Genomic DNA, 115,343 nt, shown 5'->3' with positions numbered 1-115,343 from the left:
CCCAGGGCCCGAGCCCTGCGACGGACGTAGTCGCGCATGCCCACACCCTGCACGTCACCCTCCAGATAGAGATGTACCTGCCGTTCCGCCGCCAAAGGCACCCACCTCCTTAGGGAATTATAACCTGCTCAAGGGTTAAGCGTTAGGGGGAGATATGATATACTTATCCCAAGTAAGTTAACCCCGGTACCGACCTTGCGGCATAAGGAACGTTAGCCATGGCCAGGAAGATACCCAAAGAACTCCCGGAGGAAATCTACCGCCTGGGCCGGCTGGTTCAGGGCCAGCTTGAGGACGCCCTGCGTGCGGTTTCCGGAGCGGATCCCGAACTGGCGCAACGGGTCGTGGAGAAGGACGATCTGGTGGATCACTTCTACATGGCCGGCGAAGAGAAGATATTCCACCACATGGGTCTCGGCCAATGGCCGGCCTCGGAGTGGCGCTGGCTGCGGGCGGCCATGCGGGTGGTCATTAACCTGGAGCACGTGGGTGACGCCGCCTCCAAGATCGCGGCCCGGGCACGCAAGCTCACCTTCAAGCCCCCCAGAGAACCCAAGCTGGATCCCCTGGCCGAGGCGGCGGTACACTGTCTGGATGCCGGTCTCGAGGCCTTCCTCCAAAAGGACCTGGGCCGGGCGGAGGAGGTATTTCTTCGAGAGGAAGAGGCGGACCACTTCCTGGAGTGGCTCATTCCCCAGCTCACCGGGGGCATTCAGCAGCACCCCCAAAGGGGCGCCCAATTCCTGGACCTGCTCTTCGTGGCGGAAAACCTGGAAAAGATAACCGACTACGCGCTCAACATGTCGGAATGGGTGGTTTACTGGGTTCTCGGTCAGCGGATGAAGTTCGCCAATTATGCGGAATTGAAGAAACTGCTTTCCGGCGCCGTGCCCACGGACTTCCACCGTTTCTGGGACGGGGTCAGCGGCGCCACCGTGGGCGGCATCGAACTGCCGGAAGGCACCAGGCTGCTCTATAAGTCCGGTTCGCCCCGGAAGGTGGCCCAGGAGGTAGAAAAGGCCCGGCAGTGGGCCCGGTACGGTACCGGCCTTACTCCCCGGGTACTGGCCGTCCTGGAAGGCAAGGACAGGCAGGCTTTTCTAAGGGAACTGGGAAGAGGCCGGCTGCTTCAAGACTACTACGAACAGGTGGCCCTGGAGGAGAAACTCCGGGTAACCCGGGAGCTCTACCGCGTGCTCTGCGAAATCTGGAGGAACTCCCGCCGTCCGGAGAAAGTGGTACCGGGCTTCGTCCGCCAGATAGAGGAACGGCTCGGCGAGGTGTACAGGCTCCATCCCCACCTGGAAGAGCTTTCCGCCGCTCCGCTCGCCGTCGACGGGCTTCTCCTCCCCCCCCTGGCGGTCTGCCTGGAGGAGGTCCGCCTCCGGGAGCCGGAGCTGGCAGTCCCCTTTGCCGTATGGATTCACGGGGACTTCAACAGCAACAACGTGCTCTATTCGCCGGAAACCGGGTTCCAGTTTATCGATGTGGCCCGCTCCGGACCGGGCGACTACGTGCAGGACGTGTCCGTGTTCCTGGTATCCAACCGCCGCAGGCCGGTGGCGGCCGAGCAGGCGCAGGAAATGACCGCGGTTAACCGGTGTTTTGCCGACCTGGTACGGCAGTTCGCCGCCGAACAGCAGGACGAGACTTTCGAGCTCCGGCTGACGCTCGGGTTGGCCCGCTCCTTTCTCACCTCCTCCCGCCTGTGGCCCGACCCGGCCTGGGCGGAAAACCTCTTTCGGCAGGGCTGGCGTCTGCTGGAACAGGTCCGCAGAGAGCTGAGCGCCGGCGGCCGCCCCTAGGGGAAGCTACTGGGCCGCCGGGCGGCAGGGAACTGCCGCCCGGCGAGGCCGCAAGAGCCTAGGGCTCGATCTCAATAATCCCGTCCGGCATATCGGTCAGCCGCCGGCAGCCGTTGGCCTCCACCACCACCGTATCCTCAATGCCTACGGCTCCTTCACCGGGGAAGACCATTTTGGGCTCCAGCGCAAAGGTCATGCCTGCTTCCAGCGGGTAGTCGTGGCCCTCGGCCAGGTAGGGCGGTTCGTTGATCTCCAGGCCGATGCCGTGACCCACAAACCGGACCTTCTTACCCTTGGGCCCCAGAAAGGCGTCCTCGTAGCCCAGCTTCTCCGCCGTAGCTCGGGCCAGCCCGAACAGGTAGTGGCAGCTCACCCCCGGGCGGGCCGCTTCCAGGACCGTGCGCTCGATCTCCAGACAGGCCTCGTAGGCTCGGCGGAACTTGTCGGGCATTCTTCCCAGGCAGTACATGCGGGTTTCGTCGACCTGGTAGCCGTTCACCACCCCGCCGAAATCCACCAGTATGGGTTCCCCCGCCTCGATGGGTTTGCGGCCGGCGCCTACGGGAAAGGCCGGAGAAAGTCCCTGCCCTCCTACGGGACCGTCGAGGTAGCTGACCACTCCTCCGCTGGCGCCGGAAAGGATGTGCCAGGTGTAGGCCTCGTAGTTGAGGGAGCGCATGCGCAGAAGTCCCTCGTGTCCCCTTTTCTTGGCCTCGGCCTCCAGCAGCCCGGCCAACTCTATCTCCGTCATTCCCGGGCGAAGCAGCCGGGGCACGGCGGCGTAAACCTCGGCCGCCAGCGCCGCAGCCTGAAGCATTTGACCTACTTCCCAGGACGATTTGCGGCTGCGCACTCTGTGAATGAGTCCGGATACATCGGTCAGGCGCACGCCGGGGAACAGCTTTTGGATGCGAAAGTATTCCTTAACCGGCAATACGTCAAACTCCAGGCCCAGGCTGGCAGGTAGCCGGCCCTGCTGGGCCTGGATGAGCACCGGGGCCTGGCGGACGGACGGACAGGGAACCACGTTCGCCAGGGCGCTCTCGTTCCGGGCGCGGTCCCAGTCTCTCACCACCATGAGGAGCGGCTCGCCCTCGGCGGGGATGTAGAGGTAGGAAAGCTGCATGGTGCCGGAGAAATAGTAGTAATCTACCTTCTGCAGGAGAAGAGCGGCATCGACCTCCGCCGCCCTGAGCTCGACCTGGAAGCTCTCGATGCGGCGGGCGAGTTCGGCAGCGGGTACCATACTCTGACCTCCGAGCGAGAATTCGCACGCTACGGATTATATCAGGACGCCGCTGCCCGGAGCAAGTAGCGGGGCAACACGGTCAGGCGACCGGCGCGGGGGGCAACCGGGGTTGCCCCGAATAGTGCGAAGGATAACCGGCACGGGCCACCGGCGCCCGCAGCTTCGCCTCCCGGCAGAGAGGCCGCAGGAAGGAGCAGAGCTGGCTTGCGAACCGGTACCGCCGACCTGCCCCTTCATGGGGGCAAGTGTCCTCCCTGGCTTTTCGAGCGGATGCGCCGCCTGGGTGTGGCCATCCTGGAGGTAATTGTGAGTGAATACGGACCCCTGGAGGTGCTGCGCCGACTGTCCGATCCGCATTGGTTTCAGGCCCTGGGCTGCGTGCTGGGGTTCGACTGGCACTCGTCCGGCCTTACTACCACCGTGTGCGGCGCGATCAAGGAAGGCCTGCGGGGCCGGGAGAAGGACCTGGGCCTGTTCGTAGCCGGGGGAAAGGGAAAGGCTTCTCTGCGAACGCCTCAGGAAATCGTAAGCCACGCCGAACGCCACGGCATCTCCTCCGGGGAGCGCCTGGTCTACGCCAGCCGCCTGTCGGCCAAGGTGGACAATGCCGGCCTGCAGGACGGTTACACCCTCTATCACCACGTTTTCTTCTTTACGGCCAAGGGCGAGTGGGCGGTAGTCCAGCAGGGCATGGATCCGGCCACCGGCTGGGCGCGGCGCTACCACTGGCTGGGAGAGCAGGTGGCGAGCTTTGTGTGCGAGCCCCACGCCGCGGTGTGCGGCTCCCCGTCTGCGGCGGTGGTCAACCTGGTGGCGCGGGAGGCAGAGGAAAACCGCCGGGTGAGCACCCTCCTGAGCCGGCAAAAGCCGGAACGCCTCCTGCGTGAATATCAGGCCCTTCTTTCCCACCCCGGGGCCGAACGCCTGCTGCGGCTGCCTGCTACCCACGCCGTGCCGAAGGCGGGTTCCCTCGAGAAGGCCCTGCGGCTTGCCTATCAGGCACAGGCAGCGGACTTCGAGGGCCTGCTGGGGTTGCGGGGAGTGGGACCTGCGGCCTTAAGGGCCCTGGCGCTGGTAGCGGAGGTGGCCTACGGCGCCGAGACCAGCTTCCGCGATCCGGTCCGCTACTCCTTTGCCCACGGCGGAAAGGACGGCCACCCCTTTCCGGTGGACCGCCGGACTTACGATCATTCCGTGGCCGTTCTGGAGGAGGCGCTGAGAAAGGCCCGGACCGGTCGAAGCGAAAAGCTGGCCGCACTGAAACGCCTGAGCAGCTTGAAGCTGTTATCCTGACTTCGATCTGTCCGCGTTGGGCTTGGGATAGAGCGCCCCCACCGGACAGGCCTTGAGGCACTCCCCGCACTCCCGGCAGCCGGCCTCGGCCCTGCCGACGTCGCCGAAGGTCGCCACCCGCCGCTCCCACCCGCGGCCCACAAAACCGAGGATACCCGCGCCCCTTTCCCGGCAGGCCTCCACGCACCGGCCGCAGAGCACGCAGCGACCGGCGTCGTAAGCAAAGCTTTGGGGGCTGGCGTCGATTTCCGCAGGGAGGGGCAGGGGCGTAAGACTCCGGAGCCTCAACTGCAGTCCACGCCGGCGGGCTATCTCGCGCAGCTGACAGCGGGACCGGGCCGGGCAGACGGCGCAGTCCAGACGGTGCCGGGAGAGGATCAGCTCAAACGCCCGTTCGACCAGGCGGTCCAGCCTCGGCGAGCGGGTGCGGACCTCAAGGCCCTCGCGCACGGGGTAGGCGCAGGCGGCCACCGGCCGCCTCTCCCCTTCTACCTCCACCAGGCAGAGCCGGCAGGCCGCCCGCGAGCGTCCCGCGTCCTTTACCGCGCAAAGGTGGGGGATGTAGATTCCGTTCTCCAGCGCTGCCCAGAGCAGGCGCTCCCCCTCCCGGGCCGCCACCTCCTTGCCGTCGATGACCAGCCTGATCCGCCTATCCATGGCCCGCGTCTCCCTCCGGCGGCAACTGCGGCGGCGAGAGTTTGACCACCGCGCGGTACTCCGGCGGGCAGGTCACCAGGCACTGGTTGCACTTCACGCATTTTGCCTGGTCGATGGCCTTCAGCAGGTCGGGCCGGGTAATCACGGCGCCGGCAGGACAGCTTCCCACGCACAGGTTGCAAAGCTTGCTGCAGCGTTCGGGCAGGATGCAGTAAAGCACCAGGTCGCGGCAGGCAAGCGCGGGGCAGCGTTTCTCCTTCACGTGGGCCTCGTACTCGGCGCGGAAGTAGCGGAGGGTGGTGAGTACCGGGTTGGGGGCGGTCTGCCCCAGACCGCACAGGGAGCCGGCGCGAACGTCCTCGGCCAGATCGTAAAGCCGGTCCAGGTCCTCGAGCCTGGCCTCCCCGCGGGTAAGCGCGGTAAGCCTCTCCAGCAGGTGGGCCGTGCCCAGGCGGCAAAAGCTGCACAGTCCGCAGGACTCCTGCCGGGTGAACTCCAGGAAGTAGCGGGCCGTCTCCACCACGCAGTCCTCCTCGTCCAGCACTACCACTCCGCCGGAGCCCATCATCGCCCCCGCTTCCGACAGGGAATCGAAATCTATAGGCAGGTCCAGAGCCGATTCCGGCAGGCACCCTCCCGAGGGACCGCCGATCTGCACCGCCTTGAACTGCTTGTCCTGCCGGATACCCCCTCCCACCTCGAAGATCAGTTGCCGCAGGGTGGTGCCCATGGGGACCTCCGCCAGACCCGGGTTGGCCACCTTGCCGGCCAGGGCGAACACTGCGGTGCCCGGACTGTTAGCCGTTCCCAGGGAACGAAACCACTCCGCGCCCCGCCGCAGGATGTGGGGTACGTAGGAAAGGGTCTTGACGTTGTTTACCAGCGTGGGCAGGCCTTCCAGCCCTGAGGTGGCCGGGTACGGAGGCCGGGGACGGGGCACACCCGGCCTGCCCTCCAGCGAGGCAATCAGGGCGGTTTCCTCCCCGCAGACGAATGCGCCTGCGCCCTGGAAAACCTCTACCTCCAGGTCAAAGCCGGTGCCCAGTATCCCCTTCCCCACCAGGCCCCTTTCCCGGGCCTGCTCCAGGGCGCGTTCCACCCGCGCCACCGCCAGGGGGTACTCCGCCCGCACGTAGATGATGGCCTTCCGGGCTCCCACGGCGTAGGCGGCAATAATGAGCCCCTCGAGCAGTTGGTGGGGGTTGGATTCCATAAGAGCCCGGTCCATGAAGGCTCCCGGGTCGCCCTCATCGCCGTTGCAGATCACGTACCTTGCCGGCGCAGGCGCACGGGCGCACGCCTCCCACTTCTCGCCGGCAGGGAAGCCCGCCCCTCCCCGCCCGCGCAGTCCCGAGCGCACAATCTCCCCTACCACTTCCTCCGGGGACATCTCCAGCGCCCGGGCCAGCCCGGCGTAGCCGTCGTGCACCAGGTAGGCGTCCAGATCCTCCGGGTTAATCAGGCCGCACAGGGCCAGTATGACCCGGCGTTCGCAGGCGCCCCGCGGGAATTCCTCCAGGGCGGGAAAGAGATCGTTGGGTTCCAGGGCGGCCAGGGCGTACTCCAGGCAGGGATCGTCCCCGATCAGGAAGTCCGTGACCAGGCGGCGGGCCCGGTCTTCATCCAGGGGGCCGTAGCACAGGGCGGGAAATCCGGGGCGGCGAACGGTCACCAGGGGTTCGGCGTAACAATGCCCCAGGCAGCCCACTTCCTGTACCTCGACCAAAAGATCCCGGCGGGCGATCTCCTCGCGTATAGCCTGAAGGACGGCGAGAGCACCGGCCGCCCGGCCGCAGGTGGCAGTACCTACAGTGATTAACGGGATATGCTCGAAAGCCTCCATCTTCCGGGAGGCTTCCTCGCGCAGATACAAGTAAGCCTGGTTCGCCAAACCTCTCCCCCCTCGGGCCGGTGCCGTCAGGCCGCTTCGGCCGGAGATCAGGCGGATTCGGGCTGCTTGGGTTTCATGGCCTCCGGCTTCACACCCAGGGAGAGCAGGATCCCGTCCGCCCGGGTAGGAGAAACCTTTCCCTCAACCTTCTCGTCCACCACCACCACCGGCGCCAGCGCGCAGCAACCCACGCAGGCCACCCGCTCCAGGGTGAACTTGCCGTCGGCGGTGGTTTGCCCTTCGCGTACGTCGAGACGGCGGCCGAACCAGTCCAGTATCCTCTGTCCGCCCATAAGGTGGCAGGCCGTTCCCAGGCAGACTTTGATCCGGTGTTCCCCCGGAGGTTGAAGGCGGAACTGGTGGTAGAAGGTAGCCACGGCGTACATTTCAACCTCGGGAACCCCGAAAACCCCGGCCGCCTCGCGAAGCACCTCTGCGGGCACGTATCCCAAACGGGCCTGTACCTTCTGCAGAAAGGGAATCAGTTCCCTCGGCTTCTTCCGGCCGTCGACGCAGAGTTCCTCTATTATGGCCCGGACCGATGCCTCCTTCTCCCCGGTTTCCCTCACGACCGCTTTCCCCCTAACCCCCCGAAGGAGCGGCTGCCCCGATCTCTTTCGGTGCGGCAGGGAAGCGGGAGAAGTTTTCCCGGAACCGGGCTGCCAGTTCCCGGGCCTGCTTCCAGTAGGCGTCCTTGTCGGGCCAGACGTTCCAGGGCCGCAGAACCTCGGACGGCACCCCCGGACAGGCGCCGGGGAGCATCAGCCCGAAAACCGGATCGGGCTCGTAACTTGCTTGCTCCAGATCCCCCCGGATGGCCGCCCGCACCATGGCCCGGGTAAGGTCCAGATCCAGGCGCCGGCCCACGCCGTACGGCCCTCCGGACCAGCCGGTATTGACTAGGTATACGCGGCTGGCGTGCCTTCTTATCCTTTCGCCCAGCAGCCGGGCGTAGACCATGGGCTCCCGGGGAAGGAAGGGAGCCCCAAAGCAGGCGGAAAAGGTGGCCACCGGCTCGGTTATGCCCCGCTCGGTACCGGCCAGCTTGCTGGTGTACCCGGAAAGGAAGTGGAACATGGCCTGCTCCGGGGTGAGACGGGCTATGGGAGGCAGCACGCCGAAGGCGTCCGCGGTTAGGAAGATAACGGTACGGGGATGCCCGCCCACGCTGGGGATCACCGCTCCGGGGATGAATTCCAGCGGGTAGGCGGCCCGGGTGTTTTCGGTAACGCCGGCGTCACCGTAATCCGGCTGCCGGGTATCGGGGTCCACCACCACGTTTTCCAGCACCGCGCCGAAGCGTATGGCCTCCCAGATCTGCGGCTCCTTTTCCCGGGAGAGACCGATACACTTGGCGTAGCACCCGCCCTCGAAGTTGAAGATGCCCTGGTCGGACCAGCCGTGCTCGTCGTCGCCGATAAGCCGGCGCGTGGGGTCGGCGGACAGCGTGGTCTTGCCGGTGCCGGAAAGCCCGAAGAAGAGGGCCACGTCTCCATCGTCGCCCATGTTGGCGGAGCAGTGCATGGGGGTAACGCCCCGGGCGGGCAGCAGGTAATTCAAAAGGGTGAATACCGATTTCTTGATCTCCCCGGCATAGGAAGTGCCGCCGATCAGAACAAGCTTTTCCTCCAGGTTGAGCACGATAAAGGCTTGGGAACGGGTACCGTCTGCCTCCGGCGACGCCTTGAAGCCGGGTGCGGCCACCACCGTGATCTCGGGACGGTGTCCGGCCAGCTCTTGAGAGTCCGGCCGGATGAAAAGCTGGCGGGCAAAGAGGTTTTGCCAGGCCAGCTCGTTTATGACCCGCAGCGCGAACCGGTGTTCGGGACGGGCGCATACGAAGCCGTCAAAGACGAAGACCTCTCGGGCCTGCAGGTAGGCGGTCATACGCCCCAGCAGCCGGCGGTACGTATCCGCGTCCATAGGCCGGTTGGGGCCCCACCACACTTCGGAATGTACTCCCGGGGTGTCCACCACGTACTTGTCTTCCGGCGAACGGCCCGTGTACTTGCCGGTAAAAACGCGCAGGGCTCCGGAGGCGGTGAGCAACCCCTCACCCCGGGCCAAAGCTCTCTCTACCAGCAGTGGGGCAGAAAGGTTACGGTGTACCTGCCCTGAGAACTCCAGCTCGAACATTGTTCGTCCCCGCTCTCGTCAGTTATTCCGAGTGAATAGTACCCGGCCTGGCCCCAGTTTAAAACCCCGCGTGCTCCGCGTCAAGACTGGGCCCGCCGCGGCTTACGGCGAGCCCACCTCTAGCGTTACAGCCGTGCCATGGCACGGCGGGCGCAGTCTAGGGTTAGCTCGATATCCGCGTCCGTATGGGCGGTGGAGACGAACCAGCACTCAAACTGGCTGGGAGGCAGGTAGATTCCCGATTGTAGCATGGAGTGAAAGAAACGGGCAAAGCGCCGGGTATCGGAGCTGCCGGCGGAAGCGGCATCTCTTACCGGACCGGGCTGAAAGAAAAGGGTGAGCATGGAGCCTGCGCGGTTGACCGTGACCTCCACCCCAGCCCGGGTCGCCGCCTCCTGCAATCCCGCCGCCAGCAGGCCGGCCCGGCGTTCCAGCTCGGCATAGGGATCGGTTTCGCGGAGCACGGTCAGCGTGGCCCTTCCCGCGGCCACGGCCAGAGGGTTCCCGGAGAGGGTGCCGGCCTGGTAGACCGGACCCAGAGGGGCCACCTGCTCCATTATTTCCCGCCTGCCGCCGTACGCTCCCACCGGCAGTCCCCCGCCGATGATCTTTCCCAGGCAGGTAAGGTCGGGGGTGACCCCGTAGCGCTCCTGTGCACCCCCGTAGCCGAGGCGGAAGCCCGTAATCACCTCGTCAAAGACGAGAAGGCTGCCGCTCTCCCGAGTGAGCCGGCGCAGGCTTTCCAGAAATCCCGGCTCCGGCGGCACGCAACCCATGTTGCCGGCAACCGGTTCCACGACGGCCGCGGCTATCTCCCCTCCCCAGCGGTCAAAGGCTGCAGCCAAGGCCTCCGTATCGTTGAAGGGCAGGACCAGCGTATCCGCCGCTACCGGTTCCGGGACCCCGGCGCTGGTGGGCACGCCCAGGGTCAGGGCTCCGGAGCCCGCCCGGACGAGCAGGTGGTCGGCATGGCCGTGGTAACAGCCCTCAAATTTGACTATCTTGCTACGCCCGGTGTAGGCGCGGGCCAACCGCAGGGCGCTCATGGCCGCCTCGGTGCCGGAATTGACCAGCCGAACCATCTCCAGTCCCGGTAGGGCTTCCACCAGCATTTCCGCCAGAAGCACCTCCCCTTCCGTAGGTGCCCCGAAGGTGGTGCCTGCCTCCAGGGCCCGCTCGACTGCCTCCACTACCCGGGGGTGGCGGTGACCCAGGATGAGCGGGCCCCAGGAGCACACGTAGTCGAGATAACGGTTTCCGTCCGCGTCGAAAACGTACTGGCCCTGGCCGGCGCGGAGGAAAGGCGGATCCCCTCCCACCGCCCGGTAGGCCCTCACCGGGCTGTTCACCCCTCCGGGGATCACCTCCCGGGCCCGGGCCAACAGTTCGACCGACCGTTGTCTGCACCGACCGGACAAACCCTTCCCTCCCCACCTAGGCTTCCGCCAGCCAGCGGGCTGCGTCCTTCGCAAAGTAGGTGACTATGAAGTCCGCGCCGGCACGCCGGATGGCGGTGAGCACCTCCATTGCCGTACGGCGCTCGTCCAGCCACCCCCGGGCGGCGGCGGCCTTGATCATGGCGTACTCCCCGCTTACGTTATAGGCTCCCAGGGGGCAGGCAAAACGGTCCCGGGCGAGCCGCAATACGTCAAGGTAAGCCAGGGCGGGCTTTACCATCACCAGGTCCGCCCCCTCTTTCAGATCCAGCTCGATTTCCCTCAGCGCCTCCCGGGAGTTGGCCGGATCCATCTGGTAACCGGAGCGGTCGCCAAACTGCGGGGCCGAGCCCGCCGCCTCGCGGAAGGGGCCGTAAAAGGCAGAGGCGTATTTGGCCGCGTAGGAGAGGATGGGGACGTGGTTGAAGTGGTAGGCGTCGAGCTTGGCCCGGATGGCCTGGACCCGGCCGTCCATCATGTCGGAGGGCGCCACCACGTCTGCGCCCGCCTCGGCGTGGGATACGGCAACCCGGCCCAGCAACTCCAGGGTGGGGTCGTTGAGCACCTCCCGACCGTCCACCAGCCCGCAGTGCCCGTGCGAGGTGTACTCGCACAGGCATACGTCGGTGATGACCACCAATTCGGGATGGTGACGTTTGAGAGCGCGAACCGCCTGCTGGACCACCCCGTCCTCCGCCCAGGCTTGTGTACCCAGGGCATCCTTGCGCTCGGGTATACCGAAGAGGAGAACCGCGCCTAGGCCCAGGGCCACCAGTTCCGCCGCCTCCTCTAACAGGGTGTCCGCCGAGTAGCGGTACTGCCCGGGCAGGGAGGGGATGGGCTCACGCACTCCTTGCCCGTACGTCACGAAGAGCGGATAGATCAGGCAATCTGCGGACAGCCTGGTCTCCCTTACCAGCCGCCGGAGTCCCGCCTGGGACCGCAGCCGCCGCATGCGCACTGCCGGAAAGCCCACCGTTGATCCCTCGTTTCCTTATCATGTGGAACGCTTGAAGTATTCCACCAGGGCCCCGACCAGTCCTTCGGCGGTGTACGGGCGGGCTTCGACGTCTACCCTGAGCCCGTATTCCCGCGCGGCCTCGCTCGTTACGGGCCCTATGCTGGCCACTGCGGCTCCCCCCAGCAAGGAAGCAGCCTCGTCCCCGAATAGCTCGCAGTAGTGTTTTACCGCCGAAGGGCTGGTAAAGGTAACGGCCTGCACCCTCCCCGCGGACAACAGCCGGCGAAGCTGCTCGGGATCGTTCCGGGGGCGTGCGGTCCGGTAGGCCGTTACTTCTTCTACCACGGCGCCCATTTCCCGCAGGCCCCGCGACAAGACCGGCCGCACAACCTCGGCCCGAGGAAGCAGTACCCGCCGCCCGGCCAGATCGTGCTCCGCCAGGGCGGCCAGGAGGCCCTCCGCCCGGTACTCCGGCGGCAGAACCTCGGGTCGGAGCCCAAACGAGCCCAATGCCCGGGCGGTAGCCGGGCCGATGGCCGCGATCCTGGTTGCGGCCAGGCTACGGGCGTCCCGGCCGCGGGCAAAAAGACAACCGAAGAAGGCCTCTACCCCGTTGGCGCTGGTGAACACCAGCCAGTCATACCCTCCCCTCGCGGCCCGCTCTACCGCCCGCTCTAAAGGCCGGGGATCCGAAGGGGGCGCGACCTCCAGCAGGGGAAATTCCAGGACCTCCGCTCCCAGGTCCTCCAGGGCCAGACGGAGGCCTTCGGCCTGGGAGGCGGCGCGGGTGACGACGATGCGTCGGCCGAACAGCGGCTCCTTTTCCTTCCAGGCCAGGGTCTGCCGCAGTTCGACCACCCTGCCCACCACCGTCACCACCGGGTTCGACAGCCCGGTCCGGGCCACCTCTTCTTCTATGTTCGCCAGGTTGCCCACCACCGTACGCTGGTCGGAGGTGGTGCCGCGCTCGATTACCGCCACCGGCGTGTCCGGGTCCAACCCCTTGTCCCGCAGCCGGGCACAGATGCGGGCCAGGTTCTGGCGGCCCATGAGGAATATCATGGTGCCGCAGGCGTCACCCTCCGGGGGAGGCGCGAGCGCGGGATCCTCCCCTTCCTGCCGGTGACCCGTCAGGACGGAGAAGGCGGAGTTGAAGCGGCGGTGGGTCACGGGTATCCCGGCGTAGGCCGGCACGGCCACCGCGGCCGTGACTCCCGGCACCACCCGGAAGGGAATGCCGCTTGCGGCAAGAGCCTCGGCCTCTTCTCCTCCCCGTCCGAAGACAAAGGGGTCCCCGCCCTTGAGCCTGACCACCACCTTGCCCTGCCGGGCCTTGTCCGCCAGCAGCCGGTTGATATCCTCCTGGGTAAAGGCCTTGGTGCCCGGCTCTTTTCCGACATAGATAAGTTCCGCCTCCGGCGGGGCGAACCGCAAGAGCTGAGGATTGACCAGCCGATCGTACACTACTACCTGAGCCTTCCTGAGGCAGGCCTGGCCCTTGAGGGTAAGGAGACCCGGATCGCCCGGTCCCGCGCCTACCAGGTATACTATCCCGATTCCATGTCCTTACCTCCCGAGGGACGGATCCGGCCGAGGATTCCCTCCCCGCCCCTGGCCAGCAGTTCCCCGGCCAAGGCCCGGCCCAGGCTCTCGGCATCTCGGACGGCACCGTGCCTTTCTCCCCGGATTAGCTCCCGGCCGTCGGCGCCGGCCACCAGGCCCTCCAGGTAAAGCGCCCCCTCCTCTACGTAGGCGTGAGCCGCGGCGGGTACCTGGCACCCGCCCTGGAGGGCGGCCAGGAACGCCCTCTCGGCGGTCACCGCCGCGCCGGTAGGCGCATGGTGCAGGGGCCGCACCAGCTCGAGGATGGCCTCGTCCCCCGCCCGAGCCTGTAGGGCCAGGGCTCCCTGGCCCGCCGCCGGAAGACAGATTTCATGAGAGAGATACTCGGTGATCCGGTCGGCGAGGCCCAGTCGTTCCAGGGCGGCCGCGGCCACCACTATTCCGTCCAGTCTCCTTTCCTGCATCCGGAGCAGGCGTGTAGGTATGTTTCCCCGGAGATCCTCCAGCACCAGGTCGGGTCGCCAGTGGCGGAGCTGGGCCTGGCGGCGAAGACTGGCGGTTCCCAGCCGCGCTCCCGGGGGTAGGGCGGAGAACTTTAACCCGGCCGGGCACACCAGCGCATCCCTGGGGTCGGCCCTTTCCGTAACCGCGGCCAGAATCAGCCCCGGGGTAGGCTCGGTGGGCAGGTCCTTCAGACTGTGCACCGCCAGGTCTACCTGGCCTGCCAGGAGCGCCTGCTCCAATTCCTTCACGAAGACGCCCCGGCCGCCTATCTTGGCCAGGGGCACGTCGGAAAGCTTGTCGCCCCGGGTCCTTACGATCCTGAAGCTAACCTCCAGGCCGGGCCAGTATCGCAGGAGTTCCCTGCCGACGTAGTCCGCCTGCCGGCGGGCCAGCTCGCTGCCCCGGGTACCGATGGTTATCCGCGTCTTCCTAGCCACCGTCCTGTGCCCCGCCCTTCGGTAGCCCCGCCTGGCAGAGCCCTCCCGTCTCCCGCCCGGTCGCACCCGCCGGGATCTCATCCGGTGAGACCTCGTCGGATAGGGCGAACAGTCTCTGCAGGGCCTCGGCGTACGCCGCTCCGTCCCCTTCGGCGGCCAGGCGTTTGAGATTGACCACCGGGTCGTGAAGGAGCTGGCTTACTATGGAAAACGCCATCCGGGTGATTATCCGCTCCTGCCGCGGATCCACCTTCCCCAGACGGTTAAGCGCCCGCCTTACCTCCGCATCCCGTATGGCTTCGGCCTTTCTCTTTAGGGCGGTTATGGTGGGAACCACGGAAAGGGTTTTCATCCAGGTGGCGAAGGCGTCTGCTTCCTCGCCCACTATGCCCCGCGCCCGGTCGGCCAGGCTCCGCCTCAGCGCCAGGCTGTCTTCCACCACCTGCTCCAGGTCGTCGATGTCATAAAGGTAGACTCCCGGCAATTCGGCCACTGCGGGGTCCACGTCTCGAGGTACGGCAATGTCGATGAAGACAAGAGGCCGGCCTTGCCGCTCGGAAAGCACCCCGGCCACGGCAGACCGGCAAACCACCGGGTGCGGGGCGTCGGTGCTGCTTATTACTATGTCCGCGCGGGCGAGGTGTTGAGGCAGCCGGTCAAAACGCACGGCCTCTCCGCCCAGCCGCTCGGCCAGATGCAACGCGCGTTCGTGGGATCGGTTGGACACCAGGACGGCCCGGACTCCCGCCCCCACCAGGTGCGCGGCCGTGAGCGATCCCATCTTGCCCGCCCCGATAACCAGTACGGTCCGGCCTTCCAGGCTACCCACGATCCTTCTCGCCATCTGGACGGCGGCGTAACTCACCGAAACCGGGTTCTGGTCGATTCTGGTCTCGGTTCGGACCCGCTTGCCCACGCTGACCGCCTGTTGGAAAAGGGCATTCAGCAGCCGGTCGGCAAACCCGCGTTCGCGAGCCCACTCGTGGGCCCGCCGCACCTGGCCCAGGATTTCCGTCTCCCCCAGGAGCATCGAGTCCAGCCCGGAGGCCACACCAAACAGGTGATCTACCACCGCCCGCGAACGCTTGACGTAGAGGAGGGGTCGCAGTTCCGCCAGCGGCAGCCCGCAGATCTCGCGCAGGAAACCCACCAGGATTTCCTCGGCCTCCTCGGCAGCGGCTACGGTGACGTAGGCCTCCGTGCGGTTGCAGGTCTGAAGCCACACGCACCCTGAAGCCCTCAGCCCTTCACGAAGCCCGGCAAGGACCAAAGGAAGCCGCCCGGGGGGCAGCGCCAGCTTTTCCCGTACCTCTACCGGCGCGGTACGGTGGTTTACGCCCGCCATGAGGAGGTCCATTGTCTCACCCGCTGCTCCAGCTCCTTTCGACCGGCCAACAACCGGTCTAGAGGCTCCTTGTCCACCAGTCTGAACCAGAGTTCCCGCCTGACGCGAGCGTCCGAAACCTCTTCCCGCAGCCAGCGCCTTAACCGGCCTACGGTCAACAGCAACTCGGCGTATTCCGGACCCAGCTCCCGGGCCAGTTCGTCCCGAATACGGCGGGCCAGGACGGGGCTCAGCCCGCTGGTGGAAACGCTTACCACCAGCGGCCCCTGCCTCAGGGTAGCGGGCACCAGAAAATTGCCCTGCTCGGGCTCGTCCACCACGTTCACCAGCAAGCCGCGCCGTCGCGCCTCCTGGGCTACCTGGGCGTTCACCCCGGAATGGTCGGTGGCGGCTATCACCAGCGTCATTCCTTCCAACATGGCCGCATGGAAGGCGCACTGATGGTATACTATCTGCCCCCGCTCGGCCATCTCCTGCAGCTCGGGCGTGAGGGTGGGGCTCACCACCTCGACCTCCGCCCCGCATTTCAGCAGGACGACCACCCTTCGCTCGGCTACCTTTCCGCCTCCTACTACCAGGCACCTCCGGTGCTCCAGATCGAGGCAAACCGGATAATAAGACTTGGGACCGTCCATCCTGCCGATCCCTCTTTTCCACCATGTTCGGTCTTTCCTATCAGGCTGACCGAAAGGACCGCCGCCCTGATTCTATTTCGGCGTGCCGTGCCCGTCAACCAAGGGCGGGACGCCGGTCTTGCGGCTTACGTTTTCCGCCGAGGCGTGAGCGCGGAGCCGGCGCGGGGAACGGGGAAATGAATGCCGGGAAAGTGGAAATCGGGGCACATAAATGCTATGATCAAGCCGGAACTAAGAGGTAACGTTCCCCACGAAGGGAAGTGGCGCCTCCGGTGCTCAACCGTCCGCCTCCGGGACCCGACCCCGGCCTGTTTCTGCCGGGAATAGAAATAGGGCTGAAGACCTGCCGAACCGCCCTCAATCCCTCACGTATTCCCGGAGTGGACTACTGTCTCAACCCCTATACCGGCTGCACCCACGGGTGCCTGTATTGCTATGCGGCGGGTATGAAAAGCCAGGCCGGGGAGGGTCGGCGCTGGGGAACCTTCGTCGAGGTGAAGACCAACTTTGTGCCCTGCCTCCTCCGGGAACTGCGGCGTACCCGGAGAGGCAGTGTGATGCTGGCCTCGGTGACCGACGCCTATCAGCCGGCAGAGCAGAAATTCGGACTGACCCGCGAGTGCCTGGAGTTGTTGAGAGAGAGTGAGCTGGAGGTCGGAATCCTCACCAAATCCGACCTGGTGGTTCGCGATCTCGATCTGATCAGCTGCCTGCCCCGGGTTAGCGTCGGCTTCAGCCTGACCGCAGCCGATGACGCCCTGGCACGCCTGCTGGAACCGGGAGCCCCGCCCACCTCCTGCCGCCTGCGGGCCCTGCAGGCCCTCGCCCGCCGTGGCGTGTGCACCTGGATTTTCGTGGCCCCGGTCATACCCGGACTGACGGACACTCCGGAGAACCTTTCCAGGCTGATCAGAGCCGCTTATGCTGCCGGGGCGCAATCCGTCTCCTACGACCCCCTCAACCCCTATCCCTCGGCGGTGACGAACCTCGAGCGCCTGCTCGGGCGTCACTTCCCCCGGCGGCTGGAGGCCTTCCGCGCGGCCCTTCGCGATCCCGGTGCCTACCGTCGCCGTCTGCGTCGGCTTTGGAACCAGATATGCCCCTCCTAGCGCCTGCGATACCCGGGGGAACGCCACCGCCTCCGGTTGATGGGTGAGGGCACTCGGGCCCCGATGCCTCCCCGGCGCGGTCCTATTTCTTGCCCGGCTTGGCGTCCTTCCGGCCAAAACTCTCCTTTTCCCCGCATTCGGGACATTTTTTCGGCCGGCATCGGGCATCCTTCTCGTAGCCGCACTGCCGGCATTGCCATACTGCCATCGCTCACACCTCCCTTTTCCCGGCGCGGGTTATTCCCACCCGACGAATACCTCGTCCCCATCCTTCAGAGGATCGGTAAAGTTCGCCCTTTGCCCGTTCAGCCTTACTACCAGTACCGTCTTCCCCGGCGGAGGATCGGTATCCACCCGGGCGTAACGCAATACGTCAATTACCATGGGCTCACCCGTTTTGGGCAAGGGCAGTTGCAAGGGTTTCCCGTTGAAGGTGACGGCCAGGGAAGGCGTCTCTGCTTTGCCCTGTTCGCCTTCCCGAGCGTCCCCCGCAGCCGGAACCAGGTTGAGGCGATCGCCGTCCCGTATCGGCTGGCCCGGTTCCGCCGTCCGGCCGTTGACCACGATCCTGTCGCCGGCGCTCAAGGACCGATTGAGGTAACGCAGTACAGCCTCCACCGTGGAATAGTCCTCGTAGGTGATACGCGCGTTATCGGTTACCACCGTGTCCGGCTCGACTTCCACCCCGTTCATCCACACCCGGGGGTGCAGGGTAACCGGCCGATCTTCAAGGTATACGGTTTTGGCAGTACCGTCAGGCAAGAGCTCACCCACGGTAACCCGGGGCTCCTCCCCCGGCTCGGGCAGTCCCACCTCAACAGCGTCTCCGTAGCCGACCGGGCTGTCCAGATTGGCCGGCCGCCCGTTTACGGTGATGGTTGCCGGGCGGCCGATACCTCCCCTTATGAGCCTCAGCTCGCCGTTCACCTCTACGGTCAGACCCCTTCCCACCCCGCCGTACAGCTCTCGCAGGCCGATGCCCGCAGCCAGCAGGGCATCCGCCACCGTGGCTCCCCCACCCTTGAGCAGTCGCACGGGCCGGCGATTGACCTGGACCTGGGCAAAATCCAATACCTGGTTTCCCTGGGTGGCCAGGGCTATGCCCAGGGCAGTGATCGCCTGGGCCGGCTCAATGCCCTTAATGGCGCCGGAGACCTGCGGTACGGCCTCCAATCCTCTCACCGCCACCCGTTGGGGGGAGAGTTCCAGCCACCCGGCCAAGGCTTCGGACAGGCCCGGGGTGAGGCTGCCGCCACCGATGAGAATCACCGCCTGCGGCGCCTTGCCGTTAAGACCGATTATCTCCTCGGCAATATGGCGGGCGATTTCCCTCACCGTCGGCTCAATTACGGCCACCAGTTCCCCGGCTGACCGGGTGTGCGTCTGGCCTACCACGTCCCGGAAGGTGACCTCGCCGCCGCAGCGGAGACGGCGCTTGACCGTTTCTCCCTCGTAAAAGTCCACCAGCAACTCGCGGCACAGGCATTCGGTCACCTCATCCCCGGCCAGCGGCACCATTCCGAAGGCTACCAGGGCACCCTCTCGCGCCACGGCCACGTCGGACGTGCCGGCCCCCACGTCTACCAGGGCGAGATTGAGCTGCCGCATGGTGGGGGAGATCACGAGGGACCCGGCGGCAATGGGCTCCAGAGTCAGGCTCTGCACGGTGAGCCCCGCCTGTTCTACCGCCGAGTACAGGGAATCAATAACCACCCGGGGCAGGAAGGTGGCCACCACTTCCGTCTCTATCGTGTTCGCCCGCTGGCCCACCGGATTCCCGATGGCGCTGCCGTCCAGCCAATAGCCCACTACGCTGTAGCCCACGCAATGGTACTCGTTCCAGGCCGCGTCGCTGCGGGCCAGGAGGCGCAGGGCTTCCTGGACGGCCTCAATTTCCAGGGCCAGTACCTCCTCCCGGGCCACCGGTCTGGTGGTGGATACCCGCTGCCCGGAACGGGCCCGTTGGGTGCGCAGTGCCCTGCCCGCCGCAGCCACCGCCACCTCCTTGAGTTCCTTCCCGAGCCTTTTCTCCAGCCGCGACTTGACCCTGGCTATGGTTTCCGCCACTGCGAGAACGTCATGTATCTGGCCGTCCAGCATGGCCCTCTGACCGTGCTCTTCAACGGCCGAGGCCCGGATCCGCCAACCCGACCGTGCGGGCTCCACCACTACCCCCACGACCACCCTGGTACCGATGTCCAGGGCAAAGACCATATAGCTCCCCCCGACCGCTCTCAGAAACGCCTGTGACCTACAAAATCGGCTACCGCCACGAGTGCCTCCAGGGGTTGACCTTTGGGGAGGCCTTCCAGCTTCCGACGCGCCTTCTCCAGATACCTGGCGGCCACTCGGCGGGAAAACTCCAGGGCTCCGGATTCGCGGATCAGCTCCAGCACCCGGGTTACGGCACCCTCGTCCAGGTGCCGGCCGGAGATGACCGCAGCCAGTTCCTCCTTTCGGGAACTCGAGCGCAGGGCGTATACCGTAGGGAGCGTAAGGATGCCTTGACGCAAATCGCTGGCCACCGGCTTACCCAGCTCTTCTTCGCTGGCCACCAGGTCCAGGATGTCGTCCGTAATCTGAAAGGCCATTCCCAGGTAATAGCCGTAGGCCCCCAGCCTTCTAGCCACTTCCTCCGCCGCTCCCGCCACCAGGGAGCCCAGGGCGCAGCTCGCGGAAATGAGGAGCGCGGTCTTGGCCTTGATCCGGGAGAGATAATCCTTCAGGCCCTGGCGCACATCATACTCGGAGGCCATCTGCCGGATTTCGCCCTGGCACATATTCACGCTTACCCGGGCCAGGGAGGAGGCTATCCGGTGATCCTGGTACTGGGCCACCAGCACCAAGGAGCGGGCAAAGAGGTAATCGCCCGTGTGCAGGGAGAGTTGATCGCCCCACCGGGCCCTTACCGTCGGCCGGCCCCGGCGCGTGGGAGATTCGTCTACCACGTCGTCGTGAACCAGAGTGGCCATATGGATCAGTTCCAGGGCTACGGCCAGGGGAAGCAATCGCCTTACGGAGGCATTGCAGAGCCTGCCCGCCAGAAGGGCCAGGGCAGGCCTCAACCGCTTACCGCCGGCCGTCAGCAGGTGGGCCGAGGCCTCGGCCAGTACCGGAATGCCGATACCGGCAATCTGGCGCTCGAGTTCGGCCTCCACCTGGCGCAGATCTTCCTCTATGAACTTGAGGAATTCCGGCATATGCTTCAAGGATGCTGCTCCTTCATACCCGATAGGGTGAGCGCCTCCTCCAACTCCCGATAGCTCTGCACCAGCTCCGGATTCAGGGCCTCGGCCTTCTTCCGCAGCTCATCCGCCTCGGCCGAGTGGTTGAGCCTGCGGTGCGTAAGGCTGGCCCAATATGAAGCTTCGGCTTGCAGCTGCTTGTCCTTCAAGGGGCGGGCCAGCACTTCTAACGCCTCCTCAAAGCGCTCCAGGCCGTAGAAGGCTATACCGGCGGTGAGCTCCATGGCCGGGGTAACCTCAAGCCACGGCCGCCCGCCCTCTTTCCAGAGGCGGACCAGCTCCGGCGAGAGCCCGGCCGTCAGCGAGCGCACCTCTGAGGGTATCGCCGCCGCTCTTTCCAGATAATGCTTGGCCTGGTCCCGTTCACCGGCCGCCAGGTAGCTCAGGCCGGCCATGGCCGCGGTTCGTCCCAGGTTCTCCCACCCTTCTCTTGTCCAAGGGGCAGCCCGACAGGCCTTCTCCATAATCTCCACCGCCTGATCCGGGCGGCCTGCCTGCCAGGATACCTCGGCCGCACGCGTGAGTACCCGCTGGTTGAATCTATCCTTGGCCACTGCCTTCCCGGCCAGCGCCAGCGCTTCCCGAACGTTCCCCCCAGCCGCCAGAAGGCTGGCCCGGTCGACCAAATAGGCAGAGCGGAAGGGATCAAACAGGGTCGCCAGCCGGAAGTTTTCCAGGGCCGCCGCCGGCTGGCCGGTCTGCAGAGCCGCAACCGCCTTTCGGGCGTAGGCCTCGCCCAAGAGCAAACTTGCCGGCAGCCAGGCCACCAGCAGGGCCACCACCACGGCCCCGGTCAGGAATCGCGACCGTACCCGCAAATATTCTTGCCGCCGCAAGAAATAGTTTTCGCGGCCGAATTTGCGGTCAAGACCCCGGGTGAGCCCGAAACAGGTCCAGAGCACCAGGGAAACCGCACCCAGTGCCAGGTCGAAGTCCAGCATCGCGTGCAGGCCGAGGGCCAGGGCGGCGCAGAACACTGCCCACTGGAGGAAGCGCTCGTCATCGGAGCCGCGACGGTAGTTGGCCACGACGGTAACCAGGAAGCAAACCCACAACCCGGCCAGAACCGCCAGACCCAGACTGCCCACCTCGGTCCAGATCTGGAAGTAATGGTTGTGCACCTGGGTCGAGGTATAGTAGTAGCTCTGGAAACTCTGGTATGCCGCCTCCCAGGCGCCTCCCCCCCACCCCAACCAGGGCCTGGCCTGCACCAGCTTGAGGGCGTCCAGCGACCACTGCAGCCGGGTGGCGGCACCGAAGGTTTCCAGGCTGATGTCCTGGAGGCGGGAGGCCAGGTGTGCCGGAAGCAGGTTCTGCAACCATCCGCCTGCCGGCCGACCCGCCAGCCTCAACACGAGCACGGCCGCCAGTGCGGCCGAGGCGCCCACCGGGGCCCACACCCACGCTCGCCGGCGGCCGGATGCGGCCCACCGCACCACTTCGTACACCCCCTGAACCGCCACGGCCGCCAGCAGGCTCAGCACCAGCCACTGCCAGGCCGCCTGCTGCTGCCCGGCCAGGATCAGGGGAAGAAAACGGCTGCTGGCCATCAGGGCCGTCGCCCAGCTGCCCGCCACGTGCACCAGGAGGGGCACCCTTGTTCCCCTGGGCGCGCCCAGGAGAAAGACGGCCAGCACCGCCGGGTAAAGCAATAAACCGCCGCGCGACCCGGTGCCCAGTAATACGGTAAGCAGCAAGGAGGTGCCCGCAGCCAGGAGAAACCGGCCGATTCGTCCGGCCCGGGCCCATAGGAGCCACCCAAAGAAGTTGGCCGCCGTAAGGTAGCTGGCCAGAGCGTTGGGATACTGCAGGGTGGAATATATCCGGCCGCCGACGAACCCGTCCTTGATAAAGACGACGCCCAGGGCTACCAGGACCCCCGCCAGCGCCACCCCCGCGGCCGCCAGGTACACGCTCGCCACAAGTATGTACCCGGGTCTTTCCTCACGACCGAGCTGCCCGACCATCCAGAATACGAGAAAGTACAGCGTTATCTTTACGACCTCTGCCACCGCCAGTCGCTGGCTCGCCGCCCCGAAGGCACTCACCGCGTACAGGACCACCAGGGCCAGGGCAAAGTAGTCCATGGGCTTGCCGAAGACCGACACTTCCTGACGGCGTATCTTACCCCACCATACCAGCAGGAAGGCCGCGCAGGCCAGGAGCAGCGTCCACTGCTGCTCGGTCTGGAAGAAAAGGCCCCGCAGGTACGGCGAATAGATCAGTATGGCCGCCAGCACTACCAGGGCCGCCCGGAACTCCCTGGGTGGAGCCTGAACGGCCTCCGCCCCGGGAGCGGTCTTTCGCTCCGGACGACGTTGCTTGGGTACCGTGCGCCGTTTCTGTGATCCGGCCAAACTTTGGACCCCCCTCCGGGGAATTAAGATTTCCTTCCCTTCGGGTCGATTTCCTGCCGAAAATCAAAAAATCGACCCGCGGAGAAACTCCCTAAGGGCGGGCCCGAGGTCGGGACGACCCAAGGCGAGGGTTACGGTGGCCTGGAGGAAGCCCAGCTTATCCCCCAGGTCGAAACGCCGTCCCCGGAATCGGTAACCGTAGACCGGGTATTCGCGGGCCAGGAGCCTGAGCGCGTCGGTCAGCTGAATCTCGCCTCCCGTTCCGGGGGCCGTGGTCGCCAAGAGAGGGAAGATCGACGCCGGAAGAATGTACCGGCCGACTACTGCCAGGCGGGAGGGTGCCCGCTCCGGGGATGGTTTCTCTACCAGATCCTCGATTCGATACACATCCGGCTCCACTTCCACCGCCTTTACTATGCCGTAGCGAGAGGTCATATCCGGAGCCACCTCTTGCAGGGCAACTACCGCTCCCGGCCACCTTTCCCGCACGGCCAGCATTTGCCCGAGGCAGGGTTCCCCGGCCGTGATGAGATCGTCCGGCAGCACCACCGCGAAGTCTTCTTCTCCCACGAACGCCCGGGCCAGGAACACGGCATGCCCCAGACCCAGAGGCCGGGGTTGGCGCAGGTAATGCATTTGGGCCAATTCCGAGAGGGCGTGGATCTCCTCAACCAGTGCTTCTTCGCCCTTTTCTCGCAGGGCCCGCTCCAGTTCCGGTGAAGCATCGAAGTAGTCCTCGATAGCCGTCTTGTTGCGGGCGGTGATGATAAGGAAGCTTCGGATACCGGCCGCCACCGCCTCCTCAACCACGTAGTGAATGGCGGGCCGGTCCACCAGGGTCAGCATTTCCTTCGCCTGGGCTTTGGTTGCCGGCAGGAACCTCATGCCCAACCCGGCGGCGGGAATTACCGCTTTGGTCGGCCGCATTGCGCCCCCTCCCTTCTCGAAGCATGGGTGATCTTCCTGCGGGGTAATCTTCGCCGTACCGGTATGCTTGTTCCTCCTACGCCGAACAATTGGAGGACCCGTTCCGGACGGAGCAGCTCACGCGCCTGCCGGAAGCGGGTTATCCCCGGTTTTTGCCGGCAGGTGGCGCCGCCCAAGGACCGGATACACGCGTGGTTACCATACCGGTTGAACTGAGCTTGTTCGGAGGTTATAATTAGGGTAGCCCGTCTTGCCCCAATCTCAAAGAAAGGTGGGAGACGTTGTTGACTTCTAACCTGCCCCCTACCCGTCCCCAAGAGTGCGCCCTGGAAATCATCGAGGATGTATATCGGTGCAAGATTCCCATCCCTAACAACCCGTTGGACTACGTAATGTCTTATCTTATCAAGTCCAGGAACGGCTGCACTATTATCGACGTGGGTTGGGATACACCAGAATCTTTGAGCGCCTGGGAGAAACAGCTCGGGCAGTTGGGTCTCAGTCTGCAGGACATCCGGCAGGTCGTCATCACCCATCTTCACCCCGATCACTACGGCCTGGCCGGCAAGCTGAGACAAATCAGCGGAGCTCAAATCGTTATGTCCGCCCCCGAGGCGGAGCAGTTAGGCGCTCGGTACGAGAACTACCACCGCCTGCTGGAAGAGGTGGCCGAATTCCTGCTCCGAAACGGAGTCCCGTCGGAAGAAGTCCCGGCCCTCCAGAGTGCCAGCCTTCCCGCCCTGGAATGGGTGGTGACGGCGCGGCCCGATCGGGTAGTGGAAGAAGGAGATGTATTGGAAGCCGGGCCACTGCGCCTCCAGGTTCTGTACACGCCCGGTCACACGCGGGGCCATATGTGCCTGTACGCGGCCCAGGAGAGGCTTCTCTTCTCCGGGGACCACGTCCTGCCTACCATTACCCCCAACGTAAGCCTCAACCCTCAATCCTCGGCCAACCCCCTAGGTGATTATTTGAAGGCCCTGGGACGCATCGAGGAATTAGAGGTCAACCTGGTACTTCCGGCCCACGAGTTCGCCTTCTCCAACCTGGCGGAGCGGGTCCGGGAAATCCAGGAACACCACCGCCGGCGCCTGGAAGAGATTCTGGGCCTTCTGGGGGGTGAGGCCAAGACCGCCTATACTGTCGCCTGCCGCGTGAATTGGGATACCGGCCCCTGGGAGACTCTGAGCAACTGGAACCGGCGGGCGGCGGTGATGGAGACTCTTGCCCACCTGGAATACCTGCGCAGCGAAGGCAAGGTGGCCTCGCTCAATTCGACAGAGCAAGTCCTTTACCACCGCGCCTAGACCCGGGTTGGTAGTCGAGGGCCTGAAACCCCAGGCCCTCGTTTTTGTTTGCCCGTCCCGGCCGTCTCCGGCGCGGAGAGAGGATTCCGCTGCCGTCCCAAAGAATTATATTGCTAGCCTAAGCTGAGGAGGTTGATCCATGCCGGACGCAGTAATCGTCAGCGGAGTTCGGACCGCAATCGGTAACTTCGGTGGCGCACTCAGGGACGTGCCGGTGGCACAACTCGGAGCCATCGTGATCCGGGAGGCCATGCGCCGGGCGGGCCTGCGGCCCCTCCGGGACCCCGAACTCTTGGCCCTGGCGCCGAGTACCTTTGCCGACGGCCAGCCAACCGAGCTGGAAAAGAAGTACTATCGGTGGCCGGAAGATCTCAAGGAAGTAAGAGTGGACGAAGTAATAATGGGCAACGTGCTCCAGGCCGGACAGGGGCAGAACACCGCCCGCCAGGCGGCCATCTACGGCGGTATGCCCAAGGAGGTAAACGCGTTTACGGTTAACAAGGTGTGCGCCTCGGGGCTCAAGGCTGCGGCCCTGGCGGCGCAGGCCATCCGCGCGGGAGAAGCCGAGGTAGTGGTGGCCGGAGGTATGGAGAACATGAGCGCCGCTCCCTATCTCTTCCCCCAGGGCCGTTGGGGAGCGCGCATGTTTAATGCGATAATGGTAGACGGCATGGTCTACGACGGAGTGTGGGAGAGCTTCTACAACTACCATATGGGAATGACCAGCGAAAACATCGCCGAAAGGTACGGGATAAGCCGCACCGAACAGGACGAGTTCGCCCTGCGCAGCAACCAGCGGGCGCTGGCGGCGATAAAGAACGGCGTCTTTAGCACCGAAATCGTGCCGGTGGAGGTAAAGGAAAAGAAGGGCACCCGGGTATTTGACACCGACGAGCACCCGCGCGAAACCTCTATGGAGGCGCTGGCGAAACTGCCCCCGGTATTCAAAGAAGGGGGTACCGTCACCGCCGGCAATGCCTCGGGTATCACCGACGCGGCGGCCGCCCTGGTAATCATGAGTGCCGAGAAGGCCGAACGTCTGGGTCTGAAGCCCAGGGCCCTGATCCGTTCCTATGCCGCCGGCGGGGTAGAGCCTGCCTTCATGGGCTTGGGCCCGGTCCCGGCGGTAAAGAGGGCGCTGAAGCTGGCCGGGCTGACTATGGGCGACATGGATCTCATCGAGTTGAACGAGGCCTTTGCCTCTCAGAGCCTGGCCGTGATGCGGGAACTGGACATGGACCTCGAAAAGACCAACATTTACGGGGGAGGTATTTCCCTCGGACACCCCATCGGCTGCACCGGGGCCCGCATTCTGGTCACCCTCATGAACGGACTGGAGCGCAGTAACGGTCGCTACGGCCTGGCCACCTTGTGCATCGGCGGAGGTCAGGGCATGGCGATGGTCATCGAGCGGCTCTAGCGGCGGACCAGAAGCTTTTTCACGGCCTGGGTAAGGCCGTCGACGGTCAGTTCGTACATGGGAAATACGCGCCGGATCAGGTTCAGGGTTTGATGCCCGTAGACCGTATCCCATTCCCCGGCGGGAATGGGATTGAGCCAGACGTTATGGGAAAAGTGCCGGGCCAGGCGTTCCAGCCATACCAGGCCCGGCTCCTCATTATACATACCCCACCAGATGATGCCGCCCGGCTGGGTCAGCTCGCTGGGAGCCATGCAGGCATCTCCCACCATGATGAGCTTGTAGTCCCCGCCCAGGTTCTTGAGCACCTGGTCGGTCTTCACCGAGTTGCGCGGGTGGCAGGCGTGGTCCAGGTAGAGATAGTCGTAAACGCAGTTGTGGAAGTAGTAGAAGCGCAGATCCTGGAAGTGGCTGGCCCGGTGCACCGCCGTAAAGAGCTGGCTGCAGAGCCGGCTGTAGGGGACCATGGAACCGCCTACGTCCATCAGGAGCAACACCTTGACCTTGTTCTTGCGTCCGCGGGTCCAAACCAGCTCCAGGAACCCGCCCTGCCGGCAAGTCTCCCGAATGGTTCCGTCCAGGTCCAGCTCGTCCTTCGGCCCCTCCACCTTCGTACTCAACTGCCGCAGGCGCCGCAGGGCCACCTCGAACTGGCGCACACCCAGGGTCTCGTCGTCGCGGTAGGCGCGAAACCGCCGTTCGGCCGCCACCTTGACCGCCGATCGGGCGTGGCTTTCCCCTCCCACCCGGATCCCGCCGGGATGGTAGCCGGAGTGACCGAAGGGCGAAGTCCCTCCCGTGCCTATCCAGCGGCTTCCCCCATGGTGGGCCTCGGTCTGCTCGCGCAGCCTTTCCAGAAACTGGCGCTGCAGCTCCTCCAGATCAACCTCTTCCTGCAGCCTGCGCCACCGCTCCAACTCCTCAGGGCTGATACCCCGGGGCGGCAGGGGATTGGCAAGCCACTCCCACACCTTATCCAGCAGCGCTTCCGGGGTATCGATCCCGGAAAAATACTTGAGAAACGCCACGTCGAAGCGATCGAAATGAGCCTCGCTCTTTACCAGGGTAGCGCGGGCCAAATGGTAAAAGGAGTTCAGATTGGCGTAGGACAGTCCTTTGGCCAGACCCTCCAGAAAGGTCATCCACTCGGTGAGCGTGACCGGAACTCCCTCGGAGCGCAAAAGGTAAAAGAAGTCGGTGAACACGGCTGCCTCACCCCTTCTGCGCCGGGCCGTCCGGGCCGGTTAGCGCGGCCACCCCCGCACCACGCCCGGCCGGGGGCTGCCGCCCACCCCGTAGGCCTCCATATACTTGTGGACCAGATCCAAATCCTGATTCTTCTTGAGGAGCACGCCCAGGAACGGCAATTCCTTGGTAAGACGATCCGGCTTCACTCCGCCGATCACTAAAGCCTGAAGCCAATCCAGAAGTTCGCTGGTGCTGGGCTTCTTGAGGAGGCCGGGCACTTCCCTGAGCCAGTAAAAGGCGGCAATGGCCTGCTGCACCAGCCTCTCCTCCAGATCGGGGAAATGAACCCGCACGATCCGGGCCATCATTTCCTGATCCGGAAAGGCAATATAGTGGAACAGGCAGCGCCGCAGAAAGGCGTCCGGCAGTTCCTTTTCCGCGTTGCTGGTAATCACGACGATGGGCCGGTGCTTGGCGGTCACGGTTTCGCCGGTTTCGGGGATAAAGAAGCTCATCATGTCCAGTTCCCAGAGCAGGTCGTTGGGAAACTCCAGATCGGCCTTGTCGATTTCGTCGATCAGCAGTACCACCGGGTCATCGGAAATAAAGGCTTCCCCCAGCTTGCCCAGTTTGATGTACTGTTTGATGTCCGATACGTCCCGGTCCCCGAACTGGCTATCGTAGAGCCTCTGCACCGTGTCGTAGACGTAAAGGCCCTCCTGGGCTTTGGTTGTGGACTTGATACTCCAGATGATCAGCCGGAGCCCCAGGGCCTTGGCGATGCTCTGGGCCAGCATGGTCTTGCCGGTGCCCGGCTCACCCTTGATGAGCAAGGGGCGTCCCAGGGCCACGGCTACGTTTACCACGTCCTGCAGGTCCCGATCGGCGATGTAGTCATCGGTACCGCGATACACCGGTAGCTTACCCACCGGCCTCACCTCCTAGGGCTTTCCCAAACCTTGCTGCTAGTGCGCCGCCTGCTCGGTCTGTACTCCTTCGGCCGCGCCGGAGTGACCGCCGTGTTCGGCCAGACCGTTGACCCAGCTAAGAAACACTCCCAGCCCCAGCCAGACTACTGCCGCAACCACCAACGACCAGCGCCTCAAGGTCTGATCCTCCCGTCCTTTTTTTGCCGCTTCGCATTATACACCATGTAACGGCTCCTGTCTAACCCCGGAGCCTGCCGCAGGACTTCCCGGGGCTCCGCCCTGTCGAATCCGCCGGCCGGGCAGTTCCGCATCCGGCCTCCGGCCTTATCCTTGCGCCAGAATCCGGTCTGCAAGCGCAAAACCAAACATCAAAACGCTCAGATATCCATTCACGTTAAGAAAGGCATAGTTCAGCCGGGAAAAATCGACCGGCGAAACCAACCGGTGCTCGTAAGCCAGCAGGCCCGCGCTCAGCGCCACCCCGGCCAGGTACCACGCCCCGGCCCCCGCAGCCACCCCGGCGGCCGCCAGGAGCAGGGGGACGGCCACGTGGTTGATCTTGGCCCAGGTTAGGGCGATCCGGGGACCGAAGCGTGCCGGGAGTGAATGCAGCCCGTAACGCCGGTCGAATTCGATGTCCTGACAGGCATATACGATATCGAACCCGGCCACCCAGGCCGCAACCGCCGCCCAGAGCCACAGGCTCGGTCCGTCCACCACCCCGCGGACGGCTACCCAGGCGCCGAGCGGTGCCAGCCCGTCCGCGCCCCCGAGGATCCAGTGGCAGCCCCAGGTCCAGCGTTTCGTGTAAGGGTAGACCACCAGTACGGCTACCGCCACCGGCAGGAGGTACAAGCACAGACGATTGAGCATCAGAGCCGCCCAGAACAGGACCGCCAGGGCAACAAGGGCAAGCGCCCATACCTCACCCGTCCTGAGCAGTCCCCGGGGCAGCGCCCGCCCGGCCGTACGGGGATTAAGGGCGTCCAGGGTGCGGTCGATCAGGCGGTTCAGGCACATGGCTGCGGTGCGGGCGGCCACCATAGCTACGGTGATCCACCAGACTTCCCTGCCCGTGGGCAACCCGCCGGCGGCCAGCAGGGCTCCCAGGTAGGCGAACGGCAGGGCGAATACCGTGTGCTCCACCTTGATCAGTTCGGCCAGAAGGGTGGCCTTCCGGCCTGCAGCCCACAATCCCCTGGCCGTCGCCAGCCTATAGCCCATATTCCTTCCACCTGCGCTCCACCAAATCCTCGACTGCCCGGCTCATGCTCAGCGCCTTGGGCCACTCCCGGGAGTAACCTTCCCTCGGTCCCTTCCGGGTGGCGTCGATACCCAGCTTCCCGCCGTAACCCACGAGGTTGGGAGCGTGATCCAGGGCATCGAGCGGGCCCTGGCCCAGCACCAGGTCTCGAGCCGGGTCCACGTTAGCTCCTACCTGCCAGATGACCTGCTCCAGGTCGTGGACGTCCACCTCGGCGTCCACCACCACGATGAACTTGCTCAAGGCCAGCTGACCCAGCCCCCACAGCCCGTGCATGACCTTGCGCGCCTGCCCGGGGTATTCCTTCTTTATGGATACGATCACCCAGTTGTGAAAGGCTCCTGCGGCAGGCAGGTGCAGGTCCACCACCTCCGGCAGGAAAGTCTGTACCAGGGGCCGAAACAGCCTCTCCGTAGCCAGCCCAAGGTAGGCATCCTCCATGGGTGGGGGGCCCACCACGGTAGCGGGGTAAACGGGGTCCCTGCGGTGGGTCACGCAGGTAAGGTGCATCACCGGGTAGGGTTCGGCAGGGGAGTAAAAGCCTGTGTGGTCGCCGAAGGGCCCTTCCGTACGGAGCTCTTCGGGCTCCACGTAGCCCTCCAGCACGATTTCTGCCTCCGCCGGCACCTCTAGATCCACGCTGAGGCAGCGTACCAACGGCACCGCCTGGCGCCTGAGGAAGCCGGCCAGCAGAAGTTCCCCTATGCCGCGCGGTAAAGGGGCGGTGGCGGCATAGATGAGAACCGGATCGCCGCCCAGGGCCACGGCTACCTCCAGGCGATCGCCGCGCCTTCTCGCCTCCCGCCATATGGCCGCCCCATCCTTGTGCACCTGCCAGTGCAGGCCCAGGGTCCGGCCGTCGAATACCTGCATACGGTACATACCCACATTCTGCCGACCGTCATGGTCACGGGTAAACACCAGCGGTAGGGTTATGAAGGGACCGGCATCCTCCGGCCAGCACTTGAGTACCGGCAGAAAATCAATCGTCGGCTCCTTGCGCACGACTTCCTGACAGGGGGCTCGGCGTACACGGCGGGGCAGGTACCCGGCCATCTCTGCCCATCCCGGCAGCGCCCTTATACCCTCCCATATTCCCTGGGGGAGGCGATCCGGTCTGAGCCATTGCTTGAGACGCTCCGCCGGCTCCTCCAGGGAAGAGACGCCCAGGGCCAGGGCCATACGCTCGTAAGTGCCGAAGAGGTTGGTGACCACCGGGACCTCGAAGCCTCTGACGCGTTCGAACCACAGCGCCGGGCCTCGAGCCTTTACCACCCGCCTGGTGATCTCGCTGATCTCCAGTTCCCGATCTACCGGTGCACTTACGCGCCTTAGCCAGCCCCTGGCCTCCAGGTCGTTCAAGAAGGAACGGAGGTCCTCGTAAGCCAATCTGTCTCCTCCTCCGGACGCCCTCCTTCGGGCATGCAGCAATCCGCCGTATCCGACCAGGCCTTGGTGCCCACGTGCACCGCCGCCACCCCGCCGGTCAATTCGTAAAGGACGGAATCGACCAGACCTATTCGTCCGAACAGCGCCAGGACCTCCCTCTGGTGGGGAAAGCGCCGGACGGATTCCGGCAGATAGCGATAGGGCCCGCCGAAGCCTACGCCCAGCCGACCCAGGAAGGGCACCAGATAGTAGAAGTAAAGCTGGTAGGCCTGGCGAAAGCCGAAAGCCCCCGGCTGGGCCAGCTCCAGGGAGACCACCCTTCCCCCGGGTCTTACCACGCGGCGCATTTCCCTTAGCGTCATCTCCACGTCGGGCACATTCCTCAGGGCAAAGGCAATGGTAGCGCAGTCGAAACTGTTATCCGGAAACGGCAGGGCTACCGCGTTGCCGCGGACCAGCCTGATTACGGCACCTTCGGGGAGGCGGGCCAACCGGCGGGCGGCTACCCCCAGCATGGCCTCGGAAAAATCGAGCCCTACTACCTCGCCCCGGGGTCCGGCAAGCCTGGCCAACTCCAGGGCCAACATGCCGGTACCGCAGCACACGTCCAGGGCTCGCCCTCCAGAACCCAGTCCGGTCTGAGCGGCGGCAAAGCGGCGCCAGCGCTTATCCAGATTGAAGCTGAGCACCGTGTTCAGGAAATCATACCGGTGGGCGATGCCGTCAAACAGGTTTCTGATGAAGGCCTCTTTCTTGGGCCCGGTAAGGTCAATACCCGTCGCCGGCTTCACCGGGTTGCCACCACCAAGGCCCCTACCGTCCTCGAAAGCTTCAGCAGGGCTTCGCATTCCCTCTGCGGAGGAAGCGCCGAAAGCTCCTGCTCGGCACGTAGGAGGAATTCTCGTCTCGCTTCAGGGACTATGCCCAGCTCATACAATCCCCACGCTCGCCCCAGGTTGAAGCCGTAACGACCCAGCGTCTCGGCTTCACCGCTCGAGGCTCCGGCCACCCTGGCTCCTACCCGGCAGGCCTCTTGAAACAGCAACGCCGCCTGACGGTCGACGACTTCCAGGCACTCCGGGAAACCCCAATCCGGCCGGCCGTACCGCAGGGCTCCGCCTTCGTGAATCCGGCAAATCACCTGGGCCAGAGGCGCCAGGAATTCGAGGCAGTTGTATCGACAGAGGTAAAAGAAGAACTTTGAGTAGAGAAGGTCTCCCACCAGCACCGGCAGGCCGGGCCGCCCCTGGGGAAAGCAGTGAATCCGGGTGGCCAGGTAAATGAATTGAAAAACGCACGCCAGAGCCTTGACCACTTGCGGACGGTAATGGTAAGGCCGGGCGGAGAGTATCACCAGGGCGGGAGGGAGACTGGCGCCAAAACTGGCCAACTCCCGGCCGACCAGACCGAGAGGCACGGCTCCCTCGAGCCGCAACTCCCGGGCCACTTGGTCCCGCACTTCCTCCAGGTCTGGGCCAATGAGGGCGAAAGCCTTAGCCGCGTCCGTATCCACCTGGCCATCCTCCCACTATCGCTTAGTATTCGGCAGGAGCCGCCGAAATCCTCCCCATAGAAACGCTTAAGCCTTACGACCGCTCCGGCGTAAGGCTTAAGCCTAACTGTGGTGCCCTTGCTGGTAACTACCGGGTAATAAAATAAATATCCCCCTCCTATAAATTGGCTGCCTGCCGGAGGGCGGGCTGGAAGATACCACGCTGTACTTCGGTGGCGTTTACGTGGCTCGCCCCGAACTTCTCCGTCAGGTACCGGCAGGCCTCCCAGGGATTAACCCGCTGGCCACAGGTAAAAACGTCTACCGCCGCGTACCCCAATTCCGGCCAGGTATGGATTGCCAGGTGCGATTCGGAAATGACCACCACGCCGCTGACGCCCTGCGGGCTGAACCTATGGAATACGAACTCGCGCACCTCTGCGCCGGCCGCCAAGGCCGCGTTGACCATAATCTCTTCGATCTTCTTCACGTCGTTGAGGATGTCGAAGTCGCACCCATAGATTTCAGCCAACACGTGACGGCCCAATGCTTGCAATTATCATTCCTCCTTTATCCAGATTTCAATCAACACCCATTTTAACCCCCGGGGGGTCCTTTGTCAACAACGTCCTCTCGTCGAGTATAAGGCTCAAAAGCGGCCCGATTCCGTAAATCATCATGGTGGCCGCGGCTACAATGCCCGAATCGTTGAAGATTAGGGCGACAAAGCTTGCCAGCACCATCGCCCCCAGGCACCTGCTCAGACGCGGGAGAGCAGACCGGAACCGGTCCAGCTTCCCTACAGGGTGATAGAACAATACCGCCAGCACCACCATCCCGGCCAGGAGTGCCCGGGTCCAGATCGTATAGCGGATGAGCCGCAGGCTGGTGGAAAGCTTCCGGGCCACCATCTCCTGAAGTGCCGGCCAGCCCTGCTGTCTCACCAGATCCAGAGCGCGTCCGAAATGCGATTGCGCCGCCACGCTCTGGGCTCCGTCCCACCAGACCGCGGTTGCGGAGACCGCCACGGTTATCAGCCCAACCCACAGAACCGTCCTCCAAGCCGGCCGGGCGCGCGCCAGCAGCACGGCCGCCGTCCCAAAGGCGCAGGCCGCGGTTATCATGCCGCCGGCGTTGGCGCCGTGGGCCGGTGAGGCCAACAAGGACAGTACCGTCGTCCATATGAGGCCTGCAAATCCGGTCCGCCAGGCTTCCCTGCCCCCTTCCAACAGCACACCTCCGGCCAGAAGGGCGCTTCCCACCAGTACCCCCATGTACTCGTTTCCGATTCCGTAGTAGCGAGCACCGGACATAAGATCATAGCTGAGTAAGGCCTTCTGCTGCCACGGAGCTCCCATGAGCGTGTCGACGGTTAGGGTTGCCACCACCGCCGTTCCCAAAAACAGCCAGGCCTGCCGCCGATCCCGGCCCAAACGGGTACAGCCCAGGGTGATCAGGACGGCAAGGGTAACCAAAAGCCCGGCGTAAGCCGGAAGGGAGGGAGTCCGCACCGAAGCCAAGAGAAGGAAGGCCAGGGGTACTGCGGCCAGGAACAGGAGTGCCCCGGGCAGGACCCGGCGCGACCACACCTTGGTTCTCCCAGGCCCCAGGAAGGCAACCACCGCCAGCCCCATGACTACCATAAGTAAGGCAATGTAGGCCCTCACCAATATGGGCCGGGCGGTGCGAACCATGGCCAGCTCGCGATTCAGGGTCACGAGCTCCTCCGGCCCCCCGCGGGCCGGCACCACTCGCCACGGGCGGCCGGGCAAATCCGGCGGCACCGGCATCCCCAGAACGTCCAGGAGGGTGGGGCAGAAGTCCACCGCCGATATCAGGCCGGGCCGCCTGGTGGTGGGAGAGCTGAGCCACCCTTGCTTTACGCCTTCGCCGAGCATGAGCACCGGCACCAGGAGGTTGTTCTCCGTCAGAGCCTCCCCGCCCGGACCCAGCCCTACCAGGAAGATTCGCGTGTTCTCCGGGCTGTGCTCCTCCAATTCTTCCACTAGGGCAACCAGCCGGGACGTGAACCGCAGCTTCTCCCGTCGCACCACCTCAGGAAGAGCCCGGCTGCGATTGGCCTCAATGCGGTGACCGTCGCCGGTATCCACCACCACCAGGGCTACCCCCGGGGGAAGACGGGAGATGCATTCCAGGAGCAGTGTTTCATCGGTCATGCGGCCGAGGAGTCCGTCCCGACCGTACTTCAGGGTGCCGGAACCCACCGCGCCGAATTGCACCCGTCCCCACTCGTCGGCCGCAACCAGAGCTGCCGGCCGGAAGTACTCCTTCTCGGTGTCGCCGTTGCCGAAGGCCGCGGCGGTGCGCCCGCTGCGGCGGATCTCCGCGCCCAGACGCCCCACAATGGCCCCTTGCTTCTCGGCCGCGGCCAGCAGGGCCGGCCACCCGGGCACCACTGCCCCGGTCTCGGGTACGGGGAGGCCGGTACGCCGGGCCCAGGTGACACCCGCCTTCTCCCCTTCTTCCACCTCAGAGACGTCAAATGCCGTTGCCTCCTCGCCGTCAATCCTCAGGACCTCACCCGCTCCAAGCAGGGTGGCCGCCTGAATAGGGCTTCGGTGCGCTCCGCTGAGGTTCATGAGCCCCAGAGCCCCCCGCCGAACCAGGGCCTCAGCCTGGGGGCCGCCGTAGACGAGCAGTTCTTCCAGGGTTAACCCTTCCGTCAGCACCACCAACGCCCGGGCCGACGGCTCAGACCGGGCGGCGGTCGAACCCGGCCACAGCAGGCCCGCTACCAACAAGACCGCGACCAGCGGTCGCATCCCGCAGGCCATTCTTGCGGGTCACCTCCTCCCGTCCACCGGCGGTTTGGCCTGCCGGACTCCCCGCGAGTCCCGGGCCCAAACCGGGAGCCACGCAGACCGGGATTTCCGGTAGAAAGGCGGAAGCAACCCGGAGCCATCCCCCTTTCCTACTCCCGTCCCAGCAGGTCTCGGTATAAGGCCTGGGTGCGCTCCACCGTTTCTCTTGCCGAATACCGCTCCTGCACCGTGCGGCGCCCCTCGGCCGCCAGGCGATCGGCCAGCCCGCGATCGCGCAGCAAGGCCGTTACCGCCTGGGCCAATTCCGGCCAGGACTGCGCCGGTACCAGCAGACCGTTTCGGTGCGGACGGATGACCTCTGCCAAACCGCCGGTGCGAAAGGCCACCACCGGCCGCCGGGCGGCCATGGCCTCCAGCACCGCCAGGGAGAGCCCCTCCTGGCGGGAGGCCTGAACGTATACTGCCAGCCGGGGCAGAAGGCCCGCCGCCTCCTCCACCCAGCCGAGGAAGCCCACGCGCCCGCCCAGCCCCAACCCGCGGGCGAGCGCCTCGAGGTGTGGCCGCCACGGCCCGTCCCCTGCTATGACGAAGCGGCTTTCCGGTACCTGCCGGGCTATCACGGCGGCGGCCTTCAAGAACAGGTCCGGCCCTTTCTCCGGGATGAGCCGGCAAAAAGTGCCCACTACCGGCCCCCGGTCGAACGGCGGGGGCAGGCTCCTGCCCCGCGCCAGCACCGCATCCAGGCGCTCCAGGTCTACGCCGTTAGGAATTACCGCGATCTTCTCCGGTGGCACGCCTTCAAAGCGCCGGAGTTCCTCGGCCAGGGCCCGGCAGACGGCGATGAAGCGATCGGTGTAGGGAACCAGACGCCGTTGCCAGCGCGCCAGGAGACGCTTGCGCCACGGCCAGCCCGGCCGGGTGTAGATCAGGTTGTGGCACGTAACCAGCACCCGTACCCCGGCCCGGTAGGCGGGGTACCGCGCCACCAGACCCGCCAGCACGCCGTGGGTATGCACCAGCCTGACGCCTTCGGCCCGCAACAGGCCCTCCAACTCCCGCTGTAGCCGCCGGCGGCCGATAGGGTGCCACCCCTGACCCACGGGCAGCGGGCGAAAATCCGCGTCCAGGTCCCGGAGGGCCGCCACCAGGGCCTCTTCGGGGGTCCCGGCTACCAGCGGCCGGAAGTGGCTGCGATCCAGGTACTGCAGCAGGTGAAGCAGGTGCTGCAGCATACCGCCCCGGCAGGAACGTACCACGTACATCACGGGCACGGCCATCCGTAATCCTCCGTCCTCCAACCAAAAGCCGGTCCCGCAGGACCGGCCAATAATAACCTAACCTGGAAGGAGAAGGGCTATGCATTCCGTAGCTCGTCCTGCCACCTCCGGAGCCGGGCCAGGGCGGCCTGGTAGCGTCCGGCCCGCACTTCCTCCCGCTGCCACCGTTCAAGGGCGCCTTTAAAGCGATTGAGTTCTGCCTGGAATTCCTGAAGGTTGGAGCCAACTTCGGCCGGCTGCTCTCCTGCGGCCATCACTTCCGTTTCCCTCGCCCCGCCGGCGTCCTCCGGGGACAGTTGCACCTGCTCTTTCCAGTCGGGTATGGCCGTCGAAAGCCCCAGTTCCTCCTCCAGCCTTGCCGCCAGGGTGTTCAGGGCCTCCTCTTCTCCGTGGGTCAGAAAGACCAAACGGGGACGCCGGCGCTGGCCGGCCACCCAGGAAACCAATCCGTTCTGATCGGCGTGGGCGGAAAAATCATCCAGCTTCTCAATGCGCGCCCGCACCGCCACCGGCTCTCCGTGAATGGTTACCTCCTTCTCCCCTTCTGCCAGTCGCCGGCCGAGGGTTCCCTCCGCCTGATAGCCGACCAGGACCACGGTGCATTCCGGCCGCCAGAGATTATGTTTCAGGTGATGCTTTATCCGGCCGGCGTCGCACATGCCGCTGGCGGCGATGATGACCGCTCCTTGGGAAACCTGGTTGATGGCCCGGGATTCATCGGAGGTACGGCACAGCTTCATTCCCGGCAGCAGGAAGGGACAGGTTCCTCCCCGTTCCACGGCCATGATCTGGGTTTCCTCATCCAGCTGGGCAAGGTAGCGGCAGAAAATCTCCGTAGCTGCCACCGCCAGAGGGCTGTCCAGGTATACCCGCCCCGGGTCCAAAGCCCCCGAATCCAGAAGCCGGCCCAGAGCATAAAGCACGTCCTGCGTGCGCTCGACGGCGAAAGCGGGGATGAGCACGTTTCCGCCTCGACGGTGGGTCTCGGCAATAATCTGCGCCAGGCGCCCCAGGCCGTCGCCGCCCGGAGGGTGCAGCCGGTTGCCGTAGGTCGATTCCATTATCACGAAATCCGCACCCTCCGGGGGGTGGGGATCGTTTACCAGCGGCTGGTCCACCCGCCCCAGATCCCCGGAAAACAAAAGCGTAGCCTCTTCGTCCCCGTCCCTTACCCAAAGCTTGATGCTGGCAGAACCCAGGATGTGGCCGGCTTCGTAGAAGCAGGCCTTTACTTCCGGAGTGAGGCCGAGTACCCGCCGGTATTCTACGGGCTGGAAGAGACGCAGACAGTGATAGGCCTCCTCGGAGGTGTAAATGGCCTGAATTAAGGGGCGGCCCGCCCGCTGCAGCTTCCGGTTCTTGCGTTCCACCTCCATTTCCTGGACGTGGGCGCTGTCCGGCAGCAGCGCCTCACAGAGATCACAGGTGGGTGCGGTGGCGAGGATTTTTCCCCTGAAGCCGTGACGGTAGAGCTTGGGAATGAGGCCGCTGTGGTCGATGTGGGCGTGAGTGAGAAGCAGGAAATCGATCGAGGCGGGGTTGAACGGAAACGGCTGATAGTTGCGCTCCCTTACTGCCCTGGGCCCCTGAAACAGACCGCAGTCTAGCAGTACTTTGCTGGTGCGCGTCTCCAGCAAGAAACAGGCTCCGGTGACCGTCCTGGCCGCGCCGAAGAAGCTCAGTGTTGCCATTTGGATTCACCCTTTCTCCCCTGATAACCCTTGCCGCCCGAGCCATCTACCTTCCCGCAATGGCCCGCCTGCACCTGCTACCGCTCGCGTCCGTCGCCGACCGTACTGCAGTTGAACTGCGGGTTCCGACAGACTCCCCGATGAAGAACCCGTCCATAGCCACTTCTCGCCAAGTTCGGCACCTGGCAAGGTGCCAACGTACTCAGGGAAGCTCCTCCGCACCGCTTGTCGGCCCGAAACCGGGGACCACCCAGGCTGACCGGCTGAGTTATCCCCACTTTCCCACGGGCGGTACCGGGTGCTCCCCGTTCGTACTGTCACCTCGCCGACCAAACTAGGGCTCAGCCTTCGCGCTACGGCGGGCTCCCCTCGGAAGCGCCGTCCATGGCGCTCCTCGGCTTCGGCCGTCCGTGGCCTCCGGCCCGCCTCCGCGCTCGTCCTCGCCAAGTTCGGTTCCCGGCGAGTTGCCAATGTACTCAGGCGAGCACCCGGTACCGCCAGTCAACTCAAGTTAACTCGAAAGTGGGGATACGTCAGGCTGACCGGCGCTTGACGAGGCGAGATCAATAGGGTACAATAGACGCGGTCGGGACGTAGCGCAGCTTGGTAGCGCACTACCTTGGGGTGGTAGGGGTCGCCGGTTCAAATCCGGCCGTTCCGACCATTCGTTTTGCCTTTGGAGCCCCAGGCCTAGCCCTGAGCCAGGCGGAACCTGCGGTGCAGCGCCCGTACCGCCTTTTCCGTTTCTCCGGCGCGGATGACGCAGGACACCTTGATTTCGGAAGTACTGATCATCTCAATGTTAATGCCTTCCTCCGCCAGAGTCTCGAACATCTGCGCCGCCACCCCGGGGTTGGTGATCATGCCCGCGCCCACGATGGAAACCTTGGCCACCCCGTCATCGTATACGTAACCCTCAGCTCCTATTTCCTCCTTTACCCGGGCAACCACTTCTACGGCCCTGGCCAGATCGTCCTTGCCCACCGTAAAGGAGATGTCGTTGCGCTGGTCGCGCATGGCGCTCTGCACGATCATGTCCACGTTGACCCGCTCTGCGGCCAGAGCCGAGAACAGCCGGGAGGCGATGCCCGGCCGATCCGGGACTCCGAAGATTCCTATCTTGGCCACGTTACGGTCGTGCGCCACCCCGGTCACTACTATTTCCCTCTCCATGGAGCCTACCTCCTGAACCATAGTCCCCTGGTTATAGTTGAAACTGGAGCGCACGTGCAGTCTTACTCCGTACTGCTTGGCGAACTCCACCGCCCGGGGCTGCAGTACCTGGGCGCCCAGGCTGGCCATCTCCAGCATCTCGTCGTAGGAAACCACCGGCAGCTTGCGTGCCTCCGGCACTACCCGGGGGTCGGCCGTGTAAACTCCGTCCACGTCCGTATAGATCTCGCACAGGTCGGCCTTGAGGGCTGCGGCCACCGCCACCGCGGTCGTATCCGACCCTCCGCGGCCGAGAGTGGTGATCTCGTTGTCAATGGTCACGCCCTGAAAGCCGGCGACGATCACGATTTGCCCCTTGGCCAGTTCGGCGTTTAGCCTCTCCGAGCTGACGTTCAGAATGCGGGCCTTGGTATGGGCGTTATCGGTCAGGATACCCACCTGCGGTCCGGTAAGGGATATGACCGGCAGCCCCAGTTCCCGAATAGCCATGGCCACAAAGGCAATAGACTGCTGCTCTCCCGTCGCCAGGAGCATATCCAGTTCTCGCTCCGGCGGGCGGGGGGTTATCTCCCTGGCCAGGGCGATCAATTCGTCGGTGGTGTCGCCCCGTGCGGAAACCACCACCACCATCTGATGCCCCTGCCGGTAATACTCGGCCACGCGGGCGGCCACATTCTTGATTCGCTCCGCGTTGGCCACCGAGGTACCCCCGTACTTTTGGACTATCAGGCTCACTTCCGCCACTCCTTCAACCCGGTTTATTGATCGGCGCCCGCCCGCGCACAATCCGGTTCGCAGGAAGAAAGGTTTCCGGACTGAGGGTTTCCGTCTTCCGGCGCGGCCACCTGCGCCCCTTCCCCAGTGGGGGCCAGAATCCAAATCTGGCTCTCCACGTTATGGGCGCCGAAGGCGTCGCGCATGGCCTCACCCACGCCCACCGCACCGGCGGTGGTCAGAGCGATCACCGCCGGCCCCGAGCCGCTGAGGGCCACGCCCAGGGCTCCCGCCTCGCGGGCGGCGCGGAATATCTCATCCAGTCCGGGAATCAGCGTGGCCCGGTAGGGCTGGTGCAGGCGGTCCTCCGTGGCCACCGGCAGCAGCTCCAGATCTCCCCGGAGCAGGGCCAGTACCAGCAGACCCATCCGGCCCAAATTGAAAATGGCGTCCTTTACCGGAACCACCTCCGGGAGTACCCGCCGGGACCGGGAAGTGGGCAAGGAGAAATCGGGAACGGCTACCACCACCTGAAGCCGCTGCGGCGGGTCCAGGCGACGGCACACTACTCCGCCCTGATGGCACACCGTTACCACTACCCCGCCGTACAGGGCGGCGGCCACGTTATCGGGATGTCCCTCCCAGCGGGTCCCCAGTTCCAAGAGTTCCGGTCTTCCCAGCGGGCTCCCCGCCATGCGGTTGGCCGCGACCAGGGCTGCGGCCACCGCCGCCGCCGAGGAACCCAGCCCTTTACCGATGGGGATATTGTTCTGCAGGCGCAAACTGAGCCCGGAAGGGTGGTACCCTACCTCTTGAAAGAAATCCAGCATTACCTTTGCCACCAGGTTTTCCCGGTGACAGGGAAGAATGCCCTTCCCCTCACCCTCAACCTCTACATATAGTCCCGGCTCCTCCCGCTCCTCTACTTCTAGATAATTATACAGCGAGAGCGCCATCCCGACACTATCAAACCCCGGTCCCAGATTAGCGGTACTGGCAGGGACGCTTACCCTGATAATCAAGACTATAGCCTCCGTTCTGCACCGGCCACCCCGGGGCTTACGAAAGCACCGCCTCGGCCACCGCCTTTTCCTCCGCCGGTACCCGTATGGGCTCGGCAGCCTGGGCTATGGCTACCTGGGGGTCCTTGAGCCCGTGACCGGTAAGCACGCAGACCACTGCCTCCTCCGGTCGGAAGAACCCCCTCTGCCCCAGCTTCAGCACCCCGGCCACGGACGCCGCCGAGGCCGGCTCGGCAAAAACCCCCTCCTCGGAGGCCAGTCGCTTCTGGGCGGCCAGGATCTCCTCGTCGGTCACGGTTTCGATCAGGCCGCCGGACTCCTGATAGGCGCGAACCGCCTTGTCCCAACTTGCCGGGTTCCCGATGCGAATGGCCGTGGCCACCGTTTCCGGGTTCTCTACCGGCCGGCCCAGGACAATGGGGGCGGCTCCGGCCGCCTGAAAGCCCAGCATCCGGGGGCGGGAGGCCACGCGGCCGCGTTCTTGGTATTCCCTGAAACCCATCCAGTAAGCACTGATATTGCCGGCGTTGCCAACAGGAATGGCCAGGTACTCCGGCGCCCGACCGAGCACATCGCAGATTTCAAAGGCGGCGGTCTTCTGCCCCTCGAGGCGATACGGATTAACCGAGTTGACCAGTACTATGGGGTACTTCTCGGTGATGGTCCGCGCCAGGCGCAGGGCGGCGTCGAAGTTGCCCCGGACCGCAATTACCCTGGCCCCGTAGATGAGGGCCTGGGCCAGTTTGCCCAGGGCGATGTTGCCGTCGGGAACCAGCACGCTGCAGGCCAGGCCGGAACGGGCGGCGTAGGCCGCCGCCGAGGCCGAGGTGTTGCCGGTGGAGGCGCACATTATGGCCCGTGCCCCTTCCTCCAGGGCCTTGGCCACCGCCACCACCATGCCCCGGTCCTTGAACGACCCGGTGGGGTTAAGACCCTCGTACTTGAGGTATACCTGCGCTCCCACCGCCCGGGAAAGCTTGGGAGCGGGCAAGAGCGGAGTCCCTCCCTCGTAAAGGGTAAGGTGAGGGGTATTAGGGGTAAGGGGTAGGAATTCGCCGTAAACGGCCAAAACCCCGGGCCAGTTCAAACTAGATTCCCTCCTCCACGCGGATCAGGTTGTCCACCGACTTGACCACCGGCAGATCCCGGATGATGGCGAGGGCCCTCTGGAGGTTCTCTTCCCGAACCCGGTGGGTAATGAGCACCAGTTCCGCCCAGCCCTCAAAGCTCCGCTTCTGAATAACCGAAGCCAGGCTGACCCCGGCCTCCCCGAAGGCCCCGGCAATGCGGGCCAAAACTCCCGGCCGGTCTTTCACCGTGAACCGCAGGTAGTACTTGCACTCCACCCGGCCCATGGGTCGGACGGGAAGCTGCCGGTAACAGGTGCAGGTTATCCGGCCGGTGGACCCGTGGAGCAGGTTTCTGGCCACCAGCATCAGGTCCCCCACTACGGCGCTGGCCGTGGGCATTTGCCCGGCGCCGCGGCCGTAGAACATGGCTTCTCCCACGGCGTCGCCGCGAATAAAGATGGCGTTGAACACGTCCGAAACCGTAGCCAGGGGATGATCCTTGGGCACCAGGGCGGGATGCACCCGAACCTCTACCTCTTGCTCCTCCTCCCGGCCGATGGCCAGGAGTTTGATCACGTAGCCCAGCTCGCCGGCGTAAAGGATGTCCCGGGCGGAGATCCGGCCAATTCCCTCGGCGTATACCTCCGGATAGGTCACCCGGGTGTTGAAGGCTATGGAAGCCAGTATGGCCAGCTTGCGGGCGGCATCTGCCCCTTCCACGTCGGCAGAAGGGTCGCTCTCGGCGTACCCCATAGCCTGGGCCTCGCCGAGAGCCTCCGCAAAATCCTTGCCCTCCACCGTCATCTTGGTCAGGATAAAGTTGGTAGTGCCGTTGACGATCCCCAGCACCTGGCGGATACGGTTGGCGGCCAATAATTCCTTCAGGGGATGGATTATAGGTATACCTCCGCCCACGCTGGCCTCGAAAAAGAAATCGAGCCCCCGGGCTTCTGCCGCCTGCAACAGCTGTTGTCCGTGCACGGCCAGTACGTCCTTGTTGGCCGTTACCACGTTCTTTCCGGCTTCCAGAGCGCGAAGGATGAATTCCCGGGCCGGCTCCAGGCCGCCGATAAGTTCGGCCACGATTTCGATAGCCGGATCTTCCAGGATGTCGGCGGGATCGTCCGTGATCAGTGCAGGGTCCACCGCCACCGGGCGGGGTTTATTCTTATCCCGCACCAGAATGCGCTCAATGCGAAGCGGGCATCCCACCTTGGTGGCAATGTCTTCCCCGTTCTCCTGCAGGAGCTTGACGACGCCGCTTCCTACCGTGCCCAGACCGAGCAATCCTATCCTTATGGCTTGTGTGCCCAGAGGGTATCGCCTCCCGTGCCTCGTCCGCCTTTTCCCAAGGGAATTCGCTACCGGGCGACAATATCCTCCTGTAAAGGCCTGGGCAGCAGACCTGCGGCCAGGAGTTCCTGCGCTGCGGCCAGTACCCCGATCTGGCCGTAGCAGTAGGACAGACCGCCTTGGAGGTACACCGTGTAAGGCGGCTCCCAGGGGGCGTCGGCGGAAAGCTCGAGTGAAGCTCCCTGGACGAACGTGCCGGCGGCCATCAGCACTTCCCCCCTGTAGCCGGGCAGGTATGAGGGTTCGGGCAGGGCCCGGGAATCCACCGGTGACGCCTTTTGCAGACCCCGGCAAAAGGCGAGGAGCCTTTGCGGGCTGCCCAATTCCACCGCCTGTACGATGTCCGTGCGGGGAGCATTGTGGGGCGGGAAGACCTCAAAGCCCAGGCGCTCGAACAGCCGGGCGGCAAAAACCGCCGTCTTGAGGGCCTCGGCTACCATCAGCGGCGCCAGGTAGAGACCCTGGTAGAGGAGCCGGTAGCCCTGGGGCTCCGCGCCTACCAGTCCCTCCAGCCCCGGGGCGGTAAGGCGCGCCGCCGCCCGCTCCACCAGATCCTGCCGGCCCACCACGTAGCCCCCGGCCGGAGCCAGCCCTCCTCCCGGATTCTTGATGAGTGAGCCGGCTACGAGATCGGCCTCCACGTGTGAGGGCTCCAGCATTTCTACGAATTCGCCGTAGCAGTTATCCACGATTATGATGACTTCCGGAGCCACCCGCTTGAAACGGTTGATGAGCTGAGAAAGCACCGGGATCCCCAGGGAAGAGCCCCGGCTGTAACCGGCGGAACGCTGCAGGAATACGGCCCGGGTATTGGGCCGCAGAACCGCTTCCGGATCCGTGTCCAGAGGGGCCTGCCGGCACTCGATCCCCCACTCGGAAAGGCTTCCGGGACCTCCCCCGTCCAACCCCACCAAACCGCGCAACGTAGGGTAAATCTCCCCCAGCACCAGAAGCTCATCTCCCGGTCTCAGCACCCCAAACAGGCACAGCGCCAAGGCGTGGGTACCGGAAGCGATCGAGGTTCTAACCAGCGCCGCTTCTGCCCCGAATACCCGGCGAAATACTTCCTCCAGGGTGCTGCGGCCGAGGTCGCCGTAGCCGTAGCCGGTGCTGCCGCCAAAATGATAGTCAGCCACCCCTGCTTCCAGGAAGGCGTGGAGAACCCGGGCATGGTTGACCCTGGCCACCGCCTCCAGCTCCTTAAAGACCGCCCGAACCTCCTCGTCTACCGCCAGCCCCAGGTCTACCAGAGACTCGTGAAAATGGTATTGCTGTTTAAGCCACCCCCGGTAAGAGAACATGGCAATCCCTCCCAGTTCTTCCCATCTAGATTCGCCCTTCCTTATCGGCCTTCCTGCCGGACCAGGCATGTCTTACCTCCGGCACGCCCGGCCAACAGGGCTTTCGCGTGCTCTTGATGCCGGCAGGAGGGCGTTGCCTCCGGCTACGCCTGAACTTCCTGGGGAGGGGCGAGAGAGCAAAGCAGGGGACCGAAATCAGCGGGTTCCAGGGACATCAGTTCCTCTCGGGTGGCCTGCCCCTGGTTCAGCAGGCGTAACGCCTGCCGCCGCATCGCCTTTTCGAGCAGGTTGCGTACCAGGCGGGCGTTACCCTGGGCTGCCTGGCCGGTTAGCACCAGTTGGCGCAGGTGGCGCTCGAGCAGGGCCTCGGCGGCGGGACTCAGGCGGTAGTCGCGTTCGGAGAGCATGTACCTGGCGATCTCCAGCAACTCCGAGACGTTGTAGTCGGGAAAGACGAGTTCCAGGGGCAGGCGTGAGCAAAGCCCCGGGTTGGTGCGGAGGAAGCGCTCCATTTCCGCGTGATAGCCCGCAAGGATCAGGACGAACTCGTTGCGGTGCAGCTCCGTAGCCCTGACCAGCGTATCGATGGCCTCCCGGCCGAAGTCCTTCTCGCCGCCCCGGGCCAAAGAGTAGGCCTCGTCTACAAACAGGATGCCCCCCAGCGCCTTCTTTATCTGCTCTCGGGTCTTCTGCGCCGTATGTCCCACGTACTGTCCCACCAGGTCCGCCCGCTCTACCTCCACCAGGTGGCCCCGGGAGAGCACACCCAAGTCCCGGAAAAGCCTCCCCAGCAGCCGGGCCACCGTAGTCTTGCCGGTGCCGGGGTTACCCCGGAAGACCATGTGCAGTACAGTAGGAACGGTGGTCAGGTTCTCGCGGCTGCGCCACCGGCCAACCTCGAGGTAGGCATAGATCTCGCGCACCAATTCCTTTACCCGGGCCAGACCGACCAGCCGGTCCAACTCGGCCAGGGCCTCCGGCTCGCGCCTAACCCGTCGCTGGCCGTTGGCCGGCTCGAGGGCCGGGGCGCCGCCGGCCGGGTTCCGGCCTCCCTCTTGAGCGGAAGGAGCCCGGCCGCCGTAGAGGAGATTGAGCCGGGTCACCGTTCTTCCTCCTCTCGGTACCTGAGGTTATCCCCGGTTTCCGGAACCTCTGGTACGGACCCGTCAGTTCTCTGGCACCTCTCGTCAGGCATGTATATGTCCGCCCGCCGAAGGCTAGGATTCGGGTGTCGGCACCAATTTTCGCCAGCCGGCAGGAGGCCGCCGGCAGGTGGCGAATTAGCCTCAGAATACGGGAAGAGCATCGGCCAGGAAGGCAGGTGAAAGGGGTGGCGGTTCCCGCCTACCTCAAGACCGGACCGGCAGAGCTCAGGCGAAGGGCCGAAATGGCCACCGAACGGCTTCGCGCCTGCAATATCTGCCCCCATGCCTGCGGGGTCAACCGGCTCGCGGGGGAAACGGGTAAGTGCCGGGCGGGGGCCCGGGCCGCGGTGGCGGACTACGGTCCCCACTTCGGCGAAGAGGCGGTTCTGGTCGGGCGGCACGGCTCGGGCACGGTGTTCTTTGGCCACTGCAACCTGCGCTGTGTCTTCTGCCAGAACTGGGAGATAAGCCACGGTGGTGCCGGTCGGGTAGTGAGTGAGGAGGAACTGGCCGGCGTGCTGCTCGACCTGCAGGATATGGGATGCCACAACCTCAATCTGGTCACCCCTACCCACTTCGTGCCGCAGATTCTGGGCGCCCTGGCCATAGGGCTGGAGCGCGGGCTTTCCCTGCCCCTGGTCTATAACTGCGGCGGTTACGAGGCCGTGGAAACCCTGGTCCTCCTCGACGGGGTAGTAGACATTTACATGCCGGACTTCAAGTACTGGAATGAGGAACCTGCCGCCCGATACTCCGGCGCACCGGATTACCCGGAGAGGGCCAGAGAGGCCCTCAAGGAGATGCACCGGCAGGTGGGCGACCTGGTGGTAGGGCCGGACGGTCTGGCGGTAAGGGGATTGCTGGTCCGCCACCTGGTACTGCCGGATAACCTGGCCGGAACCGAACAGATCCTCCGCTTTATCGCCGGAGAGCTTTCCCGCCATACCTTCGTCAATATCATGGCCCAGTACTACCCGGCCCATAAGGCCGGGCGGTACCCACCTCTCGACCGCCGGCTTACCCGAGAGGAGTATGCCGCCGCCCTGGCTGCGGCCCGGGAGGCAGGGCTCACCCGGGCAGGCAGGTGGTAAAGAACTCCGCCACCACCTCGCCTACCTCGGCCTCGCGGTCTACAAAGAAGTGGTCGGCACCGTCAAGAAGCCGAAATTCCCTGGACCCACGCATGGTGGAATCTACCAACGTCTTGAGCCGGCGCGGATCGACAACGTCGTCGGCGGTACCGACGACGATGAATTTGGGCCCGCTGTAGCCCGCCAACACCTCCGGGGGATCCATCACCAGATAGGGAGCTATCCCGGCCAGGGCGGCTATTCTTGCGCCTGCCGCCGCAGCCCGGAAGGCTACCATTCCGCCAAAAGAATATCCGCACAATCCCAGGGGAGTTCCGGGCGCAAGCCGGGCGCCGAGATAGGCCAGGGCCTCCAGGGCATCGTTTACCTCTCCCCGGCCCTCGTCATACTCGCCTTCGCTGTTGCCCACTCCCCGGAAATTGAAGCGAAAGGTGGCAAAGCCCCGGGCTTGAAGAGACTTGGCCACCGCCCGCACCACGAAATTGCGCATGTTCGCGCCGTGTAAGGGGTGGGGATGACAGATTACCACTCCGGCCCTGGCTTCAGGCGGGCATGCCAGCAGGCCCTCCAGCTCCAATTCCCCGGCCTTAAAGCGTACCAGCGTGTCCGGCATGATCTCTTCCTCCTTAAACCGGCTAACCTGGTTTGTTCTGGGCAGGTTCCTGCCTCCCGGCTCGGTCGGGCCCGATGCCACCCAGCCAGACCACCTGGTGATCCCCGGTTTGCCCTGCCGGCAGGCTATAACTCAGGTTACACTACGTACTGCCAGGCGCACAGCCGCCGCTCCAGCCAATCTATGAAGGCAAAGAGCATCAGGCCCAAAAGGCCTATGGCCACAATGCCGGCCAACATCTGCGGGTAGTCGGCCCGGTACATGGAGTCGAAAATATAGTAACCGAGTCCCGTAGTCCCGGCTACGGTTTCGGTAAAAAAGAGTACGGAAATGGCCGTGCCCAGGCTTACCCTCAGGGCACTCAGAATGCCGGGAAGACAGGCGGGAAGAATGATGTGGCGAAACACCTGTCCGGGCCTCGCCCCCAGGGAAAGCATGGAGAGAATAGATTGTTGGGGAATACCCCGGGCGGCGTCCCGACTGGCCACGAGGATCTGAAAGAAAATAATGGTGGTGACCAGGAAGATCCGCGCCCCATCACCGATACCCAACAGGAGAAAAACCAGGGGCAGAAAAGCTATCTTGGGTACCGGGTAGAGGAGATAAGCCGCAGGCATGAGCAGGCGGTCGAGGGTTTCCTTGCGACCCACAGCCAACCCCAGGGGAGCGGCGGTGACCAGGCCCACCAACAGGCTCAGCACCACCCGGTAGAAGCTGTACCAGAAGTGGGGCCAAAGGCGGCCGGCATGACGAATCAGGTCCGCCAGCGCCACCAGCGGGCCGGGAAGGGCGGGGTGATTAAGGGCAAGGGACAGTACTTCCCAGGCCAGAAGCACCCAGAGGAGACCCAGCCCGAGCTGTAACCGGTTACCCACTCTCCCCTACCTCCAGAAGACGACGTAGCCGGATGCACTGCTGGTAAAACGTCTGGGACTGTCGAAAAGAGGGCAGGCCGGCCAGATGATTATCGACTATTTCCAGAACCCTGCCCGGACGGGGAGTGAGAACCACAATTTTTCTGCCCAGGTAAACCGCTTCCTCTATGCTATGGGTAACCAGTACCATGGTGAGGCCTTGCTGCCTCCAAATCTCGAGGACCAGGTCCTGCAGCCCCTCCCGCGTCAGGGCGTCCAGGGCGGACAAGGGTTCGTCCATCAGCAACAGATCTGGAGATAGGGCCAGGGCGCGGGCGATGGCCACCCGTTGCCGCTGTCCTCCGCTCAGTTGCCCGGGATAGCAGGAGAGAAACTCTTCCAACCCCAGTTCCCGGAGGATGGGCATGGCCAGCCGGCGCTGCTCTTGGTGGCTAACCCCGCGGATCTCCAACCCCAGAACTGCATTCTGATAGACATTCTTCCAGGGGAAGAGGCCGTAGTCCTGGAGGATCAGGGCGGTTTGGGGTCGGGGTCCGGTCAATACCTTTCCTTCCACCCGGACCACCCCCCGGGTAGGCGGCCGCAACCCGGCCATGAGGTACAGTAGTGAGGTCTTGCCGCACCCGGACGGCCCGATTATCGCCCAACTCTCACCCCGTCCGACCTCCAGGCTGACCTCTTCCAGGGCGCCGATCCGGTGCCCGTTCTGGGAATAAACCAGGCTAACCGCGTCTACCTCCAGAAAAGGCACGGTCATGGCTCCAGGTCCTTTAGAACCCCTTCCTCCACCAGATCGTGGTACGAATAAGGATCGGACAGCAGTCCCTTGGCGACCATCCAGCGTATAACCCTGTCCAGATCCTCCGGCTGCGGGAGCGCCGGGGCAGAGTAGCGAGGCGTAAGATAGGTATCCCTGAGGGCTTCGGGAAGGCGGGTGCGCTCCACGAAGAGCTCCCGGAACGCTTGCGGTCGGGCCGTCACTTCTGCCGCCGCCTGCTGGTAGGCCCGGACCAGCTTGACCAGGTCGTCCCGGCGGCTCCGGATGACTTCCTCCCGGAAGACCAGCACCACTTGGGAGAGGTTTTCCTTCTGCCGGGTATCATCCATGAGTACCGGCGCCCCCTGCTCCTGCGCCAGGGTAGCCAGCGGATCCGGGAGCACCGCGGCGTCTACCCGGCCGCCGAGAAGCAATTGCAGCCGCTGGGCCATGTCCGGCACCGGGGTCTTGCTAACCTGAGCGGGATTGAGGCCGGCATTGGCCAGCAACTGATCGGCAACGTACTCAATAACCGTGTTTTCGGATACCGCCAGCGTGGCTCCGCGCAGGTCCTGAGGATTCTTCACCCGCCCGCTGGGGGCGGCCAGCAGCACGAAACGTCCCTCTTCCGGCCGGGCGCCCATGGTAAGGCATATGATCTTCGCCGCCGTGCCCGACTTGCGCAGCAGAGCCACGGCCACCGGGTCGGCGGTCTCGCCGTCGATCTTGCCCGCCTGGAGGGCCAGATCCCGGTCTCGGGCACTGTTGAAGGGCACCAGTTCCACTCTTAGCCCGAGCTTCTCAAACATCCCTTCCTGCTCGGCCACAAAGAAGGGGAAGTTATCCTCGACCGGAATTACACCTACTCGGAGGGGATCTGATTCGGCCTTGCGGCTACATCCGGCCGCCAGCATCAGGGCAAGCACCAGCACCAATACCCAGGCCGCGCCGCTCTTGCGGGGAAGGAAGGGAAGGACGGTCATGGGCCGATACCTCCTCGGCAACCGGAGCCGGCTTACGAGAGACCCTCCTGCTGGGCGAGAGCCTGGGCCAGATTGAGCGGACGCTGAGGCATTACCGTAGAGATGGCGTGCTTATAAACCATTTGCTGGCGGCCTTCTACATCCACCACTACCGTAAAGTTGTCAAAGGCCCGGATCACGCCCTTGAGCTGGAACCCGTTAACCAGGTAGATGGTGACCGGCACGTTCTCCTTGCGCAATTGGTTCAAATACCAGTCTTGAAGGTTAATCTGACCCTTACTCACCAGGTTTTCCCTCCAGCGGTGGTTTAGCGCTCATCTCGGTTATATATTCTACGCCTGCCCCGGTAGTCCTGCCGATCTCGGCCACTATTTCCGCGGCCAGAATACGGGCGTTTGGATAACGGCTGACATCAAACCAGCGGATGCGCCGGTCCCGGCGAAACCAGGTCAGCTGCCGCTTGGCAAACCGCCGTGTGTCCCGCTGTATGAGGCGTACCATCTCCTCGTGAGTGCACTCCCCCCGGAGGTAGGCCACAATGTGCCGGTAGCCCAGGCCCTGAAGCGCGGGAAGCGCAGGCGAGTATCCCGCTTCAAGGAGACCCTTCACCTCTTCCACCCAGCCGCGGCCCAGCATCTCTTTCGTCCGCCGGTCTATGCGCTCGTAAAGCAGCGAGCGGGGGAGAATCAAACCGATGAGGCTTGGGGCGTAAGGGAGAGAGTGCCCGGCTGCGGGTCGCCACCGCGAGGCCGGCCGTCCGGTCAGATGGTAAATCTCCAGTGCCCGTATCACCCGGCGGAGATCGTTCGGGTGAAGCCGCGCGGCACTCTCCGGATCTACACTCGCCAACTCCCGGTGGAGGGCGGCGCTCCCTTGCTCTTCCGCACGGCGCCGCAACCTGTGCCGCAGGGCGGGGTCGGCGGCCAGGGGCGGAAAGGTATAATCGGGATCGATCATGGCCCTCAAATAAAGAGCGGATCCGCCGGCCAGAATGGGGGTTCTTCCCCGGGCCAGAATGTCGGTAATTGCTCTTCTGGCCAGGCGCTGGTATTCGGCTACGCTGAAAGGCCGGTCGGGCGTGGTCACGTCCACCAGGTGGTGCGGTATATAGCGGCCGTTGCCGGCCACCTTCTGCCGCTCGCCGAGTTTTGCCGTACCTATGTCCAGCCCCTTGTACACCTGCATGGAATCGGCCACTACCACCTCACCGTCTACTAGTCCGGCCACCTCTACCGCTACCTCGGACTTGCCTACCGCCGTGGGCCCCAGGATTACCCACAAACGCACGTGCCGGTGCCTCCCTAGCGCCGGGCAAAGGCCCGGGCCAACTCCTCACGAGAAAAGCGCAATATCGCCGGCCGCCCGTGGGGACAGGTGTACGGCTGGGGAACCCGGCGCAACTCCTCCAAGAGCATGCTCATTTCCCGCAGGTCCAGGTACTGGTTGGCCTTAATTGCCCCCCGGCAGGCAAGTGCCTTTCGGGTGCGCTCGGCCAGCTCCGCTTCCGCGCCGCGGTCCTGCGCCAGGGAACTCAGTACCTCTTCCAACACCCGCAACGAGTCCTCGGAGGGCAGACCTGCCGGCAGACCCCGAAACAGTATACCGGCGGGCCCGAACCGCTCCGCCAGGTAACCCAGGCGCCGGAAGACCTCCGCGTGACGCCAGAAGAGCTCCGTTTCCTGAGGGGCCAGTTGCCGGGAAAGGGGTGCGGTCAGCAGCTGCGTCGCCCCGCCGGTTTGTTCCCGGCGGCCCAATTCCGTGTAGCGAATACGCTCGTGCGCAGCATGCTGGTCGATAATGTACAGCTCGCCGCCGGCCTGCGCCAGTATGTAGGTGGCGGCGAGCTGACCTATGGGCTCCAACGGCGGCAGAAAGAGCACCTCGGGTTCAAACGGGCCGGCCCGCAAACCGGCGTCATACACCTGCATCTTACCCGGGTCAACCTCGTGAACCATCCCCGTGCCGCTTTCTCCCCGCCGCACTCCGGAGGCAGGCGGGGTCAGAACCGCCCTGGACGGACCCGAGCTCGTTTCCAACGCCGGCCGCAGGCAGCGGTATACCGCCTCCCAGATCTCTTCTTCGGAGAGGAGGCGTACAGTGAGCTTGGCCGGATGCACGTTGGCGTCCACCTGTTCCGGAGGAAGAAGCAGATGCAATACCGCTACCGGATGCTTCCCGTGAGGCACCTGCCCCGCGTACAACCGCTCCAGGAGCCGGGAAAACTCCTGCGAAACCACCGGCCGGCCGTTCACCACCAGAAGCTGGCGTCGCCGGTCCGCCCGACCCACCCCGGGCCGCCCCAGGTACCCTCGAACCTGCAGGCGGCCGCTCTCCCCTTCTACCGGCATCATTTCCCGGGCCAGGTCGCTTCCCCACACCGCCGCCACGGCGCCCAGCAGATCGCCCCGGCCGGGCGCTCGGAAGACCAGGCGCCCGTCGGCGGCCAGGCTGAAGGCCCGGTCGGGGTGGGCCAGGGCCAGGCGGGCCACGGTCTCGGCCACGTTCAGGCCCTCCCGCCCGGGATCGGCCAGTGCCCCGCGCCGGACCGGGAGGTTGAAGAAGAGGTCGCTCACCGTCACCCGGGTGCCGGGAGCGCACGGCCAGGGAACCCGCTCCTGCACCTTTCCCCCGCGCACCCGCACCCTGGTTCCCCCGGCGGCGCCGGCCGGACGGGTGAGCATCTCCACCTCGGCCACCGCCGCAATGCTGGGCAGGGCCTCCCCCCTGAAGCCCAAGGTGGAGATCCGCCGTAGGTCCTCGACGCCGGTAAGCTTGCTGGTGGCGTGGCGGGCGAAGGCCAGCTCTACCTCCTCGGCAGGAATGCCGTCGCCGTCATCTCGGACCACAGCCTGCCAGTCGGGTCTGGAGGTAACGTGTACCTCGATCCGGCGGGCTGCGGCGTCGACGGCATTCTCTACCAATTCCTTCACCACCGAAGCGGGCCGTTCGATTATCTCCCCGGCGGCAATCCGGGCCGCGGTTTCGGGGTCCAACACGCTTATCGCCGCAATCTGCGGTCACCTGCCCCTCTCGGGTCTAGGTCTCTTCTGGCGTCTCGGCCTTCTAGCGTACCCGCTTGAGGCGAGTCTGCAATGCGTACAGTTTGTTGAGCGCCTCTAAGGGAGTCATGCTCACCAGATCGAGGCGCCTCAATTCCGCCACCACCGCCCGCTCCCGTCCGTCGGCAACCGGGCCGACCTCGGCAAACAACCGGAGTTGGCCCCCGTCCTCCGGTACCTGCGGGGACGAGCAGGCGGACTGCCGTTCGCCCGGCGCCGGGACGGCCTGCCCCACCTCTCCCCCCCGGGTGAGCCCTTCCATCACTTTCTGCGCCCGCCGCAGCAGCGGCTCGGGCAGTCCGGCCAGGGCCGCCACCTGGATGCCGTAGCTGCGGTCCGCCCGCCCCCGGCCTACGGTACGCAGGAAGACAAGCCGGCCTTCCTTCTCCTCCACGGCCACGGTGTAGTTCACCACTCCCGGCAGGCTGTCCTCCAGCGCGGTTAGCTCGTGGTAATGGGTGGAGAAGAGAGTGCGGCAGCCGATCTCACGGTGGATGTACTCCAGCAGGGCCTGGGCCAGGCTGAGCCCGTCATAAGTGCTGGTGCCCCGGCCCACCTCATCCATCACCACCAGGCTGCGGGCCGTGGCCTCTTCCACTATGGTCCGGCACTCCAGCATTTCCATCAGAAAAGTGCTGCGTCCGAATACCAGATCGTCGGCCGCTCCCACCCTGGTGAAAATCCGGTCCACCACTCCAATCCGGGCGTAGGCGGCGGGAACGAAGCTGCCCATCTGCGCCAGAAGCACGATGAGCGCCACCTGACGCATGTACGTGGACTTGCCGGCCATGTTGGGCCCGGTGAGAATTACCAGCCGCTGTTCCTTCCCGTCCAGACAGGTGTCGTTGGCCACGAACTCTCCGGGAGGCAGGTGGCACTCTACCACCGGGTGGCGGCCCTGGCGGATGACCAGGTCGGGACCTTCATTGACCTCAGGCCGCACGTAGTTGTGCCGGGCGGCAGCCTCGGCCAGGGCCTGCAGGCAGTCCCAGGTCGCCACCCTTGCCGCCGCCTGCTGAATGCGGGCGGCCGCGGCGGCCACCTCCCGGCGCAGCTCGGCAAAAAGACGCTGCTCGAGTGCTACCAGCTTCTCTTCCGCCTCCAGAATGAGCTCCTCGTACTGGGCCAACTCGGGGGTAACGAAGCGCTCCGCGTTAACCAGGGTCTGCTTGCGCCGGTAGTCGGACGGCACCAGCGAGAGGTTCGGCTTGGTAACCTCCAGGTAGTATCCGAAGACCCGGTTGTAACCCACCTTCAGGGACTTGATGCCGGTCCTTTCCCGTTCTCTGGTCTCGAGCCCGGCGATCCACTCCTGGCCGCGCTCTCGCGCCCGACGCAGGCGATCGACCTCCGGATGGTATCCCGTCCGGATTATGCCCCCCTGCTCGAGTCCCGGAGGCGCCTGGGGGTCGATGGCCTCCTCCAGCCGGGCCGCCAGGTCGGTTACGGGATCGAAATCGCGCCCCAGGCAGGCCGCCAATCCCTTTTCCAGCCGCCCCACCACTTCCCCTATCCGGGGCAAGACCATCAGAGAATCCTTTAGCGCCAGGAGATCGCGGGGACCGGCGGTACCGTAAACCGCCTTGGCCACCAGTCTTTCCAGATCCCGCACCCCGCCCAACAGAGAGCGCAGCTCGTGCGCCACCAGCGGCCGGTCCAGCAGTTCCTCTACGCTGTCCAGCCGGGCGCGAATGCCGTCTATCTCGATCAGGGGGTTTTCAATCCACCGCCGCAACAGTCTCCCGCCCATGGGAGTGAGGGTGAAGTCGAGTACCGCCACCAGTGACCCTTCGCGGGTGCCGGTGTGGCGGCCGACGGTAAGCTCCAGGTTCCGCTTGGTGGCGGCGTCCAACACCATGTGGGTGGGCGACTTGTAGCGCTGGGGCGGGCGCAGGTGCTCGAGACTGTTTTTCTGGGTCTCCAGAAGGTAGGCCACCAGGATTCCCGCCGCCTGCAGGGCTCCCGGTCCGGCGCCGGCGGCCAGTTCCTCCGGGGTGCGGCCAAAATGCCGGGCCAGGATCTCCTCGGGTGCGCGGGCAGCGGCAGCAAAAAAGCTCAGGTTGAGGCCAAGCCGCGCGGCTATTTCGGAAACCGCGTCCCGGTCCTCCGGCCGGGCTACCACTACCTCCGCCGGACATAGGCGCGTGAGTTCTTCCTCAAGGGCCTGCGGCCGCCGGGCGAAACTGCCGAAATAGAACTCACCGGTGGACACGTCGGCGTAGGCCGCGCCCCAGTGCTCCTGGGTTCCCACCAGCACGGCCAAATAATGGTTCTCTTTCGGGAGGAGAACGCCGTCGGTGAGTACGGTGCCGGGCGTGACCACCCGTACCACTTCCCGGTCCATGAGCTTGGACCGGCCCTCGGTACCCGGCGTCTGCTCGCAGATGGCAACCCGGTAGCCCCGGGCCGCCAGCCGGGCTATGTAGCCTTCGGCGGCGTGATACGGCACCCCGCACATGGGCACCGCACCCGCCCTTCCCGCCGGCCGGCTGGTGAGGGTGATTTCCAGTTCCCGGGAGGCAATCTCGGCATCCTCATAGAACATTTCGTAAAAGTCTCCCAGGCGAAAGAACACCAGGGCGTCCCGGTACTGCTCCTTAATGCGCCGGTACTGGTCCAACATGGGCGTGAGTTCCTGCATTGGCTCTCCCCCTAGACCAGTTCGCCGAAGAGGTTGAAGGTCTGGGCCTCGGTTATGCGCACGTTCACCAGCTGCCCTATCAGTTCGGGCGGCCCGGAGAACACCACGATCTTGTTGGTGCGGGTACGCCCGGACAGCCGCTCGGGATTTGTCTTGCTCGGTCCTTCCACCAGCACCTCTACGGTCTCGCCTGCCAGCCTTTCGTTGCTTTCCCGCGTCAGCCGGTTCTGCAGGCGGTTGAGGCGCACGAGCCTTTCCCGCCTGACTTCCGGCGGCACCTGGTCCGGAAACGCCGCCGCCGCCGTGCCCGGCCGGGGAGAATACATGAAGGTAAAGGCGGCATCGAAGCGCACCCTCTCCACCAGGTCCAGGGTGGCTTCAAAATCCTCCTCGGTTTCTCCGGGAAAGCCCACGATTAGGTCGGTAGTAATGCTGGCATGGGGAAGGCGGCGCCGGATGATTTCGGTCAGGCGCAAATAGTGCTCGCGGGTATATCCCCGGCGCATGCGTTCCAGGACGCGGTCCGATCCGGCCTGGGCGGGAAGATGGAAGTGCTCGCAGACCTTCCGGGCGGAGGCCACCACCTCTACCAGTTCGGGGCCGAAATCGCGCGGGTGGGAGGTGGTGTAGCGGATGCGGGCCAGCCCCTCAACCGCGTCCACCTGCTGTAGCAGACCGCCGAAGCTCACCCCGCCCGGCAGGTCGCGCCCGTAGGTGTTCACGTTCTGACCTAACAGCATTACCTCGCGGTAGCCTTCCCGGGCCAGGGCCTCCACTTCGGCCAGGATGTGTTCCGCCCGCCGGCTGCGCTCCGGCCCCCGAAGATAGGGCACTATGCAGAAGCTGCAGAAGTTGTTGCAGCCGAAGCTGATGTTAACATAGGCCCGGATGCGATCCGCCCGCCTCACGGGCAGGTTTTCCACCGGTTCGCCTCCCGGCCAACCGGTGGCCAGCACGAATTGCCGCTCCTCCTCCACCCGGCGGACCAGTTCCGGCAGCCGGTGCAGATCGCCGGGGCCCACCACGAAGTCCACCTGCGGGGCCTTGCGGCGAAGCGTTTCTCCCAATCGCTGGGCCATGCACCCCGCGACGCCGATGATCAGGCCCGGCCGCCGCCGCTTCCAGGCGGAGAGTTGGCCTAACTGGCCGAAGACTTTGTTCTCCGCCTTCTCCCGTACCGAGCAGGTGTTGATAAGAATCAGGTCCGCTTCTTCCGGACCCAAGGCGGGCCGGTATCCCGCCTCTTCCAGCAGCCCGGCCATAACCTCGGTGTCGTGTTCGTTCATCTGACAGCCGTAGGTAAAGGTGAGATACTTCTTCGCTCCGGTCAAGGCGACAGACCCCTACACAGGCGTTATGTTGACCCGTTCGTCCGACCTATTCTACCATGACCTCCCGTGGGCTTCAACCGAGGGCCGGGCTGAGTTATCCCCAGGGGGGATTCGTCAGAGGGCCGGGTGGCGGCGCTGCGGTCCCGTGCGCCCGCCACCCCGCCGGCTTGCGTCCGGTCCGGAGCGCAGCCCGGGCTATCACGCTGCAGAAACCGGGCCCACCGACCGCCGCCGGACGGCTCCTCGCCTCGACCCGGGACGCCCCGCACCGGTCAGAACCGGTATTCGAGCTCGGTCCCCCCGTCCAGGGAAATTACCAGGCCCTGGCCGCCCGTTATGGGACGCAGATGGGCGATCTCTTCCTCCAGAAGCACCAGGCTACTGGTTCCGTCCGCGCCGACGAACTCCACTCCGGCCGGCGTGTCCTTCCGGAGCCGAGGCTCCTGCACCGCCAGATCCAGCCGGCTTTCCAATCGCCCCAATCTCGCCTGCAGACGGCCGGGCCGGCCAGAACAGAAGCCCAGGATTTCCTCAACACGTTTGCCCACCCGTCCTTACACCCCCTCTAAATCAGTATGCGCCGCCTGCTGCCGGGTTAGCGGGATAAACCGTCCGCTGCCGGAGCACCTTAAGGATAAGGAGGGGATGAGCTTTTGGTCAGACCGGTGGTAGCGGTAGAAGAGACCTTGGGCGATGTGGCCGAGTACCTGGCCGCCAACGGGGTAGAGGTGCGCCCCATCAAGGACGTCGGCGCCGAACGGTCCGACCTCGAGGGCTGTCAGGCCGTAGTGATATCCGGCCTGGACCGCGACTTCGGCGGCCGTCTGGACGTGGAGTACCCGGTGCCGGTCATCGAGGCACGAGGGCGAAAGCCGGAAACCATCCTGGCGGCGGTCCTGGAGCGGGCTGGCTATGTGCCCGCCCCGCCGGAGTGGCGCTAGAGGGCCCGCAGGCTCTCCGGCCGGAGGAGGCGGTCGTCCTGGGCAGCAAGAACCCGATCGATGGCCGCCAATACCCTGGGTTTCTCCCGGGCCAGCACGCCCCCCAGAGGCAGGTAATTGGAGGCGTGATTGGCGCGGAACAGGCAGGCGGTGGTTTCCAGCCCCTCCACCAGCATGCGGAGCTCCTTCAACACCTCCCAGGGCGTGAGCGGGGTAAACCGCCCCTGCCGCACCTCCTCGGCCAGGGGCGTGCCTTCCTCGACCATGAGGGTGAGCACGCCCAGGTAAGGGGGATCGATGGCGTTTATCACTTCGGCGGTGCGCCGCGCGTGACGCTCGCTCAACGCAGGACCGCCCAACCCGGCAATCACGGTTACGGAAAGGGCTATGCCGGACTCAACGACTTTTCGTCCGGCTTCAATCATCTGCCGAGAACTCACTCCTTTGCGGATGGCCCGCAGCAATTCGTCATCGCCGGTTTCTACTCCCAGGTAAATAATGCCCAAGCCCGCTTCTTTGAGGGCCCGCAGTTCCTCCGGGGTCTTGCGCAGAATGTCCCGGGGACCGCCGTATATTCCTACCCGCTTGAGATTGGGAAAGGCCCGGTACAGACGCTCCAGCAGGCGGAGCAGGCGCTCCGTATCCATGACCAGGGCGTTGCCGTCGGCCAGAAAGACCCGCTCCACCAGGGGACGATAGTGGGTCTCCGCCAGCCGGATGTCCTCCTCGACTTCCTCCCACTCCTTGATGCGAAAACGTTTACCCAGGTAGGCGCTGCAGAAGGTGCAGGCGCCGTGCGAGCAGCCTACGGTTACCTGCAGGATAAGGCTGTGGGCTTCACTGGGCGGACGGTAGATCAACCCCTCGTAAGGCATGTCTCCACCTCCCTTACACCCAGTAGTTGGGCGCCTCCTTGGTGATGGCCACGTCGTGGGGGTGGCTTTCCCGCAGGCCGGCGGCGGTAATGCGGACGAAGGAGGTTTCCCGTCTGAGTTCTTCCAGGTTGCGCACCCCACAGTAACCCATGCCGGCCCTGAGACCCCCCACCAGTTGGTAGATGGTCTCCGACAGCGGCCCCTTGTAGGGAACCCGCCCCTCTATGCCCTCCGGCACCGGTTTTTCGCTTTCCTCCTGGAAGTAGCGGTCCCGGCACCCCTCTTTCATGGCCGCGAGCGATCCCATCCCGCGGTATACCTTGAAGCTACGGCCCTGGTAAATCTCGATCTCTCCCGGGCTCTCTTCGGTACCGGCCAACAGGCTTCCGATCATGACCGTGTCCGCCCCGGCGGCCAGGGCCTTGGTGATGTCCCCGGAATACTTTATGCCTCCGTCGGCGATCACCGGCACGCCGTGCCTGGCCGCCTCCCGGGCACACTCCAGGATGGCGGTGATCTGCGGCATGCCGATGCCGGCGATAACCCGCGTGGTGCAGATCGAACCCGGGCCCACGCCCACCTTTATGGCGTCCGCCCCGGCGGCAATCAGATCCCGCGCGCCCTCCGCCGTGGCCACGTTCCCGGCCACCACGGAAAGATGGGGATAGGCAGACTTTATCTGTTCCACGGTGCGAAGTACGTAGACCGAATGCCCGTGGGCGGTATCTACGACCACCGCGTCCACCCCGGCGGCCACCAGGGCGGCCACCCTTTCCATGGCCTCCCTGCCCACGCCTACCGCCGCCGCCACCCGCAGGCGGCCGCGTTCGTCCTTGGCGGCATTGGGATACTGGCGGGCCTTCTCGATGTCCTTAATGGTAATCAGGCCGCGCAGGTTGAAGTTCTCGTCCACCAGCGGCAGCTTCTCGATCTTGTGCCGTTGCAGGATCCGCTTGGCCTCCTCCAGGGTGGTGCCTTCGGGCGCCGTGATGAGGTTCTCCTTGGTCATCACCTCCTCGATACGCCGCGAAAAATCGGTTTCGAAGCGCAGGTCCCGGTTGGTCAGTATGCCCACCAGGCGGCGGCCGATGGTGATGGGGACTCCCGAGATGTGGTAGCGCTCCATAATGCGCATGGCCTCGGCGATGGTATGATCCGGGCTCAGGTAAACGGGATCGGTGATTATCCCGTGTTCGGAGCGCTTGACCCGATCCACCTCCTCGGCCTGTCGCTCGACGGTGAGGTTGCGGTGAATTACCCCGATGCCGCCCTCCCGGGCTATGGCTATGGCCATTCGCGCCTCCGTCACCGTATCCATGGCGGCGCTGACGATCGGTATGTTCAGCCTTATGGTCCGGGTGAACCAGGTGGACACGTCCGCTTCCCGAGGCAGGACCTCGGACTTGCGCGGAACCAGCAACACGTCGTCAAAGGTTAAGCCCTCGCCCCAAAACTTTTCCCGGATCTCCAAACGAGCTACCCCCTCGGCCCGCCGGGCCGCGGGCCGCCCTTTTGGGTTAATTATACCACAACTTGTATCCCTCGCCCGCCTAGTCCTGGCCCACCACGCTGTGTACACCGTAGCTTTCGAAGTGCCGCCTGAGGCGGCGGGCCAGCGTCTCGGGAATCCCCAGTTCGGCCGCTACCTCCATGTCGCCGCGGTTTTGGGCCAGGAGCTTCAGGAAACGATCGAAATCGACCCCCACCTCCTCCGCCATTTCCTTCAAACTGGGCTGGCTCGACCAGGGTACGCGCGACTGATACTCTTCCATCACACTACACCTCCGCTGCTATTATGACTGCCCAGCCGGGGGTTTATAAAGGCAACGGAGGTGGCTGCAATCGTTGAGCAGGCTCAACACCGGACCCTGGGAGTAAAAGTCCAGCACGCTTACCGCCGCATTATCCAGGGCCAGGTGCCAGAGGGCATCCGCGTCCAACCCCAGGGCCGCGCAGATGAGGGCGCGGATGGTGCCCCCGTGGGAAACCACCAGCACCTTCCGGCCGGAATGGCGGGCCACGATCTCGGTCAGGGCCGCCCAGGCCCGCTGCTGCACCCGGGCGAAGCTCTCCCCGCCGGGCACCTCTACCGTACCCGGACCCCGAAACCACGCCTTGAACTCCGCCGGATAGAGCGCGGCTATCTGCCCGTGGGTTAACCCTTCCCAATGGCCGAAGTCCATCTCGCGGAGGGCAGGCAGCTGTTGCACCTCCAGGCCGTGAGGAGCGGCGATAACGGCCGCGGTTTCGGCCGCCCGCCGCAAATCGCTGGCATAGAAGGCGGCCAACTGTTCCCCCCGGAACCTCTCCTGGAGGCACACCGCCTGCCGCCGGCCCAGATCACTCAGGTCCACGTCCCGATGACCCTGGTATTGCCCCAGGGAATTCCACTCGGTTTCTCCGTGTCTCACCAGGTATATCCGCGTGGGTCGCTCCAAGGTTTACTTCCTCCCCCCGACCTCCTCCAGGGCGCGCAAGAGGCGTGCGTTTTCCCAACGCAGGCGTACGGCCACCCGGATGAAGCGATCGTCCAGGCCGGTGAAGGAGGCACACCGCCGTATCAGCAGGCCCCGCCGGCCCAGTTCTACCTCCAGTTCCTGCCCCTGGGTTCCCCTGCCCAGGTGAATCAGCACGAAGTTGGCCTCTGCCGGAAATGGGGAATAGCCTAGCTCCCTCAGACCTTGGGAGAGCAAGGTGCGCTCCCCGTGAATCACGGAGCGGGTATATTCGGCGTAGCCCCTCTGCTCCAGGACGTACTCTCCCGCCCTGGCCGCCATAACGTTCACCCTCCAGGGAGGGCTGCCCTGCTCCAGCCTTTCCGCCAGGGCCTGGCTCGTTACCGCGCAGCCCAGCCGAAGGCCGGGCAGCGCGAAGAACTTGGTAAGTGAATAGAGCACGCACAGGTTGGCTAACCGGTGCACGGCCCCCGCCAGGCTGGCCGCTCCCGGCGGCAGGACGAAGTCCATAAACGATTCGTCCACTACAAAAAGGCATTCCGGGTGCCGGGCGATCACCGCCTCCAAATCCCCGGGGGCCAGGGGAAAGTTACCCGTGGGATTGTTGGGCCAGCCGATGAAGCACATTTCCGTCCCCCGGAGTTTCGCCTCCAGTTCTTCGGGCCGCAGAACAAACCCGCAAGAGGGGCTGAGTACCAGTTGCCGGACCCGGGCGCCCGCCGCCCGGGCCGCGGCCGCGTACTCGCCGAACCCCGGCTCCACAACCAGTACCGTGTTGGGCCGCAACAGGAGGGGCAGAAGGCAGATAAGCTCTACCGCCCCGTTGCCTACCACCACGGCACCGGAGGCCGAAAGATGTTCTTTCAGCACACTCTTCAGCCGGCGGTATTCGGGGTCCGGATAGTAGGCGGCCTCCTGCATCCGGGCCGCCAGCCAGTCCTCCAGCCCCGGAGGGGGCCCGAGGGGATTAAGATTGGCGCTGAAGTCCAGGAAGGTCCCGGGTTCACGGCCGTAGAGCAGGCCCGCCCGCCAGCGATTGCCTCCGTGTTCCACTAATCCCACGTTTGGCCCCCCCGCACTCCTGCCCCGGCGGCCATGACCCCACCGGGAACCATCTGGAGCCAGTAAACCCGCTCTATTCCCGGAAAGCTCGCCGCCAGTTCGTCCACCAGCCGTTCCACGTCCGGTCGGTGGGGATCGAGAAGGACCCCCGCCACCGTACCGCTGTGCGCCACGTTCACCCCCCAGGCTCCCCGGGCCAGAGCCCACCGGAGCAGGGGCCGGAACAGGGGTTGGGGCAGGATACGCTGGTTGGCCCAGGCGCTCAAGGTGGCGCCCCGGGCAACCAGACGGGGGTCCGCCTGTCTCAGGCCCAGACCGATAAGCCGCAGGGCCCTGGAGGTGAGCGGCCGGGCCCGTCGCCGGAGTTCGCGCAGATCCGGCCGGCGGTTGAAAGCCAGGGTGTCCACTTCTCCGCCGCAGTCCACGGCCAGGACGGCCATGGCCGGAGGGGGTCCGAGAAGCCGGAAGAAGCGCGCCTGCAGATGATCGAAGAGTGCTAGCCCGGGTAAAAAGGTGCTGTTGGTGGGTTCTACCGAAACCGCCAGTCGGGCCAGTTCGGCATAATCCAGCCTGCGGCCCAGGGCCAGCGCCGTGGCGGCAATGGCCGCACATACGTCCGCACTGCTGCTACCCATACCCTTACCCGGCGGCAGGGAGGAGACGATTTCCACCCGCGCTCCGGCCTCCGCCCGGCCGAGATACCGCAGCGTGGCACCCACCGCCTTCCTGGTCTTTTCCTTTCCCGGCGGCACCTCTATCCTTCCCGGGCGGCCTTCTGTCAATCGCACGGTAACTACGGAGACCAGGTTGACCGGGCAGCTTATCAGAAAGTCGTGGTCGCCCAGCAGGCCTTCCACCAGTTCCCCGCAGCACCCGGGCACGGCCACCGTGGCCTCCATTTACCCACCCTCCCTACTACGGTGCGGCTAGGTCCAGAGGGCCACCGCCACGAGCAAGAGAATCGTCGCCTCTATTTCCGCCAGGGCACCGTACATGTCGCCGGTAAGGCCGCCGAAAACCCGGGCCATACGGAAGCCGTATGTCAGGGCCAGCGCCAGCGAGCCGGCCAAGAGCACCGGTCCCCACCGGCGACACAGGGCCACGCATACCAGCGCCGAAGTGACCCATGCCCCGACCGCCTCTCTTTTCCCTGACCCCCGGAAGGCGCTGCCCAAACCCTGGGAGCGGGCGTACGGGTGAAGGCAAATCGCACTAACCAGTGAGGCCCGGGAAAGGGTGACTATGGAGGTATATATACCGGCAAGGAGCGAGTAGTCCAGGTTGAGGAGCGAGAGGGCGGCTGAATACTGGAGCAGAAGTACCAGACAGACTGCCATTATGCCGTACGCCCCCACCGCGCTATCTCTCATGACCTCCAGGGCCTCCCGGGGCGGGCGACCGCTGGCCAGCCCGTCGGCAGTGTCCATCAGACCGTCCAGGTGCAGTCCCCCGCTCAAGAGCACGCCGGCCGCCACGGTCAAGGCTGCCGCCACCGGCGCGGGCAGAAACCGCGCCGCCGCCCAGGCAACGGTTCCCTGGAGCAGACCTATCGCCGCGCCTACCACGGGAAACCAGAGCAGACTTCCCCGGTAGTCTCCCGGCGACCACCGGCTGCCTCCGACCGGCAACCGGGTAAGAAAGGCGAGTGCCAGACGAAGACGCCCTATTTCCCGAAGCACGTGGTTCACATTTCCTCCTAGAAGTACCCGTCGGTGGCTCCTACCGGAACAACAGCAAGAGCGCGGTGCCCGCCGCCGGAAAGCACAAGGCGGTCCGGCACATCAGCCGTACGGCCTTCAGAATGTGCGCCTTGTCCGGCGGTTCCAAGGGTTCACCGAGGTAAGGCCGAAATTCCTCCTTGCCCCGGTAACGATTGACGCCGCCCAGCCGTATTCCCAGAGCGCCTGCCACCGCCGCCTCGGGGAAGCCGCTGTTGGGGCTTGGGTGCCGGCGCGCGTCCCTCCGGAGAACCTCCCAGGCCCTCTTGCCCGAAAAACCCCCAAGGCCCGCGAGCAGACAGAGCAGCAAGCCGGTGAGGCGGGCGGGCAGATAATTGGCCAGATCGTCGAGTTTGGCCGCGCACCAGCCCAGGTCCCGGTAGCGTTCGTCGCGGTAGCCCCACATAGAATCCAACGTGTTTACCGCGCGGTAGGCGAGGGCCAGAGGGGCTCCCCCCAGGAGGGCGTAGAAGAAGGGAGCGGTCACACCGTCCACCGTGTTTTCCGCCACCGTTTCTACCGCCGCCCGGACCACTTCCTCCGGAGTCAGGTGTTCCGTATCCCTGGCCACCAACTCGGAAACGGCAATCCTGGCTCCGGGCAGGTCCCCGGCCGCCAGACGTTGGTAAACTGCGGTGGCCGCCTCGCCCAGACTGCGGGCGGCCACCGCTCCGGCAATAAGTGTTGCCTCCAAAACCAACGCCAGCCAACTATGTCTTGACATCAGCCACTGGAGGAACCACCACGGCAGCAGGTACGAACCTCCGACCACTACCGCCACCGTCAGTCCGCCGGCCAGGCGCAGGGACCAGGGTCGCCGGCCGACAAACCGGGCCGGCCTCTCCAGGGCTGCGATCACCTGTCCCATGAGGCGCACCGGATGCACCCGCCACCGGGGATCACCGATGGCCCAGTCCAGGAGCACCGCCAGCCATATAACGACCGTTCGCTCCAGGCCGCCCAGCTCTGCTTCCCCTTTCCAGGGCTTACTTCAGGCGAAAAGGCACTCCGGCCACGGTGAGCCAGACCGCATCCGCCGTCCGGGCCCAGGCCTGGTTTACCCAGCCCAGAGTATCCCGGTAAAGCCGATCCTCCAGCCGGTCCGGCACCACATCCCACCCGACCTCGCGGGTCAGGGCCACCGTCGCAAGGTGGCGACGCCGGAGGGTATCGAGAAGGAGTTCCGTTTCGCGAAGAACCGCCTCCGAACCCGAAGGCATCGACCCGCCGCGGGAGCCCGACACTTCCAGCCGGGCCGCCACCCAGTTTGCCAGGTCGTCCAGCACTACGGCCTCCCCGCCGACCTCCCATTGCTTCAGGGTCTCCAGGAGAGACTCGGCGCGCACCTGCCGTGTGCCTGCCCCGTTCTCCAACCGCGGCGGGGGCGGGGCCTTTTCAATCGACCGTTCAACGCAAAGGTGCAAGACGGCCGCTCCCAGCTCCGCCGCCAGCTTCCCGGCCAGCGCGTGCCGGCCGCTCCCAGCTCCGCCGGTCACCAAGACCAATTCGGCGCGCGCGTTACCGATCCCTACTTCCCTCCTGTCACCGAGCGTCCCGATCCAGTTGCCCCACTTGTCGCCGGCCGCCCGGGTTTCACCGAGCACCTAAAGCCTCGCCGGTCGGCGGGGGGAACGCCAACCTCCGGCAAGGCAGACCGGGGATCGCCAAGGCCCCCGAGGAGAGCAGCGGCATCAGGCCTAGGCCTGCCTGCCCTCCCGGTCCCGGAGGGCTGCCGCCCTCAGGGCCTCCGGCACTTCCAGGGAGACCCCGGTTGCACCCAGTTCGGCGTAGCCTTCGCCCCCGTAACCGTGAAAGTCCGAACCTCCGGTGAGGAGAAGCCCCCGCTCTACGGCCACCTTCTCCAGCCAGGCCGTGGTCTCGGCGTCGTGACCGGGATAGTACACCTCCAGGCCCACCAGGTCGATCTCCAGCAGCTCGACAAGTATTTCCCTCTTCTTCAGAAGCCCGGGGTGGGCCAAGACCGGAGCCCCGCCCGCCCGCCGCACAATATCTGCGGCCTCGGCGGGGCTCAGGGGCGTACGCGGCACGTAGCCCGGAGCCCCCCGGTCCAGATACCGTCTGAAGGCTTCCTCCAGGCTGGCGGCGTAGCCCTTCTCCACCATGGCCATGGCGATGTGGGGTCGGCCTATCGCCGCCCCGCCCGCCAGATCCAGCACCCGGTCCCAGCTTATTTCCAGCCCGAATTCCGATAGGCGCTGCACTATCTTGCGGGCCCGGCGCAGCCGACCCTCCCGCCGCCGGGCGAGCCTTTGCTGCAGCCAGGGGTGGCGGTAGTCCAGCCAGTAACCCAGGACGTGGACTTCTTCCTCCCGCCATTCGGTGCTTATCTCGATGCCGGGGACGACGAGTATCCCCAGCTTCCTGCCCGCCTCAAGGGCCGCTTCCACTCCGGCGGTGGTGTCGTGATCGGTTATCGCCACCGCCTTTAGTCCCACTTCCCCGGCCCGGCTTACCACCTCTTCCGGCGTCAAGGCTCCGTCCGAGGCCCGAGTATGCACGTGAAGATCGCATTCCAACCGTTCTCACTTCCTCTAGGGTAATACTCTTTCGAGCAGGGCCAGCCAGTTTCCTCCCAGGACCCTGGCCACGTCTTCCTCGCGAAAGCCCCGGGCCAAAAGCCGGGCGGTGAGCCTGGGCAGGCAGCCCGCATCCTCCAAGCCCGGCAGGCGGTCCTCGGCGCCGTCAAAATCACTGCCCAGGCCCACGGCCTCCACCCCGACCAGCGAGCACAGGTACTCCAGGTGATCTACCAGGCGATCCAGGGAGGGCGCGTCGCGATCCACAAAGCCGGGGACAAAGGTAACGCCTATCACTCCTCCGCTGGACGCCAGGGCCTTAAGCTGGGCATCCCTAAGGTTACGTGGGTGGGGGCAGAGGCGATAGACGTTGGCGTGGGTGGCCACCACCGGGCCCCGGCTCATCTCCATGACCTCCCAGAAAGCACGCTCGCTCAGATGGGCCACATCCACTACCATGCCCAGCCGGTTCAATTCTCTCAGCACCTCCGCCCCGAAGTCGCTGAGCCCCGGCGCGCGCTGCTCCGCCACCCCGCCGGCCAGGGCGTTGCGTTGGTTCCAGGTTAGCCCCAGCCCTCGCAGGCCCAGCCGGTAAAACTGGCGCAGGACTGCCAGCTCTTCCTCCAGCGCCTCCCCCCCTTCTAGGGTGAGCAGCACTCCTATGCGGGAATCCGTCCCCAGGTCTCGCAGATCGCCGCGGCTCTGAATGAGGAGCAGGTCCCGGGGGTGGCGTTCGTATTCCTGCCAAAAACGATCCAGCAGCTGCAGAGCCCGCAGCAGGCGGCTGCCGGGGGGATAAGTCCTCTCCACGAATAGGGCGCAAAAGACGAGCCTCACGCCTCCTTGGCGCAGGCGGCCCAGGTCGACCTGACCGGAAGGAGCGGAAACCAGGCTCTCGCCCTGAATCCAGCGCAGCACGGTATCGCAATGGGCGTCCACCACCGGGTAAATTCCGTGCAGCCGTTCTGCGGCCTCCACCCATCTTTGCTCCAAGGCCGGCTACCTCCCCGTATCCTTATTAAGAAGAGATAAGACGCAAAGCAAAAGGCCTGTTTCCGCCCTAAGAGGCCAACAGGCCTTCTGCTCTCGGACTCAACAAACGGTTGCCCGGGTGGAGAAAACTACCTGGGCTCCACGATAAACTTGATGGCCGTTCTCTCTTCGCCGTCGATCTGGATGTCGGTAAAGGCCGGGATGCAGATCAGATCTAGTCCGCCCGGGGCCACAAAACCACGGGCAATGGCCACCGCTTTCACGGCCTGATTTATGGCTCCGGCCCCGATAGCCTGGATCTCCGCCCCACCCTTTTCCCGCAATACCGCGGCCAATGCGCCGGCCACCGCGTTGGGATTAGATTTTGCCGAAACCTTCAGGACGTCCATACTTGACCTCCCCAGGAATAGAGTGTAGTGGTGAATGTGTATATTCTCGTAATTTTACTAAATTCCTTCCGGCAATAAAACTTTTTTAACCGGAATCCTCTCCCGCCTCCAAAAGGCACCTCACCGCCCTGATGTCCAGCGCCCGCCCGGTTTCCGCGTCCACGTCTATTACCACCCCGTCCATTTGCACCGCACCACCCGCCACCTCGAACCTCACCGGCATCTGGGTCAGGAACTTCCGGATTACGAGTTCCTTCTTCACGCCGATGACCGAATCCCGCGGCCCGGTCATGCCCAGGTCGGTAATGTAGGCCGTACCGCCGGGCAGAACGCGGGCGTCGCTGGTCTGAACGTGCGTGTGCGTACCCACGACCGCACTTACCCGGCCGTCCATGTACCAGGCAAAGGCCTGCTTTTCCGAGGTGGCTTCCGCGTGAAAATCGATCAGTATGATCGGGGTACGCGGCCGGATCTCCTCCACCAGCGCGTGTGCGAGGCGGAAGGGACAGTCCAGATCTGCCTGAAACACCCGACCGGCGAGATTGACTATCGCCACCGCCCGGCCGCTGCGGGTACGGTAAACCTGCCACCCCTGTCCCGGCGTCCCTGCCGGATAGTTGGCCGGCCGCAGAATGCGCGCCTCCTCGTCCAGAAGCTCCAGGGCTTCCTTCTGGTCCCACACGTGATTCCCGGTGGTGATCACGTCCACCCCGGCTCCGAACAGCTCCGCCGCCACGGCCCGGGTAATACCGTTACCCCCGGCGGCATTCTCGCCGTTGGCGATGACCATTTCCGCCCCGGTCTCGTGCAGTAGGCCGGGTAGGAGCCTGCGCAGTGCCCGCCTCCCCGGCCGACCCACGATATCGCCGATGACCACGAATCGCACCGCTGCCAGGGCCACCTTATAGCCGATTTCGGTTGGCAAACACCAGCACCTTGCCCTCCTCGCGGAAGGCGATAAGGCGCTTATCGGGAACTTTCTCCCTCACGTTTTCCAGCATATGGCTGATCAGATCCTCCTCGGCCAGGAGTTCCTCTTCCAGCGTGGGGTCGTTCTGCTCCCTTACCAGAGAGTTTCCGAATTCCTGGCGCAGCAGACCGATCAGGAGAGAAATCTCTTCTTCGGTAAGCGAGGCCATATCCCGTCTGACTTCCAGGAAGGTAAGGTTCTCGTGAACGCTGGCCTCCAGGCTGGCCAGGCGACACTTTCGCTTGGTTAAGTACGCCAGGGCCTCCAGGCACTCGGCAAACCTCCGCTCGAGCTGCCGGAGCCTTTCCGGTGAGAGGACCTCTTTAAGTATGAAGGTGAACTTCAAGGCGTGAGTCTTGGGCTCGTAGTTGATGCTCGCCACTTCGGGGTAGCGCACCAGGAGGGAAATAAGCAGCCCGACGCTTTCGGAAGTAGCGTCCGTCTGACCGGGACTATTCACCAACCCTCACCTACCTTTACCGACCTGACCGGACAGGGCCGATACTGGGGTTAGTTCGGCGCGGGGCAGGTGAATCCTCCTGCCCCGCGCCGATCCTCTCTTGCGGCCGCCCTATTTGGCGTAGTCAACCGCTCGCGTTTCTCGGATCACCGTTATCTTTATTTGCCCCGGATACTCCAACTCGGTCTCGATCTTTTTGACTATATCCCGGGCGAGCAGCACCGCCTCCTGATCATTTACCTTCTCCGGCTTGACCATGATGCGCACCTCGCGCCCGGCCTGAATAGCATAGGCCTTTTCCACGCCGTCAAAGGAATCCGCGATTTCTTCCAGCTTCTCCAGCCGCTTGATGTAGGCCTCCAGTGTCTCTCGCCGGGCCCCCGGCCGGGCGGCAGACACGGCATCCGCGGCCTGAACCAGGACCGCCTCAACCGTACGCGGCTCGACGTCCCCGTGGTGGGCGGCGATGGCGTGCACCACTTCCGGGCTTTCCCGATATTTCTTGGCCAGGTCCACACCCACGGTCACGTGGGGTCCTTCCACCTCGTGGTCTACGGCCTTGCCTAGGTCGTGCAGCAGGCCTGCCCTCTTGGCCAACTGCACGTCCGCTCCCAGCTCGGCCGCCATGGCCGCAGCCAGCTGAGCGACCTCGATCGAGTGCTGGAGCACGTTCTGACCGTAACTCGTACGATATTTAAGCCTTCCCAACAGCCGGATGAGTTCCGGATGCAGGCCCTGGATACCTACCTTGATCGCGGCCTGCTCCCCTTCCTCCCTGATCTTCTGTTCCAGTTCCTTCTGCGCCCGTTCGACCATCTCTTCGATGCGGGCGGGATGTATGCGTCCGTCGGCAATGAGTTTTTCCAGGGCCAACCGGGCGACTTCCCGCCGGATGGGATCGAACCCCGAAAGGATCACCGCCTCTGGCGTATCATCGATGATCAAGTCTATGCCGGTTAGGGTCTCCAGGGTGCGGATGTTCCGGCCTTCCCGCCCGATTATCCGCCCCTTCATCTCGTCGTTGGGCAGGCTCACTACCGATACGGTTGTCTCGGCCACGTGGTCCGCGGCGCAGCGCTGAATGGCCTGGGTTATTATTTCCCGGGCTCTCTTCTCCGCCTCTTCCTTGGCGCGGGCCTCCAGTTCTCGAACCAGGTTGGCGGTTTCGTGCCTGATCTCTTCCTCCACGCGGGCCAGGAGCAACTCCTTGGCCTCATCGTAGGTGAGATTGGCCACCCGCTCCAGCTCGCTCAACTGACGGCGATAGGTTTCTTCCAGCTTTGCCCTGAGGCTTTCTACCTCTTGCTCCTTACGCTGTAATGCCGCTTCCTTGCGCTCTATGGACTCGGTCTTGCGCTCCAGGCTTTCTTCTTTCTGCACCAGGCGGCGCTCCAGCCGTTGCAGTTCGCTCCGACGTTCCCGGACCTCCCTGTCCAGCTCGGAGCGCAACTTTTGGACCTCTTCCTTGGCCTCGAGTACCGCCTCGCGCTTCTTGGCTTCGGCTTCCCTTACTGCTTCCTGGAGGATCTTTTGGGCTTCGGCTTCTGCAGAAGCTATTTGTGCCTCGGCAAGCCGTTTCCTCAGCCAGTAACCGATCAGAGTTCCGGCGAGTAGCAGGAGTATACCTGCACCGAGTAATAGCCAGATATTGCCGATGCGTTTTCACCCCCTTGAAGTAAAAGGCCGAGTAGAAACTCGGCCCTGAAGACTACATTCCGCTTTGCCGTTTTCTACCTCCGGTTGTCCTGGCCAAAACGCTGGCAGGAGCCTACCTCGTTTCCTGGCTGTATTCTATTCCCCCTCTTCCGGGTTGTCAAGGTCGGCCCACCCTTCGGTTTCGAGCCTCTTCTTCAGCGCGGCAAGGCTCTCTCCGCTAAAACCGCGGCGCCTAAGAAACGAGGATGCGGACGCCCAGCGGTTTCCGCCTTCCGGAGGCCTCCACCTTCGCTGCAGAACCCTGAGACCTTCCCGCACCTCGGTTTCCCGGCCGACCAGGCGCGCCACCAACTCCTCGGCCTCGGCCCGGGAGAAACCCCGCCCGAGCAGCCCTCCCACCAGCCGGTGCCGGCCCCACCCTCTTTCCAGGTGCGCAGCTATCCATCTCTCGGCCCAGCCCGCGTCGTCGAGCCATCCCCGCTCCCGGAGATGCTCTACGACCCGGGCGGCCACTGCCTGGTCGGCACCCTTCTCGCACAGCTTCCGCTCCAGTTCTCCTCCGGGCCGGTCCCGGCGGCCCAGCCAGCGCACGGCTAAGCGCAGGGCTTCCTCGAATTGCAGGGGCTCACGCTTCCGGAGGGCGACGCGGCTGCCGCAGGTTGAGGAGGCTGAGGATTTGTTCCTCAATGGCCCTGGACACCTCCGGGTGCTCCTTGAGATACTCTTTGGCATTTTCCCGGCCCTGTCCCAGGCGTTCCTCGCCGTAGGCATACCAGGCACCGCTCTTCTGCACTACCTGCCTCTCCACCGCCAGGTCCAGTATGCAGCCTTCCCGGGAAATACCCTCCCCGTAGATTATGTCGAAGTCCGCCTGACGGAAAGGAGGTGCCACCTTGTTCTTGACCACCTTAACCCGGGTGCGGCTACCCACGGTGTCCGTGCCTTGCTTGACCACGTCTACCTTTCTCACTTCCAGGCGCACCGAGGCGTAAAACTTTAGAGCCCGGCCGCCGGGCGTAGTCTCCGGGCTGCCGAACATCACGCCTACTTTCTCCCGCAATTGGTTGATAAAGATGGCAACCGTACGGGACTTGCTGATGGCCCCTGCCAGCTTGCGGAGGGCCTGAGACATGAGCCGCGCCTGCAGGCCCACGTAGGCGTCCCCCATTTCACCTTCCAGCTCCGCCCGGGGCACCAAAGCGGCGACGGAATCGATGACCACCACGTCTACGGCACCGCTGCGAACCAGGGTTTCGGCGATCTCCAGGGCCTGCTCGCCGGTATCGGGCTGGCTGACCAGAAGGTTGTCCACGTCTACCCCCAGGTTCCGGGCGTAGGAAGGGTCGAGGGCATGCTCCGCATCAATAAAGGCGGCGGTGCCGCCCAACTTTTGGGCCTCTGCCACGATGTGCAGGGCGACGGTGGTCTTCCCCGAAGATTCCGGTCCGTAGATCTCAACGATCCTGCCCCGTGGTACTCCACCCACACCCAGGGCCAGATCCAGAGAAATGGCTCCGGTGGGTATTACGTCCACGGTAAACATGGCGCCGGCGTCGCCTAACCGCATGATGGAACCTTTTCCAAACTGTCTCTCGATTTGCTGGAGGGCGGCCTCTAACGATTTTTCTTTATCCAGCACCTTCATCCCCCTACCCGGCACGGATTGAACCCGCTCGGATTATATCCTACCCTGCTAAAAGGTGTCAACGGCGTTCGGGGCAGTGCTGGTTTGCCCCTCGTACCGGTCGCTTAGCCGACCAAACTAGGGTTCGACCTTCGCGCTTCGGCCGGCTTCCCGCGCAAGAACCCGTCCATGGCGCCGGCGCGGCTCCGGCCATCCTTGGCCTCCGACCGGCCTCCGCGCTCGCTCTCACCTAGTTCGGTACCCGGCACGCTTTAGGTACTCGGGCAAAACCAGCACTCCCCTCGAAAAAGTGGGGATCCCTCGGCGAGGCAGCCTGGTGGATCCCCACTTTCCCACGGGCGGTACCGGGTGCTCCCCGTTCGCACTGTTATCTTGCCGACCTACTAGGGCTTGGGCTTCGCCCTCCGGCGGGCGGCGGAGGCGCCGACCGTGGCGCCCCGCCGCCTCGGCCGTCCACGGCCTGCGGCCCGCCTCCGGGGCATCCGGCAAGGTGCCAATGTACTCAGAAGCACCCGGTACCGCTTGCCAGCCCGCAACCGGGGATAACCCGGCGAAGGTAGCCCTGGTTACCAAAGCGCTCTACGCCCGTTCCAACCAGAAATGGTCGACGGTGGTGTACACCGGCCCGCTCCGGTAAAGCCGGCTCTCGACCAACGAAAAGCCCGAAACCTCCTGTACCCCAACCTTCTCCTCCCGGTATTCCTCTAGAAGAGCCTTTAGCCCTGCCAGGCCACGAGGCGAGCGTACCCTCCCCAGGGTGATATGGGGGTGGAAAGGCGTACGCTCCGGCGGTCGCTCGGCAAAAGGCCCTGCCTGCTCGACCACCCGGCTCTGAAGCCGGCCCAACTCTCCGCCGCCGTCTGCGCCCACCCAGATCACACGCGGCCGCCCCGGGCCGGGAAAGGTGCCGAGGCCTTCCAACCTCAGGTGAAAAGCGGGAACGCCCCGGGCGGCCTCGGCCAGCGCCCGACTAAGCTCAGGCAGCAACTCCCTATCCACTTCTCCCAGGAATAGGAGCGTAAGGTGGAAGTTTTCACCTTCTACCCACTTCACATCCGCCTGCGACATTGCCAGACGGCCCACCAGCTTCCTCAAGGCCTGCCTGAGCTCCGGCAGCAGTTCCACGGCCGCAAAGAGCCGCATCGCTTTCGCCCTCCCTCGGCATCCGGAACTTTTCGCCCGCCCACCGGTCAGGCGCCGTTGGTCCGGCGTACTTCGCGGGGAACATCACCCGTTCGATTCCCCGGCTGCTGGCACCGCCGGCTCCCGCTCGGGCGCGGAGAGGATCTGTCGCTCCAGGACCAGACGGTGCTCGCCGGCCGGAACCCGTAGCCAGTCGACCCCGGCAAGGTACCAACCGGAGCCCTGGGATTTCCAGTACAGCACCGCGAGGGAATAGACGCCGGGCTCGGTTCCCAGAAGCCCCCTCACTCCTTCCGCCCCGGTAGATCCGGCGGATATGAATAGAGTTCCCTTCCGGACGGCAATCTCCTGGCGGTGGGTGTGGCCGAACAAAACTACCGGGACCTTTCCGGCAAGTGCCTCTGCCATCGCGGGGTTGTGTACCGCCACCGCCTCGGGGGGGCGATCTTGGGCCTGTACCAGCCGATCCAGTTCCTCGGCCGCCCGGGCCAGGTCCCCGCCGGCATTCTTCACCGTTTCCGCTCTTAGTGCCGCCGGATCGGCGAATCCCAACACCCTGAGGCCCTCTATGGATACCAGATCGGCCGTCAGCACGCGAACGCCGGGCAGGCGGGCCATCTCCTCTATCACCGCCGGCGAGTCGTGATTGCCGGGGACGAAATAGTACCGGACCCCGAAGCGGCCCAATCTATCGACAATGCTTCCTTCCAGGCGGGTGCCGTAGTCGGTGACGTCACCGGTATCAATTATCGCCTGCACCTCGAAACCGGAGGCGACCTCGCCGATCAGTCCGTAGGCGGTGGGATTATTGTGAAGGTCGGAAATCAGGAGTACCTTTAGGGCACCCTCCAGGGGAGCGGCCTCCTCCAGCCGGCGCAACCGCCGGGATAGTTCGGCAAAATTCTGGCCCATGACCTGCATCTGACGATTCAGGCGCGCGAGGTCACCGGCAGCCTCCTGGGCCAGAGTCACCACCCAGGGGGCGTACCGCAGGGCGCCTTCGTATCGAGGGGCGGCAAAGGCGGCCTGGTTAAAGGTTAGCGCCGCCCATCCCAATACCGTCCCCACGAAGGCCACTCCGGCGATAACCGCCCGCAGGTAAGGCCACGCCTGCCGGCGGCGGAGGACCAGCATCGCCCCGGCTCCGCCCAGGCCGGCCAGCACCAGCACCCGAACGCCGTAATGCCATAGCCGGGGCCTTATTTCTTCACGCAACGCACCGAGCAGCTCTCTTGAGCCGCCCTCATCCTCTCCACGTATGAGCTCCAGCAGCCGGTCAAGGTCTATGTTTACCAGGGTGAACTCCAGTCTTACCGGTGCGGCGTGGCTTGTCGCCGCTAACTTCCCTACCGGCGGCAGCACCACCCTGGTTTCCGGCCGGGCCGGCAGCCTTATCTCCATCCCCACTTCAAAGGCGCCTACCCGGAAGCAGGCACCGCCCAGCAAGTTCACGACCACCAGGGCTCCCAGCAGGCCAGCCAGAACGTCCGCCACCCAGGGCCGTCTAGGCACCCGAACCTTCCTCGCTTTCTCCTCTCAAGAGACGCCGCAGGTGATCTCCGGACAGGGTCTCTTCCCGCACCAACTCACGGGCCAGCCGGGCCAACGCCGGGCCGTAGGGTCGCAGGCGCTCGGCCACCCGCTGCTTGAGCTCTTCGAGCACCCTTGCCAGACCGCGGTACTTCAGTACCGGGGGCAGGTCCTCCAGCGAAACCGCCCCCAAATCGGACAATCCGGCCTCCACGTACTCCTTGGCCAGGCGTCTGGCCTCCTGCAGGTCCGCGGCCGCGCCGGTGCTTCCACTGCCCAGCACCGTTTCCTCGGCTACCAGGCCGCCCAGGAGAACCTGAATCCGGCCTTCCAGATACTCCTTGGTGAGGAGGTAGAAATCGTCGCCGGGCGTCTGGCGGATATAGCCCAGGGCTTGTCCCCGGGAAGTAATGGTAACCTGGGTAACCGATTGGGGAAAGATGAGTTCACTGGCAACGGCGTGGCCGCTCTCGTGAACCGCTATGCGGTACAGCTCCTCAGGGGTAGGCTTTCTCTCCAGCTTTTCGCCCAGCATGACCTTATCCACCGCCTCCCGGAAGTGACGGGGTTCGATCACCGGTGAGCCCTGCCGCAAGGCGAGAATGGCCGCCTCGTTGGCCACGCTTTCCAGGTGAGCCCCCGAGAAGCCGAAGGTTTCCCGGGCGATGGCCTCCAGGTCTACCTCCGGAGACAGGGGCTTGTTGCGGCTGTGCAACTGGAGAATCTGCAGCCTTCCCTGCCGGTCTGGCAGGTCCACGCGGACTACCCGGTCGAAGCGGCCGGGACGGAGAAGGGCCGGGTCCAGAAGATCCACGCGGTTGCTGGCGGCGATGACCAGAAGCTGTGTCCGGTCCTCCGCACGCAGGCCGTCCATCTCTACCAGGAGTTGGGTGAGCATCTGGTCGTATTCCTGGTGGGCCTGAAAGGTGCCGCGTTTGGCCGCCAGCACGTCGATCTCGTCGATAAAGACGACCGCCCGGTTCTTGCCGGTGCGTGCGGCCAGCTTCCTGGCCTGCCGGAACAGGTTGCGTACGCGCTGGGCGCCCACCCCGGCGTATACCTCCACGAACTCGCTCCCGTTGGCGGCCAGGAACACGGCGTCCGTGTAGGAGGCGGCGGCCTTGGCCAACAGCGTCTTACCCGTGCCCGGCGGTCCCACCAGAAGAATTCCTTTGAGAGGCCGGATCCCCATGGCCTTGACCGCCTCGGCCCGGAGAATGAAGTCCAGAGCCTCCTTAAGCTCCTTCTTGGCCGGCCCCTGACCCCCGATGTGTTCGAAGGTTACCTTGGTAGGCACCGATCGCACGCCTGCCGCCGAGGTCACCGGCTCCGCCCGCCGTTCAAGCAGGTAGTAGAGAAGAACTGCCAGCGCTATCAACGCCAGCACCGGAGTCACGTTGACCCCCTGCCAGGCGAGAAAGGCCAGGAATGCCGCGCCGGAGCCGACAACCATTTCCAGAAACATCGCCGTAGACCTCCCGCTCGGACCCCGCAAGGCCCGACAGGGTAAAGCCGAACTGCACCGCGATTATAGCACGGGCAGGTTGGCGGTGGCGCTGGCAATGTCTGGCCCCGGAGGGTATGGTCAACGGTGGGCTACTATGCGGTAAATAAAGGCTTCGCCCTCCCGGAGGGCGAGATAGATTCTCTGCTCGTCCACCTGAACCGACCAGCCGTCCAGCCCCGCCCGGGTGGCCTCAGCTTCCACCCGCTCGGCCAGGGCGACGTAGCTGTTCAGTGCCGCCGCCTCGTACAGCGCGGGTTCCACCCGGCGGCAAACAGCTTCTAACTTGGCATTGGGCCGATCGAGCACGCGCAAGCTGACCCCCTGACCGGCCGCGGCCTCCAACCTTCCGTAGGCCTCCCGCAGGTCGGAGACCGGCCGGAGCCGCACCGCCAGTTCCTTTTCCTCCGGTTGCCACGAGACGTCCTCTGCCAGACCCGTGGCCGCCACCCGTCTTTCCAGGGGATGCTCTACCCCGTATTCCTGGTATAGGCGGTAGGCTCCGGCGAGGATCGCCAGGGTTAGGCCGAAGGCCAAGAGTATTACCGGCCAGCGTATAACCGCCAATTTCCTTCCCCCCAACCTGTCGGTCATTATATCACGACCGGGGCGGCCGAGGGGCTGGGAAAGTTTAGCCGGTTTGGCCGAGAAGGTCGTACCCGCGAACACCCGTAATGGTGGCGGGAACGATTTCTCCGTTCCGCGCCTCGCCCCGGAGCAGCACCGTACCGTCTACTTCCGGAGCCTGTCCTCGGGTGCGCCCCTGGCACCTCCCCGGGCCGAGGTTTTTCTCCACCAGTACCTCGACCCTGCGGCCCACCCAGGCGGCGAGTCTGGCGGCAGTGATCTCTCGTTGCCGCGCCAGCAGCCTCCTCCAGCGTTCCTTCTTGATTTCTTCCGGTACGGTTTCCGGCAGACGGGCGGCAGGAGTGCCGTCCTCGGGGGAAAAGGTAAAGGCTCCTACCCAGTCCGGTTGGACGGTTTCCAGGAAGGAAAGCAGCTGCCGAAAGTCTTCCTCGGTTTCTCCCGGAAAGCCGACGATGAAAGTGCTCCGCAGCACGGCTTCCGGCATCAGCCGGCGGATACGCTCGAGCACCGGCCAGACCCGGTTCATGGAGGGCCGGCCCATGCGGGCAAGAACGCGCGGTGAAACGTGCTGAAGCGGAAGATCAAAATAGCGGCATACCTTTTCGTTCTCGGCTATGGCCGTCAACAGGTCCGGCGTCACGCGGGTGGGATATAGATAGAGGAGGCGGACCCAGCGCACACCCTCCAAGCGGCACAGACGTCGAATCAGTTGAGGCAGACGAAACTCGCCGTAGCGGTCTAGGCCCCAGGCAGCCGTATCCTGGGCCACCAGCACCAGCTCCCTAACCCCGCAGTCCACCAGCTGCGCCGCTTCCTCCAGGATTACCTCCTCGGGACGGCTACGGTAGGGGCCTCTCAGACGGGGGATCACGCAGAAGGAACAGCGGTGGCTGCAGCCTTCGGCGATCTTCAGGTAGGCACTCCCGGGCCTGGTGGTCAGCAAGCGGGGCAAGGCCGCGTTTTCCCATTCTCCGGCCGACCGCAGAGCCAGCACCCGGCGGCCGGCCAACACCTCATCAACTATGGTGGTTATTTCCCCGGCCCAACCCGGGCCAACTATCGCGTCTGCCTCCGGAAGCTCCTCGGCCAGTTCTGCTCCCCAGCCCTGGGCCAGACAGCCGGCCAGGATCAGCCTGGCGCCTGCTTTCCTCTGCTTTAGAGCTCTTAAGGCCGCCTCGATAGACTCTCGCTTGGCCGCCTCTACAAAACCGCAGGTATTGATTATGATCACGTCGGCTGCTGCCGGCGAATTAGTGGGCTGGCAACCGGCCTGAGCCAGGCAGGCCAGCATCACTTCCGTGTCCACCTGGTTCTTGGCGCAGCCCAGGCTGACGATTGCCACCCGGCAGGCGGGAGCCGCAGTCTTTGGCTTCATGAAGGCTCGGTCGATGCCCTGAACTCCCTCCTCAGTACCTGGCCCCGATTACCCATAGGACCCAGAAGTTGGCCGTTGAGCCTTACGCTTACCGCCCCGGCGTCGCCGAACTTGACCGCTATGCTGGTTCTCCCGGAAAAGGATATCTCCCGCCCCTGAGCCAACAGCCCCCGGTAGGCCGGCTCGCCGTCCACCGTCACCTCCAACCAACTCGGCCCCTTGTCGGCCGTTATCTCCAATTCTACCCCGGCAGGGGTGGGCTCAGGCGCAGGCTCGGGTGACGGTTCGGGCGCCGGTTCCGGCGTGTGGTTCGGAATACTGGGAGCCGGCGCAGGGGGCTGCGCAGGAGGGGGTCCAAAGATCAGGCCGGGCAAAAGCAGGGCTATTACCACCACCGCCGCCACCACTAGGACAATGGCTCCGTTTCTGCGCTTGCCGTTCCGCGCCCTCCGCCGGGGTGCCGGAACCTTCAACGCGTATTCCGGTTCCTCGGTTGCCTCCGGTGGCCAGATTCGCTTGAACTCCTCCACCAAAGAAGCTACGGTGTCGGCGTCCAGTCCCAGGTAACGCGCGTAGCTGCGTAGAAAACCCAAGGCATAGGTCCGGCCGGGCAAAGAGGAGAGGTCATCCGCTTCCAGGGCCTCTAGATAGCGGGAGCGGATCTTGGTGGCCCTCTCCGCCTCGGCGAGTGGTATCCCTCGGCTATCTCTTGCCTCCCTCAGCACCCTGCCAATGCTTTTCACCCTTACCACCTCACCTTGGTCTTCCGGGACTTTCATCTCTATATCTGATCTATATTCGATTATCCCTGAGCCTTCCCGAACATGCGATAGTAATCGTCCCAGCCTATTAACAGGGAGCGGGGCTTGGCTCCATCCTGCCCGCTCACCATTCCCCGCGCTTCCATGATGTCGATCAGCCGGGCAGCGCGGGCATAGCCTATGCGCAGCCGCCGCTGCAACATGGAGATGGAAGCCTGGCCGCTTTCCAGAAGCACCCTGACCGCCTGGGGCAGGAGTTCGTCTTCCTCCTCCGGCCGACCCGTCTCCGGAGTTTCGGGCAAGACTATTTCCTCGGTCACCTCGGGAAGGGTCTGCTGGCGCAGGAAGTTCACTACGTTCTGGACCTCCCGGTCGGACACGTAGGCGCCCTGCACCCGTATGGGTTTTACCGCTCCCACCGGGAAGAAGAGCATATCACCCCGGCCGATGAGTTTCTCCGCTCCTCCCAGGTCCAGAATGGTCCGGGAATCGGTCTGAGAGGAAACGGCGAAGGCAATGCGGGAGGGGATGTTGGCCTTTATCAGCCCGGTTATTACGTCCACCGAGGGCCGCTGGGTGGCCACCACCAGGTGGATCCCGGCGGCCCGGGCCTTCTGGGCCAGGCGGCAGATAGAGTCTTCCACCTCGGCCGGTGCGACCATCATGAGTTCGGCCAACTCGTCTATTATTACCACAATATAAGACAGCGGCTTGCGACCGGTCAATCGCTGGGCCCGGTTATACCGCCGGAGATCGCGCACCCCGGCGGCGGCAAAGCGGGCATAGCGGTTGTCCATTTCCGTCGTCATCCAGCGCAGGGCGGCGGCGGCTTTCTTGGCATCCGTCACTACCGAGGTAAGCAGATGCGGAATCCCGTTGTAACCCGTCAGTTCGACCATCTTGGGGTCTATCAGCATGAACTTCAGCTCCGTGGGCCTGGCCTTGTACAGCAGGCTGCAGATCAGGCCGTTCAGGCACACGCTCTTGCCCGACCCGGTGGCTCCGGCAATCAGCAGGTGGGGCATCTTGGCCAGGTCCGCCACTACCGGCCGGCCGGCGATGTCCTTGCCCAGCGCAATGGTGAGCTTGGAGGTAGACTGCTGGAACTCCTGAGATTCCAACACTTCCCGGAGATGCACTACCGCGACCTCCCGGTTGGGAACCTCAATCCCTATCGCCGCCTTGCCCGGAATCGGGGCCTCGATGCGTACACCGCCGGCAGCCAGACTCAGGGCAATGTCGTCCCCCAGGCTGATTATGCGGCTCACCTTAACCCCCGGCGCGGGTTGAACCTCGTAGCGCGTAACCGTGGGACCGCAGCTTATCTGGGTAACTTTGACGCTCACCCCGAAATTTTCTAACGTCTGCTCCAGGAGTTGCGCCTTCTCGTATATTTCCTTGCTCAAGGGCAGGTTTCGGGCCTTGGATGCCCGGCGCAGAAGTGAGAGCGGCGGCAGCAGGAAGGGTTCATCCTCGGCCTCCGGCAATTCCTCCTGCGGTTCGGGCCTAACCGTCGGTTCCGCCCGTACCACCAAGGGGGTTTCTTCCTCGCGATCCTCTGCCGCCGGCTCTACCGGCGGCGCCTCGACCGTCCGGACCGGTGGAGCGCCGGGCCTGCCCTTCACCCTGGCCCGCTGCCCGGTCTGTGGGGGTTCCTGCCCGGAAGATCTCGAGCGAGAGGGTTCCTCTGCCTCGCCCTCTCCCTTTTCCTCCTCGAACAGGAACTGCTCCAGCCGCGTACGCAGACGCGGACCGACGCTCCTTACCCGGCGCCCCACCGCGCCGGCCCCCTCCACCAGGGAGAGATCCGTGACCAGGAGAAAGGAGACCAATCCTAAAGCGGCCAGCACCATATAGGTGCCCAATTGACCGAACGCCTTGACCAACATCAACACCAGCACCGCCCCCAAGGTTCCGCCTCCCTGGCCTTCCTGGCCCGGGATCATGGGGTTGTCCTGCGCCCAGGGGAGATGCAAGCCGGTAAGAAGCACCAGGTAACCGATCACCAATCCCCAATCCCGGCCGGAGAAACGCAGCGACTCCCGTTCGCGCATGACCTTCACGGCCAGCAGGCTTAACAGCAAGGGGATGCCGAAGCGTCCTCGGCCCGCGAGGCTCCTGAGCGCTTCCTCCAAAACTTTCCCGGCAAAGCCCAAGCGGTGGGCCAGCCAGGGATGGTCCGGGCCCAGTACCAGGCCGGCCATGGCCAGCAGCGCCAGGGTAAGCAGCAAGACCCCCGCGATCTCGTAGCGTCGGTTCTTGGGTACGGTCTGGGGTTTGGTATGCCCGCCACCCACGTAAAGCACCTCCCGGCTAGGCCAGGGCCGCCCCGGAGAGCAGCACCGCCCCACCCAGAAGCCAGCAGTAGTATGAGAAACAGTAGAGACGCCCGTGGGTTAGCACCGCAAGCAGGAAACGAATGGCTACGTAGCCGCTTATGGCCGCTACCCCCACCGCCAACCAGTAGGTTGGGGGAATCCCTATACCCCCTACTTCTCCGGCCAGGGATCTGGCTTCCCACAGGTTGGCCCCCAGGACCGCCGGAATGGAAAGCAGGAACGAATACCGGAAAGCCATCTGCCGTTCCATCCCCCGAAGCAACGCGAAGGCAATGGTAGTACCCGACCGGGAGAGCCCTGGGGTAATGGCAAGACCCTGCCCGAAGCCCACGGCCAGAGCATCGAGAAGGCTGGTGGTGGCAAGTCCTTTCCGGCCGGGAGGCCTCCGTCCCGCCCACCAGAGCAGCAGCCCGGTAACCAGAAGCGCCGCTCCCACCACGAACAGCGACTCGAAGGCGGCGCTGAATACGGGCTCCAACAGCAACCCCATCAGGCCGGCAGGAACCGTACCCACCAGGATCAGGACCAGCATCTTGTGCCAGGGGCGGCGAAGGATATCGAGGATATCCCTCCAAAAGGCGGCTACCACGGCCAGCAGGGTACCGAAGTGTACCATAACCTCAAATAGAAGGCCCGGGGTACCCACTCCCAACCACTCCTGGAAGATAACCAGGTGCCCCGAGCTGCTGATGGGCAAGAACTCGGTGAGACCCTGCACCAACCCCAGCACCAACGCCTGACCGGCGTTCACCGCCACCCCTCCTCGACACGATCCTGCCGTCATGATAATACCACTACTGGCATCCCGAGGCCAGCCCCCGGCATCCGGCTGCACCCGTGAATACGCCTGGTCGGGAGCCAATGTACTAGATGAGATCGCCCCGGCATTCGGAAACCGGGGATAACCCGGCTTTCAGCCTCCTCAGCACCGGACGCCTTTCCCCGAATCCGGCGTCCAGGCAGACCACCTTGCCGTTCCTTTTCCTTCCATATAGGTTTATGGTTCGTCGGGCTTACGAACAATACCTGCTTTAGCCTGGTATCGGAGCAAGCAATTGATCTAAGACTATAGGGAGAAAGGAGGCCCGACGGTAATGCCGTTTTGCCAGTCCGGTCCCCATCAGCTCGGCTTTCGTTCTCTCCTGGCCCAACCGTCAACCGGTGAGCCTGCTTCCGACCCTGCGGCCACTACCCGGCTCCCGAGTCTTAAGGAATTGGGACAAACCGGAGTAGCCGATTACCAGAGCAATATCTTTGTGCTCCCCATAATCGGCCAGATAGAGGGGCACATGGTAATGCCTCCCCAGAATAAGACCACTAAGTACGAACATGTGATCCCGCAACTGGTTGCCATTGAGCAAAACCCGGCGGTAGAAGGCCTGCTGGTGGTTCTCAACACCGTCGGGGGTGACGTGGAGGCGGGGCTGGCCATTGCCGAGATGGTGGCCAGCATTTCCAAGCCTAAGGTTTCCCTGGTCCTGGGCGGCGGGCACAGCATCGGCGTCCCCGTGGCCACGGCCACGGACTACTCCTTCATTGCCGAAACTGCCACCATGACCATTCACCCCATCAGGCTTACCGGGCTGGTGATCGGCGTACCCCAGACCTTTGACTACTTGGACAAGATGCAGGACCGGGTGGTGCGCTTCGTAGCCGAGCATTCCCGCATCAGCGAGGCCAAGTTCCGGGAGTTGATGTTCCGCTCCGGCGAGTTGGCCCGGGATATAGGGACGGTGCTGGTGGGCCGGGATGCGGTAGAGGTGGGGCTGATCGACCAGGTGGGCGGGCTTGCCCAGGCGGTGGCCAAGTTGCAGGAGTTGATCGCCGCACGCAAGGCCATGCACTAGGAGATGGTCTGCGCTCGGGATCGGCGCACGCCGCTGCCGACCCGGCTGGGCCTCGCCACCTCCAAACTCGATCCGACCGTGTTTGGGCGAAGCCCGGGTTGCAACGGAAGAAAGAAACGGAGGCAGGCACCATCGTGTATGCCTGGCTGGATAATACCGCACCGTGCGTCCTTTACACCCCAATCCCTTCGGAAACGGTGCTGGCCGGATGGGAGCAGGTCGGCCGGTTGGTAGAGATACCCGTCGGCACAGACGTACTCCAGCTTCGTCCCGTCGCGGGCGGCTACCGTCTGGAAAGGCTGATTTCCTGCAATCCCGCCCTGTACCTTCACCCCGGGCTGACGCCCGGCCAACATCTTCGCCTGCCGGTTGCCCCAAAACCCCAGGTACCCCAAACGGGAATCACGCCCCGGATCAGTTCTGTGCCTACCCAGACTACAGATCCGTGCAATACCAGCCAGCGATAACGGGTGCCACGGTGAAAGGCGCGGTCACGGGCGGCTACCAGTCCGGCGATGCCCCCGATGAACAAAGGTAGCGCCTGCATGGTCCCGCGCTCGAACATCGAACCAAAGTAGCCGAGGAAAAAGCCGCCGGCTATTTTACGTCTTTCAGCATGGCCTCCACCTTCTCCTGGTTATTCTCTACCCAATCGGCCGCAAGCTGCGTCGGATCGGCGCTTTCCAGCTCTAGTCTAAGGATCATATCTTCCACATCCTCAATAGGTATTCGCCAGTTCTTGAGAAAGGCGTAAGCCTCCGGAGCCTTCTGGTCAAGCCCCTTGTGCACTAGGACGTGAACCTCAGAACTCTTCCAAAAGCCTTTGGGATCCTCCAGGAACTTCAGGTCGTACTTGGCAAACTTCCAGTGCGGCCGCCAGCCCAATATAACGATGTCACGTTTGTTACTGTAGGCGTCCTCCAGCATGGTGAGCATGGCCTGCTCGCTGCCGTCGACCAACTCGTAATCCAGACCGTAGGCTTCGATAATCGCCTTCGAGGTCTTCATCATGCCCGCACCGGCGTCGATACCGTAAACCTTGCCTCCGAATCTGTCCTTGTATTGGTTCAGTTCGGCAATGGAATTGGCCGGCGAATAGGCAGGCACCACCCAACCCAGGACCCCTTCCCGATAGCTCACGGCAACGTCATCGATCTTTTCTCCGTACTGATCCATAAACTCCCGATGCATGTCCGGGAGCCAGGAGTCCATAAAAATGTCAACGTCACCCTTGGCTAAACCGGCGAAAACCACGCCCACCTCGGCATCCTGCAGCTTCACCTCGTAACCCAAATCCTCCAGAATGTGCTTGGCCACATAAGTGGGTGGAATGGTACTGGTCCAAGGAGTAACGCCAAAGACCAGCTTGCCCTTGCTTTGCGAACCACCCTTTCCTTCGTCGACCGGCTGCTGTCCCCCACTGCAGGCAGCAGCGGAAATCAACAAAACCACCAGGAGCGCGCAGACCTTCCACCAACCTTTTTTCACACTCCGCGATATAGCCATTTCCAATTAACCTCCTTGTTTTGTTCGTGTTTGTAGTGCAGGCGTTATCCCCAGGCCGTCGAGCTCTTCTTGACCGCACTGCGTCCGGCGATTCCCTGCGTCACCCGGTCTAGAATGAGGGCCAGTACGACAATGCCTATCCCACCCGCGAATCCCTTGCCTACCTCCACACGACTGATGGCCGCATAGACCACCCCTCCCAGGCCGCCGGCACCGATCATAGCCGAGATTACGGCCATGGAAAGGGCGAGCATGATGCTCTGGTTAACCCCGGTCATCACCGTGGGGAGGGCTATGGGGAACTGGACCTTGGCCAAAAGCTGCCAGCGGCTGGACCCAAAGGCCTTGGCCGCCTCCACCACTTCGGTCGGCACCTGACGGATACCCAGACTGGTAAGGCGCACAGCCGGAGGCATGGCGAAGATGAGGGTGGCGAACACTGCCGGGACTTTTCCGATCCCGAAAAGCATCAGCACTGGAATCAAATAGACGAAGCTGGGCATGGTCTGCATGAAGTCGAGAAGGGGCCGTACGACCTGCTCGACCCGGTGGTTTTGCGCCGTCAGGATGCCCAAAGGAATACCTATGCCCACGGCAAGAGCCGTGGCCACCAATACCAGAGCCAGGGTGGTCATGGTTTCCCGCCATAACCCCATGGCATAAAGCACCCAGAGCCCAGCGGCGCTCATTACGGCCACTTTCTTGCCCGCCAGATACCAGGCCAGTAGGGCCAGGCCAATCAGAATCACCTCCGGAGGTAAGGCTTGCAGAGCCGCCTCCAGGGCGTCCATGAAGGTTACCAAAGGCGCCTTTAAGGTGTCAAAGGCGGCGTCGTATTTGGTCACCAACCAGTCGACGACCTTGTCTACCCAATCGGCCACGTGTAGACTAAGATACGGCACGTTCCTCTCCTCCTTGAGGTCCGATCAACGCGGACAGCACGGCCACGCGGGCTATGATGCCTTGCAACACCCCGTCGCCGTTGACCACGGCGATGGGGTACCGGCTGCTGACTGCCGTAGAAATCAGTTCTTCCAGTGAAGTATCCGGGTGGGCCCTGGGGAAATCAGCCTCTACCAGATCTTCTAGGTTATCCTGCCCCTGGCGGATGGCCGCTAAGGCGGCATCCACCGTCAGAAGACCCTTTAGGCGCCGGTTCTTATCCACCACAAAGGCGCTGGAAAGACCTCGTTCCTGCATTTGTCTTAGGGCCACCCGTGGTCCGTCCTTGAGGAACACCAGAGGGTCCGGCGGCCACATCACGTTTCGCGCCTTAAGCACCTTTATCGGATTAACGTCTCTAGTAAACTCCGCCACGTATTCGTCTGCCGGCCTGGCCAGAACCTCTTCCGGGCTGCTCACCTGCACTATCTGGCCCGCCCTCATAATGGCCACGCGGTCGCCGAGTTTCAGGGCTTCGTCGAGATCATGGGTGACGAAGATAATGGTTTTGCCCAGCCGCTGCTGAAGCTGAAGGAGCTCATCTTGCATCCGCCGCCTGATAAGGGGATCGAGGGCGCTAAAGGGCTCATCCATGAGCAGAATGTCCGGATCGCTGGCCAGAGCTCGGGCCAGGCCAACCCGCTGCTGCATGCCACCGCTGAGGGCGTCCGGCTTGTATTGAGCCCAGTCGGACAGCCCGACGAGCTCGAGCATAGCCATGGCCCTCTCCCTTCTATCCCTGGAATCTACGCCCTGGATCTCCAGCCCGAACTCCACGTTTTCCAAAACCGTTCGGTGGGGGAACAAGGCAAAACGCTGAAACACCATCCCCAGCCTTCTTTGCCGGAACTGACGCAACTGACGGCCATCCATGACCGTAACGTCCTCACCGTCGATCACGATTCTGCCTGCGGTCGGTTCCACCAGCCGGTTGAGGCAGCGTATCAGAGTGGATTTGCCGCTACCGGAAAGACCTATGATAACAAACAGTTCCCCCTGCTCCACACACAGGGAAGCGTTCCACACGGCCACCGCCAGCCCGGTGCTCCGAAACACCTCAGCCGGATCGTGGCCCTCATTAAGCATTTGTAGCGCCCGTTCCGGGTTGCGACCGAACACCTTAGTGAGCTGCTCAACAATTATCTTCGCCATAACCTCTCCTCCCAACTTCCAATTTATTATAAAATCGTAGGTTGTTTGTTGTCAAATGCCTTCCTCATAAAGATAATCAAGCTTCGCGGTCCATATAACTACCTACAACCGGTCAGAGAACCACCCAAGCCCTGAGTAGGCAGATAACTGCCGAGAGCGAACACGCTTACTTGCCTTCGGCAGACGGCGGTGTAGGCCAAATACCCTGTGTCTGAGGAATTACCGGTACCGCAAAGAGCTACGGCCCGGTCTTGTGGTACAAGGTCTGGGTGGGATAGGCGAAGTCAATCTCTTCCTCCTTAAAACGGCGGAAAATAGCCAGGTTAATGGCCTGCTGGATATCCATGTAGGTGTCGTAGTCCGGATTCAACACGTAGTACACGACCTCGAAATTGAGGGAGAAGGGGCCGTACTCGTTGAAGTGAGCCCGATCAAAGCGTACCCCCGGCTGCGCTTCTATGACCTCGCGGATCAGAACCGGGATGCGCTCCAGCTTCTCATACGGTGTCTCGTAGGTTACCCCCAGAGAAAAGACTACCCGGCGTTCGTACATGCGCTTGTAGTTGCGAATTCGGCTCTTGAGCAGATCGGAATTAGAGAAAATGAGTTGTTCGCCGGAGAGGCTCCGAATACGCGTGCTCTTGAGGCCTATATGCTCCACCGTGCCCATGTAATTGTCCACGATGATAAAGTCTCCGATCACAAACGGCTTATCCAACAAGATGGATAGCGACCCGAATAGATCCCCCAAAATGTTCTGCACCGCCAGGGCCACGGCGATGCCGCCGATACCCAGTCCGGCTACCAGGGTAGTGATGTTTACTCCCAGGTTCTCAAGAATCAGAAGGAAAACCACCGCCCAAAGAATCAACCGCGCCATAAAGCCGACGGCGTAAACCGTGGCTACGCCGACGTCGTCTTCCCCCAGTCGGGCCTTAATGTTCCCCGCCACCAGGTGAGTGACTATGACATTACCCCAAAGGCCTACTTGAAGGAAGACCAGAACAACCATCACTTTGCTTACGATCCCGGTAGCCCGCTCCGGCAAATCCACCAAGGAAAGGCCCAAATAAAGGGAAACGGCCAAGAGAAACCAAAAGCCCGTTCTTGCCAGTATTTTGGATGCCAGACTCTCGGTTTCGCTCTTGGTTCTCTCACTCACGACCGCAAGAAACCGGCCAATCAGTCTCTTGGCCAACCACAGAGCCACCAGAGCGGTCGCGCCTATCAGGGCCGCTACCATCCAGGTCTGAAGAGTGTTGCCGCCCAAGACCAGTGCCAATAAGCGCACCGCACTCCCTCCTCTCCACGACCTTTGCGCTAACGCCGCGTCTTTAGCTATTGTACCTCAGGCTCACGCCTCCGGCTAGGCGCCTGCCCTCGACCTGTATCGCTCGTCGTGCCCGAGTATTCGTAACAGAGGGACCATGCCCGCCCTCTTAAGACTTTTTACCTTCATCAGCAAAAGAGGCCGGCAGCCCGACCGGAAGCAGTCCCGGCCGCGCGCCGGCCCCCAAAACTGGAGTGCAAATGGCGTAGGCACCTGGTTTCTGCCCTTACACCGGTCTCGGAACTCTCCCCTCGGTATACACCTTCACCACGTCGTCGCTTCCCCACCACCGGGCCGACCAATCTACGCGGGCGTGAACCAGCACCGGTTCACCTTCGGCGGTGATACGGAAAGCTTCCCGCATGACCTCGGCGATGTCCTCGGGGCGGGCCAGGGGCAGGGACCGGCAGGAGCATGCTTTGGCTACGGTGGTGAAGTCGATAGGCGGGTTGAAGTCCGTGTCCAGATAGCGCTCCTGATGTACCACCTGCTGCCAGTACTTGATCCAACCGATGGCGTTGTTATCCATGACCAGGAAGACCACCGGAATCTGGTATTCTACGGCGGTCGCCAATTCCGGCATCACGAAGTGGAAGCCGCCGTCGCCGCACACTGCCAGCACCGGGTCATCGGTGGCCAGCTTGGCGCCGATGGCCGCCGCAGCGGCAAAACCGATGAAGGAGAATTGGGATTTCGCAATGCTGTTGCCGGGCTTTACGATCTTGAAGTAGGGATAGCCCTGGAACCAAAAACTGTTGAAGGCGGAATCGGCTGCCAGCACCAGATTCTCCGGCTTCAACCGGTCGATCTCCTTGGCAATACGCGCCGGGTGTATAGGAACGGAGCCGAGGCTCCGTACCTCTTCCTCGATTTCCTTCTCCCACACTTGCTTCAGGGCCTGCAACTCCTTTACCCGCGACCGCTCCGGGAAATCCGACCGGGGAAGATTGCGGCCCCTAATCTCACGCACTAACTTCCGCAGGGTCAGCCTGGCGTCACCCATCAACGCTACGTCGGGCACCCACACGCGATTGATGTGGGTGGGACTGACGTTGGCGCAGATCAATTTTCCCTTTCCCCTGCCCCGGGTGTAAACCGAGGTCTCCAGGTCTTCCATGGCCGAGCCCACCCAGAATACGAGATCGGCCTCTTCCACGTACTCGTTGGTGAACCGCGTACCCTCGTTGCCCACCACTCCTATGGCCAGCGGGTGCGTTTCGGAAATGGCGCCCTTGCCGGTACAGGTGGTGGCTACCGGAATACCCGCCAGTTCCGCCAGTTCCCGAAGCTCTGCCCAGGCCCGCGCCATGTGCACTCCGCCGCCGGCTATGATCACCGGCCTCTCCGCCCTCAGAAGCAGGTCCACGGCCTCGGCAACGGCCTCGTCTGAGGGCTCAAACCCCAGGACCCGGCAGCTCTTCTGATACTGCAGTCCTTCCACCACGGTACTGCCCATGTCCGTGGGTATCTCGATGTATACCGGGCCGGGTGGGGCGCTGCAGGCCTCGGAAAAAGCCTGCCGCATCATCCAGTAAACCTGATCGGGAACCTCCAGGTGCCAGGACCACTTGGTTATCGACGCCACCATCTGCATCTGAGGTATCTCCTGCATGCTCCCGTGGCCGGCCGTCAGCCGTGGCGTGCTACAGGAGAGAAATATGACCGGCCAGGAACCCCGGTAGGCCTCGCACATCCCGCCAATCAGGTTGGTGAAACCCGGTCCCAGCGTACCGTAACACAGCGCCGGTCCCCGGCTCATCTGCGCGTAACCACAGGCCATGAAGCCGGCGCTCCGCTCGTCCCGGGCCATTATGCTCCTGATCTCGTCCCTGCGGTCGTACAGAGCGTCATTAAAAGTGAACACCATCTGGCCTCCCGGCAGACCGAACACGTACTTTACGCCCTCGGCAATGAGCGCGTCTACCACGGCCTCCCGGATCAAGCGACCCGACATGTCCCATCCCCCCAGGAGAAAATGCTGGATTTCCGCTTAATTTTAACATTTCTATTCCTTTCCGGTCTATGTAGAGTCCCACCAAAAAACTTGGGCGCGGGTTAGATTCGTTCGGACTCCCGGCCCGGGCAGGAGCACGGGCCCCCTCGGTCGTATTCTAAAGTGTTCAGGAAAGGGGGCAGGTCCTTGGCCGAAAGCTGGTGCAAAGAGCTCTGGAAGAAGAACGTTGCTTACCTGGGGGACCGCCCGGCGGTAATAGACCGGGGCCGGCGTCTGACCCACGCCGAGCTGGCCTCCCGGGCCAATCGGCTCTACTGGGCCTTGAGAAGCCGAGGCCTGGAAAAGGGAGAACGGGTAGCCATACTGGCCTACAACTGCGCGGAATACCTGGAATGGATGCAGGCCTGCGAGAAGGGCGGCTTTGTGGGGGTGCCGGTCAACTGGAGGCTGTCGGCAGACAACGTGGCCTTTGTACTGGACAATAGCGAAAGCAAGATCCTCCTGCTGCATGAGGATTTTGTCGAACCGGTAAGCTCCATCCGGCCGCAGCTAAGAAACCTAGAGCATTTGCTGGTGTTCGACGCCACCTCGCCGCCCGCTATTGGCGAGGCCTACGAAGAGGCCCTGGCGACCGCCGATTCCCGCGAACCGGAGGTGCAAATGGAGGACGAAGATCCGGCCTACATAATCTATTCCAGCGGCACCACCGGCCGGCCTAAAGGGGTGGTCTTCACCCACCATATGCAGCTGGAATCCGCCAAGGCCCACGTAACCGAATTGGGTCTGACCCCGCAGGACGTGGCTCTGGTGGTCATGCCCCTGTTTCATTCCGGGGGACACGCTACCGCCTCGGCGATTGCCTACGTGGGGGGAATAAACGTATTGCTTCCCCGGTTCGAGGCCCGGACGGTGCTTGAGGTGCTGGAACAAGAACGCGTCACGTTTGTCCAAGTAGTCCCCACCATGATTGCCGCTTTACTGGAACAGCCAGACCTGCACCGTTACCGGCTCGACAATCTCAAAACCATCCAGTACGTGGGCGCTCCGATGCCCCAGTCGCTGCTGGAGAAGGCGGCAAGATTCTTCGGCGCCCACCGCTTCATCCAGAATTACGGACTTACCGAAAACGGGCCTCTGGTGTCCACCCTTAGCCGGGAAGATCACCTGGCCGGTCTACGCGAGGGGGCTTCCGAGACCGCCAGGAAGCGCCTCGGCTCGGTGGGACGGCCCCACTACGGCCTGTGGGTACGAATCGTAGACGACCGGGGCAACGAGCTGCCCCGCAACACGATCGGTGAGATTGCCGTGCGCGCGGAGACCACCACTCCCGGCTACTGGAAGCAGCAGGAACTCACCCGGAAGAAGATCAGGGACGGGTGGCTTTTCACCGGCGACATCGGGCTGATGGACCAGGACGGCTATCTGTACCTGGTGGACCGCAAGGACGACATGATCGTGACCGGGGGGGAGAACGTATACCCCTCTTACGTAGAAAACGTTCTCTGCCGCCATCCTGCGGTCAAGGAGGCAGCGGTGGTAGGCCTGCCGGACGAAAAGTGGGGCGAAATGGTAACCGCCGCAGTGGCTCTGTGGCCGGAAACGGTGGCCACGGAGGAGGAGTTGCTCGAACACTGCAAGCCTCACCTGGCCGGATACGAAAGACCCAAGCGGGTGGTGATCCTGCAGGAGTTACCCAAGTCGCCTACCGGCAAGATCCTGCGCCGCGAGGTGCGGCGTCGGCTTCAGGAAAAAGCACGGTAAACGCCCGGGCGCGGAAAACAACCGGCAGACACCGACTCGTAGCCGCCGGCCGACAACATCCCGAAAGGCTGCTCAACCGGCGGTAATTGAGAGCCTTTTGAACTTATGATAGAATCGCCTCAAACTGAATGGCAGTCTCTAGGAGGGGGTGGTTACTAGTCATGGTCGAGACCGGTTACGAGCAGCGGGGAAGCGGAGCCGGGGCCGAACGGATCACCCTTACGGTGAACGGCCGACCCTACAGGCTGGAGATCGGCAAACAGCCGGGGCAGGTGGATACCACCCATACCCTGGCCCATACCCTGCGCGAAACCCTGGGATTGAAGGGCACCAAGATCGGGTGCGACCACGGCGGCTGCGGGGCCTGCACCGTCCTACTGGACGGAAAGCCGGTACTGTCCTGCATGCTGCTCACCGTGGAGTGTGCCGGCCGCGAGATTACCACCATCGAGGGGCTCCAGAACCCGGACACCGGAGAGCTGGATCCCCTGCAGCAGGCCTTCATCGATCACGGTGCGTTCCAGTGCGGTTTCTGCACCCCGGGCATACTGGTGAGCTCCAGGGCCCTGCTGAACGAAAACCCGAATCCCACCGAGGACGAGGTTAAGGAAGCCCTATCCGGTCATTTTTGCCGCTGCATCAGCCACTATCAGGTACTGGAGGCCGTGCAGGCGGCCGCCCGAAACACCGGGAGGTGAGCGAGGTGGGTGAAAACTACCGGTTTGTCGGCCGGCCGGTACCGCGGCGCGATGCCGTGGAGGTGGTGACCGGCAGGGTGCGGTACCTCAACGACCTGGAAATGCCCGGCATGCTCTATGGCCTGGTCCTGCCGAGCCCCCACGCCCATGCGGTTATCAAGCGCATCGACAAGAGCCGGGCCCTCGAACTGGAAGGAGTCAAAGCGGTCGTTACCTACGAAGACGTTCCTCCCGGCTGGAGAGGCGGCACGCCGCGCCACACCCGCATCCTGGATCAGAAGGTGCGCTTCGTGGGCGACGCGGTGGCCCTGGTGGCCGCCACCAGTGAAGAGGTCGCCCGGGAGGCCCTGGGCCTTATCGAGGTGGAGTACGAGGTCCTCCCGGCAGTGCTGGACGTTGACGCGGCTCTGAAACCGGATGCGCCCCAGCTCTATTCCGAGTTCCCGGGCAACGTGGTTACGCCGGGCATGCCCTTTTTCGGCCCCAAGTCCCTGAAGGAGTTGGTAGTCGGTGACGTAGAGAAGGGTTTCGCCGAGGCGGATGTGGTAGTGGAAGGCAGCGCCGCCTACCAGGGGTTCCCCAATCCCCTGCCCGCCGAACCGCCCGGGGCAATCGCGCTCTGGGAGGAGCCCAACCGGGCCACCCTGTGGCTGTCCACCCAGTTTCCCTATCAGGACAAGATCATGCTCTACCATGCCCTGAACCGGGAGGTTGAGGTCAGGACCATAGGCCTGCCCTGCGGGGGCAGCTTCGGATCGAAGATCCTGGCCTGGCGCTGGTACGGTTACGCCGTCCTGCTCAGCCGGGCTACCGGCCGTCCGGTGAAAATGGTAATGAGCAAGGAGGAGCACCTGGCCACCTTTACCCTGAGACTCGGCTCCCGCATCCAGGCAAGGGTAGGGCTAAAGAGGGACGGAACCGTTACCGCCGTGGCCGGGAAGTGGTACGTGGATACGGGCTACTATTCCATGACCACCCAGGCTCAGGTAGCCGTGGGCCTGGGCGAGGTGCAGATCATGGTGCGCTGCCCCAACTGGAAACTCAAGCCCACCGTAGTGTGCACCAACCGCGCCGCCTCGGGTATGGTGAGGGGTTTCGGGGGCCAGGAGCTCAAGTGCTCTCTGATGCCCATACTTTCCCGGGCCCTGGCCGAACTGGGCCTTGACCCCTTTGAGTTCCTCAAAAAGAACTACATCAAGCCCGGCGACGGCTACTACTGGCGGGACGGCTACTGGTACACCTACCGGGGTGTGGACTACACCGCGGCCATGGAAAAGGGAGCCGAGATCTTCGGCTGGAAACAGAAGTGGAAGGGGTGGCTAAAGCCCACCGAAGTCCGCGCAAGCAAGCGGGTGGGCGTAGGAGTGGGAGTACACGGCAACGCCGACATCGGCGAAGATGCCTCCGAGGCCCTGGTGCGGCTGCACCCGGAGGGCAAGGCGGTAATCTTCTGCAGCGTGACCGAGTTCGGCACCGGCAACTGGAGCAACTACATCAAGATGGCGGCCGAGGTACTGCAGCTGCCTCCGGAGCGGGTAACCATGGCACCGGCGGACTCGCTCATCACCCCCTACGAGTTCGGCTCGGTAGGCTCCCGGGGCACCTACGCCATCGGCAGCGCCGTGATCCGGGCGGCCGAGGACGCCAAGAGCAGGCTCTTTGAACTCCTAGCCCCCAAGCTGGGCGCTGCGCCCGAGGATCTGGACACGGAAAACGGGGAGGTATTCGTCAGGTCCGATCCCCAGAGGCGGCTGTCCTGGAAGGCCATGGGGGTGGACCGGACCATCGTGGGCTTCGGCCGCTTCGAGCCCGATTTCACCCTGGCCAACTGCCTGATGAGCTTCGTGGAGGTGGAGGTGGACACCGATACCGGCGAGACCAGGTTGCTGCGGGTGGTCAACGCCACGGACGTGGGCAAGGTAATCGACCCCCTGGGAATACGCGGCCAGCTTAACGGCTGCCTGGGCTCGGCGGGCATAGACAGCGCCCTCTTCGAGGAAACCGTTGTCGACCCCGGGCACGGTTGGGTGCTCAACGCCAACCTGGCCGACTACAAGTGGCGGACTTTCCTGGACCTGCCGCCCCTGGAGCACGTGATTCTGGAAACCCCCTTTCCCACCCACCGCTTCCGCGCCGTAGGCGTGGGCGAAATCGCCACCTCCCCCGGCCCGGCGGCGGTGCTTATGGCCCTTTCCAACGCCATCGGCACCTGGCTCACGGAATACCCGGCAACTCCCGAGAGAGTGCTAAGAGCACTGGGAAAAGCAAGGTCTGAGGGGGCGAAGGCGGGATGAGATCGTTTGCGCATTACAATGCCCGATCTGTTTCCGAGGCTCTGGAGTTGCTTCAGACCTATGCGGGCGAGGCGGTGCTCAATGCCGGCGGAACCGACCTTCTGGGCCTGCTAAAGGCCGACTGCCTGCCCCGCTACCCCCGGGCGGTGATCAACCTCAAGACCGTGCCCGGCCTGGATGTCCAGGAACAAAGGCCGGACGGCCTCTACCTCGGCGCCCTGGTGCGTCTGGCGGATCTGGACCGCTCTTCCCTCATAAGGGAAGACTACCCGCTCCTGGCCGAGGCCGCCCACTCCGTGGCCTCCCCCCAGATCAGGAACATGGGCACCCTGGGAGGGAACCTGTGCCAGGAGGTGCGCTGCTGGTACTACCGCTACCCGGCCCGGCTTGGCGGCAGCCTTCCCTGCGCCCGCAAAGGCGGCACCAAGTGTTACGCCCCCCAAGGGGACAACCGCTTCCATGCCATCCTGGGAGCCAGGCGCTGCTTTGCCGTCTGCCCCTCGGATACCGCCGTGGCCCTGGCCGCCCTGGAGGCCAAGTTAAGGATCGCGGGGCCCGGGGGCGAGAAAAAGGTGCCCGTAACCGACTTCTACCATCCCCTGGGCAAGAACCTGGAGCCCAACGAAATAGTGGTCGGCGTGGACCTGCCCCGGCCCCCTGCCGGTGCCCGGCAGCGCTTCCTGAAGTTCACCCTGCGCCGGCCCATTGATTTTGCCGTGGCCAGCGTGGCCGCGGTGGTGAAGGAAGAAGACGGGGTGGTTACCGATTGCCGCCTGGTGCTGGGGGCAGTAGCCCCGGGCCCGGTACGGGCACGGGCCGCGGAGGAAATGCTGAAGGGGCGGCCCCTGGAGCCGGGAATCGCCGCCCAGGCGGCCGAGGAGGCGCTGGCCGCAGCCAAACCCCTGAGCGGCAACGCCTACAAGGTGGAGATAGCCAGGACCCTGATCAGACGCGCGCTGTCGGGCGAGTAGGCCGGCGCGGCCGGAGGGAGGAGGGCCTTCGGGCACAAACAAATGTTCAGGAAGGTGCCGGTCAGAGACAGCATAGGCATGGCCCTGGGCCACGACCTTACCAGGGTGGTGGCCGGGCGGTTCAAGGGTCCGGCCTTCCGCCGGGGCCACGTGGTCCGGCCCGAGGACGTGCCCGAGCTCCTGTCCATGGGCAGGGAGTACGTCTACGTCTACGAACCCGAAGCCGGCGAAGTACACGAGGACGACGCCGCCTGCCGCCTGGCGCAGGCCCTGGCCGGACCCGGCCTTAAGGTTACCCCTCCCCAGGAGGGCAGGGCCAACCTGGTGGCGGAAGGCCCCGGGCTGCTGCGGGTATACCGTCCGGTGGTGGAGGCGGTGAACCGGGAAGGAGACGCCGCCGTAGCTACCCTGCACGACGGTCAGCCGGTACAGTCCGGAGAGATGGTGGCCGGGGTGAAGATCATCCCTCTGGCAGTGCGCGAAGAATGGCTGGCCCAATTGGAACGGCGCCTGGCCCCGCTGGGGCCGGCGGCGGAGGTCAAGCCCTGGCGCCAGGTGCGGATCGGCGCCATTATAACCGGAAACGAACTCGCCACCGGACGCGTAGCCGACGCCTTCGCCCCCGCCCTCAAAGGCAAGCTCTCCGCCTTTGAGCAGGAACTGGAACGCGTTCTCTACCTGCCCGACGACGCCAAGGCAATCGCCCGGGCCATCCAGCAGATGGTCACCGAAGGGTTGCAGATGGTACTGGTCTGCGGCGGCATGTCGGTGGACCCGGACGATACCACCCCGGCGGGCATCCGCCGGACCGGAGCCCGGGTAGTAACCCGCGGCACCCCCATCTTTCCCGGCGCCATGTTCATGTTCGCCTACCTGGACACGGTGCCGTTGCTGGGGCTGCCGGCCTGCGTGATGCACGACCCGGCTACGGTGTTCGATTTGGTCCTGCCCCGGCTGCTGGCGGGGGAGACCCTCTCCCGCGAGGACATACTCTCCCGGGCGGTGGGCGGGCTGTGCCGCCGCTGCCCGGAATGCCATTTCCCGGTCTGCCCCTTCGGCAAGTAGAACTATCATGCTGCGTGAAGTGCTGGCTCTCAATGAACCCGGGGTGACTGCCCTGATCGGCGCCGGCGGCAAGACCACCCTGGTCTACCGACTGGGGCGGGAGCTGGCCGCCGGGGGCGAGGCGGTGGTGCTGACCACCACTACCCGAATGTATCCTCCCCTTCCCGACCAGGCCGACCGGGTAATCTACACCGGGGACGATCCCCGGGGCGTCAGGGCGGCGATTGACGGGATCGGCGCCGGGAAGCGCCTGTTCGTGGCCCGGGGCCTGCGCGGGGGCAAGGTAGTAGGCCTCACCCCGGACGAGGTGGACGCTCTAACCGCCCACCTCCCCCGCGCCTGGGTGCTGGTGGAGGCCGACGGTGCGGCAGGCAGGTTGCTGAAGGGCTACGCCCCCCACGAGCCGGTGGTGCCCCCATCCACCCGCCTGGTGCTGGCCCTGGCCGGCCTGGAGGTCTTGGGCCGGCCGCTTGAAGACCCGTGGGTTCACCGGCCGGAGAAGGTGGCGGCAATTGCGGAGGCCAGACTCGGAGAGCCGGTGCAGGTCCGCCACCTGGTCGCAGCCCTGACCGAAGCCCTGCGCCGGGCCCGGAACCAGGCTCCCGGCGGCCGGTTGGCGGTCTGGCTCAACCGGCCGCGGCAGGAAGGCCTGGCGGCAGCCCGCCTGGCGGCGCGTCTCTTGTTGCCTGCGGGGGCGGAAAGGTGCGTTTTGGGGCAGGTCCGCGAAGACGAGGCACCGGAGGTGTGGACCGGTTCCGGACCGCTGGGAGTGGGGGCCTTGGTGCTGGCCGCCGGCCTTTCCCGCCGCTTCGGAGGAAATAAGCTGCTATACCCTCTGGGTGGCAAGACGGTTCTAGAGCGGGTAGTGGACACCGTCCTGGCCTGCCCGCTGGAGCCGGTGGTAGTGGTCCTGGGACACCGGGCGGACGAGGCAGCCCGGGCCCTGGGCGATCGGCCGGTGGTTCGCCTGACCAATTCCCGCTACCGGGAGGGGCTCTCTGCCTCCCTTAAGGCCGGTCTGGCCGTCCTGCCCCCGGAAACCCGGGCGGTCCTGGTCTTCTTGGGCGACGTCCCCCTGGTGCGGCGGGATACCGTCGAGGCGATCCTGGCGGCCTACGGCCGCACCGGGGCGGAAGCAGTCTACCCCACCTGTGCCGGCCGCCCCGGGCACCCCGTGCTGGTCGACCGCCGTCGCTTTCCCGACCTGTATAGCCTTACCGGTGACCGAGGAGCCCGGGAGCTGCGATCGAATGGCCTGGCCGTACCCGTGGAGGACGAGGGCGTATACCTGGACGTAGACTCGCCTGAAGACCTGGAAGCAGTGCGGCGAAGGATCGCCCCACCGGAGCAGGCTCCGGAGTGATGGGAGGAATACGCGGGTTGTGAGGTCGGAAACAGTGATAATCCGAGGCGCGGGAGACCTGGCCACCGGCATTGCCCACCGCCTCTGGCGCAGCGGTTTTCGCGTTCTCATGCTCGAACTCTCCCGTCCCACCGTGATCCGGCGAACCGTAGCCCTGGCCGAGGCGGTATACGAGGGCGAAGTTGCCGTGGAGGGGATGCGGGGGGTCAGAATCGAGGAGCCGGAGGCGGCCCGGGAGGTGTGGGCCGAAAGTGCGGTTCCGGTCCTGGTAGACCCTTGGGCCCGCTGCCTGGCCGTGGTGGCGCCGACGGTGCTGGTTGACGCTACCATGGTCAAGAAAAACCTCGGTACCCACCGCAATCTGGCTCCGGCGGTTATCGGGGTGGGGCCCGGGTTTACCGCGGGTGTGGACGTAGACGCGGTGGTGGAAACCCAGCGCGGCCACGATTTGGGCCGGGTAATCTACGAAGGCGCGGCGGCACCGAACACCGGTATACCGGGGGAGATCTCCGGATACACCGAGGAACGCGTCGTGCGCGTGCCCCCCGGTACGGCGGGTCGCTGGGAGCCGGTGGCCCACATCGGCCAGCAGGTCTCTGCCGGCCAGGTGGTCGCCTACGTGGAGGGGGTGCCGGTGAAGACCCGCATCTCCGGCGTAGTCAGGGGCCTGCTCCGGCCGGGACTGCAGGTAAGGCCGGGGCAGAAGGCCGGCGACGTGGACCCCAGGGGGCGGCCGGAATACTGCTTCACCATCTCCGATAAGGCGCGCGCCGTGGCCGGAGGGGTCCTGGAGGCCGTCTGCCATCTTCTCTGGGTGAATCCGCCCCAAAAGTGACCAGCCTCCGGCCCGCCTCCACGCTCGCTCTCGCCAAGTTCGGCACCCGGCAAGGTGTCAATGTACTCAGGGAAGCACCCGGTACCGCCCGCCAATCTAAAACTCAGCGAAAGAAGGTATTACCGATTCCTTGGTCGAAGGTAATGGTCGGACGGTCAGAAGGGGACGGTGGTTGAAGATGCGCGAATTCTACAGCTGCCTGCTGGAGGGCCTCAAGGAAGGAAGAGGGGGCGCTACGGCGATAGTGGTGGCCTCGGACTCCCCCGGCCTGCTATACAGAAGGGTTTACTGCGATGCCGAAGGCCGCCTGCGCTGGCCCGACCAGCCGACGTACGAGGAGCAGGAACTCGCGCGCTGGCTGACATCCCGCCGGCCGCAGGCTCCCGGCCTGGAGCAGGTCGAGGGCCTGGGTTTGGTCTACGCCGAACCGGTAGAACCCCATCCCGAGGTGCTCATCCTGGGCGGAGGCCACGTGGGCCTAGCCCTGGCCAGAATCCTGGCTGTCCTTCGCTACCCCACCACGGTGGTGGACGACCGGCCCGAGTTCGCGACCGCCGAACGTTTCCCCGGCTGCCGGGTGATCTGCGGAGGATTCGAGGAGGTGCTGGCGGATTACCCCCTTCACCAACGCAGCTTCGTGGTCATCGTCACCCGGGGCCACCGCCACGACTACGCCTGCCTGCGGGCGGTCGTGAGCCGCCCGGTCGCCTACCTGGGCATGATCGGCAGTCACCCTAAGGTAGAGGCCATATTCGAAAGCCTGAGAAGAGAGGGCATAGCCGAGGAAGAACTGGCCAGGGTATGCGCGCCCATAGGGCTGGATATCGGCGCCCGCACCCCGGAAGAGATCGCGGTAAGCATTGCGGCCCAGATAATCGCCGTCAACAGCCGCTTCCAAGGGGAGCGCCTGGACGCTGGCTGGCTGGAAAAGGTTGTGGCCTCTCCCTCCCCGGCCGCCGTGGTCACGGTGGTGCAGGCAGAAGGGTCCACACCCCGCGGAGCCGGAGCCCGCATGCTGGTGCTGGGCGACGGCCAGGCCGCGGGCACCATCGGCGGCGGGACGGCAGAAGCCCGTGCCCTCAGGGAGGCCCTGGAAATAGCAGGCGGCAGCAGCTCCAGACTCCTGGAATTCGACCTGACGGGCGAGCAGGCCGAAAGGGAAGGCATGATTTGCGGCGGCAGGATGCGGGTCTTCGTGGAACCCCTGACCTAGGCGTCAAACGTCCCGGCCCCCGGTCCTGGCCCTTCAGGCTGGCAGGGTGCTCCCCCGAATACATTGCCCCCTTGCCGGAGACGGGGCCTGGCGAGAACTGATCCAAGGTGGGCGATCCACATTTGCTTAGTCTGAGCAAGCTTCTTTGCGACCACGGCTATTACGGGGACGGGCTGCGCTACGACCCGGCAACGCGCGGCGCTTCCTCGGGCGCCCGAAGGGATACGGGTCCGGTGGTAGTATGGAACTGTACCCGGGCGTGCAACCTCCGCTGCGGCCACTGCTACGCCGCCGCCGACCCCCGGCCGTCACCGGCGGAGCTGACTACCACGGAGTCCAGGGCCCTGATCGACGATCTGGCCGGATTCCGGGTCCCGGCCCTCCTGCTTTCCGGGGGCGAGCCCCTGCTGCGGCCCGACATCTTTGATCTGATCGGTCATGCGGCAGGTCACGGGCTGCGGGTGGTTCTCTCTACCAACGGCACCCTTATCGGGCGTGAGGTAGCCGACGATCTCAGGCGCCTGGGGGTCAGTTACGTCGGCATTAGCCTGGACGGGCTGGAGGATCGGCACGACCTCCTCCGGGGCCGTCCGGGCGCCTTTGCCGCCGCCCTCGAGGCCTTTCGACACTGCCGCGAGGTCGGGCTGCGCTCCGGGCTTCGCCTCACCCTCACGCGGAACAACCTGGACCAACTGCCGGCAATCCTTGACCTGGCGGAGCAGGAACGCATCTCCCGGATCTGCATCTACCACCTGGTATACAGCGGTCGGGGGCGGGAGTTGGCGGATCAGGACCTTGCCGTCGAGCAGAAGCGGGAAGTGCTCGACCTGCTGATCTCCCGGGTCTACGCTTGGGACCGGGAGCAGAGGCGCATCGAAGTTCTGACCGTAGACAATCACGCCGACGGCCCCTTCGTCTACCTTCGTCTCCGCGCCCGGGACCCCAGCCGGGCGGCCGAGGCGCTGGAACTCCTACACCGGAACGGGGGCAACCGCAGCGGCGTGGCCATAGCCGCCATCGACTGGGAAGGCAAGGTGCACCCCGACCAGTTCACCCTGCACCATACCGTGGGCGACGTACGCCGGGAGGGTTTTGCTCGAATCTGGACCCAGGCCGAGCATCCCCTGCTGGCCGCCCTCCGCGATCGCCGGCGCTACCTGAAGGGCCGGTGTCAGGAGTGCATCTGGCTCGAGATCTGTAACGGCAACTGCCGGGCGCGTGCGGAAGCCCTGACCGGTGATTTTTGGGCTCCCGACCCCGCCTGTTACCTTACGGAGGCAGAAACAGGCGGTTCCGAAAGTGTGCAGAACCGGTTATAATTCGCCGGAAAGGACGCAGGGCGCACCGGTCCGCCGGGAGGGGTGAGGGCGGTGCTCATTTCCTGGAATACCACCAACCAGTGCAACCTCTACTGCGCCCACTGCTACCGCGACGCCGGCGCCCGGGCGCAGGAAGAGCTCTCTACCGCCGAGGCCAAGGACCTCATCGCCGGGGCAGCACGCGCCGGGTTTCGACTCTTCATCTTCAGCGGCGGGGAACCCCTTCTGCGGCCGGACCTGCCCGAACTGGTCGCCTTCGCCGCCGGCCAGGGCCTCAGGGTGGTGCTGGGGACTAACGGCACTTTATTGACCCCTGCCCTGGCCCGGGAACTGCTCCGGGCCGGGGTGGCAGCCGCGGGTATCTCTCTGGACAGCTGCGGCTCCGAGGCCCACGACCGGCTGCGGGGAATGCAGGGCGCCTGGCGCCTCGCCGTCAACGGCATGGAGGCCTGCCGGGAGGCAGGCCTGCCCTTCCAGGTCCATACCACGGTGTTCGACTGGAACCGAGGAGAACTGGGCGCGCTTACCGAGATGGCCGTGGCCCTGGGAGCCAAGGCGCACCACCTGTTTTTCCCGGTGCCTACCGGCCGGGCCGCGGGTCTGGCGGACGGGGGTCTGAAGCCCCAAGACTACGAGCCTACTCTTGCTACCGTGCTGGACCGCGTGCCCTCATGCCCCATCGAGCTCAAGCCCACCTGCGCCCCGCAGTTCATGCGTCTGGCCCGGGAAAGGCAGTTGACCCTGCCCTACCGCCGGGGCTGCCTCGCGGGCACAAGCTACTGTCTGGTAGATCCCCGCGGAAACGTGCAGCCCTGCGCCTACCTGGACCTCAGGCTGGGTAACGTGCGGGACGTACCGCTGGACCGGCTTTGGGCGGAGAACAACGTGCTGGCACGCTTGCGGGCCCAGGAATACCGGGGAGCCTGCGGCACCTGCCGGTACCGCCGGGTCTGCGGGGGCTGCCGCGCCAGGGCCTACGCCTATCACGGCGACTACCTGGGGGAGGATCCCTGGTGCACCTACGCAAGGGGAAAGGGGGACCAGTTTGGACGCCACGGATAGGCAACTCCTGAACCTGGTCCAGGAGGCGTTTCCCCTTTCCCGCCGCCCGTACCTGGATTTGGCCCGGCAGCTCGGCCTGACCGAGGAGGAAGTCCTGTTCCGGCTCAGGAGGCTGAAGGAGGCCGGTTCCATCCGGCGAATAGGGCCGGTGCTCGACCTTCAGGCTATGGGTTACGCCGGTACCCTATGTGCCCTCAGGGCGCCCGAGGAGCGGCTGCCGGAAATAGCGGGAGCGATCAACTCCTTTCCGGGCGTAACCCACAACTACCGCCGGGATCATGAGCAGTACAATCTCTGGTTCACCCTGACCGCCCCTAGCCGGGACGAACTCCTCCGCACCCTGAACGAGATAAGACGGCAGACCGGAGTCGAAGAGATCCTGGAGCTTCCCACCGTGCGCCGCTTCAAGATCCGGCTGCGTTTTGACGTGGAGGCCGCGCAAACCGCGGCCGGTACCGGCGACTCCGAGGACCGCAGCCGGGAAACGGCCGTTTTTGGTCCGGAAACTCCAGAGGGGGGTCGTTCACTTTCGGAAGCGGAAAAGGAGATCGTGCGTCTGCTCCAGGACGACCTGGCCCTGGAGGCCAAACCTTTTCTTGCCGCAGCCCGTCGGCTGGGCCTTACCGAGGAGAAGCTGCTGACCTGCCTGAGAAACCTGCAGGAGCGGGGTATCCTCCGCCGCCTCGGGGTGATTATCAACCCCAGAAATATCGGCCTGACGGCCAACGCCATGGTGGTTTGGCAGGTCCCTGAACCGGAGGTGGACGCGGCCGGCCGGCGGCTGGCCGCGCTCCCGACGGTAACCCACTGCTATCGGCGTTGCCCGGCGCCGAACTGGCCCTATAACCTCTACGCCGTGATCCACGGCCCCACCCGCGAGGAGTGCGAGCGCCAGGCCCGAGAACTGGCCCGGTCGGTAGGCACCCGGTACCCCTGCCGCCTTCTGTTCAGCACCACCGAGTTCAAAAAGGACCGACCGCGTCATCTTTAGGTTACACCTGCCGCCCGGCCCCAGGGCTCCGGGGCATGCCGCGGGCCTAGCTCCCCGCCTCCGGCCGATTGCGGACCAGCGCGGCGGCCAGGCGCGGCACCCGGAGGTGGGCGGCCACCACCGGGCACTTGGCCCGGAGCAGGAAGAAGGTCTTGTCCCCCGCCAGCCGTGTCCCCTCAAGCGTCTCGTAGTTTGCCTGTCCCTTGGCTATCACCAGGTCGCTTGCGGCCAGGGCGCTCAGGAAGGCCGGGCTGCAGCGCTCCTCTACCACTCCCAGGTAGTTGCTGCCGGTATCGATCACCTCGGCCACTTGCTCCAGCCGGGCCTCCTCGGCATCGCTCCAGGTGGCGTCGTTCAGAATGGGCCCGGCCTTAACCGCATAGCTCACCCTTCGTCCGCCCCGGCCCAGTTCCTCCAGGAGCAGCCGGTCCCAGACTATCTCGCCGCTGTTGTCCCCCACCACCAGAATCTTCTCCGCCCGGGCCAGCCGCTCGGCCAGTTCGGGATAGTCGAAGCGGGCGAATACCAACTCGTCCAGTTCCCTGAGGTTGGCCTCCAGATCGTAGCCGGGAAGAATCCCCATGTCGACCATGTTCCCCATGACCGATACTCCGAGGGCGAAGAGCAGACGATCGCGGCTCTGTGCCCGCCTTTTCTCCAGATACGGGAGCCACGCCCAGGCCTCATGATTGGACTTGGCGCGGGCCGCCCGGAAGGGGTCTTCCGCTCCCAGGACCGCGTATGCACGGTGCAGGACCACGCTGCTGTTCTCCGCCGGGCTGCGGCTTCGGTCAAGCGCGAGGATAACCGGGAGCACCTCCTGCCACACCCGGTAGGAGCTGTCCTCGTCCGCTCCGGCCACCTCCAAGGTGGACTGAACCTGCCGCAAGTAACAGGGAACACAGGCGGCAACCTGGCGCACCCAGCATCACCCCGTTTCAGTACGTGTCTTTGCCTGCCCAGATGGTCCCGCCCGCACCGCCCTCTTCGCCGGCAAAGAGGACCTGACGCGTGGCGCTCGTGGGCGCCTCCCCGCTCCACAACCCTTCCCCGGAGCCGGCGGGATGCATAACCCAAGGACCGGGGACTACTTCCCCTCCCGGGAGGCGGACGAGTCCTGCCGCCTTTGCCGCTCCACCTCGGCCAGGAAGCCCCGGATTATGGGGGTCATCTTGACAAACTCGATCAGAAAAGCGTCGTGCCCGAACGGCGATTTCAGCTCCACGTAGCGAGCATCCTTGCCCCTTCTGCGCAGCGCCCGCACGATCTCCTTCTGCTGGTAGGGCGGGTAAAGTATGTCCGAGCTGATCCCCAGCACCATCACCTTGGCCTGTACCCTTTCCAGCGCCTCCTCCCAGGAACCGTACCCCCGGCCGATATCGTGCAGGTCCATGGCCTTGGTGAGGTAGAGGTAGCAGTTGGCGTCGAACCGCTGCACCAGCTTTCGGCCCTGGTAATGGAGGTAGTTTTCGACCTCGAAGCGGCTGTCGAAACGGAAGAAGTCCCGGGGCACGCTCCCGGCGAAAGTCCGGCCGAACTTGAGGCGCCAGGACTCGTCGCTCTTATAGGTTATGATGCCCACCATGCGGGCCAGGGCCAGCCCTTGCTGTGGCCCGGGACCGGGGTAGTAGTTGCCGTCCTGCCAGGCCGGGTCCTGCGTGATGGCCAGACGCTGCACCAGGTTCAGGGCAATACCCTGGGCAGATACCTGGGCCGGGCAGGCTATGGGGATGGCCGAATCCAGGTAATCGGGATAGGTAACCAGCCACTCCAGGGCCTGCATTCCGCCCAGCGAGCCTCCGGCAACGCATAACAGCCGCTTTACCCCCAGGCGCTCCAGAAACAGGCGCTGAAGCCTCACCATATCCCGCACCGTAACCACCGGAAACCCCATGCCGTAGGGCCGACCGGTGGCAGGATTAATCGAGGCCGGACCGGTGGTGCCGTAGCAGCTTCCCAATATGTTGCTGCATATTACCCAGTAACGGTTGGTATCAAAGGCCCTTCCCGGCCCGATGAGCCCGTCCCACCAACCGGGAAGCCGATCCTCCGGATGGTGCCTGCCCGCGGCGTGGGCGTCCCCGGTCAGGGCGTGCAGGATGAGGATCACGTTGTCCCGCTCGGCATTGGGCTCACCGTAGGCCTCATAGGCCACCGTGACCGGAGAAAGGTGCTCCCCGCCCTCCAGGGCAAAGCTCTCCGGAGGCCGCACCACTTCCAGAGAATGAGTTTGGGCAAGGCCTGCGCCTTCTGGAGCTCCCATGCCATTACCGTCCCGTCGCCAGGTTTAGAGCCTGCTCAAGGTCTTCCAGCAAGTCCTCCACATCCTCCAGACCGATGGAGAGCCGGACCAGGTCCGGCGTTACCCCGGCCGCCAGCTGATCTTCCGGCGAAAGCTGCTGGTGGGTGGTGCTGGCCGGGTGGATGACCAGAGACTTCGCGTCCCCCACGTTGGCCAGAAGCGAGAACAAACGCAGTTCCTCCATAAACCGCCTGCCCGCCTCTACCCCGCCCCGGATCCCGAAGGTAACCACGGCGCCGTAACCGTTTTCCAGGTAGCGGGCCGCCTGCGGGTGGCTGGGGTGTTCGGGCAAACCCGGATAGGCTACCCAGGCTGCCGCGGGATGGTCCCGCAAATACTGCGCCACCGTCAGGGCATTCTCGCTGTGGCGCTGCATGCGCAGGGGCAGGGTCTCCAGCCCCTGCAGGAACAGGAAGGAGTTAAAAGGGCTGAGGCAGGCCCCGAAGTCCCGCAGCAGCTGCAGCCTGGCCTTGACAATGTACGCCCGCTTCCCGTAGGTGGACCAATAGCGCAGGCCGTGGTAGCTCGGGTCGGGTTCGGTAAACTCGGGGAAGCGGCCGTTGCCCCAGTCAAACCGGCCCCCGTCCACGATTATTCCGCCCATGGAGGTGCCGTGACCGCCGATGAACTTGGTGGCCGAATGCACCACTATGTCCGCGCCGTGCTCCAGAGGCCGGCAGAGGTAAGGGGTGGCGAAGGTGTTGTCGACAATCAGGGGGACGCCCGCGCCGTGGGCCACCTCGGCGATGCCCGCCAGGTCCGGCACGTCGAGCCGGGGGTTGCCGATGGTTTCCACGTAGACGGCCCGGGTGGCGGGAGTGATGGCCCGAGCGAAGTTGCCCGGATCCGAGGGGTCCACGAAGCGAACCCGGATGCCCAGTTTGGGAAGAGTGTACCGGAACAGGCTGTAGGTGCCGCCGTAAAGCGACTGCGAGGAAACGATTTCCTCCCCGCACCGGGCCAGATTGCACACCGCCAGGGTGATGGCGGCATGGCCCGAGGCCGTAGCCAGCGCCCCCACCCCTCCCTCCAGGGCGGCCACCCGCTCCTCGAACACCGCGGTGGTTGGGTTCATCATCCGGGTGTAAATGTTCCCCTGCTCCTCCAGGGCAAATAGCCGGGCCGCGTGCTCGGCGTCGCGGAAAACGTAGGAGGTGGTCTGGTAAATGGGAACCGCCCGGGCTCCGGTGGCCGGATCCGGCTGCTGCCCGGCATGAACCGCCAGGGTGGCAAAACGGTAGTGCGTCTTCTTCATGAGCTCTCTCCCCCATCGAGCGGCATCCGGAAGCACAAAAAGACCTCTTCTGCCGCGATAAGAAGAGGTCTTCGTGCTCCCCACCTCCTCTTATCTCCCAGGATTGCTCCTGCGGGAATTGGCACCTTCCGCACCTCGGGGATGCGGAGGTTGCCGGGTTTCATCGGGCCCGTCCCTCCACCTCTCTGGATAAGAGTGGCCTTGCTATCCAGTTTTGACGCCGTGTTGGTCCTATTCTACGACAAGCCGCTCCCCCTTGTCAACGCCAAGCGTCCCGGCCTTTGCACAGAGGGCGCCCTGCCGTTCAGATACCGCCAACCTGGCCCCTCCAGCTGTCTCTTTCCGGCACATTTGCCACACCGTTTCTCAGTCATCAAGGTCCTCTCATTCCTTCAAGAGACCGTAGAAAACTCAGGCTTCCCGGCTTTGCGCCAAGGGCGCGCTCAAACAACTCCTCCAAAGCCATGCATTTTGCCCGTAGCTCCTCAGCCTGCCACTCTAGAATCCCGGGATTAAGCAACAGGGTAAAAAGTGAGAGCATGAACTCTACGATTTCTCGGGGATAACCGGTGTCGAATAAGCCTTCTCTTATCCCTTGCCTTATAATACACTCCAGAAGGGGTACCGTTCGTTTGATTTCAATAACCAGATGCTTCTGGAGCGCGTGCTTGCGGAGGCCAAGCCGTTAGTTTCTCAGCATTTCCTTGGTGCAGGTAAGGGCAAGCGTGATATAATGACTCCGGGGGTCCGGTGCTGGAAATTGTATTCTCCGACCACTTTATCCTAAGACAAAGGCTTCGTCAGATACCCGACGAACTGGCCGAAAGCATTTACCTGGAAGCGGAAGAACATTACAGAGACAGCCAGACCGGGACCCTCGTTGCGGTAAAGCGGCTGTTTTTTCACGGTCGAATGCGAGATGTAGCCCTGGTGTACGCCCAAAGGCAGGGCAAAATAGTCCTGATAACCCTGCATCCGCTCCAAGAGGGGCAAAAAGAAAAACGTATCCGAAGTGGGAGGTGGGTTACGCTGTGAGCCTGAAGGTTCACTACGACCCCGAAGTGGACGTTCTGTACATTGGCCATGCGGGTCAGGAGGAAGAGGCGGAAGAGATTTACCCCGGAATCACGCTGGAAAAAGACAGGAATGGAAACCTCCTCGGCATAGAACTGCTGAATGCCTCCCAGCTTCTCAAGAACGTCCTCGAGTCGCTACAGAAACGGGCGTCCGCATAACGCCAGTGGGCCAGGCCCGGAGGCAGCGGAACTTCGCACACCTCCACCAGGCCCTGCGGCGCGTAGCGCCGCAGGCGCCGGGCGTAGTCTTCGATCCTGGTCCGAAGGTAAGGCTCCCGGACCCGGCCCACCGCTACTATATCCAGGCACAAACCGCCTTTACCCCTCCTCCCGGCGGGCCGCTTGAGGCTTCGCCGCGCCCGGCCGCTCTTCATCCGGTCCTTGCGGGTCCGGCGGCAGCGCCTAGGGCAACCCCCGCCTTCCCATCGCGGAGCCAAGATCACCGCCCCCGCCTCGGCCGCGGCCAATGCTCTCTCCTCCTTAGGCTCAGGAGTACCGGCCAATTCCTCCCCTTACAAAAGTCGCCCCGGCTATACGCCCAAACCGCTGGCACTGGTTCTCATGGCGAGTGACAGTACTGCACTGGGAGTCGTGAGGCCCTACATGTGCACCGCGCCAGCGCGCCGGAGCTAATCCTGGTCACCGCTTGATTGGTTCTTCTCCAGAATGCGCTCTATGGTCCTTAAGCGCCTCTCGAGCCTGAATAAGTACGCGACAACTATAGCCATGAGCAGGATGGGAAGAAGAGCAAGGACAATATTGATCGCTTGGAACAACCTGGCCAAGGAGATCCCTATCATAGTACCCCTCCTTGATGCTGTCTACGGGGAGGCGTCAGGCCTCACCTCCTAGACCCGTCGCCCGAACAAGGCTCCACCAAAGGTAAGCCCCTCCACGGAGGAGGGGCAATTCCCGTGCACGTTCGAGGTCTTACCAGCCACTGCACCCCCCGTTGGGGAAGCAGATCCTAGCCAACCCTTCCGGAAGGGCCTTCTCTTCCGTAAGCTTGTTCTCCCGGTAGACCTCAACCTTCTTCTCTCGCTCGTTTATGTGGAGGGTACCCAGGCGCCGGTCACCGCGGAAGGCCCACGCCCAACTCTCGTCTATTGAGGGCACCCGGAGTACCAGCACATCGGCGAAGACGCCCAGGTCCGGCTGTACGGCGGTGTCGGTGGCCTCCACCACTTCTTCCTCTACGCTCTGTATTAGGTCGTTGGCCGGCTTAAATTCCCTAAGTGCCAACTCATCTCCGGCTAGATCCAGAACGTGCACCCGGTTGTGGCTGGTGAAGACTTTCGCGCCCACCTTGACTACCGAGGGGCTCCGCACGGCCATGCTTAAGTCGCCGATCCCTTCTACCTCCTGCCACTTCACCTCCCGGCCCCGCACCTCGGCCAGCAGCAGTCCCCGGTGTTCTCCTGCCTCGTAGAGTGCCAGCAGGTGAAAGCCATCTGCCTCCCCCCAGGTAAGTAAGGGTGCTAAGGTGTCCGGCTGAAAACCTGAAGGGAAAGGAGGCTCAAGCATCCTTAGTTCCTCTTTGCCTTCAGGACGGATTTCCACCCGGATCTCGTTCGTCTGCTGGTCCGACCTGTAGGCAAGCAGAATGCCGCCGTCCCCGGACAGAGCCTGTACCACCCCGCCATACACCTCCGGAGGCGTGGCGAGGGTTTCAACGCGGGAGCCGGCTGCGGTTTCTAGAAGCTCGAGCTTCCAGCCGGGTGTCACCGGCAGGACGATTCTTGTTCCCCCGTCCCAAACCACCGGAAATATCAGTTCCTTGGTGGCAATCACAAACGCGGGTTTGTCCTCAAGGGCGACAGTCCCATTCCCAAGGTCCCAGGATCCGCGCACGGCCGCCAGTTCCATCGGCCACGCGGCCCCCTCCTGCGCCCCATCGGCAACCGCGTCGCGGTAGAAGAACATGATAAAGGGCAGCGTAACCCTCTCCTGCCCGGAGCAACCGCCGAGAGACAGGAGGGCCATAGCGAGACACACAAGCGGCAACACGTATCTTGTGGCCTTGGCCAATGCTCTCTCCTCCTCAGGCTCAGGGGTGCCGTTAGCCATCCGGCGCATTTCGTAATTAAAAGCTACTTGCCCCCTCTGTTTGGTACTCTTACTATATAAGAGCCCAGAAACCGGAAAAAGGTTCGCCGGGCAAAAGTTTTTGCCCGATCCCCTAGAAACGCCACAAGAATTCAGGCAGCGCAAAACCCACCTGTTCCCCTACGGGGACGACTCATTGGCGGCCCCTCACCCCGAACCAGATCCACCCTCGGGTTTCTCGGACTCCACAGGAGCATTTAGCGGCGAAGGAGGGGGGAGGGTACTACCGGCTGCCGTACCGGTCTACCAGCACTTCAAAGGCGCGTTCGTCACCTTCCTGGATGCGCTTAAGCAAGGGAGCAACATCTACCTTTGTCGACCCTTTCCTGCGGGAGCCTTCTCTATTATATAAGAAGCACCAACACGGGAAAAAGTTTGCCCGGGCGACAAATTCTGGGTTGCCCTGTGGAACTTTTCTCCTGTATGTCGGCCAAGAGTAAGCCCCTCCCGCCAAGGAGGGGCAATTCCCGTGCACGTCGAGTTACCCAGGCGAGTCCTGCGCCGGATACCCGGCCCCCGGAGCGCAAGCAGCCTAACGGTTCGCGGGTTCCGGGGGTGTGGTGTGGTGCACTGAGTCCACAAGGCACGGGAAAGTACAGCAATCGCCCTACTTTGCATGCAAGGTCTTACCAGTCACTGCGGATTCCGGGCCAAATCGTCCACTGATCCCGGCCGAGACCACTTGGCTTATCCGACGAGCGGCCGTTCAAGAAACTGGCGGGCCCGGCCGGGCCCCACGATATCCGCCGGCGGCCCGGTCTCCCGACACTAAGCAGCAAGTAGTAACGCTTCTCCCATAGTAACCAGAAGCGCAGCGTACGGCCGCCCCCAACTTCTGAGCCTGCTAAAAACCGAACTGCGCCTCCGCCATTCTGCCTATGATGATTAAGATTGTTGCATCCCGATGGAAATTGGTCTAGAATATTACGCAGAGGTCCTGCTCCATCACTCCTTCCTAAAATGAGTTGGTGGTCGACGTGAACTTCTGGGCCTTCACGACCTCTCGCTGGCACGAAATCCTAGATCTCACGGGCGAACATATCCTCATTGTAACCATCGCCGTGACGACAGCCATAGTACTGGGGGTAGCCCTAGGAATACTGATTACCTATTGGCGGTCTCTGGCCGGCCCCGTTCTCTATTCTTGCCAGGTGGTTATGACGATACCTAGCCTTGCGCTGGTCGGTCTCCTTATACCGGTGTTTGGGATTGGCTACAAGGTCGGAGTAATTACCTTAATCCTTTATTCCTTGTTACCCATCGTGCGCAATACGTACACGGGCATCAAGCAGATCGATCCGGCGATCATCGAAGCGGCGCGCGGCATGGGAATGAGAGAGAGCACTATACTCCGGCGGATAAAGTTTCCTATGGCCTGGCCCGTAATCCTGGCCGGCATCCGCACGGCGGTGGTAATGATCGTGGGGATTGCCGCTATTGTCTCCTACGTGGGAGCCGGGGGCCTGGGCAAATTCATCTTCCGGGGAATTTCTCAGTGGAACCTACAATTGGTGCTGCTCGGCGCCCTCTGCGTTTCTCTTTTGGCCATAATTGCCGACGGGTTGCTCAGGTGGATAGAAAGCAGGTCGCGCCTTTTATGAGAGAGATTGGGTTACTCCACAAGGAGGGGGGCTAATTGATTAGGCTAGAAAACGTCACCAAGATATTTCCGGGCCAACAGGTTCCGGCAGTGAAGGATCTGACTTTTGAGGTACCACGCGGAGAAATATGTGTCCTACTGGGGCCTTCCGGGTGCGGAAAGACTACCACCATGAAAATGATCAACCGTCTGATTGAACCTACTGCGGGTCGTATTTATATCGACGGACAGTATGTCGCCCAACTAGATCTCATTGAGTTGCGCCAAAACATAGGCTATGTCATTCAGGAAATAGGCCTATTCCCGCATATGACCATTGCGGAAAATATCGCCACCGTGCCTCGCGAGAAGGGTTGGCCAGCAAAGAGAATACGCGAGCGCGTGGACGAAATGTTGGAACTCGTAGGGCTGGACCCGGCAGAATACCGCCACCGCAAGCCGGCCGACCTAAGTGGCGGGCAAAGACAAAGAGTGGGCGTGGCCCGCGCCCTGGCCGGGGACCCGCCTATATTACTTATGGACGAACCCTTTGGCGCGGTAGACCCCATTACACGTGCCCACCTGCAGAACGAATTCTTATCGTTGCAAAAGCAGCTCCACAAGACCGTTATCTTCGTTACCCATGATATCGACGAGGCCATCAAAATGGGGGACAGAATTGCGATTATGCGTGAGGGAGAACTGGTGCAGTACGATCCACCAGATCGGTTGCTCAGTGCCCCGGCCAATGAATTCGTGGTTGCGCTGGTAGGCCGTAATCGGTCCCTTAAACGCCTACACCTAATGAAGGCCGGTGAAGTGCGCAGAAATAACACCCCCTCCGTCCTGCCCGATACCCCGGTGCAGGAGGCCAAGAAGGCACTGGAATCTTCGTCCCTCCCGGTGCTCCTGGTTGTGGATAACCGGAACCGCGTGAGGGGCGTTATTAACCGGGAGGAATTATTGCTCTACCAAGGCGAGGGTCTTATAGATCAGCTGGCCACCCCGGTGCAGAGCGTTGCCGAAGAAGATGCCACCCTCTACGATACTCTATCCACGATGCTTAGCTGCGGCGAACGTTACGTGGTCGTGATGAATAAGCAGGGGGAACTGCGCGGGGTCATCACCTTTGGCTATCTACTGGAGTTGATGAAGGAAAATGGCTCCTAAACCCGCTCGAATCAGAACCTGGCTTCCACCTCTAATATTCGTGGGTATGGGGGTTGCCATTACCGTTTATTTCGTTGAAAACCCCGGCGGTGCCATGGCCGCACGGGTGCTCACTTATGGCCATATAAGCACCCTCGTGTGCCAGCATGTAGGCATGGTAGTTCTATCCTCGCTGCTGGCGATAGCTGTGGCGATTCCGCTAGGCATTATGTGTAGCCGGCCTCGGCTAAGGGTGCTGGGCGTGGTAGCGGAGAACCTGGTTAATCTGGGTCAAACCATACCCAGCATTGCCATAATCGCCCTCTTTTTTACTGTTTTGGGCCTGGGCTTTAAGACCGCCCTCTTTGCCCTTTGGCTCTACTCGCTGCTACCCATCTTGCGTAATACCTACGCCGGGATTATAAGCATACCACCGGGCGTTCTGGAGGCGGCAAGGGGCATGGGGATGCGCCCCTGGCGCATACTTACCCGGATTGAGCTTCCCTTAGCCTTTCCTATAATCGTAGCCGGAATCAGGACCGCAGTGGTGGTGAACGTGGGTACAGCCACGCTGGCTACTTTCATAGGCGCAGGAGGCTTCGGGCACCTGATTGTCACCGGCATCTCGGTGCAGAGGCCCCAGTTGCTGCTTACCGGCTGCACCCTTAGCGCCGTTTTGGCCATGCTTTGTGACCACCTGCTAGGAAAAATGGAGGAGAAACTTAAAACTACCGTCTAGCTATTGAGGGCAGTTATCCTTTTTACCGCTAAAAACAATTTAAGCATTCCTGTAATCCTGTTAGGTAGGCGTTGGCAATAAAAAAGCCTCCTGGTAAATTAGGGTTGTCCAGAAAACCTCGAACCAGGAGGCGAAGAAGCAGTGGTAAAGGCTCAAAAGATGGCTCTAGTTCGGGGCAATGTCCTTATCGTAGGGATTGACGTAGCCAAGAAGCGGCACTACGCCAGGGTCTACAACCAAATGAAGCTCGATGTAGTTAAGCCGTTCCACTTTCATAATACCAGAGAGGGCTTTTATCGTCTAGTCTCCAAGATCGAAGAGGCGCGGAGCAAGGAAGGTGCTGCAAGCGTAGTCATTGGTGTGGAGCCTACCGGGCACTACTGGAAGCCGTTGGCCTGGTTTTTACAGGAACAGGGCTACCAGGTGGTTATAGTCAACCCTTATCATGTCAAGGGCAGCAAAGAGATGGTGGAC

103 protein-coding genes, 1 tRNA gene, 3 pseudogenes and 1 riboswitch (1 of these 108 running past the window's edge) are annotated in these 115,343 nt (G+C 64.0%); of the genes and pseudogenes, 26 read left to right on the top strand and 81 right to left on the bottom strand.

Going from position 1 to position 115,343, the window contains the following annotated elements; genetic code table 11:
• On the bottom strand, positions 1 to 95 hold the beginning of the coding sequence (locus NUV99_01700; protein MCR4418853.1) for an acylphosphatase. The gene continues 190 nt to the left of window position 1, outside the view; only the first 95 of its 285 coding nucleotides appear in the window; it begins with the start codon at positions 93 to 95; the stop codon falls past the left edge of the window.
• A gap of 123 nt (positions 96 to 218) precedes the next feature.
• On the opposite strand from NUV99_01700, the gene NUV99_01695 reads away from it, so the two are divergent.
• Positions 219 to 1,805: a phosphotransferase gene (locus NUV99_01695; protein MCR4418852.1), complete on the top strand. Its 1,587-nt coding sequence runs from the start codon at positions 219 to 221 to the stop codon at positions 1,803 to 1,805.
• Between the two features lie 58 nt (positions 1,806 to 1,863).
• Here NUV99_01695 and NUV99_01690 read toward each other — a convergent pair whose 3' ends face one another.
• On the bottom strand, positions 1,864 to 3,051 hold the full coding sequence (locus tag NUV99_01690; protein MCR4418851.1) for a Xaa-Pro peptidase family protein: 1,188 nt from the start codon (positions 3,049 to 3,051) through the stop codon (positions 1,864 to 1,866).
• Between the two features lie 207 nt (positions 3,052 to 3,258).
• Here NUV99_01690 and NUV99_01685 point away from each other — a divergent pair, with 207 nt between their 5' ends.
• Positions 3,259 to 4,347: a DUF763 domain-containing protein gene (locus NUV99_01685; protein ID MCR4418850.1), complete on the top strand. Its 1,089-nt coding sequence runs from the start codon at positions 3,259 to 3,261 to the stop codon at positions 4,345 to 4,347.
• Here NUV99_01685 and NUV99_01680 read toward each other — a convergent pair.
• The 10 genes from NUV99_01680 to NUV99_01635 all read right to left on the bottom strand — a co-directional run bounded on the left by NUV99_01680 (position 4,339) and on the right by NUV99_01635 (position 15,912).
• On the bottom strand, positions 4,339 to 5,004 hold the full coding sequence (locus tag NUV99_01680) for a 2Fe-2S iron-sulfur cluster-binding protein (protein MCR4418849.1): 666 nt from the start codon (positions 5,002 to 5,004) through the stop codon (positions 4,339 to 4,341). The genes NUV99_01685 and NUV99_01680 overlap by 9 nt on opposite strands.
• Positions 4,997 to 6,847, bottom strand: coding sequence for an SLBB domain-containing protein (locus NUV99_01675; protein ID MCR4418848.1), 1,851 nt, complete (start codon positions 6,845 to 6,847; stop codon positions 4,997 to 4,999). The genes NUV99_01680 and NUV99_01675 overlap by 8 nt, the downstream gene beginning before the upstream one ends.
• 95 nt (positions 6,848 to 6,942) lie before the next feature.
• Positions 6,943 to 7,464, bottom strand: coding sequence for an NADH-quinone oxidoreductase subunit NuoE (gene nuoE, locus NUV99_01670; protein MCR4418847.1), 522 nt, complete (start codon positions 7,462 to 7,464; stop codon positions 6,943 to 6,945).
• A 13-nt stretch (positions 7,465 to 7,477) separates the two neighbouring features.
• Positions 7,478 to 9,031, bottom strand: coding sequence for a phosphoenolpyruvate carboxykinase (ATP) (gene pckA, locus NUV99_01665; GenBank protein ID MCR4418846.1), 1,554 nt, complete (start codon positions 9,029 to 9,031; stop codon positions 7,478 to 7,480).
• 125 nt (positions 9,032 to 9,156) lie between these two features.
• Entirely contained in the window at positions 9,157 to 10,449 is a 1,293-nt protein-coding gene (gene hemL / locus NUV99_01660) for a glutamate-1-semialdehyde 2,1-aminomutase (GenBank protein ID MCR4418845.1), read from the bottom strand.
• A 16-nt stretch (positions 10,450 to 10,465) separates the two neighbouring features.
• Positions 10,466 to 11,443, bottom strand: a complete 978-nt coding sequence (gene hemB, locus NUV99_01655) for a porphobilinogen synthase (GenBank protein ID MCR4418844.1) — start codon at positions 11,441 to 11,443, stop codon at positions 10,466 to 10,468.
• A gap of 21 nt (positions 11,444 to 11,464) precedes the next feature.
• Positions 11,465 to 12,985 carry a uroporphyrinogen-III C-methyltransferase gene (gene cobA / locus NUV99_01650; protein MCR4418843.1) on the bottom strand — a complete coding sequence of 507 codons (1,521 nt, stop codon included), beginning with the start codon at positions 12,983 to 12,985 and terminating at the stop codon, positions 11,465 to 11,467.
• Positions 12,976 to 13,932: a hydroxymethylbilane synthase gene (gene hemC / locus NUV99_01645; protein MCR4418842.1), complete on the bottom strand. Its 957-nt coding sequence runs from the start codon at positions 13,930 to 13,932 to the stop codon at positions 12,976 to 12,978. Before hemC ends, cobA begins: the two co-directional genes overlap by 10 nt.
• Complete coding sequence (hemA, locus tag NUV99_01640) at positions 13,925 to 15,289, bottom strand: glutamyl-tRNA reductase (protein ID MCR4418841.1); 1,365 nt, start codon at positions 15,287 to 15,289, stop codon at positions 13,925 to 13,927. The genes hemC and hemA overlap by 8 nt, the downstream gene beginning before the upstream one ends.
• On the bottom strand, positions 15,265 to 15,912 hold the full coding sequence (locus NUV99_01635) for a bifunctional precorrin-2 dehydrogenase/sirohydrochlorin ferrochelatase (protein ID MCR4418840.1): 648 nt from the start codon (positions 15,910 to 15,912) through the stop codon (positions 15,265 to 15,267). The genes hemA and NUV99_01635 overlap by 25 nt, the downstream gene beginning before the upstream one ends.
• Positions 15,913 to 16,184: 272 nt before the next feature.
• Here NUV99_01635 and NUV99_01630 point away from each other — a divergent pair, with 272 nt between their 5' ends.
• Complete coding sequence (locus NUV99_01630) at positions 16,185 to 17,021, top strand: radical SAM protein (GenBank protein ID MCR4418839.1); 837 nt, start codon at positions 16,185 to 16,187, stop codon at positions 17,019 to 17,021.
• A gap of 82 nt (positions 17,022 to 17,103) precedes the next feature.
• Here NUV99_01630 and NUV99_01625 read toward each other — a convergent pair whose 3' ends face one another.
• From NUV99_01625 to galU, 5 genes are all read right to left on the bottom strand, one after another.
• Positions 17,104 to 17,229 (bottom strand): hypothetical protein, encoded by a 126-nt coding sequence (locus NUV99_01625; protein MCR4418838.1) that lies wholly within the window; start codon positions 17,227 to 17,229, stop codon positions 17,104 to 17,106.
• Between the two features lie 29 nt (positions 17,230 to 17,258).
• Entirely contained in the window at positions 17,259 to 19,235 is a 1,977-nt protein-coding gene (locus tag NUV99_01620; GenBank protein ID MCR4418837.1) for a hypothetical protein, read from the bottom strand.
• A gap of 20 nt (positions 19,236 to 19,255) precedes the next feature.
• Positions 19,256 to 20,221, bottom strand: a complete 966-nt coding sequence (locus tag NUV99_01615; GenBank protein ID MCR4418836.1) for a polyprenyl synthetase family protein — start codon at positions 20,219 to 20,221, stop codon at positions 19,256 to 19,258.
• Positions 20,222 to 20,226: 5 nt separating this feature from the next.
• Complete coding sequence (locus tag NUV99_01610; protein ID MCR4418835.1) at positions 20,227 to 22,623, bottom strand: O-antigen ligase family protein; 2,397 nt, start codon at positions 22,621 to 22,623, stop codon at positions 20,227 to 20,229.
• A gap of 63 nt (positions 22,624 to 22,686) precedes the next feature.
• On the bottom strand, positions 22,687 to 23,550 hold the full coding sequence (gene galU / locus NUV99_01605) for a UTP--glucose-1-phosphate uridylyltransferase GalU (GenBank protein ID MCR4418834.1): 864 nt from the start codon (positions 23,548 to 23,550) through the stop codon (positions 22,687 to 22,689).
• A gap of 284 nt (positions 23,551 to 23,834) precedes the next feature.
• On the opposite strand from galU, the gene NUV99_01600 reads away from it, so the two are divergent.
• A complete protein-coding gene (locus NUV99_01600; GenBank protein ID MCR4418833.1) occupies positions 23,835 to 24,857 on the top strand; it encodes an MBL fold metallo-hydrolase in 1,023 nt (340 codons plus the stop codon).
• Between the two features lie 139 nt (positions 24,858 to 24,996).
• On the top strand, positions 24,997 to 26,277 hold the full coding sequence (locus NUV99_01595) for an acetyl-CoA C-acetyltransferase (GenBank protein MCR4418832.1): 1,281 nt from the start codon (positions 24,997 to 24,999) through the stop codon (positions 26,275 to 26,277).
• Here the strand turns inward: NUV99_01595 and NUV99_01590 are convergent.
• The 11 genes from NUV99_01590 to NUV99_01540 form a co-directional block, all read right to left on the bottom strand.
• Entirely contained in the window at positions 26,274 to 27,482 is a 1,209-nt protein-coding gene (locus tag NUV99_01590; GenBank protein ID MCR4418831.1) for a VWA domain-containing protein, read from the bottom strand. The genes NUV99_01595 and NUV99_01590 overlap by 4 nt on opposite strands.
• 39 nt (positions 27,483 to 27,521) lie before the next feature.
• Entirely contained in the window at positions 27,522 to 28,394 is an 873-nt protein-coding gene (locus NUV99_01585; protein ID MCR4418830.1) for a MoxR family ATPase, read from the bottom strand.
• 36 nt (positions 28,395 to 28,430) lie between these two features.
• A complete protein-coding gene (locus NUV99_01580; protein ID MCR4418829.1) occupies positions 28,431 to 28,571 on the bottom strand; it encodes a hypothetical protein in 141 nt (46 codons plus the stop codon).
• Positions 28,572 to 28,718: 147 nt separating this feature from the next.
• The gene (gene ubiA / locus NUV99_01575) at positions 28,719 to 29,618 is read right to left on the bottom strand and encodes a putative 4-hydroxybenzoate polyprenyltransferase (protein MCR4418828.1); all 900 of its coding nucleotides are present in this window, start codon (positions 29,616 to 29,618) and stop codon (positions 28,719 to 28,721) included.
• Positions 29,608 to 31,047 carry a menaquinone biosynthesis decarboxylase gene (locus NUV99_01570; protein ID MCR4418827.1) on the bottom strand — a complete coding sequence of 480 codons (1,440 nt, stop codon included), beginning with the start codon at positions 31,045 to 31,047 and terminating at the stop codon, positions 29,608 to 29,610. Before NUV99_01570 ends, ubiA begins: the two co-directional genes overlap by 11 nt.
• Entirely contained in the window at positions 31,017 to 31,838 is an 822-nt protein-coding gene (ubiE, locus tag NUV99_01565) for a bifunctional demethylmenaquinone methyltransferase/2-methoxy-6-polyprenyl-1,4-benzoquinol methylase UbiE (GenBank protein MCR4418826.1), read from the bottom strand. The genes NUV99_01570 and ubiE overlap by 31 nt, the downstream gene beginning before the upstream one ends.
• Complete coding sequence (locus tag NUV99_01560) at positions 31,835 to 32,560, bottom strand: polyprenyl synthetase family protein (GenBank protein MCR4418825.1); 726 nt, start codon at positions 32,558 to 32,560, stop codon at positions 31,835 to 31,837. The genes ubiE and NUV99_01560 overlap by 4 nt, the downstream gene beginning before the upstream one ends.
• Positions 32,561 to 32,717: 157 nt before the next feature.
• Positions 32,718 to 33,095 carry an adenosylmethionine decarboxylase gene (gene speD, locus NUV99_01555; GenBank protein MCR4418824.1) on the bottom strand — a complete coding sequence of 126 codons (378 nt, stop codon included), beginning with the start codon at positions 33,093 to 33,095 and terminating at the stop codon, positions 32,718 to 32,720.
• 25 nt (positions 33,096 to 33,120) lie between these two features.
• The gene (locus NUV99_01550) at positions 33,121 to 35,334 is read right to left on the bottom strand and encodes a hypothetical protein (GenBank protein MCR4418823.1); all 2,214 of its coding nucleotides are present in this window, start codon (positions 35,332 to 35,334) and stop codon (positions 33,121 to 33,123) included.
• A gap of 137 nt (positions 35,335 to 35,471) precedes the next feature.
• On the bottom strand, positions 35,472 to 36,599 hold the full coding sequence (locus tag NUV99_01545; GenBank protein ID MCR4418822.1) for a glycosyltransferase family 4 protein: 1,128 nt from the start codon (positions 36,597 to 36,599) through the stop codon (positions 35,472 to 35,474).
• Positions 36,600 to 36,676: 77 nt separating this feature from the next.
• A complete protein-coding gene (locus NUV99_01540) occupies positions 36,677 to 38,290 on the bottom strand; it encodes an MBL fold metallo-hydrolase (protein MCR4418821.1) in 1,614 nt (537 codons plus the stop codon).
• A gap of 587 nt (positions 38,291 to 38,877) precedes the next feature.
• On the opposite strand from NUV99_01540, the gene NUV99_01535 reads away from it, so the two are divergent.
• Positions 38,878 to 38,954: transfer RNA gene (locus NUV99_01535), tRNA-Pro, on the top strand.
• A 26-nt stretch (positions 38,955 to 38,980) separates the two neighbouring features.
• Here the strand turns inward: NUV99_01535 and NUV99_01530 are convergent.
• The 6 genes from NUV99_01530 to NUV99_01505 form a co-directional block, all read right to left on the bottom strand.
• The gene (locus NUV99_01530) at positions 38,981 to 40,198 is read right to left on the bottom strand and encodes an aspartate kinase (protein MCR4418820.1); all 1,218 of its coding nucleotides are present in this window, start codon (positions 40,196 to 40,198) and stop codon (positions 38,981 to 38,983) included.
• Between the two features lie 23 nt (positions 40,199 to 40,221).
• Positions 40,222 to 41,199, bottom strand: a complete 978-nt coding sequence (gene thrB, locus NUV99_01525; protein ID MCR4418819.1) for a homoserine kinase — start codon at positions 41,197 to 41,199, stop codon at positions 40,222 to 40,224.
• A gap of 37 nt (positions 41,200 to 41,236) precedes the next feature.
• Positions 41,237 to 42,286: a threonine synthase gene (gene thrC / locus NUV99_01520; GenBank protein ID MCR4418818.1), complete on the bottom strand. Its 1,050-nt coding sequence runs from the start codon at positions 42,284 to 42,286 to the stop codon at positions 41,237 to 41,239.
• 1 nt (position 42,287) lies between these two features.
• The gene (locus tag NUV99_01515; GenBank protein ID MCR4418817.1) at positions 42,288 to 43,583 is read right to left on the bottom strand and encodes a homoserine dehydrogenase; all 1,296 of its coding nucleotides are present in this window, start codon (positions 43,581 to 43,583) and stop codon (positions 42,288 to 42,290) included.
• A gap of 47 nt (positions 43,584 to 43,630) precedes the next feature.
• On the bottom strand, positions 43,631 to 44,992 hold the full coding sequence (locus NUV99_01510) for a methionine gamma-lyase family protein (GenBank protein MCR4418816.1): 1,362 nt from the start codon (positions 44,990 to 44,992) through the stop codon (positions 43,631 to 43,633).
• Positions 44,993 to 45,066: 74 nt separating this feature from the next.
• The gene (locus NUV99_01505) at positions 45,067 to 46,026 is read right to left on the bottom strand and encodes an AAA family ATPase (protein ID MCR4418815.1); all 960 of its coding nucleotides are present in this window, start codon (positions 46,024 to 46,026) and stop codon (positions 45,067 to 45,069) included.
• Between the two features lie 284 nt (positions 46,027 to 46,310).
• Here NUV99_01505 and NUV99_01500 point away from each other — a divergent pair, with 284 nt between their 5' ends.
• The gene (locus NUV99_01500; GenBank protein ID MCR4418814.1) at positions 46,311 to 47,159 is read left to right on the top strand and encodes a radical SAM protein; all 849 of its coding nucleotides are present in this window, start codon (positions 46,311 to 46,313) and stop codon (positions 47,157 to 47,159) included.
• Here the strand turns inward: NUV99_01500 and NUV99_01495 are convergent.
• The 10 genes from NUV99_01495 to NUV99_01450 all read right to left on the bottom strand — a co-directional run bounded on the left by NUV99_01495 (position 47,137) and on the right by NUV99_01450 (position 57,966).
• Positions 47,137 to 47,772: an alpha/beta fold hydrolase gene (locus NUV99_01495; GenBank protein ID MCR4418813.1), complete on the bottom strand. Its 636-nt coding sequence runs from the start codon at positions 47,770 to 47,772 to the stop codon at positions 47,137 to 47,139. The two genes, NUV99_01500 and NUV99_01495, sit on opposite strands and share 23 nt — an antisense overlap.
• Before the next feature lie 137 nt (positions 47,773 to 47,909).
• Positions 47,910 to 48,647, bottom strand: a complete 738-nt coding sequence (locus NUV99_01490) for an ABC transporter permease (protein ID MCR4418812.1) — start codon at positions 48,645 to 48,647, stop codon at positions 47,910 to 47,912.
• On the bottom strand, positions 48,640 to 49,404 hold the full coding sequence (locus tag NUV99_01485; protein ID MCR4418811.1) for an ABC transporter ATP-binding protein: 765 nt from the start codon (positions 49,402 to 49,404) through the stop codon (positions 48,640 to 48,642). The genes NUV99_01490 and NUV99_01485 overlap by 8 nt, the downstream gene beginning before the upstream one ends.
• Positions 49,401 to 50,387: a MetQ/NlpA family ABC transporter substrate-binding protein gene (locus NUV99_01480; GenBank protein MCR4418810.1), complete on the bottom strand. Its 987-nt coding sequence runs from the start codon at positions 50,385 to 50,387 to the stop codon at positions 49,401 to 49,403. The genes NUV99_01485 and NUV99_01480 overlap by 4 nt, the downstream gene beginning before the upstream one ends.
• Before the next feature lie 32 nt (positions 50,388 to 50,419).
• Positions 50,420 to 50,671: an RNA chaperone Hfq gene (gene hfq, locus NUV99_01475; protein ID MCR4418809.1), complete on the bottom strand. Its 252-nt coding sequence runs from the start codon at positions 50,669 to 50,671 to the stop codon at positions 50,420 to 50,422.
• Complete coding sequence (gene miaA / locus NUV99_01470) at positions 50,664 to 51,674, bottom strand: tRNA (adenosine(37)-N6)-dimethylallyltransferase MiaA (GenBank protein MCR4418808.1); 1,011 nt, start codon at positions 51,672 to 51,674, stop codon at positions 50,664 to 50,666. The genes hfq and miaA overlap by 8 nt, the downstream gene beginning before the upstream one ends.
• 14 nt (positions 51,675 to 51,688) lie before the next feature.
• Complete coding sequence (mutL, locus tag NUV99_01465; GenBank protein MCR4418807.1) at positions 51,689 to 53,383, bottom strand: DNA mismatch repair endonuclease MutL; 1,695 nt, start codon at positions 53,381 to 53,383, stop codon at positions 51,689 to 51,691.
• 67 nt (positions 53,384 to 53,450) lie between these two features.
• A complete protein-coding gene (gene mutS / locus NUV99_01460; protein ID MCR4418806.1) occupies positions 53,451 to 56,087 on the bottom strand; it encodes a DNA mismatch repair protein MutS in 2,637 nt (878 codons plus the stop codon).
• Positions 56,088 to 56,098: 11 nt separating this feature from the next.
• Positions 56,099 to 57,418 (bottom strand): tRNA (N6-isopentenyl adenosine(37)-C2)-methylthiotransferase MiaB, encoded by a 1,320-nt coding sequence (gene miaB, locus NUV99_01455; protein ID MCR4418805.1) that lies wholly within the window; start codon positions 57,416 to 57,418, stop codon positions 56,099 to 56,101.
• Between the two features lie 272 nt (positions 57,419 to 57,690).
• A complete protein-coding gene (locus tag NUV99_01450; protein ID MCR4418804.1) occupies positions 57,691 to 57,966 on the bottom strand; it encodes a hypothetical protein in 276 nt (91 codons plus the stop codon).
• A gap of 105 nt (positions 57,967 to 58,071) precedes the next feature.
• On the opposite strand from NUV99_01450, the gene NUV99_01445 reads away from it, so the two are divergent.
• A complete protein-coding gene (locus tag NUV99_01445) occupies positions 58,072 to 58,359 on the top strand; it encodes a YkuS family protein (GenBank protein ID MCR4418803.1) in 288 nt (95 codons plus the stop codon).
• Here the strand turns inward: NUV99_01445 and NUV99_01440 are convergent.
• From NUV99_01440 to NUV99_01310, 27 genes and pseudogenes are all read right to left on the bottom strand, one after another.
• Positions 58,356 to 59,234: a radical SAM protein gene (locus NUV99_01440; GenBank protein MCR4418802.1), complete on the bottom strand. Its 879-nt coding sequence runs from the start codon at positions 59,232 to 59,234 to the stop codon at positions 58,356 to 58,358. The genes NUV99_01445 and NUV99_01440 overlap by 4 nt on opposite strands.
• Before the next feature lie 13 nt (positions 59,235 to 59,247).
• Positions 59,248 to 60,699: an IMP dehydrogenase gene (gene guaB / locus NUV99_01435; protein MCR4418801.1), complete on the bottom strand. Its 1,452-nt coding sequence runs from the start codon at positions 60,697 to 60,699 to the stop codon at positions 59,248 to 59,250.
• 85 nt (positions 60,700 to 60,784) lie between these two features.
• Positions 60,785 to 61,006 (bottom strand): helix-turn-helix domain-containing protein, encoded by a 222-nt coding sequence (locus NUV99_01430; protein MCR4418800.1) that lies wholly within the window; start codon positions 61,004 to 61,006, stop codon positions 60,785 to 60,787.
• A gap of 21 nt (positions 61,007 to 61,027) precedes the next feature.
• The gene (gene cobC / locus NUV99_01425; GenBank protein MCR4418799.1) at positions 61,028 to 61,672 is read right to left on the bottom strand and encodes an alpha-ribazole phosphatase; all 645 of its coding nucleotides are present in this window, start codon (positions 61,670 to 61,672) and stop codon (positions 61,028 to 61,030) included.
• 3 nt (positions 61,673 to 61,675) lie between these two features.
• Positions 61,676 to 62,752, bottom strand: coding sequence for a threonine-phosphate decarboxylase CobD (cobD, locus tag NUV99_01420; protein ID MCR4418798.1), 1,077 nt, complete (start codon positions 62,750 to 62,752; stop codon positions 61,676 to 61,678).
• Positions 62,743 to 63,651 carry a GHMP kinase gene (locus NUV99_01415; protein ID MCR4418797.1) on the bottom strand — a complete coding sequence of 303 codons (909 nt, stop codon included), beginning with the start codon at positions 63,649 to 63,651 and terminating at the stop codon, positions 62,743 to 62,745. Before NUV99_01415 ends, cobD begins: the two co-directional genes overlap by 10 nt.
• A gap of 27 nt (positions 63,652 to 63,678) precedes the next feature.
• On the bottom strand, positions 63,679 to 64,440 hold the full coding sequence (gene cobS / locus NUV99_01410) for an adenosylcobinamide-GDP ribazoletransferase (protein ID MCR4418796.1): 762 nt from the start codon (positions 64,438 to 64,440) through the stop codon (positions 63,679 to 63,681).
• Positions 64,441 to 64,471: 31 nt separating this feature from the next.
• A complete protein-coding gene (cbiB, locus tag NUV99_01405; GenBank protein ID MCR4418795.1) occupies positions 64,472 to 65,407 on the bottom strand; it encodes an adenosylcobinamide-phosphate synthase CbiB in 936 nt (311 codons plus the stop codon).
• A gap of 49 nt (positions 65,408 to 65,456) precedes the next feature.
• On the bottom strand, positions 65,457 to 66,074 hold the full coding sequence (locus NUV99_01400) for a bifunctional adenosylcobinamide kinase/adenosylcobinamide-phosphate guanylyltransferase (GenBank protein MCR4418794.1): 618 nt from the start codon (positions 66,072 to 66,074) through the stop codon (positions 65,457 to 65,459).
• 93 nt (positions 66,075 to 66,167) lie between these two features.
• The gene (locus NUV99_01395) at positions 66,168 to 67,007 is read right to left on the bottom strand and encodes a PHP domain-containing protein (GenBank protein ID MCR4418793.1); all 840 of its coding nucleotides are present in this window, start codon (positions 67,005 to 67,007) and stop codon (positions 66,168 to 66,170) included.
• Between the two features lie 15 nt (positions 67,008 to 67,022).
• Positions 67,023 to 68,000, bottom strand: a complete 978-nt coding sequence (locus NUV99_01390) for a dipeptidase (protein ID MCR4418792.1) — start codon at positions 67,998 to 68,000, stop codon at positions 67,023 to 67,025.
• Positions 68,001 to 68,128: 128 nt separating this feature from the next.
• A complete protein-coding gene (locus NUV99_01385) occupies positions 68,129 to 68,389 on the bottom strand; it encodes a stage V sporulation protein S (GenBank protein MCR4418791.1) in 261 nt (86 codons plus the stop codon).
• An 85-nt stretch (positions 68,390 to 68,474) separates the two neighbouring features.
• The gene (locus NUV99_01380) at positions 68,475 to 69,275 is read right to left on the bottom strand and encodes a TIGR00282 family metallophosphoesterase (GenBank protein ID MCR4418790.1); all 801 of its coding nucleotides are present in this window, start codon (positions 69,273 to 69,275) and stop codon (positions 68,475 to 68,477) included.
• 16 nt (positions 69,276 to 69,291) lie between these two features.
• Positions 69,292 to 69,819 carry a hypothetical protein gene (locus NUV99_01375; GenBank protein MCR4418789.1) on the bottom strand — a complete coding sequence of 176 codons (528 nt, stop codon included), beginning with the start codon at positions 69,817 to 69,819 and terminating at the stop codon, positions 69,292 to 69,294.
• A 111-nt stretch (positions 69,820 to 69,930) separates the two neighbouring features.
• Positions 69,931 to 71,466: a ribonuclease Y gene (gene rny / locus NUV99_01370; protein MCR4418788.1), complete on the bottom strand. Its 1,536-nt coding sequence runs from the start codon at positions 71,464 to 71,466 to the stop codon at positions 69,931 to 69,933.
• Positions 71,467 to 71,610: 144 nt separating this feature from the next.
• Entirely contained in the window at positions 71,611 to 72,066 is a 456-nt protein-coding gene (locus tag NUV99_01365; protein ID MCR4418787.1) for a recombination regulator RecX, read from the bottom strand.
• 34 nt (positions 72,067 to 72,100) lie between these two features.
• Positions 72,101 to 73,120, bottom strand: a complete 1,020-nt coding sequence (gene recA, locus NUV99_01360; protein ID MCR4418786.1) for a recombinase RecA — start codon at positions 73,118 to 73,120, stop codon at positions 72,101 to 72,103.
• 579 nt (positions 73,121 to 73,699) lie between these two features.
• The gene (gene thpR / locus NUV99_01355; protein MCR4418785.1) at positions 73,700 to 74,263 is read right to left on the bottom strand and encodes an RNA 2',3'-cyclic phosphodiesterase; all 564 of its coding nucleotides are present in this window, start codon (positions 74,261 to 74,263) and stop codon (positions 73,700 to 73,702) included.
• 84 nt (positions 74,264 to 74,347) lie between these two features.
• Positions 74,348 to 75,775, bottom strand: coding sequence for a metallophosphatase family protein (locus tag NUV99_01350; protein ID MCR4418784.1), 1,428 nt, complete (start codon positions 75,773 to 75,775; stop codon positions 74,348 to 74,350).
• Positions 75,768 to 77,258 carry an AAA family ATPase gene (locus NUV99_01345; GenBank protein ID MCR4418783.1) on the bottom strand — a complete coding sequence of 497 codons (1,491 nt, stop codon included), beginning with the start codon at positions 77,256 to 77,258 and terminating at the stop codon, positions 75,768 to 75,770. Before NUV99_01345 ends, NUV99_01350 begins: the two co-directional genes overlap by 8 nt.
• Positions 77,259 to 77,378: 120 nt before the next feature.
• Positions 77,379 to 77,864 carry a hypothetical protein gene (locus NUV99_01340; protein ID MCR4418782.1) on the bottom strand — a complete coding sequence of 162 codons (486 nt, stop codon included), beginning with the start codon at positions 77,862 to 77,864 and terminating at the stop codon, positions 77,379 to 77,381.
• 64 nt (positions 77,865 to 77,928) lie between these two features.
• On the bottom strand, positions 77,929 to 79,260 hold the full coding sequence (gene rimO / locus NUV99_01335) for a 30S ribosomal protein S12 methylthiotransferase RimO (protein ID MCR4418781.1): 1,332 nt from the start codon (positions 79,258 to 79,260) through the stop codon (positions 77,929 to 77,931).
• A complete protein-coding gene (locus NUV99_01330) occupies positions 79,257 to 79,499 on the bottom strand; it encodes a DUF4115 domain-containing protein (GenBank protein ID MCR4418780.1) in 243 nt (80 codons plus the stop codon). The genes rimO and NUV99_01330 overlap by 4 nt, the downstream gene beginning before the upstream one ends.
• A 9-nt stretch (positions 79,500 to 79,508) precedes the next feature.
• Positions 79,509 to 79,601, bottom strand: a pseudogene (locus NUV99_01325) (energy transducer TonB).
• A gap of 210 nt (positions 79,602 to 79,811) precedes the next feature.
• A pseudogene (locus NUV99_01320) lies at positions 79,812 to 80,039 on the bottom strand (helix-turn-helix domain-containing protein).
• Positions 80,040 to 80,062: 23 nt separating this feature from the next.
• Positions 80,063 to 82,225, bottom strand: coding sequence for a DNA translocase FtsK (locus NUV99_01315; GenBank protein ID MCR4418779.1), 2,163 nt, complete (start codon positions 82,223 to 82,225; stop codon positions 80,063 to 80,065).
• 109 nt (positions 82,226 to 82,334) lie between these two features.
• On the bottom strand, positions 82,335 to 83,111 hold the full coding sequence (locus NUV99_01310) for an undecaprenyl-diphosphate phosphatase (GenBank protein MCR4418778.1): 777 nt from the start codon (positions 83,109 to 83,111) through the stop codon (positions 82,335 to 82,337).
• 343 nt (positions 83,112 to 83,454) lie between these two features.
• Between NUV99_01310 and NUV99_01305 the strand changes: the two genes are divergently transcribed.
• Positions 83,455 to 84,207 carry an ATP-dependent Clp protease proteolytic subunit gene (locus tag NUV99_01305; GenBank protein ID MCR4418777.1) on the top strand — a complete coding sequence of 251 codons (753 nt, stop codon included), beginning with the start codon at positions 83,455 to 83,457 and terminating at the stop codon, positions 84,205 to 84,207.
• A 597-nt stretch (positions 84,208 to 84,804) separates the two neighbouring features.
• On the opposite strand, the gene NUV99_01300 is transcribed toward NUV99_01305, so the two are convergent.
• The 5 genes from NUV99_01300 to NUV99_01280 all read right to left on the bottom strand — a co-directional run bounded on the left by NUV99_01300 (position 84,805) and on the right by NUV99_01280 (position 91,091).
• On the bottom strand, positions 84,805 to 85,713 hold the full coding sequence (locus NUV99_01300; GenBank protein MCR4418776.1) for a glycine betaine ABC transporter substrate-binding protein: 909 nt from the start codon (positions 85,711 to 85,713) through the stop codon (positions 84,805 to 84,807).
• 44 nt (positions 85,714 to 85,757) lie between these two features.
• Complete coding sequence (locus NUV99_01295; GenBank protein MCR4418775.1) at positions 85,758 to 86,615, bottom strand: proline/glycine betaine ABC transporter permease; 858 nt, start codon at positions 86,613 to 86,615, stop codon at positions 85,758 to 85,760.
• Positions 86,602 to 87,807, bottom strand: a complete 1,206-nt coding sequence (locus NUV99_01290) for a glycine betaine/L-proline ABC transporter ATP-binding protein (GenBank protein ID MCR4418774.1) — start codon at positions 87,805 to 87,807, stop codon at positions 86,602 to 86,604. Before NUV99_01290 ends, NUV99_01295 begins: the two co-directional genes overlap by 14 nt.
• 238 nt (positions 87,808 to 88,045) lie before the next feature.
• Complete coding sequence (locus tag NUV99_01285; GenBank protein ID MCR4418773.1) at positions 88,046 to 89,098, bottom strand: mechanosensitive ion channel; 1,053 nt, start codon at positions 89,096 to 89,098, stop codon at positions 88,046 to 88,048.
• Between the two features lie 265 nt (positions 89,099 to 89,363).
• A complete protein-coding gene (locus NUV99_01280) occupies positions 89,364 to 91,091 on the bottom strand; it encodes a thiamine pyrophosphate-binding protein (GenBank protein ID MCR4418772.1) in 1,728 nt (575 codons plus the stop codon).
• Between the two features lie 186 nt (positions 91,092 to 91,277).
• On the opposite strand from NUV99_01280, the gene NUV99_01275 reads away from it, so the two are divergent.
• The 11 genes from NUV99_01275 (at position 91,278) to NUV99_01225 (ending at position 104,663) form a co-directional block, all read left to right on the top strand.
• The gene (locus NUV99_01275; protein ID MCR4418771.1) at positions 91,278 to 92,852 is read left to right on the top strand and encodes a long-chain-fatty-acid--CoA ligase; all 1,575 of its coding nucleotides are present in this window, start codon (positions 91,278 to 91,280) and stop codon (positions 92,850 to 92,852) included.
• Between the two features lie 161 nt (positions 92,853 to 93,013).
• The gene (locus NUV99_01270; GenBank protein ID MCR4418770.1) at positions 93,014 to 93,550 is read left to right on the top strand and encodes a (2Fe-2S)-binding protein; all 537 of its coding nucleotides are present in this window, start codon (positions 93,014 to 93,016) and stop codon (positions 93,548 to 93,550) included.
• A 5-nt stretch (positions 93,551 to 93,555) separates the two neighbouring features.
• Positions 93,556 to 95,844 (top strand): xanthine dehydrogenase family protein molybdopterin-binding subunit, encoded by a 2,289-nt coding sequence (locus NUV99_01265; GenBank protein ID MCR4418769.1) that lies wholly within the window; start codon positions 93,556 to 93,558, stop codon positions 95,842 to 95,844.
• The gene (locus tag NUV99_01260; GenBank protein MCR4418768.1) at positions 95,841 to 96,815 is read left to right on the top strand and encodes an FAD binding domain-containing protein; all 975 of its coding nucleotides are present in this window, start codon (positions 95,841 to 95,843) and stop codon (positions 96,813 to 96,815) included. Before NUV99_01265 ends, NUV99_01260 begins: the two co-directional genes overlap by 4 nt.
• Positions 96,816 to 96,869: 54 nt before the next feature.
• Complete coding sequence (locus NUV99_01255; protein MCR4418767.1) at positions 96,870 to 97,880, top strand: molybdopterin-binding protein; 1,011 nt, start codon at positions 96,870 to 96,872, stop codon at positions 97,878 to 97,880.
• A gap of 7 nt (positions 97,881 to 97,887) precedes the next feature.
• Positions 97,888 to 99,243 (top strand): selenium cofactor biosynthesis protein YqeC, encoded by a 1,356-nt coding sequence (yqeC, locus tag NUV99_01250; protein ID MCR4418766.1) that lies wholly within the window; start codon positions 97,888 to 97,890, stop codon positions 99,241 to 99,243.
• A 19-nt stretch (positions 99,244 to 99,262) separates the two neighbouring features.
• Positions 99,263 to 100,078 carry a selenium-dependent molybdenum cofactor biosynthesis protein YqeB gene (gene yqeB, locus NUV99_01245; protein ID MCR4418765.1) on the top strand — a complete coding sequence of 272 codons (816 nt, stop codon included), beginning with the start codon at positions 99,263 to 99,265 and terminating at the stop codon, positions 100,076 to 100,078.
• 178 nt (positions 100,079 to 100,256) lie between these two features.
• A complete protein-coding gene (locus tag NUV99_01240) occupies positions 100,257 to 101,291 on the top strand; it encodes an XdhC family protein (GenBank protein MCR4418764.1) in 1,035 nt (344 codons plus the stop codon).
• A gap of 122 nt (positions 101,292 to 101,413) precedes the next feature.
• Complete coding sequence (locus tag NUV99_01235) at positions 101,414 to 102,610, top strand: radical SAM protein (protein ID MCR4418763.1); 1,197 nt, start codon at positions 101,414 to 101,416, stop codon at positions 102,608 to 102,610.
• A gap of 51 nt (positions 102,611 to 102,661) precedes the next feature.
• A complete protein-coding gene (locus NUV99_01230; protein ID MCR4418762.1) occupies positions 102,662 to 103,672 on the top strand; it encodes a radical SAM protein in 1,011 nt (336 codons plus the stop codon).
• Positions 103,656 to 104,663 carry an AsnC family transcriptional regulator gene (locus NUV99_01225; GenBank protein MCR4418761.1) on the top strand — a complete coding sequence of 336 codons (1,008 nt, stop codon included), beginning with the start codon at positions 103,656 to 103,658 and terminating at the stop codon, positions 104,661 to 104,663. Before NUV99_01230 ends, NUV99_01225 begins: the two co-directional genes overlap by 17 nt.
• 46 nt (positions 104,664 to 104,709) lie before the next feature.
• Here the strand turns inward: NUV99_01225 and NUV99_01220 are convergent, their stop codons facing one another.
• The 3 genes from NUV99_01220 to NUV99_01210 all read right to left on the bottom strand — a co-directional run bounded on the left by NUV99_01220 (position 104,710) and on the right by NUV99_01210 (position 108,220).
• Complete coding sequence (locus tag NUV99_01220) at positions 104,710 to 105,585, bottom strand: ARMT1-like domain-containing protein (GenBank protein MCR4418760.1); 876 nt, start codon at positions 105,583 to 105,585, stop codon at positions 104,710 to 104,712.
• A gap of 165 nt (positions 105,586 to 105,750) precedes the next feature.
• Complete coding sequence (locus NUV99_01215) at positions 105,751 to 106,926, bottom strand: homoserine O-acetyltransferase (GenBank protein ID MCR4418759.1); 1,176 nt, start codon at positions 106,924 to 106,926, stop codon at positions 105,751 to 105,753.
• Positions 106,927 to 106,930: 4 nt separating this feature from the next.
• Positions 106,931 to 108,220: a homocysteine synthase gene (locus NUV99_01210; GenBank protein ID MCR4418758.1), complete on the bottom strand. Its 1,290-nt coding sequence runs from the start codon at positions 108,218 to 108,220 to the stop codon at positions 106,931 to 106,933.
• 87 nt (positions 108,221 to 108,307) lie between these two features.
• Positions 108,308 to 108,416: riboswitch (SAM riboswitch) on the bottom strand.
• Positions 108,417 to 108,970: 554 nt separating this feature from the next.
• On the opposite strand from NUV99_01210, the gene NUV99_01205 reads away from it, so the two are divergent.
• Both NUV99_01205 and NUV99_01200 read left to right on the top strand, forming a co-directional pair.
• The gene (locus NUV99_01205; GenBank protein ID MCR4418757.1) at positions 108,971 to 109,255 is read left to right on the top strand and encodes a hypothetical protein; all 285 of its coding nucleotides are present in this window, start codon (positions 108,971 to 108,973) and stop codon (positions 109,253 to 109,255) included.
• On the top strand, positions 109,252 to 109,455 hold the full coding sequence (locus NUV99_01200; protein ID MCR4418756.1) for a DUF2283 domain-containing protein: 204 nt from the start codon (positions 109,252 to 109,254) through the stop codon (positions 109,453 to 109,455). The genes NUV99_01205 and NUV99_01200 overlap by 4 nt, the downstream gene beginning before the upstream one ends.
• A 38-nt stretch (positions 109,456 to 109,493) precedes the next feature.
• On the opposite strand, the pseudogene NUV99_01195 reads toward NUV99_01200, so the two are convergent.
• Positions 109,494 to 109,607, bottom strand: a pseudogene (locus tag NUV99_01195) (23S rRNA (pseudouridine(1915)-N(3))-methyltransferase RlmH).
• Positions 109,608 to 110,226: 619 nt separating this feature from the next.
• A complete protein-coding gene (locus tag NUV99_01190; GenBank protein ID MCR4418755.1) occupies positions 110,227 to 111,324 on the bottom strand; it encodes a hypothetical protein in 1,098 nt (365 codons plus the stop codon).
• A 1,055-nt stretch (positions 111,325 to 112,379) separates the two neighbouring features.
• On the opposite strand from NUV99_01190, the gene NUV99_01185 reads away from it, so the two are divergent.
• From NUV99_01185 to NUV99_01170, 4 genes are all read left to right on the top strand, one after another.
• The gene (locus NUV99_01185) at positions 112,380 to 113,003 is read left to right on the top strand and encodes an ABC transporter permease (GenBank protein ID MCR4418754.1); all 624 of its coding nucleotides are present in this window, start codon (positions 112,380 to 112,382) and stop codon (positions 113,001 to 113,003) included.
• Positions 113,004 to 113,038: 35 nt separating this feature from the next.
• On the top strand, positions 113,039 to 114,151 hold the full coding sequence (locus NUV99_01180) for a betaine/proline/choline family ABC transporter ATP-binding protein (protein MCR4418753.1): 1,113 nt from the start codon (positions 113,039 to 113,041) through the stop codon (positions 114,149 to 114,151).
• Positions 114,152 to 114,197: 46 nt separating this feature from the next.
• Complete coding sequence (locus tag NUV99_01175; GenBank protein MCR4418752.1) at positions 114,198 to 114,869, top strand: ABC transporter permease; 672 nt, start codon at positions 114,198 to 114,200, stop codon at positions 114,867 to 114,869.
• A 141-nt stretch (positions 114,870 to 115,010) separates the two neighbouring features.
• The coding region (locus NUV99_01170; GenBank protein MCR4418751.1) for an IS110 family transposase at positions 115,011 to 115,343 on the top strand (333 nt) is incomplete at its 3' end.

The organism is Clostridia bacterium, assembly GCA_024653205.1.
Taxonomy (GTDB): Bacteria; Bacillota; DSM-521; order Neomoorellales; family SLTJ01; genus JANLFO01.
This window is presented reverse-complemented; position numbering and strand designations above follow the sequence as displayed.

What these genes read in the sequence shown, in the direction of transcription:
- NUV99_01695 (MCR4418852.1), top strand. Translation starts at nt 219, where the DNA reads ATGGCCAGGAAGATACCCAAAGAACTCCCGGAGGAAATCTACCGCCTG.
- NUV99_01690 (MCR4418851.1), bottom strand. Translation starts at nt 3,051, where the DNA reads ATGGTACCCGCTGCCGAACTCGCCCGCCGCATCGAGAGCTTCCAGGTC.
- NUV99_01680 (MCR4418849.1), bottom strand. Translation starts at nt 5,004, where the DNA reads ATGGATAGGCGGATCAGGCTGGTCATCGACGGCAAGGAGGTGGCGGCC.
- NUV99_01675 (MCR4418848.1), bottom strand. Translation starts at nt 6,847, where the DNA reads ATGGAGGCTTTCGAGCATATCCCGTTAATCACTGTAGGTACTGCCACC.
- pckA (MCR4418846.1), bottom strand. Translation starts at nt 9,031, where the DNA reads ATGTTCGAGCTGGAGTTCTCAGGGCAGGTACACCGTAACCTTTCTGCC.
- hemA (MCR4418841.1), bottom strand. Translation starts at nt 15,289, where the DNA reads ATGGACCTCCTCATGGCGGGCGTAAACCACCGTACCGCGCCGGTAGAG.
- NUV99_01635 (MCR4418840.1), bottom strand. Translation starts at nt 15,912, where the DNA reads ATGGACGGTCCCAAGTCTTATTATCCGGTTTGCCTCGATCTGGAGCAC.
- NUV99_01625 (MCR4418838.1), bottom strand. Translation starts at nt 17,229, where the DNA reads ATGGCAGTATGGCAATGCCGGCAGTGCGGCTACGAGAAGGATGCCCGA.
- NUV99_01620 (MCR4418837.1), bottom strand. Translation starts at nt 19,235, where the DNA reads ATGGTCTTTGCCCTGGACATCGGTACCAGGGTGGTCGTGGGGGTAGTG.
- NUV99_01615 (MCR4418836.1), bottom strand. Translation starts at nt 20,221, where the DNA reads ATGCCGGAATTCCTCAAGTTCATAGAGGAAGATCTGCGCCAGGTGGAG.
- galU (MCR4418834.1), bottom strand. Translation starts at nt 23,550, where the DNA reads ATGCGGCCGACCAAAGCGGTAATTCCCGCCGCCGGGTTGGGCATGAGG.
- NUV99_01595 (MCR4418832.1), top strand. Translation starts at nt 24,997, where the DNA reads ATGCCGGACGCAGTAATCGTCAGCGGAGTTCGGACCGCAATCGGTAAC.
- ubiA (MCR4418828.1), bottom strand. Translation starts at nt 29,618, where the DNA reads ATGGGCTATAGGCTGGCGACGGCCAGGGGATTGTGGGCTGCAGGCCGG.
- NUV99_01550 (MCR4418823.1), bottom strand. Translation starts at nt 35,334, where the DNA reads ATGGCCTGCGGGATGCGACCGCTGGTCGCGGTCTTGTTGGTAGCGGGC.
- NUV99_01545 (MCR4418822.1), bottom strand. Translation starts at nt 36,599, where the DNA reads ATGGCCGTGCCCGTGATGTACGTGGTACGTTCCTGCCGGGGCGGTATG.
- NUV99_01540 (MCR4418821.1), bottom strand. Translation starts at nt 38,290, where the DNA reads ATGGCAACACTGAGCTTCTTCGGCGCGGCCAGGACGGTCACCGGAGCC.
- NUV99_01510 (MCR4418816.1), bottom strand. Translation starts at nt 44,992, where the DNA reads ATGCCTGGTCCGGCAGGAAGGCCGATAAGGAAGGGCGAATCTAGATGG.
- NUV99_01500 (MCR4418814.1), top strand. Translation starts at nt 46,311, where the DNA reads ATGGCCACCGAACGGCTTCGCGCCTGCAATATCTGCCCCCATGCCTGC.
- NUV99_01495 (MCR4418813.1), bottom strand. Translation starts at nt 47,772, where the DNA reads ATGCCGGACACGCTGGTACGCTTTAAGGCCGGGGAATTGGAGCTGGAG.
- NUV99_01485 (MCR4418811.1), bottom strand. Translation starts at nt 49,404, where the DNA reads ATGACCGTGCCTTTTCTGGAGGTAGACGCGGTTAGCCTGGTTTATTCC.
- NUV99_01480 (MCR4418810.1), bottom strand. Translation starts at nt 50,387, where the DNA reads ATGACCGTCCTTCCCTTCCTTCCCCGCAAGAGCGGCGCGGCCTGGGTA.
- mutS (MCR4418806.1), bottom strand. Translation starts at nt 56,087, where the DNA reads ATGCAGGAACTCACGCCCATGTTGGACCAGTACCGGCGCATTAAGGAG.
- NUV99_01440 (MCR4418802.1), bottom strand. Translation starts at nt 59,234, where the DNA reads ATGCCTTACGAGGGGTTGATCTACCGTCCGCCCAGTGAAGCCCACAGC.
- NUV99_01430 (MCR4418800.1), bottom strand. Translation starts at nt 61,006, where the DNA reads ATGGAAGAGTATCAGTCGCGCGTACCCTGGTCGAGCCAGCCCAGTTTG.
- NUV99_01415 (MCR4418797.1), bottom strand. Translation starts at nt 63,651, where the DNA reads ATGGAGGCCACGGTGGCCGTGCCCGGGTGCTGCGGGGAACTGGTGGAA.
- NUV99_01385 (MCR4418791.1), bottom strand. Translation starts at nt 68,389, where the DNA reads ATGGACGTCCTGAAGGTTTCGGCAAAATCTAATCCCAACGCGGTGGCC.
- recA (MCR4418786.1), bottom strand. Translation starts at nt 73,120, where the DNA reads ATGAAGGTGCTGGATAAAGAAAAATCGTTAGAGGCCGCCCTCCAGCAA.
- thpR (MCR4418785.1), bottom strand. Translation starts at nt 74,263, where the DNA reads ATGCGGCTCTTTGCGGCCGTGGAACTGCTGCCGGAGCTCAGGCAGGCC.
- NUV99_01345 (MCR4418783.1), bottom strand. Translation starts at nt 77,258, where the DNA reads ATGTTTCTGGAAATGGTTGTCGGCTCCGGCGCGGCATTCCTGGCCTTT.
- rimO (MCR4418781.1), bottom strand. Translation starts at nt 79,260, where the DNA reads ATGAAGCCAAAGACTGCGGCTCCCGCCTGCCGGGTGGCAATCGTCAGC.
- NUV99_01315 (MCR4418779.1), bottom strand. Translation starts at nt 82,225, where the DNA reads ATGGCCGGCCTGGTACTGGGCCCGGACCATCCCTGGCTGGCCCACCGC.
- NUV99_01305 (MCR4418777.1), top strand. Translation starts at nt 83,455, where the DNA reads ATGCCGTTTTGCCAGTCCGGTCCCCATCAGCTCGGCTTTCGTTCTCTC.
- NUV99_01300 (MCR4418776.1), bottom strand. Translation starts at nt 85,713, where the DNA reads ATGGCTATATCGCGGAGTGTGAAAAAAGGTTGGTGGAAGGTCTGCGCG.
- NUV99_01290 (MCR4418774.1), bottom strand. Translation starts at nt 87,807, where the DNA reads ATGGCGAAGATAATTGTTGAGCAGCTCACTAAGGTGTTCGGTCGCAAC.
- NUV99_01280 (MCR4418772.1), bottom strand. Translation starts at nt 91,091, where the DNA reads ATGTCGGGTCGCTTGATCCGGGAGGCCGTGGTAGACGCGCTCATTGCC.
- NUV99_01270 (MCR4418770.1), top strand. Translation starts at nt 93,014, where the DNA reads ATGGTCGAGACCGGTTACGAGCAGCGGGGAAGCGGAGCCGGGGCCGAA.
- NUV99_01260 (MCR4418768.1), top strand. Translation starts at nt 95,841, where the DNA reads ATGAGATCGTTTGCGCATTACAATGCCCGATCTGTTTCCGAGGCTCTG.
- yqeC (MCR4418766.1), top strand. Translation starts at nt 97,888, where the DNA reads ATGCTGCGTGAAGTGCTGGCTCTCAATGAACCCGGGGTGACTGCCCTG.
- NUV99_01240 (MCR4418764.1), top strand. Translation starts at nt 100,257, where the DNA reads ATGCGCGAATTCTACAGCTGCCTGCTGGAGGGCCTCAAGGAAGGAAGA.
- NUV99_01215 (MCR4418759.1), bottom strand. Translation starts at nt 106,926, where the DNA reads ATGGGAGCTCCAGAAGGCGCAGGCCTTGCCCAAACTCATTCTCTGGAA.
- NUV99_01210 (MCR4418758.1), bottom strand. Translation starts at nt 108,220, where the DNA reads ATGAAGAAGACGCACTACCGTTTTGCCACCCTGGCGGTTCATGCCGGG.
- NUV99_01175 (MCR4418752.1), top strand. Translation starts at nt 114,198, where the DNA reads ATGGGGGTTGCCATTACCGTTTATTTCGTTGAAAACCCCGGCGGTGCC.